The sequence below is a fragment of the Geodermatophilus sp. CPCC 205506 genome, assembly GCF_051383635.1.
Lineage (GTDB): Bacteria > Actinomycetota > Actinomycetes > Mycobacteriales > Geodermatophilaceae > Geodermatophilus.
Map to the genome: position 1 here is coordinate 1 of NZ_JALPKP010000024.1, position 82,719 is coordinate 82,719.

Genomic DNA, 82,719 nt, shown 5'->3' on the forward strand with positions numbered 1-82,719 from the left:
CGAGGCAGCGGAGGCCGCCGAGGAAGCCCCTGCGCCCGCCCGCGGCGAGGCCGCGGCCGCGCCCGCCGCCGCCGGGACCGCGGCCACCGCCAAGGCCAGGATCAGCAACAGCGCCGGGGCCGTCCGGCCGGCCGCCCAGGCCGCCGCCGACTCCGTCGTCTCCAACGTGCCCGGCGCCGCCGGCATCACCATCGGCGGCACCCGCGCCAGCGCAGCCGACCCCGGCGGGCACCCGTCCGGCCTCGCGCTGGACTACATGTGCACCCCCTCGCTCGGCGACGCGATCGCGCAGTACCACATCGCGCACTGGGACGAGCTGGGCGTGGAGTACATCATCTGGCAGCAGCGGATGCTCAGCTCGCCGGGTGGCTCCTGGAAGCCGATGGCGGACCGCGGCAGCGCGACCGCCAACCACTACGACCACGTCCACGTGAACTACCGCGGGTGAGCCCACGACCGACCCTGCGTCCGGAGGAGAGCACCGTTCAACCGCGCGATGACCTGCAGGCCGTGCTGTTCGACATGGACGGCACGCTGGTCGAGACCGAGCAGTACTGGGGCGAGGCGATGTTCGGCCTCGCCCGCCGCCTGGGCGGGCGCATGTCGGAGGAGGCCCGGCAGCGCACCGTCGGCACGAGCATGCGGGTGTCGATGGGCGTCCTGCACGCCGACCTGGGGGTGGTCCGCACCGAGGCGCAGCTGCAGTCCGACGCCCGCTGGGTGGAGGACCGGACCGCGGAGCTGCTGGCGGGGGAGATCCACTGGCGGCCGGGGGCGCGCGAGCTGATCGCCGAGGTGCGGCACGCCGCCGTCCCCACCGCGCTGGTCACCACGACCCCGCGGCGGCTGGCCGACATCGTGCTGGTCGCGATCGGGCGGGCGTTCCCCGACGTGCCCCCTTTCGACATCACCGTCTGCGGCGACGAGGTGCCGGCCCGCAAGCCGGACCCGGCGCCCTACCGCCAGGCGATGGCGGCGCTCGGCGTCGAACCGCACGGCTGCGTGGTGCTGGAGGACTCGGTCGCCGGCGTCACCGCCGGGCTGGCCGCGGGCGCCGCCGTGCTGGGCGTCCCCTCGCTGCAGCCCCTGGAGCCGGCCCCCGGGCTGGTGCTGCGGGACACCCTCGCCGGCGTGGGGCTGGCCGAGCTGCGCGACCTCCTGGCCGCGCGCGACAAGGTGGACGTCGGGGCCTAGCCGCCGCGCGGGGATCTAGTCGCCCCGCGGCACCTCGCGGCCGCGGGACACCACCAGCCGTGGCCGCTGGAGGCCGGTGACGTCGGCGGCCAGGTCGCCGGCCGCGACGAGCAGGTCGGCGTCCAGTCCCGCGGCGAGACGGCCGGTGCGGTCGGCGAGCCCGCAGGCGCGGGCCGCCGTGGCCGTGGCGGCCGTGAGCGCCGCGACGGGCGGGACCCCGCACTCGGCCACGAGGTCCGCGACCGCCATCGGGACCAGGCCGTGCCGCTTGGCGGGGCTGATCCCGGCGTCGGTGCCGGCCAGCAGGGTCACGCCGTGCGCGTGCAGCGCGGCCACGTTCGGCAGCTGGGCCTCGTAGGTCGCGCCCAGCGCCTCCATCCGCGCCTGCACGTGCGGCGGCGGCACCTGCCCGGGTGTGCGGCCGAGGGTCGGGCACACGTACGTGCCGGCCGCGGCGAGCCGCTCGGCCAGGTCCGGCGCGGTGCGGACGCCGTCGGGCGTGAGGCAGCTGCAGTGCTCGATGCCGTCGACCCCGGCGGCGGCGCTGCGCGCCACGGCCGGCAGGGCGTGCGCGTGCGCGGTGACCGGCAGCCCGTGCCGGTGCGTCTCCTCGACGACGGCCCGCAGCTCGTCGAGCCCGAACTGGCAGGCGAACAGATCGGTGCCGGGGGTCAGCAGGCCGCCGCTGGCCATGACCTTGACGACGTCGGCGCCGCGTTCCACCCGCTCGCGGACGGCGCGGCGCAGCGCCTCGACGCCTGCCGCCTCGCCGCCCATCGTCCAGCAGTGCCCGCCGGGGCTGGTGATCGGCGGCCCGGCGGCGACGACCGTGGGCCCCTGGCCGCCGCGGTGCCGGTCGACGACCGTCCAGCGGTGGTCGCCGAGATCGCGGACGGCCGTCACGCCGGCCTGCAGGTGCTGCTGCGCCGCCTGGGCGACCACTGCGTCCAGGTGCTCGGCGGGAAGCTCGGGGAGCTGGTCGAGCGCGTGCGGCCCGCTGTCGCCGCAGAGGTGGACGTGGCTGTCGATCAGCCCGGGGAGCAGCGTGGCGTCCGGGAACTCGGTCACCGCGCAGTCCGCGGGGGCGGGTGCGGCGGCGGGCTGCACCGCCGCGATCCGGCCGCCCTCGACGAGCACAAGCGCACCCTCGGGGAGGAAGCGCTCGCCGTCGAAGGCGTGGGGTGCCCGGTAGCCGTGCACGCGCCCTCCGCTCATCCGGCCAGTGCGTTCAGGTGAAGGCGACGCGGGCCAGCCAGAAGTCCAGGAGATCCCGGTCGCCGAGGACGTCGACGCGGGCATCGTCCACGGTGCGGCGCCCGTAGACCACCAGGAGCAGCTCGGTCAGCGGGCCCCGGACGGCGACCGCCGACTTCTCGTGCGCCCGCCGCCAGGTGAGCCGGTCGCCGGTGAGGTCGACGACCCACTCCGCTCCGGCCTCGGGCGGGGTGTCGGTGGCGTGCAGGTGCACGGTGCGGCCCGGGCCGAGCAGCGCCCGCCGCTCGGGGTGGACGTCGAACACCACCGGCAGCGACCCGAGCTCCATCCACTCGTCCAGCGCGTCGAGGGCGACCGCGGGCTCGAGGGTGAACACCGCGTCGGCGGCGAGGGTGGCGTCGGCGCGGTGGACGACCGTCTCGTGGGCGAACCGGCGCGCCCAGAAACGCGGGGTGCCGGGACCGAGCGGCGTCCAGACCGCGGCGTCGGGCCCGGCGTCGCGCAGGGCGGCGGCCAGTCGGTCGGCGCTCGCGGTGAGCTCGTCGGCCAGGACCGCGGCCGGGGGCTCGGCGTCCCGGACGACGTCGCGGAAGAAGTCGTCCGGCGGGGGCTGCGTCGCCCGGGTCTCGACGACGCCGGCGGCCCAGCGTTGACCGCCGGCCAGGTGCCGGACCAGCGCGCCGATGCTCCAGCCCGGGCAGGACGGCACCGGGGTGGCCGGGTCGGCGGCCAGCGTCTCCCGCAGCAGGCCGGACTGCCCGGGGATCTCGGCGCAGAGGCGCTCGAAGCTCAGGCCGGTGGCCCCCGTGCAGGGGCCCGCCGCGGCCCCGTCCAGAGGCTCACCGCGCGCCTGCGAGCGGTGAGGAGGACGGGGGCCTTCCACGGTAGGGGGCACGGGGTCTTTCTCAGTCGCGCTCGACGACCGGCAGCGTCGCCCAGCCGGCCGCGGCGGCGGCCTCGGCCGGGAACGGCGGGGGAGTGCCGCCGAACGACGGGCACAGCGCCTGGTGGTCGCACCAGTCGCACAGCCGGGTGCGGTTGGGCCGGAAGTCCCCGGTGGCCACGGCCCGCTCGATCGCCGTCCAGATGGCGTGCAGGGTGCGCTCGAAGCGGACCAGCTCGCCCTCGTCGGGGGCGTAGGTCAGCGCGTCCCCGTCGCCGAGGTACAGCAGCTTGAGCTGGCTGGCCACGACGCCGCGGGTGCGCCACAGCACGAGGGCGTAGAACTTCATCTGGAACAGGGCCTTGCCCTCGAACGCCTCGCGCGGCATCGACCCGGTCTTGTAGTCGACCACCCGCAACGCCCCGTTGGGCGCGACGTCCAGCCGGTCGACGTAGCCGCGCAGCAGCAGCCCGTCGGGCAGGGTGACCTCCACCAGCTGCTCCCGGCCGTCCGGCTCGATGCGCGACGGGTCCTCGAGGGAGAAGTAGGTCTCCACCAGCCGCCCGGCCGAGGCCAGCCACGCCTCCAGGGACTGCCCGGCGGGCTGGTCGTCGGCCGCGCCGCCCTCGGCGAACAGCTCGGCCACCTCCGGGTCCGCGCGCAGCTCGTCCCACGCCGGGGCGAGCAGCTGCTGCGCCGCCTGCAGCGTGCGCTCGCGGGCGGGCAGGTCGTAGAGCTTCTCGAGCACCGCGTGCACCAGCGTGCCCCGCACCGCCGCCGGGCTCTTGCGCTCGGGCAGCCGGTCGATGGTGCGGAACCGGTAGAGCAGGGGGCAGGTCTTGAAGTCCGCCGCCCGGCTCGGGGACAGCGACGGCCGGCGCGGTCTCGTCGCCTCGTCGGCGGGTGCGCCCGGGGAAGAGGCAGCCGCCTCGGCGGGCTGCCCGGTCTGCACCATCGTGGTCATGTCCCGAGGCTAGGTCGGGCCGCCGACAGTTCCGAGTGCGCACGCCGAGATGCCCGACGCCACTTACGTAGGCTGGCCGCCCGTGGACGCGCAGCAGCAGGCCCCCGAGACCGCCGACGAGCCGGAGACCACGGCCCCGACACCGGTGCCCGGGGCGTTCGTCGTCGGGGACCGGGTCCAGCTCACCGATCCGAAGGGCCGGCTGCACACCGTCGTCCTCGAGCCGGGCAAGCAGTTCCACACCCACCGCGGGGCGATCGCGCACGACGACCTCATCGGCGCCCCCGAGGGGTCCGTCGTCCACTCGACGGCGAACACCGGCTACCTGGCCTTCCGGCCGCTGCTGGCCGACTTCGTGCTGTCCATGCCGCGCGGCGCCCAGGTGATCTACCCCAAGGACGCCGCCCAGATCGTCGGCTCGGGCGACATCGGGCCGGGCATGCGAGTCCTGGAGGCCGGCGCCGGCTCGGGGGCCCTGACCTGCTCGCTGCTGCGCGCGGTGGGGGAGCGGGGGAGCGTCACCAGCTACGAGCGGCGGGAGGACTTCGCCGACGTCGCCCGGGCCAACGTGGGCGCCTTCTTCGGCGAGGTGCCGGCCACCTGGTCCCTGCGGCTCGGGGACCTCGCCGAGCACCCGGCCGCGGAGACGGTGGACCGGGTCGTCCTCGACATGCTGGAGCCCTGGGCCGTGCTGCCCACGGTCGCCGCCGCGCTGCGCCCCGGAGGGGTGCTCGTCGGCTACGTCGCCACGGTGACCCAGCTGTCCACCTACGTCGAGGCGCTCCGGGCCCAGGGCGTGTGGACCGAGCCGTACGCGTGGGAGTCGCTGGTGCGGCCCTGGCACGCGGTGGGCCTGGCCGTGCGGCCGGAGCACCGGATGGTCGCCCACACCGCGTTCCTGGTGAGCGCGCGCCGGCTGGCCGAGGGCGTCGTCGCCCCGCTGCGGCAGCGCCGGGCGCAGAAGAGCTGAGGCCGGGACGCGTGGGACGGCCCGCAACACAGTCGTAGCCGGGTCGTGACCGGCTGCTGTGCGCGCCCCCGGCACCCTGTCGGCGGGCGTGTATAGATTGGCGTCCTGGCTCTCCCGATCTATGCGGAGGTGCGCGATGGGCCTGGGTCCCGACGAGTTCCGAGCGCGGCGCGAGCGTGACGTCGCGGCGCTGCTCAGCCAGATCTCCTACCTGGAGGAGGAGATCGGCCTCCTGCGTCGCAAGGTGGCCGAGAGCCCCCGCCAGGTGCGGGCGCTGGAGGAGCGGATCGCCGAGGCGGAGGGCCGCGCGGCGTTCCTCTCCGAGCGCAACGACAAGCTGACCAGCACGCTGCGCGACGCACGCGAGCAGCTGGTGACGCTGAAGGAGGAGGTCGACCGGCTCGGCCAGCCGCCGTCGGGCTACGGGGTCTACCTCGCCCGGCACGAGGACGGCACCGTCGACGTCTTCACCGGCGGCCGGAAGCTGCGGGTGTCGGTCTCCCCGGCGGTCGAGGTCGACGACCTGCGGCACGGCCAGGAGGTCATGCTCAACGAGGCGATGAACGTCGTCGAGGCGTGCGGCTTCGAGCGCGCCGGCGACGTCGTCATGCTCAAGGAGCTGCTCGAGCCGGTGGACGGCGTCACGCCGCGGGCGCTGGTCATCGGGCACACCGACGAGGAGCGGGTGGTCTACCTGGCCGACTCGCTGGCCGACCAGCCGCTGCGCAGCGGGGACTCGCTGCTGCTGGAGACCCGCTCCGGCTACGTCTACGAGCGGATCCCCAAGAGCGAGGTCGAGGAGCTGGTCCTCGAAGAGGTGCCGGACATCGACTACTCCGACATCGGCGGCCTGGCCCGGCAGATCGAGCAGATCCGCGACGCGGTGGAGCTGCCGTTCCTGCACGCCGACCTGTTCCGCGAGTTCGAGCTGCGCCCGCCCAAGGGCATCCTGCTCTACGGCCCGCCCGGCTGCGGCAAGACGCTGATCGCCAAGGCGGTCGCCAACTCGCTGGCCAAGAAGGTCTCGGCCGTGAAGGGGGAGGGCCAGGCGAAGTCCTACTTCCTCAACATCAAGGGCCCCGAGCTGCTCAACAAGTACGTCGGGGAGACCGAGCGGCACATCCGGCTGGTGTTCCAGCGGGCCCGGGAGAAGGCCGGCGAGGGGACGCCGGTCATCGTCTTCTTCGACGAGATGGACTCGATCTTCCGCACCCGCGGATCAGGCGTGTCCTCCGACGTGGAGAGCACGATCGTGCCGCAGCTGCTCAGCGAGATCGACGGCGTCGAGGGCCTGGAGAACGTCATCGTCATCGGCGCCTCCAACCGCGAGGACATGATCGACCCGGCGATCCTCCGGCCCGGCCGGCTGGACGTGAAGATCAAGATCGAACGGCCGGACGCGGAGGCCGCCCGCGACATCTTCAGCAAGTACCTGACCACGTCGCTGCCGCTGCACCCCGACGACCTCGCCGAGCACGGCAACAGCCGCGAGGCCACGATCGCCGGGATGATCCAGCGCACCGTCGAGCGGATGTACACCGAGAGCGAGGAGAACCGCTTCCTCGAGGTGACCTACGCCAACGGCGACAAGGAGGTCCTGTACTTCAAGGACTTCAACTCCGGGGCGATGCTGCAGAACATCGTCGACCGCGCCAAGAAGATGGCGATCAAGGAGCGGTTGGACGCCGGCCCGGGCGGCGGCCTGCGGGTCGGCCACCTGATGGCGGCGTGCCTCGACGAGTTCAAGGAGAACGAGGACCTGCCCAACACCACCAACCCCGACGACTGGGCGCGGATCTCGGGGAAGAAGGGCGAGCGGATCGTCTACATCCGCACGCTCATCAGCGGCAAGGGCACCGAGTCCGGCCGCGCCATCGACACCGCGACCAACACCGGCCAGTACCTATGACCACCGCGGCCCCGACGGCCCGGTCCCCGCACGCCGCGGGGGCCGGGCCGTCGCCGTCGGCGGAGGCCCGGCGGCCGTCGCCCGACGCCGGGGCTCAGGGCCGGGCGGCGGTGCCCGACGGGGTCGGGGGCGCGGCCTAGGGTTGGTGCATGAGCGCGCGGCGGGTCATGGGCACCGAGATCGAGTACGGCATCTCGGTGCCCGGGCAGCCGTCGGCGAACCCGACCACCCTGTCCAGCCAGGTGGTGAACGCCTGGGCGGTGGCCGAGGCGCCGAGCCCGCGCCGGCCGCGGTGGGACTTCGAGGAGGAGTCCCCGCTGCGTGACGCCCGCGGCTTCGACCTCTCCCCGGCGCAGGCCCTCGACCACACCGACCTGGACGAGGACTCGGGGATGGCCAACGTCATCCTCACCAACGGGGCGCGGCTCTACGTCGACCACGCGCACCCGGAGTACTCGACGCCGGAGGTCACCAACCCGCGCGACGTCGTCCTGTGGGACAAGGCCGGGGAGCACGTGATGGCCGAGGCGGCCCGGCGGGCCGCCCGCATCCCCGGCACCGCGCCGATCCAGCTCTACAAGAACAACACCGACGGCAAGGGCGCCTCCTACGGGGCGCACGAGAACTACCTCATGGACCGGCGGACGCCGTTCCTCGACATCATCCGCGGGCTGATCCCCTTCTTCGTGACCCGGCAGGTGGTCGCCGGCTCCGGCCGGGTGGGGATCGGCACCGAGGGTCGCACCCAGGGCTTCCAGCTCTCCCAGCGGGCGGACTTCTTCGAGGTCGAGGTCGGCCTGGAGACGACGCTCAAGCGGCCGATCATCAACACCCGCGACGAGCCGCACGCCGACGCCGACAAGTACCGCCGGCTGCACGTGATCATCGGCGACGCCAACCTGGCGGAGCTGTCCACCTACCTCAAGGTCGGGACGACGTCGCTGGTCCTGGCGATGATCGAGGCGCGGACGCTCACCCAGGACCTCAGCATCGAGGAGCCGGTGGAGGCGCTGCAGGCGATCAGCCACGACCCGTCGCTGTCGCACAAGGTCCGGCTGCGCGACGGCCGGCGGATGACGGCGCTGGAGGTCCAGGAGGTCTACCTGGAGATGGCGCAGCGGCACGTGGACCGCACCGGGGAGTCCGACGAGCAGACCGCCGACGTGCTGAGCCGGTGGGCCGAGGTCCTCGAGGACCTCCGGGTGGACCCGATGCGCTGCGCCGACCGGCTGGACTGGCCGGCGAAGCTGCGGCTGCTCGAGGGGTACCGGTCCCGCGACGGCCTGGGCTGGGGCGACTCCCGGCTGCACCTGGTCGACCTGCAGTACTCCGACGTCCGGCCGGAGAAGGGGCTCTACCACCGGCTGGTGGCGCGCGGCTCGATGCAGCGGCTGCTCGACGACGACGAGATCGCCCGGGCGGTCGTGCACCCGCCCACCGACACCCGTGCCTTCTTCCGCGGCGAGTGCCTGCGGCGCTACCCGGCCCAGGTCGCGGCCGCGTCGTGGGACTCGGTCGTGTTCGACCTCGGCCGGGAGAACCTGGTGCGGATCCCGACCATGGAGCCGCTGCGCGGCACCCGCGACCACGTCGGCGGGCTGTTCGAGTCGACGTCCTCGGCGCAGGAGTTGGTCGACACCATCACCGGCGGCTGATCCGGCACGTCCCCACCCCGCCGTCGGCCGACACCCGTTCGTCACCCCCCGCGGGTAGCTTTCCTCCCAGGCAGCAGCCACGACGTGAGGGAGACAGCCATGGCCACGAGGGACACGGGCGGTCAGCAGCGGACGACGCGCACCCGCGAGGAAACCGACGAGGTCGAGGCCTCGGTCGACACAGAGGTCGCCGAGCGGCACAAGGAGATGACCGAGGACGTCGACTCCATCCTCGACGAGATCGACGAGGTGCTCGAGGAGAACGCCGAGGAATTTGTTAGGTCATATGTACAAAAAGGGGGCCAGTGAACAAGATCGTCTCGTCGGATGACCTGGTTCAGTGGAGACGAAGTCCTGCCGGACTGCGGCACACACAAGCCGGTGTCGGAGTTCACCAAGAACAAGCGGTCGCGTGACGGTCTGGCGTTCTACTGCCGGCAGCACCTGGCTGAACGGTCGGCTCGGAGCCGGGAGGCCAGGTGGACAGGACCGCGTCGGTACAGGACCGCTCCGGCCGACCTGCTCGTCCCCGACGGGCACAAGTGGTGTCCCGACTGCGAGGAAATCCGTCCGCTGACGGAGTTCCCACGCTCTCGGGCCGCCGCACTCGGCCGCGGTGCCTACTGCCTGCCGTGTCACAACGCCCGCGGCAAGCAGAGCCGAGCTGCAGGGGGTGGCAGTCGGACGTGCCACCTCTCGCGTCGCGATGGGATCTCCGCGCAGGAAGCGGATCTCATGCTGCAGGACCAGGGTGGGGTCTGCGCCATCTGCCAGGTGGCGCCCGCGGTGCACGTGGACCACGACCACGCCACCGGAGCCGTCCGCGCGCTGCTCTGCTTCACCTGCAACGGCGGCCTGGGCCAGTTCCGCGACGACCCGTACCTGCTCCGGGTGGCGGCCTTCTACGTCGAGGGGTCCCAGCAGCGGCAGGCCCTGACGCTGCTGCAGGAGGCGGGAGGCGGTGCCCCGGCCGGGGCCAGCCGACCCGGGAGCCCGCCGGTAGGGTCGCAGCGACGCCCCGGACGACCACGAGCCACCCGGTCGACGGGGCGTCACAGGAGTGAGGAACGCCGACAGGGTGCGGCGGGAGAGGCGGATGGGTGATCGAGTCGTCAGCTGGTCGGAGCGGGTTCCCGCCCGCGTACCTGGACCGGGTGGGTGCCTCGTTCACCGACTTCCTCGCGGTCACCGCCCCCGATCTGCTGCCCGGCCGGCGCCCGATCCCGCAGCTGCCGGTCGGTGACCTCACCCCGCACGGCACCACGATCGTGGCCGTCACCTACGAGGGTGGCGTGCTCATGGGCGGCGACCGGCGCGCCACGATGGGCAACCTGATCTCCAGCCGGGACATCGAGAAGGTCTACCCGGCCGACGCCTGGTCGGTCATCGGCATCGCCGGCGCCGCGGGCATCGCCATCGAGATGGTCAAGCTCTACCAGGTCGAGCTCGAGCACTACGAGAAGATCGAGGGCCTCACGCTCTCCCTCGACGGGAAGGCCAACCGGCTGGCGCAGATGATCCGGGGCAACCTGGGCGCGGCGCTGCAGGGCCTGGCCGTCGTCCCGCTGTTCGCCGGCTTCGACCTCGACGCGGCCCCCGGCACGACCCCCGGCCGGATCTTCAGCTACGACGTCACCGGCGGGAACTACGAGGAGCGCGGGTACTCCGCGGTCGGCTCGGGTTCGCTGTTCGCCCGGAACTCGCTGAAGAAGACCTGGCGGCCGGGGCTGTCCGGCGAGACCGCCACCCGGACCATCGTCGAGGCGCTCTACGACGCCGCCGACGACGACTCCGCCACCGGCGGACCCGACCCGGTGCGCCGGCTGTACCCGATCGTCTACCGGGTGGACGCCGAGGGCGCGGTCCGGCTGACCGACGACGAGGTGTCCTCGGTCGCCGCCACCATCGTCGACGAGCGGTCCGCCGCGGACGGGCAGGGCTGACGCCATGACCATGCCGTACTACGCCTCGCCCGAGCAGCTCATGCGCGACCGCTCGGAGTACGCCCGCAAGGGCATCTCCCGCGGCCGCAGCGTCGCCGTCGTCACCTACGCCGACGGCGTGCTGTTCATCGCCGAGAACCCCAGCTCCACCCTGCACAAGGTGGGCGAGCTCTACGACCGCATCGGCTTCGCCGCCGTCGGCCGCTACAGCGAGTTCGAGAGCCTGCGCGTGGCCGGCGTCCGGCTGGCCGACGTCCGCGGGTACTCCTACAACCGCCGCGACGTCACCGGCCGGGTGATCGCCAACGCCTACGCCCAGACCCTCGGCGAGATCTTCACCCAGCAGATGAAGCCCTACGAGGTCGAGCTCTGCGTGGCCGAGGTGGGCGACGAGCCGGAGTCCGACCAGCTGTTCCGGCTCACCTTCGACGGCTCGGTCGTCGACGAGCCGGACTTCGTGGTCATGGGCGGCCAGGCCGAGGCCGTGAGCACGCACCTGCGGGAGCACTACCTGCCCGGCATGACCGTCGCCGAGGCGCTCAAGGTGGGCGTGCAGGCGCTGTCGGCGGTCAGCCCGGCCACCAGCGGCGCCAACGGCGGGAGCCCGTCGCTGCTGAGTGCCGAGCAGCTGGAGGTCGCCGTCCTCGACCGGCGGCGGCCGAAGCGGGCCTTCCGCCGGGTCGTCGGCGCCGCGCTGCACACCCTGCTCGACCGCGGGGACGCCGCGGGCGCCGAGGCCGTCGAGGAGCCGCACACCGCCGCCCACGCCCCCAGCACGCCGCAGCCGGGCACGCCCGCCGGCCTGGGCGAGCCGTCCGCCCCCGACTCCGGCGGCACCGCCGGGAGCGGGGGACAGGCCCCCACCACCTGACGGTGACCACCTACCGGGTCAACGACGCCGGCGTGCGGCAGGCACGCCGGCTCATCGACGCCGGAGACGTGGACGTCGACACCGAGTGGTCCGACGCCGCCCCGTCGGCCGCGCACGAGAACGACCTCATCGACGCCCACGGGTACGACGGTTACGGCGCCTGGCACCTGGCCGTCGACCCGGAGGCGTCGGAGGACACCAAGAAGCGCTACGCCTTCCCCTACGGCGACCTCAGGCGGGTCAACCGGGCCGCGCTGATCCACGCCAAGCAGCGCGCCGTCCAGAACGACCACCCCGAGGTCGCCGACGCCGCCGACGACCTCCTCCGCCGCCTGGACGACCGGCGCGGGTAGCCGCGCGCCGCAGGCGGGCCAGTGTCGGTGTCGGCGCCTAGAGTCGGATCGTGGAGCGACGGATCTTCGGGATCGAGACCGAGTACGGCGTCACGTGCACCTTCCGCGGTCAGCGCCGGCTGTCGCCGGACGAGGTGGCGCGCTACCTGTTCCGCCGGGTGGTCTCGTGGGGGCGCAGCTCGAACGTCTTCCTGCGCAACGGCTCCCGGCTCTACCTGGACGTCGGCAGCCACCCGGAGTACGCCACCGCCGAGTGCGACGACCTCACCGAGCTCGTCGTCCACGACAAGGCCGGCGAGCGGATCCTCGAGGGCCTGCTCGTCGACGCCGAGCAGCGGCTGGCCGAGGAGGGCGTCACCGGCGACATCTACCTGTTCAAGAACAACACCGACTCGGCCGGCAACAGCTACGGCTGCCACGAGAACTACCTGGTCGGCCGGCACGGGGAGTTCAGCCGGCTGGCCGACGTGCTGATCCCGTTCCTGGTCAGCCGGCAGATCGTCGTCGGCGCGGGCAAGGTGCTGCAGACCCCGCGCGGGGCGATCTACTGCGTCAGCCAGCGCGCCGAGCACATCTGGGAGGGCGTCTCGTCCGCCACCACCCGCTCCCGGCCGATCATCAACACCCGCGACGAGCCGCACGCCGACGCCGAGCGCTACCGGCGGCTGCACGTCATCGTCGGCGACTCCAACATGAACGAGACGACGACGCTGCTCAAGGTCGCCGTCACCGACCTGGTGCTGCGGATGATCGAGGCCGGCGTCCCGATCAAGGACATGACGCTGGAGAACCCGATCCGCGCCATCCGCGAGATCAGCCACGACATGACCGGACGGCGCAAGGTCCGGCTGGCCAACGGCCGGGAGATGTCGGCGCTGGAGATCCAGTCCGAGTACCACAGCCGCGCCGCGGAGTTCGTCGACCGCGAGGGCTTCGGGCCGGTGCACCGGCAGATGCTCGAGCTGTGGGGCCGGGTGCTCAAGGCGGTCGACTCCGGTGACCTGTCGCTGATCGACCGCGAGATCGACTGGGCCACCAAGTACACGATGATCGAGCGCTACCGGGCCAAGCGGGACCTGCCGCTGTCCTCGCCGCGGATCGCCCAGATGGACCTCGCCTACCACGACATCAGCCGCCGCCGCGGGCTGTACTACCTGCTCGAGCGCAACAACCAGGTCGACCGGGTGGCCCACGATCCGCGGGTGTTCGAGGCCAAGAACGTGCCCCCGCAGACCACCCGCGCCCGGCTGCGCGGCGAGTTCATCCGCAAGGCCCAGGAGAAGCGCCGCGACTTCACCGTCGACTGGGTGCACCTCAAGCTCAACGACCAGGCCCAGCGCACCGTGCTGTGCAAGGACCCGTTCAAGGCCGTCGACGAGCGGGTGGACAAGCTCATCGCGTCGATGTGAACGAGGATCCCTCCCGCGGGGCTCAGCCCTCCTCGGGCAGGGGCACCTGCAGGGCGGCGTAGCGGCCGGCGGCGGCCGCGGCGAGGAAGTACGCGCGCTCCTCGGGGAAGCCGCGGCCCATCGTCGACAGCGGCACGGGGGAGAGGCCGAGCGCCTCCTCCAGCCCGTCGACGTCCATCCACACGACCGGGTTGCGCGCGGGCTGACCGGCGAGGTCCTCCTCGACCTGACCGCCGAGCTCCGAGCCCAGCCCCCGCGGCGCCACCAGCGTCACGCCGGCCAGTGCCACCCGCCCGAACGCGGTCAGCGAGTGGTGGGAGACGCCGCGGTGCCGCGGGCGCGGATCGGCGTCGGAGATCCGCAGCGCGCCCACCGCCCGCCCGCCGAGCACGGCCACGGCGTTGCACGCCTCGCCGGCCGCCACCCCGGAGAAGCCCCACGGCGTCCCGGTGCCCAGGTTCCCCGGCCCCTGGGCCACGATCGCGACGTCCGCGCCGAGCACGTGCCGGGCGGCCAGCAGCCCGGTGTGCAGGGTGACCGCCTCGACGTCCCCACCGAAGGCCTGCCCGACGGTGACCACGCCGGCCAGCGACGGGGCCAGCGCCGACAGCGTCCGCGAGAACCCGGCGACCAGCGCGCCGCCGTCGGTCATGACGTAGGCGACCCTGAGGTCGGGGTCGGTGGCCAGCACGCCGATGAGGACCGCCGGCAGCGCCGAGTGCAGGTCCGCGATCACGACCGGCATGCCGCCGAGGTCCTCGGCGTCGGCGATGGTCCGGTGGTGCTCGGTCTCCTGCTCGTCGACGCCCTGCACGGTCACCTGCAGCGGGGTGTACCGCGCCTTCACCAGGTGCCCCGGACCGGCGGGGTCCGGCGGCAGCCGGTCGGGGACGGCGACGACCAGCGCGTACCCGCCGGTGCCCAGGCGCTGGGCCCAGGCGGTGGTGTTGAGCAGCACGTCGTCGCCCACCTCGGGCACGCCCACCAGGGACGGGTGCGCCAGCGCGCGCACCTCGCCGTCCTCGGGCACCTGCACGGTCAGTTCCTGGGCGTCCCGCCAGGCCCGGCCCAGCGCGGTCACCGTCCCGCGCCGCCACCGGATCCGCTGCACCGTCGTCGCTGCTTCCCCCACGACCGCAGGCTAGCCAGACCGCTCGGGAAGCGCGGCCCATGACTAGCCTGGGACCGTGGCGGCGAAGCGGGCGGAGCGACTGGTGAACCTGGTCATCGCCCTGCTCGGCACCCGGCAGTACGTCACCGCGGCCAAGATCCGGGCCACCGTGCCCGGGTACGAGCCCGACGACGGCAGCGCCCGCGCCGACGAGGCCTTCAAGCGGATGTTCGAGCGCGACAAGGCCGAGCTGCGCGAGATGGGCGTGCCGCTGGAGACCGGCCGCACCAGCGTCTTCGACACCGAGGACGGCTACCGGATCGCCCGCGCCGACTACGAGCTGCCCGAGATCACCCTGACCGGGGAGGAGGCCGCGGCGGTCGGGCTGGCGCTGCGGCTGTGGGAGTCCGCGCAGCTCTCCGGTGCCGCGCACAGCGCCCTGGTGAAGCTGAAGGCGGCCGGGGTGGACGTCGACACCGGCCGCACCATCCCGCTGCAGCCGCGGCTGGACTCCGACGAGCCGTCCTTCGAGCCGTGCTACGCCGCCGCCCGCGACCGCCGGCGGCTGGAGTTCGACTACCGCCGTCCCGACGAGGCCACCCCGGCCCGCCGCTCCGTCGAGCCGTGGGGCGTCGTGGCCTGGCACGGCCGCTGGTACCTGGTCGGCTTCGACCTCGACCGCACCGAGCGGCGCTCGTTCCGGCTCTCCCGGGTGGTCGGCACGCCCAAGGCGGTCGGCCCGCCGAACGCCTTCGAGCCGCCGGAGGACGTCGACCTCGCCGCGATGGTGGCCGGCCAGTTCGGGGGCGAGGAGCACCTGGTCGTCGTCCGCGCCCGGCCGGGCACGGCGATCGGGCTGCGCCGGCACGCCACCTCGCTGGGGCCCGCCGACGACGGCGACGACCGGCTGCAGCTGCGCACCACCGAGCCGTTCCGGCTGGCCGACCAGCTCGCCGCCTACGGTCCCGACGTCGTGGTGGAGGCGCCGGCCGAGGTCCGCGCGGCGGTCGTCGCACGGCTGACCCGGCTGGCGGCGATGGCATGACGACCGCGCCGGCCACCACCGAGCGGATGACCCGCCTGCTCTCGCTGGTCCCGTACCTGACCGCCCGCCCCGAGGGCGTGCCGCTGGCCGAGGCCGCCCGCGACTTCGGCGTCCCCGAGCGCCAGCTGCGCCGCGACCTGGAACTGCTCTGGATGTGCGGCCTGCCCGGCTACGGTCCCGGCGACCTCATCGACCTCGCGTTCGAGGGCGACCGGGTGCGGGTCACCTTCACCGCGGGCATGGTGCGGCCGCTGCGGCTGACCACCGACGAGGCGGTCGCGCTGGTCGTCGCGCTGCGCACGCTGCTGGAGCTGCCCGGGCTGGCCGAGCGGGAGGCGGTCAGCCGGGCGCTGGCCAAGGTGTCGGCCGCGGCCGGCCACGCCGCCGAGCGGGTCACGCCTGTGGCGCTGTCGGTCGACGCCCGCGAGCAGGCGCTGGCCGTGGTCCGGGAGGGGCTGGAGCGCAGGCGGGCGCTGCACCTGCACTACTACGTGCCCACCCGCGACGAGCGCACCGAGCGCACCGTGGACCCGATGCGGCTGCTGCTGGTCGACGGCCGGTCCTACCTGGAGGCCTGGTGCCGGCGCGCCGAGGGCGTCCGGCTGTTCCGGCTGGACCGCGTCGACGACGTCGTCGTCCTCGACGAGCCGGCCACGCCGCCGGCCGAGGCCCACGAGCGCGACGTGGACAACGGGCTGTACCAGCCGGAGGCCGGCTCGCCGGTGGTGCGGCTGCGGCTGGAGCGCGGCGCCCGCTGGGTGGCCGAGTACTACCCGGTCGAGGAGGTGCGCGAGGTCGACGACCCGGCCGGGGGGCTGGCGGTCGCGGTGCGCACCGCCGACGTCGCCTGGGCCCGGCGGCTGGTCGCCTCCCTGGGGGGCGCGGCCACCGTCGACGAGCCCGCCGACCTCGCCGCCGCCGTCGCCGCGGACGCCCGCGCCGCGCTGGAGCGCTACGGCGCCGGGGGCGGGGCCGGCGACTAGGGTCGGCGCCGTGCTGCTGCTCGTGGTGTGGATCGCCGTCGCCGTCCTCGCCGTCGTCGTCCTCGGCGCGCTGGGTCACGGCCTGTTCGGCGCGCTCACCCGGCTGCGCCGCGAGGTGGCGGCGCTGGAGCGCGAGGTGCGGCCGGTCCTGGCGCAGGTCCAGGCGACCGCGGCGCGGGCCGCGGATGCCCGCGAGTCACCCTGACTTCACCCTCCGACCCCCCCGGTTGCGGGGGAGGCAGTGACGCATCTGCCACGTAGCATCGTCCCTGTCACCTCGACCTGCTGGAGGACGTCATGGCCGGACTCGGCCCCCTGGAGATCGGCCTGATCCTGCTGGCCATCCTGCTGCTCTTCGGTTACAAGAAGCTGCCGGATGCTTCTCGTTCGCTCGGCCGCTCGCTGCGGATCTTCAAGGGCGAGATGAAGGGCATGAAGGACGACGACGTGCGCGCCAAGGACGCCGCCCGGACCACCCCCGTGCGCGGCGAGGTGCTGCCGCCGGCCGGTCCCGACGCCGCGGCCCTCGAGGCCGAGGCCAAGGCCGCCGAGGCGCGTGCCGCCGAGCTGCGGGCGCGCGCCGCCCAGCAGTCCGACAGCACCCGCTGACCGCAGAACCGGCACCACGATGAGCGACGACGGGCTGCGCCGGCCCCGCCTGCGGCGGCGCCGGCCGCCCCGGGACCCGGCAGCGACGATGACGCTCATCGCGCACCTCACCGAGCTGCGCAACCGCGTCGCCAAGTCGCTGTTGTTCCTCGTGCTGGGGACGGTCGTCGGGTTCCTCTGGTACGACCACGGGCTGCTGACCTTCCTCACCGAGCCGTACTGCGCGCTCCCCGGTGACCTGCGGCTGCAGCCGGACGGCGACTGCCGGCTGGTGGTGCTCGACGTCTTCGGCGGCGTGCTGCTCCGGCTGAAGATCGCCTTCATCGCCGGCGCGGTGATCTCCTCGCCGTTCTGGCTCTACCAGCTGTGGGCGTTCGTCACCCCGGGCCTCCGGCGCAACGAGAAGCGCTACACGGTCGGCTTCGTCGCCGCCTCGAGCACGCTGTTCGCGCTCGGCTCGCTGCTGGCCTACCTCACCCTGCGCAAGGGCCTGCAGCTGCTGCTCACCCTGGCCGGCGACGAGGTGGCCTTCCAGCTGACCGCGGAGCTGTACCTGGGCTTCGTGATCAGCCTGCTCGTGGCCTTCGGGCTCTCCTTCGAGCTGCCGCTGGTCGCGGTGGCGCTCAACCTGGTCGGCGTCCTGGAGTACCAGACGCTGAAGAGGTCCCGGCGCTGGATCTTCTTCCTCACCATCGTGTTCGCCGCCTTCGTGACGCCCACCCAGGACCCGTTCACGATGCTGGCCATGGCCGGCCCGATGGTGCTGCTGTTCGAGATCGCCATCCAGATCGCCCGGTTCGTCGACCGGCGGCGGGCCAAGCGGGCCGCGGCCGAGCACTTCCACGACCTGGACGACGACGACGCCTCCCCGCTGGACGCCGCCCCGTCGCAGCTGGACGCCGCACCCACCCCGTTCGACGACCTGCGCCGCCAGGACTCGCCCGCCGACGACCCGGCCCACTCGCGCGGCTGAGAGCCCCCCTGCCCCCCGCCCCTCGCCGGCTCGCGGCGGGCCCCCGCAGGGGAACCGGCCCGGAGGTCGCCGTCCTGGTCAGCCCGGTCGCCGGGCGGGGCCGGGCCCGGGCGGCGGTCGGGGCCGCGCTGGACGCGCTGACCGCCGCGGGGCTGGCTCCGCAGCTGCTGCCCGCCACCACCCGTGCCGACGCCGAGCGGCAGGCGGCCGCGGCCGTGGCGGCCGGAACCGGCGCGGTCGTCGCGATCGGCGGGGACGGCACCGCGCACGCCGCGGTGCAGGCGGTCGCGGGCACCGGCGTCCCGCTGGCCCTCGTCCCGGCCGGCACCGGCAACGACCTGGCCCTCGCCCTGGGGACGCCGGTCGACCCGGCCGCCGCCGCCCGGGCCGCCGCGGCCGACCTGACCGAAGGGCGGGTCACCGCCCTGGACGCGGGCCGCACCGGCGACCGCTGGTGGGCCACCGTGCTGTGCTGCGGCTTCGACTCGGCGGTGACCGACCGGGCCAACCGGCTGCGCTGGCCGCGCGGACCCCGCCGCTACGACGTGGCGATCCTCGCCGAGCTGGCCCGGCTGCGGCCCCGGGAGGTCGTGCTCGGCCTCGACGGGACGACCCGCACCGTGCCGGTCACGCTCGTCGCCGTCGGCAACACCGCCTGGTACGGCGGCGGCATGCGGATCTGCCCGGGCGCCGACCCCGCCGACGGGCGGTTCGACGTCACCGTCGTCGGGCCGGTCAGCCGGCGCGAGCTGGTGCGCACCCGGCCGCGGCTGACCGCCGGCACGCACGTCGAGCACCCCGCGGTGTCCGTGCACCGCGCCACCCGGGTGGAGCTGGCCGCCGACGGGCTGAGCACGTACGCCGACGGCGAGCCGGTCGCCCCGCTGCCGGCGGTGAGCGCCTGCGTCCCCGGCGCGCTGGCGGTGGTGGGCGCCGGCCGCGGGGACAGGACCACCCTTTCCCCCACGCCTCGCCGCCTCGGCGAGGCACCCTGACGGGTGGCCGCGAGCCTGCGAGTGGTGGGGGGCCGGAAGGTCCTTACTGTGGAGCCATGTCCAGCCCCGCTGAGCGGTACGCGGCTGCCCGGCGGCGCAGTGCCCACCCCACCCTGGCCGACTTCACCGCCGGCCTGTCCTTCGCCCTCGACCCGTTCCAGCTCGAGGCCTGCGAGGCGCTCGAGGAGGGGTCCGGCGTCCTCGTCTGCGCGCCCACCGGCGCGGGCAAGACCGTCGTCGGCGAGTTCGCCGTGCACCGCGCGCTGGCCGAGGGGCGCAAGGCGTTCTACACGACGCCGATCAAGGCACTGTCCAACCAGAAGTACGCCGACCTCGTCGAGCGGTACGGCGAGGCCCGGGTCGGCCTGCTCACCGGCGACAACGCGGTCAACGGCGACGCGCCCGTGGTGGTGATGACCACCGAGGTGCTGCGCAACATGCTCTACGCCGAGTCGCCGGCCATCGACGGCCTGGGCTACGTCGTCATGGACGAGGTGCACTACCTGGCCGACCGCTTCCGCGGCGCGGTGTGGGAGGAGGTGATCATCCACCTCCCGCAGTCGGTGACCCTGGTGTCCCTGTCGGCGACGGTGAGCAACGCCGAGGAGTTCGCCGACTGGCTGGTCACCGTCCGCGGCCACACCGCGGTCGTGGTCAGCGAGGTCCGGCCGATCCCGCTGTGGCAGCACATGCTGGTCGGCAACCGGGTCTTCGACCTGTTCAGCCTGCGCCCGGCGGCGCACGCCGCCGAGCTGGGGGACACCCCGCGCGGGCAGTCCACCCGCGACCGCGGCGCCAGCGTCGTCGACCCGGAGCTGGTGCGCCACGTGCGCGAGTACGAGCGCCGGATCGACACCTGGGGCGGCGGCAACGGGGGCTCGCGCCGCGACCGCGACTGGCACAAGCCCCGCTACCGCCCGCCGGCCCGCCCCGAGGTGGTCGAGCGGCTGGACCGCGCCGGGCTGCTGCCGGCGATCACCTTCGTGTTCAGCCGCAACGGCTGCGACGCCGCCGTCGACCAGTGCCTGCGGGCCGGGCTGCGGCTCACCGACGAGTCGGAGCGCGCCGAGATCGCGCGGATCATCGACGAGCGGACCGGCTCGCTGCCGGAGGAGGACCTGCACGTCCTCGGCTTCTGGGAGTGGCGCGAGGGCCTGCTGGCCGGGCTCGCCGCCCACCACGCCGGGCTGGTGCCGGCGTTCAAGGAGACCGTCGAGGAGTGCTTCGTCCGCGGGCTGGTGAAGGCGGTGTTCGCCACCGAGACCCTCGCCCTGGGCATCAACATGCCGGCGCGCACCGTGGTCCTCGAGCGGCTGGTCAAGTGGAACGGCGAGGCGCACGTCGACGTCACGCCGGGGGAGTACACGCAGCTCACCGGCCGGGCCGGCCGCCGCGGGATCGACGTCGAGGGGCACGCCGTCGTCGTCTGGGCGCCGGGCATGGACCCCTCCGTCGTGGCCGGCCTGGCCAGCACCCGCACCTATCCGCTGCGGTCGTCGTTCCGGCCCAGCTACAACATGGCGGTCAACCTGGTCGGCTCGTTCGGCCGGGCCCGCGCCCGCGAGCTGCTGGCCTCCTCCTTCGCCCAGTTCCAGGCCGACCGGTCAGTGGTCGGTCTGGCCCGCGCCGCCGCCCGGCACGAGAAGGACGCCGAGCGCTGGGCCGCCGAGATGCACTCCGACCGCGGCGACGTCGGCGACTACGCGACGCTGCGGCAGCAGATCGCCGACCGGGAGCGGGAGCTCTCCCGCGACTCCCAGGCCAAGCGGCGGATGGAGGCCTCCGACGCGCTCGCCGCGCTGCGGCCGGGGGACGTCATCCGGGTGCCCTCGGGACGGCGGCAGGGGCTGGCCGTCGTCCTCGACCCCGGGGTCACCGACCTCGCCGAGCCGCGGCCGCTGGTGCTCACCGAGGACAAGTGGGCCGGCCGGCTGGGCGCCGTCGACTTCCCGACGCCGGTCACCGCCCTCGCGCGGGTCCGGGTGCCGAAGAACTTCAACCACCGCAGCCCGCACGCCCGCCGGGACCTGGCCGCCACGCTGCGCAACGCCCGCGTGGAGAACGAGCTCGGCGCGCGCCGGGTGAAGCACCGCTCGGCCGCCGCCGACGACCCGGTGCTGCACGACCTACGGCGGGCGCTCAAGGCGCACCCGGTGCACGGCCTGCCCGACCGCGAGGAGCGGGTCCGCGCCGCCGAGCGGTGGCTGCGGGCCCTGCGGGAGGCCGAGGCCACGCACCGGAGGATGGCCGAGCGCACCGGCTCGCTGACCCGCCAGTTCGACCGGACCTGCGACGTCCTGGAGGAGCTGGGCTACCTGGTGCCCGAGCTGGCGCCGCTGGTCCCGGCCGACACCGAGGCGGTGCCGGTGACCGACGACGTCCCGGTGGTCACCGACGACGGACGCCGGCTGGCCCGCATCTGGTCGGAGGCCGACCTGCTGGTCGCCGAGTGCCTGCGCGCGGGCGTGTGGCGCCGGCTCACTCCCGCCGAGCTGGCCGCGGTGGTCTCGACGGTGGTGTTCGAGGCCCGCCGGGACACCCCCGGTCAGGCCGCGGTGCCGGCCGGCGCGGTGGCCGCCGCGATCGCTCAGATGCGCGGGATCCGCGCCCGCCTGCAGGACGTCGAGCTCGACCACGGCGTGCCGGCCACCCGCGACCTCGACCTGGGCTTCGCCTGGGCCGCCTACCGCTGGGCCGACGGCCAGAGCCTGGACCGCGTCCTCGCCGGTGCCGAGCAGGCCGGCACCGAGCTGTCGGGCGGGGACTTCGTGCGCTGGGCCCGCCAGCTCATCGACCTGCTCGACCAGCTGGCCAAGGGCGCCGACGAACCCGTCGCGGCGACCGCCCGCAAGGCGGTGGACCGGGTGCGGCGCGGCGTGGTGGCGGTCGCGGTGGGCGGCTGAGCTGCGGTTCGGCGCGCCGTCCGGACGCCCCGGGTGGTGCACAATCTCCTGCGCCGCCGTGACCGGCTGTCACGGGGCTCGAGTTCGGACCGGGAGCGACGATGACCAACCCACCGCAGGGTGGTGACCAGCCGGGGCAGTACGGCCGGCCCGGTCCCTACGGACCGCCCCCGCCGCCGGGACCCTACGGCCAGCAGCCTCCGTACGGTCAGCAGCCCCCCTACGGTCCGCCGCCCGGGCCGTACGGCCGGCCCGGTCCGGAGTACGGGCAGCCCGGTCCGCAGTACGGGCAGCCGGGTCCGTACGGGCCGCCGGCCTACGGGCCGCCCGGCTACCCGCCCGCCCAGCCCGGCTACGGCCAGCCGGGCCCCGGGCCTGGCCCCGGGCCGGGCCGGCCCCCGTTCGGGGGCCCGGCTCCGCGGAGGTCACGCCTCCGCCTCGTGCTCGGCCTGGTCACCCTGGGCGCCCTGCTCGTCCTCGCGGTGGTGCTGGCCCGGGTCCTCGGCGACACCGTCCTGGACGCGTCGGCCGTCGAGCGCGACGTCGCGGCGCAGTTCGAGCAGCGCGAGGGGGTGGCGATCGACCTCGACTGCCCGGCGGAGATGACGGTCGAGCCCGACGCCGTCTACGAGTGCACCGGCACCACGGCCGACGACGAGGACGTGACCCTGCAGATCCGGATCACCAACGTGGTCCTCGCCGAGTACACCTGGGACGAGGTCTGAGCCGACGGCACCGGCTCAGGCGAGGGCGTCGGCCGGCCAGCCCAGGGCGGCGCCCAGCCGCTTGACCGACGACTCCAGGCCGTGCGCGGCCGCCAGGGACGCCAGCGCGTCGGGATCGGCCGGCCGGCGGGGCAGCTCGTCGTCGAGCGGGGGCAGGTCGATGTCGCGGGCGACGGCGACCACGACCGGCGCGGCGTCGAGGTAGGCAGCGCCGGCGTGCAGCTTCTTGAGGACGGCGGCGGTCAGCGGCGCCTTGGCGACGACGGCCCGCGCGGCCGCCGCCCGGATGCCGGCCAGGTCGCCGAACGCGCAGATCAGCGCCGCCGCGGTCTTCGCGCCGATCCCGGCCACGCCGGGCAGCCCGTCGCTGGGGTCGCCCCGCAGGACGGCGAAGTCGGCGTAGGCCCGGCCGGGGATGCCGTACTTGGCGGTCACCGCCGCCTCGTCGACCCGCTCGATGTCGGTGATGCCCCGCGCGGTGTAGAGGACCCGCACCCGCCGCTCGTCGTCGACCAGCTGGAACAGGTCCCGGTCGCCGGTGACCACGTCGACCGGGCCCTCGGCGCGGGTGGCGAGCGTGCCGATGACGTCGTCGGCCTCGTAGCCCGGGGCCCCGACCCGGGCGATCCCGGCCGCCGCGAGCACCTCGGCGAGCACCGGCACCTGCGGGCCGAGCTCGTCGGGCACCTCCTCGCCGCCCTCGGGCGCGACGCGGTGCGCCTTGTAGGAGGGCAGCGCCTCGACGCGGAAGGCCGGCCGCCAGTCGTCGTCCCAGCAGGCGACCAGCCGCGCGGGCCGGTGCGCGGTGACCAGCCGGGCGGTCATGTCGAGGAAGCCGCGGACGGCGTTGACCGGTCGGCCGTCGGGCGAGGTGATGCTGGTCGGCACGCCGTAGAACGCGCGGAAGTAGAGGCTGGCCGCGTCCAGCAGCATCGTCGTCACAGCCCGCGACCGTAACGGCCGGGAGCGATCCCGGTGCGCGTGGATAGTCTGCGATCCGTGCCGATGTCCTCCCCGCCCGGACCGCTGGTGACCGCCGACCGCGCGCAGACCGCCCGCGCGGTGGCCGACGAGCTCGGGATCGACCTGCTGGTGGTGACGCCGGGGTCGGACCTGCGCTACCTGTGCGGCTACAACGCCCACGCCATGGAGCGGCTCACCGCGCTGGCGGTGCCGCGGCGGGGCGAGCCGTTCCTCGTCGTCCCGCGGCTGGAGGCGCCGATGGTCGGCGCCGGCCCGGCCGGCGGCCTCGGGCTGGAGGTGCTGGCCTGGGACGAGACCGACGACCCGTTCGCGCTGCTGGCCGCCACCGCCACCGCCCGGCTGGGCGGCGCGCCGGCGCGGGTGGCGGTGGGCGCGCGCACGTGGGCCGAGCACGCGCTCGGCGTCCAGCGGGCGCTGTCGGGTGCGGCGCTGGAGCTGGCCGGCCCGGTCGTCGACCGGCTGCGGATGGTGAAGACGGCGGCCGAGGTCACCGAGCTGGCGGCCGCCGGCGCGGCCATCGACCGGGTGCACGCGCGGATGGGGGAGTGGCTGCGGGTGGGCCGCACCGAGGCGGAGGTGGGCGCCGACATCGCCGCGGCGATCCTCGCCGAGGGCCACGTGGGCGTGGACTTCACCATCGTCGGCTCCGGGCCGAACGGCGCCAGCCCGCACCACGAGGTCTCCGACCGGGTGATCGGGGCCGGCGAGCTGGTCGTCGTCGACATCGGCGGGGAGACCGCGACCGGCTACCGGTCGGACTGCACCCGCACCTACGCGGTCGGGGCGCCGCCGGACGGCGAGGTCGCCGAGTGGTACGCCGTCCTGCAGGAGGCGCAGCGCGCCGCCACCGCCGCCGTCCGGCCGGGGGTGACCGCCGAGCAGGTGGACGCCGCCGCCCGCGACGTCATCGCCGCCGCCGGGTGGGGGGAGTACTTCATCCACCGCACCGGGCACGGCATCGGCCTGGACACCCACGAGGCGCCCTACATCGTGACCGGCAACGACCTGCCGCTGGTGCCGGGGATGGCCTTCTCCGTGGAGCCGGGCATCTACCTGCCGGGCCGCTGCGGCGCCCGGATCGAGGACATCGTCGTCTGCACCCCGGACGGTGTCGCCACCCTCAACGAGGGTCCCCGTGACCTCGTCACCCTCGCCGGCTGAGGGCGGCGGCGGGGGCTCGGTGCCCCCGCCCGCCTCCGCCGACGTCGACCGGGTGCTGCTGGCGGCGCTGGCCCGGGACGGCCGGGCCAGCTACACCGAGCTCGCCGAACGGGTCGGCCTGTCGGTGTCGGCGGTGCACCAGCGGGTGCGCCGGCTGGAGCAGCGGGGGCTGATCACCGGCTACCACGCCACGATCGACGCCGCCTCGCTGGGACTGGGGCTGACCGCGTTCGTCTCGATCACGCCGATCGACGTCGCCCAGCCCGACGACGCCCCCGCCCGGCTGGCGCACCTGACCGAGATCGAGGCCTGCCACTCGGTGGCCGGGGTGGAGAGCTACATCCTCAAGGTGCGGGTGCCCTCACCCGACGCGCTGGAGGCGCTGCTGCAGAAGATCCGCGCGGCGGCCAACGTCACCACCCGCACCACCGTGGTGCTGTCGACCTTCTACGAGGACCGCCCGCCGCTGTAGGACCCGCGCGCCCACTGGACACCGGTTCGAACGCGTGTTCGGATGGGCGGCATGCGGTGGGACGCCCAGCGGCTGGATGCCGCCGAGTCGGCCACGCTGCCCGGGATGCCCACGACGCGGGGCCTGCTGCGCAGCGTGCAGGTGCCGGAGTTCCCCGGCGTGACCTTCCACGAGGTGCGCAGCAAGAGCGCGCTCAACGAGGTGCCCGGTCCGTCGCCCATGCCGTTCCGCTGGACGATCAACCCCTACCGGGGCTGCACCCACGCCTGCGTGTACTGCCTGGCCGGCGACACGCTCGTGCTGATGGCCGACGGCGGGCAGGTGCCGATCGCCGACCTGCGCGTGGGGGACCGGATCGTCGGCACCGAGCAGCGGGGGAGCCACCGGCGCTACGTGACGACGGAGGTGCTCGCGCACTGGTCGACGGCCAAGCCGGCCCACCGGGTGCGCCTGGCCGACGGGACCGAGGTGGTCGCCAGCGGCGACCACCGCTTCCTGACCGGCCGCGGCTGGACGCACGTCACCGGTGCGACGGCCGGCCGGGGCCGCCGTCCGCACCTCACCACCGACGACGAGCTGCTGGGCCCCGGCCGCTCGCTCGCCCTGGTCGGGGTCGCCGCGGCCGCGGGCGCCGGCCGCCCGCGGCGGATCCTCGGCACGCGGGTCGGTGGGGGACCGGACCTGCGGGTCGTGGACGTGGCGGACCTCGGCGTCGAGTTGCCGATGTTCGACATGACGACCGGCACCGGCGACTTCGTCGCCAACGGCGTGGTCAGCCACAACTGCTTCGCCCGGGGGACGCACCAGTGGCTGGAGCTCGACACCGGCCGGGACTTCGACACCCAGGTGGTCGTCAAGCGCAACCTGGTCGACGTGCTGCGCCGCGAGCTGGCCCGGCCCTCGTGGCGCCGGGAGCACGTGGCGCTGGGCACCAACACCGACCCCTACCAGCGGGCCGAGGGGCGGTACCGGCTGATGCCCGGCGTGATCGCGGCGCTGGCCGGCTCGGGCACCCCGTTCTCGATCCTGACGAAGGGCACCCTGCTGCGGCGGGACCTGCCGCTGCTGGCCGCCGCGGCGCGGGACGTGCCGATCGGCCTCGGGGTGTCCCTGGCGATCCGCGACGACGAGCTGCACGCCTCGCTGGAGCCCGGCGTGCCCAGCGCGCGGGCGCGGCTGGAGCTGGTGCGGGCGATCACCGACGCCGGGCTGCCGTGCGGGGTGTTCCTCGCCCCGGTGCTGCCCGGGCTGACCGACCGCCTCGCCGACCTCGACGCGACGCTGGCGGCGATCGCCCAGGCCGGGGCCGGCGGGGTCACCGTGGTGCCGCTGCACCTGCGCCCCGGGGCCCGGGAGTGGTTCTCGGCCTGGCTGGCCCGGGAGCACCCGCAGCTGGTGCCGCGCTACCGGCAGCTGTACCGGCGGGGCGCGTCGGTGGCTCCGGAGTACCGGCGCTGGCTGGCCGGGCGGGTGGCGCCGCTGCTCGCGGCGCACGGGCTGGACCGGCAGGCCGGCGGGGCGGCCCGCGGGGTGTCGCCCGCCGGCGGCATCCCCGGCGACGAGGACTCGGAGTTCCCGGCCGGCAGCCTCCCCGCCGGGCCGGCCCCGGTGGGTGCCGCCGACCCGGCGGGAGAGGGTCCGGAGCAGCTGGCGTTGATCTGAGCGTGGCGGGTCAGCCGGCCAGCCGCGCCGAGCGGGCGACGGTGCGCAGGGCACGCACCGCTCCCCGGGCGGCGACCGGGGGAGCGCCGGCGGCCAGCGCGAGCCGGCGGAAGGAGTCGTAGGAGAGGGTCAGGTAGACCGCGGCCAGCTCCTCGGCCTGCGCCCGGCGGGAGGGCGGCGCGGTCAGCCGCAGGTGGTGGGCGGTGCGGACGGCGTGCTTGGCGAACGTCACCTGCAGCGCCTGGGAAGACAGCCGACCGCCGACCGCCGAGGCCGTCCCCGGGCCGCGGCGCAGCGCGGGCAGCACCCACGGGCTGGCGGCGAGGACGGGGAACCGCGCGCGGCTGGTCTCCCAGGCGTGCCAGGCCGCGACCGCGCCGGGCACCGACCACTCCCCGTCGTCGGTGTGCACCAGCAGCCGGCGTGCCGTGGCGTGCACCTGGTCGCGGCGCAGCGACCGGAACTGTCCCACCGGCGCCGGCCAGTGCAGCGCCAGCGCGCACCAGGCCACGGTGCGCAGGTGTTCGGGGGCCTCGCTGCGGATCTCGGTGAGCGGCCGCAGGTCCAGGTGCGGCGGCTCCGGCTCGGGGGTCGGCACCGACGGCAGCGCCACGCCGCCGTAGCGGGCGACCTTGCTGTACAGGGCGACGGTGGCCGGCTTCCAGCCGCGGGCGGCGGCGATCGGCGTCAGCCCGTCCTCGGCCAGCTGGTCGGGCCCGAGGCCGAGCTCGAGGGCGGCGTCGACCAGCCGGTGCCACTGCGGCTCATAGCCCTCGGGCGCGCGCAGGCGGCGCCAGGACCGCGCCGGGGGAGGAGCCGGCATCGACGGCAGCGCGGGCTGCCACCCACCCGTCATGACCGAATTCTACCGTTATCCCCAACAAATCGGCACCCCCTCGTTCGTGGTCAATTGCCGAAGGTGACCGGCCGGCGCCTCCGGCGCCGGATCGATGACCGCGGGGGCCTGCGTGGCGGCACGACCAGGGGGTACGGGACCAGCGGGACCGTATCCGAACAGGCCGATGGCTGTTGGGGATAACGGTAGAATGTGCCGCTTCACCGCGCGGAGCCGGGCCGCACTGGTGACCATGACCGGGTGCGGACCGTGGGCGTGGAGGAAGAACTGCTCGTCGTCGACCCCACCGGCCGCCCCGTCCCGCGCGGACCGGCCGCCCTGGAGGTGGCGGCGCGGCGGGGCGAGGGCGAGACGGTCGCCGAGCACGACCGCGCCGACCGGGCCGGAGGGGAGCCCGACCGGCGGCCCGCCGATGATGCCGCAGCGCCGGCGGGCGACAGCGGCGACGCGCGGGGCGGCCTGGTCCCCGAGCTCAAGGCCCAGCAGCTGGAGTTCGCCACCCGCGTCTGCGCCGACCTGGCCGACGTCACCACCGACCTGCGGTACTGGCGCCGACGGGCCGACGCCGCCGCCCGCGCCGTCGGCGCCCGGGTCGCCGCGCTGGCCAGCTCACCGGTCCGCGTCGAGCCGGTGACCACGCCGGGGGACCGCTACGAGGAGATGACCGACACCTTCGGCCTGACCGCCCTCGAACAGCTGACCTGCGGCTGCCACGTGCACGTCGCGGTCGACGGCGACGAGGAGGGCGTCGCCGTCCTCGACCGCATCCGGATCTGGCTGCCGGTGCTCACCGCGCTGACCGCCAACTCGCCCTTCTGGCTGGGCCGCGACAGCGGGCACGCCAGCTTCCGGTCGCAGGCGTGGAGCCGCTGGCCCTCCTCCGGCCCCACCGAGCTGTTCACCGACGCCGCGCAGTACCACCGGCTCATCGAGCAGCTGGTCGCGACCGAGACGATCGTCGACACCGGGATGGTCTACTTCGACGCCCGGCTGTCCGAGCGCTGGCCCACCGTCGAGGTCCGGATCGCCGACGTCGCCCTGCGCGTCGAGGACGCCGTCACCCTGGCCGGCCTGGTCCGCGGGCTGGTGGACACCGCGGCCGCGGAGTGGCGGTCCGGGGTCCCGGCGCCCGACGTGCGCAGCGAGGTGGTCCGGGTGGCCGCGTGGCGGGCCGGCCGCTCCGGGCTGACCGGCGACCTCGTGCACCCCGGCACCGGCCGCCCCGCACCCGCGGCCGAGGTGCTGGCGGCCCTGCTCGAGCACGTCCGGCCGGCGCTGGCCGACGCCGGCGACGAGCAGCGGGTCACCGCCGGCGTCGCCGAGGTCCTGCGCCGGGGCACCGGGGCGGACTTCCAGCGCCGCGTGCACGAGGCGACCGGCGACCTGGCCGCGGTGGTGCGCGCCGCCGTCGAGGAGACGCACGCCGGACCGGGCCGGTGAGGTCGCGCGCAGGGTCCGCAGCGGCGTCCCGGAGCGCCGGTTATCGTCCCGCCATGCACACCGCCAGCTGGCGCGACGTCGTCCGGAGGGACCTCTTCGGAGCCCGGCCCCCCGTCCGGGACCGGCCCTACCGGCTGGTCATCCGGGTGGCGCTGATCATCTTCCGGCTGCTCCGCTTCCAGTTCGACGTCCGCGGGTCCCAGCACGTGCCCGCGACCGGCGGCGCGATCATCTGCAGCAACCACGTCAGCTACCTGGACTTCACCTTCCTGGGGCTGGCCGCGCTGCCGCAGCAGCGGCTGGTGCGGTTCATGGCGAAGGCGTCGGTGTTCCACCACCGCTTCTCCGGGCCCTTCATGCGCGCCATGCAGCACATCCCGGTCGACCGCCGGGCCGGCGCCGCCGCGTTCGAGTCCGCCGTCCGCGCGCTCAAGGACGGCCACGTCGTCGGCGTCTTCCCCGAGGCCACGATCAGCAGCAGCTTCATGGTCAAGGACCTCAAGGCCGGCGCCGCCCGCATGGCCGTCGACGCCGGCGTCCCGGTCATCCCGGCCGCGGTGTGGGGCGGGCAGCGGGTGGCCACCAAGGGGCACCCGGTCGACCTCAAGCGGAACGTCCCGATCACGGTGATCCTGGGCGAGCCGATCGTCCCCGGGCCGGGGGAGAAGACCCAGCAGCTGCTCAGACGGGTCCGCGCGGCGATGGAGGAGCTGGTCGAGGAGGCCCAGCGCACCTATCCCGCGCAGCCGGCCGGCCCCGAGGACCGCTGGTGGCTGCCGGCGCACCTCGGCGGCACCGCGCCCACCCCGGAGGAGGCCGAGCAGCTCGACCACCACGACGTCCGCGGCACCGCCACCAAGGGCCACCGCCCGCACCCGGTGGTCCGGGTCAAGGCGATGTGGGCCCGCCGCCGCGCCTCCCGCTGACCGCTGGCTGTCAGTCGACCACCGCGGGCGCCATCAGCCGGAACACCTCGAGTTCGACGTCGTACCACCGCCGCATGCGGCCCAGCGGCTCCATCGCCAGCCGGCGGCACACCGCCAGGGACGGCACGTTGCCCGGCCGGACGACGGCGTAGACCTCGGGCAGCCCGGCGGCGAACCCGCGGTCGATCACCGCCCGGGCGGCCTCGGTGGCGTAGCCGTGCCCCCAGCAGTCCGGGTGCAGGTGCCAGCCGACCTCCACCTCGCCGACGCCGCCCGGCAGCGGCTTGAGCAGCACCGTGCCGGCGACCACGCCGGTTCCCGAGACCTCGACCGCCCAGACGCCGGCCCGCGCGCCGGAGGCCGACACCGCCGCCCAGCGCGCCACCAGCTCGACCGGCGTCACCGAGGGCCGGCCGCCCAGCCAGCGGGTGACCTCGTCCCGGCCGTACAGGTCCAGCAGCCGGGCCAGGTCGTCGCGGCGGGTGCTCCAGGGCCGCAGCCGCAGCCGGGCGGTGCACAGTTCGGCGCCGGCGGCCTCCATCCGCTCTGCCTACCGCCGGGGCCCCTCCCCGGCCACCCGGAGGGCCCGGTAAGCCCCATCAGTCGGCGAGCGAGGCGATCCGCGAGGCGGCGGCGGCCCGGTCGGCGGCCACCGGGTCCACACCCCGCGCCGCCCACCACGCCCGGCCGCTCTCCGGCAGCGTGGCGATCGGGTCGTAGTAGGTGTAGCGGCGGTCGAGGGCGTCCTCGTCGGCGCGCTCGATGCCGGTGCGGTAGTTCTTCGTCCAGTAGCTGATGCCGCGCTCGCGGTCGTACTCGGCGACCTGGTGCACCCAGCGCTTGCCGACGTAGGGCACGTCGCACACGATGCGCGGCGTCGCGAAGCCGGGCAGGTAGCCCATGATGTCGTGCTGCAGGGTCTGCGCCTGCGCCAGCGACACCCGCCAGTGCTCGGCGCTGGGCACCATGTCGCACATGTAGAAGTAGTAGGGCGTGATGCCGGCGCCGTCGAGCAGCGCGAAGCACAGGTCCAGCAGCGCCGGCGCGGTGGTGTTCACCCCGCGCAGCAACACGCCCTGGTTGCGGACGTCGCGCACCCCGGCCGCCAGCATCGCCCGCGCCGCCTCGGCCACCAGCGGGGTCACCTGCTGCGCCGCGTTGACGTGGGTGTGCACCGCGAGGGAGACCCCGCGGGCGCGGGCCGTGGCCGCCAGCCGGGCCATCCCCGCGACGACGTCGTCCTGCAGCCAGTGCTGCGGCAGCCCCATGAGCGCCTTGGAGGCCAGCCGGATGTCGCGGACCGACTCGATCTCCAGCAGCCCGGCGACGAACGCCTCCAGGCTCCGGAACGGCAGGTTGGCCACGTCGCCGCCGGAGACGACGACGTCCCGGACGCCGGGCGTGGCCCGCAGGTGGTCCAGCATCGCGCTCTGCCGGTCGACCGGCTTGAGCGCGAACCGCAGCTTGGCCACGGCGGGGGTGGAATTGCCGACCAGGTCCATCCGGGTGCAGTGACCGCAGTACTGCGGGCAGGTGGACAGCAGCTCGGCCAGCACCTTGGTGGGGTAGCGGTGGGTGAGCCCCTCGACCGCCCACATCTCGTGCTCGTGCAGCGAGTCCCGGGCGGCGTAGGGGTGGCTGGCGGCGTCGCCGGGCAGCCGGTCCGAGGCCACCGGGAGCATGTAGCCCCGCACCGGGTCGGCCAGCATCGCCGCGGTCGTGGGCACGGCGCCCGGCACCATCGTGTTGAGCATCTGCGGCGGCAGCAGCAGCGACATCGTGGCGCGGCCGGCCTGGTCGGCCTCGACGTCGGCGTAGAACGCCTCGTCGAGCAGGTCGCCGTAGACCCCGCGCAGCTGCCGGACGTTCTTCGCGCAGTGCGCCCGCTGCCACTGCGCGCTCCGCCACTGCTCCGCGGTCACGTCGGCGAAGCCGGGCAGCCGCCGCCAGTCGGGCTCGGCCAGCTCACGGGCGGTGTACTCGTAGGGCTGTTCCAGCACGGTCGGCGCCTCCTCGGTTCCCGCTGTCGAGCGGACCATACGGGAGGATCTTCGGCCAAACCGGCGTTTCGCGCTAGGTTGTGCAGCGATGAGGGCCCACATGGCAACAGACGTGTCGTGGACGCGGCGCGCGCTCGGGGTGCACCGCGTGCTCGAGCCGGCCGGTGCGCTGCCGCAGGCCGCCCACCGGCTGCACGCCGACCCGGCGATCGGGCCGGACGAGGTGCGCCTCGCGGTACAGCGACTGAACCTCGACGCCGCCTCCTTCCGTCAGTTGTCGGAGGCCTGCGGCGGGGACGGCGCCGCGGTCCGCTCCGCGGTGGAGGGGATCGTGGCCGCCCGGGGCAAGATGCAGAACCCGGTCACCGGCTCCGGCGGGATGCTCCTCGGCGTGGTCGACGCCGTGGGGGAGGCGTCGCCGCTCGGGCTGGCGGTCGGCCAGCGGGTGGCCACGCTGGTCTCGCTCACCCTCACCCCGCTGGCGCTGCCGCACGGCCTGCCCGACTGGGACGGCCGCAGCGAGCAGGTCCCCGCCGCGGGGACGGCGATCCTCTTCGCCCGCTCGATCGCCGCCGTCCTGCCCGACGACCTGCCCGACGCCGTCTCCCTCGCCGTCCTCGACGTGTGCGGGGCGCCGGCCGCCACCGCGCGGGTGGTGGCGCGGTCGGCGGCCCGGTCGGTCGTCGTCCTGGGGGCGGCGGGCAAGTCCGGCTGCCTGAGCCTGGCCGCCGCCCGCGCGGCCGGCGCTCCCGAGCTCACCGGGCTGGTCCGCGACGAGCGGGAGGCCGCGGCGCTGTCCGCGGCCGGGCTGGCCGACCGCGTGGTGGTCGCCGACGCCACCGACCCGCTGGCCGTGGCCGAGGCGGTGGGGGAGCCGGCCGCGGTGACCGTCGTCTGCGTGGACGCGCCCGGCGCCGAGCACGGAGCCGTCCTCGCCACGGCCGACGGGGGCACCGTGGTCTTCTTCTCCATGGCGACGTCGTTCGCGCAGGCGGCGCTCGGAGCGGAGGGGATGGCGGCGGACGTGACCATGCTGATCGGCAACGGCTACACGCCGGGGCACGCGGCCCTGGCCCTGGACCTGTACCGGTCCACCCCGGGCGTCCGGGCGCTGATCGACCCGCGGGTGAGGGCATGAGCCTGCTGTTGACCGGCGTGACGGTGGGGGACCGGCCGGGGCGGGCGGTGCGGGTGGAGGACGGCCGGATCGCCTGGCTGGGCGACGCCGCCGACGCCGCGCCGGCCGACCGGGTGGTGGCGGGGGAGGGATCCCTGCTCACGCCCGCCTTCGTCGACGCCCACGTGCACGCCACGGCCACCGGCCTGGCGCTGACCGGCCTCGACCTCCACTCGAGCCTGAGCCTCCAGGCCGCCGTCGCGGCCGTGGCGGCGCACGCCGGCGGCGCCGGGCAGGACATCGTCCTCGGCACCGGGTGGGACGAGACCGGCTGGCCGGAGGCGCGCGGGCTCACCCGGCACGACCTGGACGGCGTCGTCGGCGACCGGCCGGCCTACCTGGCCCGGGTCGACGTCCACTCCGCCACCGTCTCCACCGCGCTGCTGGATCGGGTGCCGGGGATCGCCGGCCTGCCCGGCTTCTCCGCGGACGGCCGGCTGCGGCTGGACGCCCACCACGCGGCCCGGCGGGCCGCCTACGGCGCCGTCGACGCCGGGCAGCGCCGCACCGCGCAGCGGGCCGCCCTCGCCGCGGCCGCCGCCCTCGGGATCGGCAGCCTGCACGAGATGGCCGGCCCGGAGGTCTCCGGTGCCGAGGACCTCGCCGGTGTGCTGGAGGTGGCCGCCGGGCAGCCCGGCCCGCTGGTGCTCGGGTACTGGGGGGAGCTGAGCGAGCGCGGCGGGCTGGACCTGGTCGGCGAGCTGGGGCTGGCCGGGGCCGGCGGAGACCTGTTCTGCGACGGCGCGTTCGGCTCGCACACCGCGGCGCTGAGCGCGCCCTACACCGACCGGCCGGACACCGCGGGCAGCCTGCGCTTCGAGACGGCGTCCCTCGTCGAGCACGTCCGCGCCTGCACGCTGGCCGGGGTCCAGGCCGGGTTCCACTGCATCGGGGACGCCGCCGTCGAGCAGGTGCTCACCGCCGTCGGCGCCGTCGTCGACGAGCTGGGCCGCGCGCCGGTGCGGGCCTGCCGGCACCGGCTGGAGCACGTGGAGATGGCGGGGCCGTCGGCGGTGACCCGGATGGCCGACTGGGCGATGGTGGCCAGCGTGCAGCCGGCGTTCGACGCGGCGTGGGGCGGCACCGACGGCATGTACGCCGAGCGGCTGGGTCCGGACCGCGCGCCGGCCTGCAACCCGTTCGCCGACCTCTCCGACGGCGGGGTCGCTCTCGCGCTGGGCAGCGACGCCCCGGTCACCCCGATGGACCCGTGGGGCGGGGTGCACGCCGCCGTCGACCACCGCACGCCCGGGTCGGGGCTGCGGCCGTTCGACGCCTTCGACGCGGCCACCCACGGCGGCTGGCACGCCGTCCGCCGCGAGCACCGGGACGGTCCGCTGGCCGTCGGCGCGCCGGCCACCCTGGCGCTGTGGGCGACGGACCGCACCCTGTCCGGCGTCCTCGCCGAACGGGTCCGGCCGGAGTGCCGGCTGCTCCTCGTCGACGGCGACCCGATCGGAGCCCTGTCATGACCGCCGTTCCGGACTCTCGGCGCGGAAAGTCCGGGGACGAGGCGGACTTTCGGCGCGGAAAGTCCGGGGGAGGAGTGCGATGAACCGGCTGGAGCTGGACCCGGGGCTCGTGGCGCGGGCGCGGGCGCTCGCCGGCCGCGCCGCCGAGCCGGTGGTCGACCTCGCCCGGCGGCACACCACCGTCTCGGTGGAGCGGGCGGTGCTGCGGCTCGCCGGCCTCACCGGCACCGACCCGGTCACCGGCGACGGGGTGGTCACCGACCGCGTTCCGTGGGTGAACCGGGTGGTGGACGCCGTCCGCGAGCAGGTGGGCCTGGAGTCCGGCGTCGCGCTGCCGGTCTGGCACGCCCTCGCCGCCGGTTCCGCGCCGGACCTTCCGGCGCTCGCCGAGCAGGTCGGCGCGGGGACGGCGCGGTTCACCGTGCCCACCGGCGCCGACGCCGAGCGCGCCCGGGACGCCGCCCGCGCGGCCGTCGCGACCGGCATCGCCCGCATCGACGTCAACCGCCGGCGCCGCGAGGAGCTGGTGGCGACCCTCGGCGACCCGCCGCGGCGGCCCTGGATCTACCTGATCGTGGCCACCGGCGACATCCACGAGGACATCCCGCAGGCGCAGGCCGCCGCCCGCGCCGGCGCCGACGTCATCGCCGTCATCCGCTCCACCGGGCAGTCGCTGCTGGACTACGTGCCCGAGGGCGCCACCCGCACCGGGTACGCGGGCACGTACGCCACCCAGGAGAACTTCCGGCTGATGCGGGCCGCGCTGGACGACGTCGGCACGGAGCTGGGCCGCTACGTGCGCCTCACGAACTACGCCAGCGGGCTGTGCATGCCCGAGATCGCCGTCCTGGCCGGCCTCGAGCGGCTGGACATGATGCTCAACGACGCGATGTACGGGATCCTCTTCCGCGACATCAACCCGCAGCGCACCTTCGTCGACCAGCGGTTCAGCCGGATGGTGCACGCCCGCGCCGGGATCATCATCAACACCGGCGAGGACAACTACCTCACCACCGCCGACGCCGTCGACGAGGCGCACACCGTCACCGTCAGCCAGCTGCTCAACGAGACCCTCGCGCACGAGGCCGGGCTCGCGGACTGGCAGCTCGGGCTGGGCCACGCCTTCGAGATCGACCCGGACCGGCGCGAGTCCTTCCGGCTGGAGCTGGCGCACGCGATGCTGGCCCGCGCGCTGTTCCCCGACGCGCCGCTGAAGTGGATGCCGCCGACCAAGCACATGACCGGCGACGTCTTCCGCGGCTACCTGCTGGACGGCTTCTTCAACCTCGCCGGGGCGCTCACCGGCCAGGGCATCCTGCTGGTGGGGATGATGACCGAGGCCGTCGTCACCCCGTGGCTGTCCGACCGCGACCTGGCGCTGCGCAACGTCCGGTACGTGCTGGACGCCGCCGGCGGGCTGGTCGAGGACTTCGCGCCCCCGAAGGGCGGCTTCATCGACCGGCGCGCGCACACCGTGCTCACGGAGGCGGTCCAGCTGCTGGAGCGGATCGCCGGCGAGGGCCTGCTCGAGGCGATCGCGGACGGGACCTTCGGCATCACGAAGCGGCCCCCGGACCGCGGCAAGGGCCTCGACGGCGTCGTCCGGCTGGCGCCCGACGCGTACAACCCGGCGCTGGAGCTGCTGGAGCGGGAGGTGGCCCGTGCCTGAGCAGGGCCGACGTGGCCACGACGGCCCTCCGGGGACCGTGATCCGGCCGTACGGCGACACGACCGGCGACGGGATGGTCCAGCTGTCGTTCACCCTGCCCGTCAGCCCCGGACCGCGGGCGGAGGGCGCGGCGCTGCAGCTCGCGCAGAAGATGGGCATCGAGCCGGCGATGGTCGTGCACAGCCACGGGATCGGCGGCGACTTCACCTTCCTCGTCGTCTACGGCAGCGTCCGGCACCTGGTCGACCTGGACGCCGTGCAGGTCGAGGAGCGCGCCTATCCGCTGCTGGCGCCGGCGGAGGTGAACGGGGCGATCCGCGCCGGCCTGCGCCGCAAGCTCGTCGTCCTCGGCGCCTGCATCGGCACCGACGCGCACACCGTCGGCATCGACGCGATCCTCAACCTCAAGGGCTTCGCGGGGGAGAAGGGTCTGGAGTACTACCGGGAGCTCAGCGTCGCCAACCTCGGCGCGCAGGTCAGCGTGCCGGAGCTGGTGGCACGGGCCCGGACCGAGCGGGCCGACGCCGTCCTCGTCTCCCAGGTGGTCACGCAGAAGGACGCCCACCTGCGGAACACCCGCGAGCTGGCCGCCGCCTTCCGCGAGGCGATGGGGGAGGCCCGGCCCCTGCTCGTCGTCGGCGGCCCGCGCTTCGACCAGGCGATGGCCGCCGACCTCGGCGTCGACAAGGTCTTCGGCCGGGGGACGACGCCCGGCGAGGTCGCCAGCTACCTCGTGTCCGCCCTCGTCCCCACTGGAGCCGCAGCATGAGCGACGACGACCCCCGCCTGGGGCTGACCGTCACCCACCGCCGGTACGTGCCGTACGCGCACGCCCACTACGGCGGGTCGCTGGTCGACGGCGCCTACACCCTGGGCCTGTTCGGCGACGTCGCCACCGAGGTCGCCATCGTCATGGACGGCGACGAGGGCCTGCTGGCCGGCTACTCCGAGGTCCGCTTCCTCGGGCCGGTGCGGGCCGGCGACGTCCTGGAGGCCACCGCGGAGGTGGTGCGGATCGGCCGCCGCAGCCGTGAGCTGCGCTGCACCGCCCGGGTGGTGGCACGCGCCGAGCCCGAGCGGGGGCCGTCCGCGGCCGGCGTGCTGGGCGAGCCGGTGACCGTCGTCGAGGCCACTGCCACGCTCGTCGTCCCGGGGCCAGCAGGCACGCCGTAACGAAGAGGTCACAACTCGTCACGGACCTCTCCGAGGGCTTCGATCCCGTCGGCGCACTCCTTACAGTCGCTGCAGTACCACTCCGGGAGCACCGGCACGTGCTCTCCCGGACCAGTCGCGCGGGCCCCCCGGCCGTGCGGACGGCGAGCCGCCGCCCGCACCCCGGGTCGAGGGGGCCGGTGGCTGCCCGGGGGACCGCGGGCCGGGCACCCGGCGCAGACCGACCCGGCCCGCACCACCAGACAACGGCCGGCCGATCGCCGCCAGCGACCGGTCGTGCCGGCCCGAAGGTGCGGCGCCCGTGGTCCGGACGGCGCCGGCGCGACCGAGACGACCGGCACGGACGACGGACCGCCCCCGCGCGGAGCCGCCGGCCCGCTCCGGGATGGGATGCTGGGCTCGACCGCGGCAACGGTGCCGGCGGTCGGGGCCCCGTCCGACCGGCGCGGGGCCGGCAGTGCGCGGGAGCGCCGGGTGCACGGGAGGCGACGGTGGGATCGGTCGCCCCGGGCACCCTGGAGCGCTCCGCCGAGGCACCGCGCCCCACGTCCCGCACCCGCCGCCTCCGCCTGCCGTGGCGGACCCTGCTCGCCGCCGCCGGCGGGCTGCTGCTGCTGCTCGCCTTCCCCGGTTGGTCCGTCGTCGCCCTCGCCCCGCTGGGGCCCGCCGCGCTGGCGCTCGCCGTCCACGGCCGGCGCGCCCGCTCCGGGGCCTGGCTGGGCCTGGTGTTCGGCTTGGCCTTCTTCGTCCCGCTGCTGTCGTGGAGCGGCATCTACGTCGGCTCGCTGCCCTGGCTGGCGCTGGCCGGCTGGGAGGCGCTGCACCTGGCCGTGCTCGGCGCCGCCACCGCCGCCACCTCCCGGCTGCGGCTGTGGCCGCTGTGGGCTGCCGCCCTGTGGGTCGCCGACGAGGCGGTGCGCGGCCGGTTCGTGCTCGGCGGGTTCCCCTGGGGGCGGCTGGGGACCAGCCAGACCGAGGGGCCGTTCCTGTCGCTGGCCGCCTACGGCGGGGTGCCCCTGGTCAGCTTCGCCGTCGCGCTCACCGGCACCCTGCTCGCCGCCGCCCTGGTGGCGCTGACCCGGTCCGGGCGGCGCCGCGGCGCCCTCGCGATGGCCGGGGCGGTCGCCGTGCCCCTGCTGGGCTGGCTGGCCTGGCTGCCGCTGCCCGGTCCCTCGTTGACCGAGGGCGGGCCGACGCGGACCGTCGCGGTGATCCAGGGCGACGTCCCGCAGCCCGGGCTGGAGTTCAACGAGCGCCGCCGGGCCGTCCTCGACAACCACGTCACCGGCACGGTCGAGCTCGCCGAGGCGGTGGCGGCGGGGGAGCGGCCGCAGCCCGACGTCGTCATCTGGCCGGAGAACAGCTCCGACATCGACCCCTACCTCAACGAGGACGCCGCCCGCGCCATCAGCCGGGCGGCCGCGGCGATCGACGCGCCGATCCTGGTCGGCGCCGTCGTCGACGGGCCCGGCCGGTTCATCAGCAACACCGGCATCGTCTGGGACCCCGAGGACGGGCCGGGTGACACCTACGTCAAGCGCCACCCGGTGCCCTTCGGCGAGTACGTGCCCGCCCGGGACTTCTTCCGGCTGTTCAGCGACAAGGTGGACCTGATCCGGCGGGATTTCGTGCAGGGCGGCGAGGTCGGCCTGCTGGACGTCGGCGGCGCGCGGGTCGGTGACCTCATCTGCTTCGAGGTGGTCTACGACGGCCTGGTGCGGGACGTCGTCACCGCAGGCGCCGGGATGATCGTCGTCCAGACCAACAACGCCACCTTCGGCTACACCGACGAGAGCGAGCAGCAGCTGGCCGCCAGCCGGCTGCGCGCGGTCGAGTTCGGCCGCACCGTGGTCGTCGCCGCCACCAGCGGCGTCTCGGCGATCGTCGCCCCCGACGGCTCCCTGGCCGCCCGGTCGGGGCTGTTCGAGCCGGCCGTCTTCGTCGAGGACATCGCCCAGCGGGACTCCGCCACGGTCGCCCAGCGGCTGGGGGCGGCACCGGAGTGGGCGCTCACCGCACTCGGCGCGGGGGCGCTGCTGGCCGTCGTCGTCCCGGCGCTGCGCCGGCGCTCCCGGCGGAGCACCGCATGAGCGGCGTGCTGGTCGTCGTCCCCACCTACGACGAGGTGCAGAACCTCGAGCCGATCCTCGACCGGCTGCACCGCAGCCGGCCCGACGCGCACGCGCTCGTCGTCGACGACGGGTCGCCGGACGGCACCGGCGAGCTGGCCGAGAAGCTGGCCGCCCGGGACCCGCGGGTGCACGCGCTGCGGCGGACCGCGAAGAGCGGCCTCGGCCCGGCCTACGTCGCCGGCTTCCGCTGGGGCCGGGCGCGCGGGTACGACGTCCTCGTCGAGATGGACGCCGACGGCTCGCACCACCCCGAGCAGCTGCCCGACCTGCTCGCCGCGCTGGCGGACGCCGACCTGGTGCTGGGCTCGCGCTACGTGCCCGGCGGCCGGGTGGAGGACTGGCCCCTGCACCGGCTGCTGCTCTCCCGCGCCGGCAACCTCTGGACCCGGTGGGCGCTGCGGCTGCCGCTGGCCGACGCGACCGGCGGCTACCGCGCCGTCCGGGGCGGGCTGCTGGACCGGCTGCCCTTCGACGACGTCGCCAGCCAGGGCTACTGCTTCCAGGTCGACTGGGCCTGGCGGGCGGTCCGCGCCGGCGCCCGCGTGGTCGAGGTGCCCATCACCTTCACCGAACGGCGGTACGGCCGGAGCAAGATGAGCGGCTCGATCGTTGGAGAGGCGTTGGTACGGGTCACCTGGTGGGGCCTGCAGGACCGGCTGGCCGATCGGCTGCCGGGCCGGGTCCGCCGCCCCGTGCCGGGACGGGTCCGCGACGGCGGGCGGTCATCCGCGGTCCGGTAGGCGGGCCGGGGCCGCTCGATCCGGGTGGGCCGAGGAGAGCCGTGGGTCGCCGCGTGCGCTTGCTGGCCGGGCTGCTGGCCCTGGCCGAGGTCGTCGTCTTCGTGCTGGTCGCGCAGTGGATCGGGGTCGGCTGGACGCTGCTGGCCGCCCTGGCCACCAGCGCCCTGGGTTGGGCGCTGCTCGCGCGGCAGGGCACCCGCGCGCTGACCGAGCTGCGGGAGCGGGCCCGGGAGCGCCGGCCGTCGGTCCGGGCCGTCGGTGACGCCGGCCTGATCGCCGTCGGCGGGCTGCTCATGGTGCTGCCCGGCTTCCTGACCGACGTGGTGGGCCTGCTGTGCCTGCTGCCGCCGACCCGGTTCCTGGTGCGCGGGCTGCTCGCCCGGGTGCTCGCCGACCGGCTGCCGGTCGAGCTGCGCGGGCCGGTGCGCGTCCGCAGCCGCCGCGCCCCCGGTGTCCCGTACGCCGCGCCGGAGCCCGGGCGGCCGCTGGTCATCGAGGGCGAGGTCGTGCGCGACGAGGGCGAGGTCGTGCGCGACGCCGACGGGCGCCCGTCGGCCTGAGGGCGGCCACCTCCGCACGCGGAGGCCCGGCCGGTCCGGGGCCCCGGCCTCCTCCACGCCGATCCCCTCCACGCCGATCCCCTCCACGCGGACGGACGCGGAACGGCCCCGGTGGGAACTCCCACCGGGGCCGTTCGCGATCGTGCGCGGGTGCTCAGCTGGCGCGGGTCCGCCGGCCGCGCAGCACCTCGAGGCGCTCGGCGAGGACCTCCTCGAGGTCCTCCACCGACCGACGCTCCAGGAGCATGTCCCAGTGCGTCCGCGGCGGCTTGACCTTCTTGGGGGTCGGCTCGGCGCCGCCGACCAGCTTGGCCGCGGAACCGTCGAACTTGCACTCCCACGTGTCGGGGAGCTCGGCGTCGTCAGCGAAGGGCACCGTGAACAGGTGACCCGAAGGGCACCGGTACTCCGCGTACTGCCGCTCGATCGGCGCGGTGTTCCGCTCGGTCTCGTAGCTCACGCTGCCCAGTCGGCTACCCCGCAGGGAACGCTCGCCCATGGCACACCGTCCTCTCGTGCTGGTGGTGTCGGTCAGAACTCGACGTCGCAGGCAGGAGTACCCACCGGACGGCGCGGTCGAAAGAACCAACGACGGATTTCGCGAAGAGATTCCGCGGAGTCGGTTCCAGATCATCTCATGGGGTGGTATACCGCCCCGCACCCACCCCTCCCGGGGGAGATCAGGGCAGCGCGAGCTGCCCCGGACCGGCCGCCGTCGGGCCCAGCTGGCCCAGCACGTGGTGCCGCCGGCAGAGCACCTGGTAGTGGATCTCGGCGTCCCGCTCGTCGGGCGCCGGGGTCGGCGCGGTGTCGGCGACGACGACCGTCTCGCCCTCGCGCACCATCGCGCCGTCCACCACCCGGGCGTTGAGCAGCCCCGGCAGGCCGCACCAGCAGAGCACCTCCACCTGCACCCGCTGGACGTCGTCGGCCACCTCCAGCAGCCGCTGGGTGCCGGGGAAGAGCCGGGTGCGGAAGTCCGTGGTCAGCCCGAAGGCGTAGACGTCGACGTGCGACTCGTCGACCAGCTCGGCGAGCTGGTCGACCTGCGCGGCGGTGAGGAACTGCGCCTCGTCGACGATCAGGTAGTCGACCCGTGTGCCGCCGGCCCAGCGGTCGCGGACCAGCAGCCGCAGGTCGGCACCGGCGTCCACCTCGATCGCGTCGCGGCGGAGCCCGACCCGGGAGCTGATCCGCGGCGCGCCGGACCGGTCGCCCTGGGTGAGCAGCAGCCCGCGGCGGCCCGCCCGGCTGTGGTTGTGGTCGACCTGCAGGGCCAGCGTCGACTTGCCGCAGTCCATGGGGCCGTGGAAGAAGCGCAGGTGCGCGGGCGCGGGGTGGCGGCGCCGGTCGCCGGCCACGGGCACCGAGGACAGCGCCCGGCCGCTGCGGGCGTCGACGTCCAGGGGTGAGCTCACAGCCGCTCCGGTGGGGTGTTGCCCGCCGCGACGACGGCGCGGCGGATCGGCAGCGCGGCCAGGGCGAGGAAGCCGGCCACGAAGAAGACCACGAGGCTGACGATCGCCAACCGGTAGGAGCCGGTGAGCTGGTAGGTCAGCCCGAAGGCCAGCGGACCGAGCCAGCTGGTGCCGCGGTCGCTGATCTCGTAGAAGCCGTAGTACTCGGCCTCCTTGCCGGCCGGGATGAGCTGGCTGAACAGCGACCGGGACAGCGCCTGGGTGCCGCCCTGCACCAGGCCGATGACCGCGGCCAGGGCGTAGAACTGCCCGGCCGCGCCGGCCTGCAGGAAGAAGGCGGCGATCAGGACGCCGATCCAGGCGACCAGGCTGCCCAGCACGACCCGCTTGGCGCCGTAGCGGGCGGCCAGCCGGCCCAGGCCCAGCGCGCCGGCGATGGCCACCACCTGGACCATGAGGATGGCGCCGGTGAGCACCGACTGGTCCAGCCCCAGCTCCTCGGTGGCGTAGGTGGCCGACAGCGAGATCACCGTCTGGACGCCGTCGTTGTACAGCAGGTAGGCGCCGAGGAACCACAGGGTCAGGGGGAAGGCGCGCATCTCCCGCAGCGTCGTGGCCAGCTGGCGGAAGCCGCTGCGCGGCCGGCCCTCGACGGCGCGGACCGGGCGGTCACGCAGGCGGGACAGCGAGAACAGGGTGAAGGCGCCCCACCACAGGCCGGCGCTGGCCAGGCAGATGCGCACCGCCTCGCCGGTGCTCAGCCCCAGGGACTCCGCGCCGAGCACCAGGCCCAGGTGCACCGCCAGCAGCAGGGCGCCGCCGACGTAGCCGAAGGCCCAGCCGCGGCTGGAGACGGCGTCCCGCTCGTCGGGTCCGGCGAGGTCGGGCAGCCAGGAGTAGTAGACGACGGTCGCCGCGCCGAAGCTGATGTTGGCGACGACGAACAGCAGCGCGCCGAGCAGGTAGCGCCCGTCGGCGACGAAGAACAGGCCGGTGGTCGCCAGGGCGCCCAGCGCGGCGAAGCAGCCGAGCAGCTGCCGCTTGCGGCCGGTCCGGTCGGCGATCGCGCCGGTGAGCGGCAGCACCAGCACCTGCAGGACCACCGACAGGGACAGCACGTAGGAGAACCAGCTGCCGGGCGGGATCGACAGGCCGAGCACCGACAGCCGGCCGTCGGGCCCGGCGGCGTCCTCGGCGACCGACGTCAGGTAGGGCCCGAGGAAGACCGTGGTGACGCTGGTGTTGAACACCGACATCGCCCAGTCGTAGGAGTACCAGCCGAAGCGCTCGCGGCGCAGCGCCCGGTCGGCGGAGGGGGCGGTCGGGTCGGCGGCCGTCGTCACGGGCGCAGGGTGTCAGCCGGGACGGTGACGGTCCAGCACGGGGCGGTGTCAATGGCTCGGCTCCGCACTCGCTCCGCTCCTCGGTCGCTGGCGCTCCCTGCGATGCTCACTCGAGCGTCGCTCTCGCAGGTCACGGGATGTCGTCCGGGACCACGCCGCCCGGGAACGCCGCGGTGGCGTGCGTCGGGCGGGTGGGATCGACGTAGGCCATCCGGTCGGCCGGCTCCCCGGCACGCAGCGGCACGAGACCCCGGGTGATCGCGGCGGCGATGCGGGTGCGGGCGCGGTTGGCGTCCCCGACCCGATCCGGCTGCAGGTCCTCGAAGAACACCGGCGGCCCGATGTGCACCTTGAGCGCCGGCTGCCGCCAGAAGGCGCGCAGCAGGGTGCGCAGCTTGCCCCAGTCGTTCACGTACTGGAGCACCTCGTGCGCGCCCCACTGGCTGACCGGGATCACCGGGACGTCGGCGGCCAGCGCCATGCGGGCCAGCCCCGAGCGGCCGCGCTCGGGCCACCCGTCGGGCGCCAGGCCCACCCGGCCCTCGGGATAGGCGACGACGTGGCCGCCGTGCGCCAGCGCCACCTGGGTCACCCGCAGCGCGTGCTTGGCGACGTCCGTGCCGCGCTCGACCCGGATGCCCCCGGCGCGTTCCAGCAGGGGCCCGGCGATCGGCGAGCGCATGATCCCGCCGGTCGCCATGAACCGCGGCGTCACCCCGGCCTTGTGCATCGCGACCGCCACCACGAACGTGTCGAAGTCGCCGATGTGGTTGGCCGCGAGCAGCAGCGGGCCCTTGAGCCACTCCGGCGGGATCGAGCCGGTGACCTGCAGCCGCCCGAAGATGCTGGGCAGCCAGGAGAACCAGCGCAGCAGGAACCGCCAGAACCACCACGGCGGGGAGGCCGCGATGGCGAGCTCGCGGGCGAACCACTCGGGGTCGTCCGGGCCCACCAGGTGCGCGACGTCCGCGGGCAGGGGCGGCGGTGTGGGCCGCCAGGCCCGGATCCGCGCGCCGAGGCCGCTCACCGGGACACCCACTCCCCGCGCTTCTCCAGCAGCTCGCGCAGCATCGCCGGCCGGTCGGTCATCACGCCGTCGACCCCGAGGTCGAGCATCGTCGTCGCCTCCTCGGGGGTGTCCACGGTCCACACGTGCACCTGCAGGCCCCGGGCGTGCGCGGCGGCCACGAACCGCTCGTCGACCAGCGCCCGGCCGCCGAGCTGCAGCGGCACCTGCGCGCAGCCGGCCTGGATGCGCACCAGCCCGGCCGCGCGGGGGGAGTAGGACGACAGCCGCAGCGCCGCCACGCCCCGGGGCCCCAGCGAGGTGCAGACCGACGGGCCGAACAGCCGGCGGGCCGCGGCGACGCGGGCGTCGGAGAACGAGCCCAGGCAGATGCGGTCCTCGACGTGCACCCGCCGGACGGTGCGGACCAGCGGGGCCAGCACGCCGGCGGCCTTGATGTCGAGGTTGAACCGGATGTCCGGCCACGCGCCGAGCAGCTCCTCCAGCCGGAGGATCGGCTCCCGCCCGCCGATGCGCGCGGTGGCGACCTCCCGCCACGGCAGCTGGTCGACCCGCCCGGTGCGGTCGGTGACCCGGTCGAGGACGGCGTCGTGGAAGACGATCGGCACGCCGTCGGCGGTCACCCGGACGTCGGTCTCCAGGTACCGGTACCCCAGCGCGACGCACGCCTCGAACGCCGGCAGGGAGTTCTCGAGGTGCTCGATGGCGCCGCCGCGGTGCGCCATCGCGATGGGTGTCGGCCCGTCGAGGAAGGCGTACCGGACCGGAACCACGTCGACACGCTAACGCCGGGCGCGGCCGCGCCGGTCAGGGCCTCGCGCCACCCGCCCCACGCACCTCCTGGACCCCGCCCGTCCGGCCGTCGACCGCGGCCGCCATGCGCGCGACGATCCGCTCCAGGACCGGCCGCGGGGTGGCCAGGTTGAGCCGCACGTGCCCGGCTCCCGGCGCGCCGCACTCGGGGCCGTCGACCAGCGCGACGCCCGCCCGGTCGAGGAAGAAGGCGCCGGCCGAGCCCGGCAGCCCGAGCCCGCGGCAGTCCAGCCAGGCCAGGTAGGTGCCCTCCGGCGGGGTCCACCGCACCCGCGGCAGGTGCTCGGCGAGCAGCTCGCCGAGCCGGCGCCGGTTGCCGTCGAGGTAGGCCAGGACGTCGGCCAGCCACGGCCCGCCCCCGGTGTAGGCGGCGGTGGCCGCGAGGACGCCGAGGGTCGAGGCGCCGTGCACGCCGAAGAAGCCCACCCGGGCCCAGTGCTCGACGTCGGCCTCGTTCGACAGGATCAGCTGGGCGGCCTTGAGACCGGGCAGGTTCCACGCCTTGGACGCCGACGTCGCCGTCACGGTGTGCCGCGCGGTGACGGGGGACAGGGCGGCGTAGGGACGGTGCACCGCGCCCGGGTACACCAGCGGCGCGTGGATCTCGTCGGCGAAAACCCGCGCACCGGCCCGCTCGACGACGTCGGCCAGCGCGAGCTGCTCCGCCTCGGTGAACACCCGGCCCAGCGGGTTGTGCGGGTTGGTGTGCACCAGCAGCCCGCCGCCGGCCAGCGCACGGGCGAGGCCGTCGAGGTCGTGGCCGGCCCGGCCGTCCCGCTCGACCATCGGCACCTCGACCAGCTCCCGGCCCAGCAGCCCGGGCACCGACAGGAACGGCATGTAGGCCGGCGTCGGCAGCACCACGGGGGTGCCCGGCGGGGTGAAGTGCTCGATGGCCGCCTGCAGCCCGGCGAGGACGTCGGACAGCGGGGTGATCCACTCCGGCGGCACGGTCCAGCCGTGGCGCTCGGCGTACCAGCCGGCACACGCCCGGGCCATCGCCGTCGCGGCCTCCGGGGTCAGGTAGCCCAGCGCGCCCCGGTCGACCGCCTCGTGCAGCGCCCGGCTGACCTCCGGCGCGGTGCCGAAGTCCATCTCGGCGACGAACGCGCCGATCGCGCTCCCGTACCGCGTCCACTTGAGGCCGCCCGAGGCGCGCAGCACCTCCTCGGTCAGCGCGTCGAACGCCGCCGTCCGCTCGCCGGGCACGGGCGCTCCTCCCTGCCCGGCGGCCGGCTCCGCCGTGTCGGGCGTGTCCCTCGGGTCTGTCGGTGGGGCCGTCTACCGTGCCCTGCGTGGCCAAGCAACTCACCACCCCCGTGACCAACGAGGAGGCGACCGACACCGGCGTGCCCGGCCCCCGCCGGGGGAGTGACGCCGAGCGCCGCTGCGGCTGGTGCCGCCGCGTGCTCCCGAACCAGGGGTCGGTCGGCCGTCCCCGCCAGTACTGCGGGCAGGCCTGCCGCCAGCGGGCCTACGAGCAGCGCTCCGCGACGGCCAAGGCGGGCCTGTCCGGCGACGTCGTGCTCGTCACCCGCGCCGAGCTCGACGGCCTGCAGGACCGGCTGTACCAGCTGCGGTGTGCGCTGGAGGACGTCGCGACCCTGCTGACCGAGCGCCCGACCAAGGCCGAGCTGGAACGCTCACTGGCCGACCTGGTGCGCTCGACCGGCCGCCTCGACCGGCTGTGGGTGTCCGAGCGCGCCGGCTGATCGATCACCGCCTCACTCCGGGTCCTGCTGGTCGTCGTTCTGGTCCTCGTCGGCACCGCCGCCCTGGTCGCTGGTGTCGGGCAGGTTCTCCCGGTCGGACTCCTCCTCGTCCAACTCCTCGTCGGTCCCGCTGTCGTCGGTCGTTCCCTCGCTGGGCGTCGTCGGGGATCCGCAAGCGGTCATCGTCGCGCCGCCGCCGAACAGCGCGAGAGCGGTCATGAGTGCGGCGATGGGGCGTCGGAGTTGCATGTCTCCGACCCTAGGCAGCACGCCGTCGGGCCGCCCGTCGAATCGCTGACCCACCCCTCTTTACGTCACTGTGACGTAATGAGGGGTGGGTCAGCGGTTGGGAGGAGGGTCGGTGCCGACGAGAGCCGGCCGGTCGGCCGATCCCGGCGCAGCGGCTTCAAGATCATCAAAGAGATGGCCGGCTCGGGGGAGCAGTGCACCAGAACCGCCTCCGGGCCCGACGGCGCGGCCGCTCGACCCGACCCGCCGGCCGGGCGTGGTCACGGTGAACGGACCGGGCAGAGGCTCGTGGACGGGTCGGCTGCACGACGACGCGCGTGTGCGCACCGACTGGCGGCCGGGACGACGACCGCCGGGTCGACGGGGTCCCGCAGGCCGCCGGCCCCTTCCGGCGCCTCGATCTGTAGCGCCGATAATGCACATTATGTCAACTTGCACGGCGAGCGCCGGGCGGGGCGGCCCCTCCCCGGCTACGCGAGCACCCGGACGTCGTAGTCGGCGAACCGGCGGTCGGCCGTCACGAGGACCAGCCGGTGGCGCACGGCCTGGGCGATGAGCATCCGGTCGAACGGATCGTCGTGCAGGCGTGGCAGTGCGCCCGCCACGAGTCCGTCCTCGACGGTGATCGGCAGGGTGTCGAACCCCTGCCGCTCGAGTTCCTCGGGCAGGCCGTCCGGGATGGTCAGCTTGCCGCGGGCCGCCTTGATCGCCATCTCCCACGCCGAGGCTGCCGACACCGCGACGGACATCCGCGGGTCCCGGATCGCTTCGGCCATGGCCGGAGTGAGCCGGGCGTCGCCGGCCAGCCACCACAGCAGGACGTGCGTGTCCAGCAGCAGCGTCACGACTCGGCGTCGCCGTGGAACGCGGCCACCAGGTCGTCCGGCGTCTCGTCGAAGTCGTCGGAGATGACGACCCGCCCCCGCCACGCACCGGGCACCCGCGAGTGCGTGGGAGCTCCGACGGGAACGAGCCGGGCGACCGGCCGGCCCGCCCGCGCGATGACGACGTCCTCCCCCTGCTCGACCGCCTCCAGCAGGCGGGACAGGTGTGTCTTCGCCTCGTGGACGTTGACGGTCTGCACCATGCCACCCAGCGTATGACTAAGTCGGACTAAGTCAACCCTGACGTTCGTCCGGGCCCGCGGGGCGCCTGCACGCCGCGCAGGCCGACTCGGCGGCGGGGTCCGGCACACTCCCCCGGTGCCGTCGGTCGTCCGCCCCTCCCCGAGGCGGCCCGGCACCCCCTGACCCGAGGAGACTCCCGTGCCCCCGTCCGTCGTCCCGATGGTCGTCACCCATGACCTGGACCGGCTCGCCCGCTTCTACCGGGAGCTGACCGGGGCCCAGGAGTCGAGCCGGATCCCCGAGGAGGGTCCGACGTTCTACCTCGGGTTGCGGATCGGCGGGTCCGAGCTCGGCATCGTCGCCGACGCGTCCGTCGAGGCCGGCCCACCCGGCCGTGTGCTGCTCAGCCTCGAGGTGGACGACGTCGACGCGTGCCTCCGCGCGGGTCCCCGAGCTGGGCGGCACGGCCTCCGGGCCGGCCAACGACATGCCGTGGGGCCAGCGGGTCGCGCACGTCAGGGACCCCGACGGCAACGCGGTCAACCTGACCTCCACGTCCTGAACTCCCCGCCGTCCGGCCCTCGGGCGACCGCGTGGCGTCACCGATGGACGTCGGTCGTCATCACACCGTGGGACGTCCTCCCCGGATCGCGGCTAGTTGGGTCCAACAACTTGACGCACCCCCACGAGTGCTCCACGCTTCGGTGCCCTCGTGATTTACGGCACTCCGCCGGGTCATAAGGGGGCCCGTGCGGAGCAAGTGAGGCAACGTGACAGACGGTAGCCGCGGGAGCGATCCGATCATTGCCGACCCATCCACCCCGGCGCTGATGGTCAAGCTCGGCGAGTACCCGCTGCACCACGGCGGGGTCGGTGCCATCCGGTCGCTCGGACGCCTCGGCGTGCCGGTGCACGCGATCACCGAGAGCCGGTTCACGCCGGCCGCGGTGTCGCGCTACCTCCGTGCCCACCACACCTGGCCCACCACGGGCCTCGAGGACCCCGACGCGCTGGTCGACGGGCTGCTGCGGATCGGGCGTTCGATCGGCCGGCCCGCCGTCCTCATCCCGACCGACGACGAGGCCGCGGTGCTCCTGGCCGAGCGGGGCGACGACCTGGCCGGCGCCTTCCTGTACCCGCGGTCCGCCGACCCCGGCCTGCCGCGCCGGCTGGCCGACAAGAACGGGCTGCACGAGCTGTGCCAGAAGCACGGCGTGCCGCAGGCCGACTCCACCGCCCCGAGGACGCCGGCCGAGGTCGAGGAGTTCGCGCGCAGCGCACGCTTCCCGGTCGTGGCCAAGAACCGCGAGCCGTTCGGCCGCCTGCGGGCGCCGGCGGTCCGCTCCACGACGCTGCTGCGCGACCCGGACGAACTGCTCGCCCTGGCCCGTCACTGGCCCGAGGACCCCGGCGTCCTCCTCCAGGAGTACCTCCCCCGCGAGCACTCCGAGGACTGGATCGTGCACGGCTACCTCGGCAGCGGCGGGACCCCGCAGGTCCTGTTCACCGGCGTGAAGCTGCGCTCCTGGCCGCCGCACGCCGGGATCACGACGTGCGCGGTCGTCGTCGACAACCCCGAGCTGGCCGCGCTCGCGTCCGACTTCTGCGCCCAGCTCGACTACTCGGGGATCTTCGACCTCGACTGGCGCCTGGACCGGCGCGACGGGCGGTACAAGCTGCTGGACTTCAACCCGCGGGCCGGTGCGCAGTTCCGCCTGTTCGAGACCGCTGACGGCATCGACGTCGTCCGCGCCCAGTACCTGGACCAGACCGGCCAGCCGGTCCCCGCCGGGAGGCAGGTCGAGGGCCGGCGGTTCGTGGTCGAGAACTTCGACCTCCCGGCCCGCCTGGGCTACCGGCGGGAGACGCGCACCCCGCCACCGCTGCCCGCGCGGAGCACCCGCACGGAACTGGCCTGGTTCGCCCGCGACGACGTCAGGCCATACCTGGCCATGGCCACGCGGATGGTGCAGGTCGGCACTCGCCGGCTGATCGACGGCGGCCGCCGACGATGGGCCATCCGCTCGTCCGGCGAGTGACGCCCGGTCGCGGCACGCGGGGCATCGTCCGGCCCGCGGCGATCCCCGACGTCTACCGGCTGGACCGGCTGCCCCCGACCGGGCGGCTGGCCGACCTGGTCGCCGTCTTCTGGCGGGTGTCGTGGGAGCTGCCGCCGGGGACCGTCCACGACTCGCTGATCCTCTCCTACCCCGCGGTCAACGTGTCCTTCGAGCCCGATGGCGTCTGGCTGACCGGCCCGGTGGCGGGCACCTACCGCCGCCCGCTCCACGGCGCGGCCACGGTGTCGGCGGTGCGGTTCCGGCCGGCGGCCTTCCGCTCGCTGGTCGACCGGCCGGTCAGCGAGCTGCGCGACCGCGTGCTGCCCGCCGCCGAGCTGCTGCCGGTGCCGGACACCCTGCCCGGCGAGCTGAGCGGCACCGCCGACCTCGGCGCGGCCCGGGACCTGATGGAGGGCTGGCTGCTCGCCCTGCCCCGCTCCCCCGGCCCGCTGCACGAGGAGCTCGACGCCGCCGTCGCGCTCATCGAGGCCGACCGGTCGATCACCCGCGTCGACCACCTCGCCGAGTGCACCGGCCGCAGCGTCCGCGCCCTGCAGCGGGCCTTCGCCGACGCCGTCGGCCTGCCGGTGAAGCAGGTCATCCGCGCGGCGCGGTTGCGCGAGGTCGCCGAGCGGGCACTGGGCGGGGACGTCGACTGGGCCGCGGTCGCCACCGAGCTCGGCTACAGCGACCAGGCCCACCTGGTGCGCGACTTCACCGCCGCGGTCGGCACTCCCCCGGCCCGGTACGCCCGCGAGACGGTGTCGCGTTCCTCCAAGACGGGCCCGGCGGGCGCTCCCTAACGTCGTGGGCATGACCACGACGACCCTGCCCGCGCTCTACGACCGGCTGGCCGAGGCGGCTGCGGAGGCCGCCCGCATCGCCCGGGGTGCCGCCGGCGCGCCGCTGGACTCCCCCACCCCGGACACCGAGTGGGACCTGCGCACGCTGGTCGACCACTGGGTGCTCTACAGCGCGCACGGCCTCGAGCGCCGCGCCCGCCGCGAGCCGATCCCCGACGAGCTCGGCGCCCGCGACTTCGCCGCCGACCCCGACTGGCCCGAGCAGTACGCCGCCCAGCTGGACCGCGCGCTGGCCGCCTGGCGCGACCCCGCCGCCTGGACGGGCGAGATCGACCTCGACGGCATGTCCGTCCCGGCCACGACGGTCGCCGGGATGATCGTCAAGGAGCTCACCGTGCACGGGTGGGACGTCGCCCGGGCGACCGGCCAGGAGGTGCGCGTCGGCGAGGAGACCGCCCACCTCGTCCTGGACCTCGTCGTCGAGCACGGCGCGCTGTTCCGCGAGTACGGCGGCTTCGCCGAGGAGCTGCCGGTCGACGACCGGACGCCCACCTTCGAGCGGGCGCTGCGGCTGTCCGGCCGCGACCCGCACTGGCACCCCTGACAGGGCCATCGTGGCCACTGTGGCCCCTCAGCGGGACGAGGCGGCCACCCGGACGCCGAGGCCCACCAGGACCGTTCCGCTGACCGCCTCCAGCCGGCGCCGGATCCGCGGCCGGCGGAACCAGTCCCCGGCGCGGGCCACCCCCGCAGCCAGCGCGAGGTACAGCCCCGTCTCGAGGGTGATCTGCAGCAGCCCGAGCACCGCGGTGGTGGCGAACACGGGGCCGTCGGCCGGCACGAACTGCGGATAGAAGGCGATCATGAAGACGGCGGCCTTCGGGTTGGCCAGCTGCACCAGCAGGCCCTCGCCGAACGCCGTCCACCAGCGGCGCCGTCCCAGCGGCGTGGCCGGCGGGGCGGGGACGTCGACCTGCCCGCGGTCCCGCCACGCCGCCCGCCAGGCGCGGACGCCGAGCACCAGGAGCACCGCCGCCCCGACGACGCGCAGGACCACGTAGCCGACCTCGGAGGTGGCGACGAGGGCGGCGAACCCGGCGCCGGCGAACAGCGCCCACGCGTAGAGGCCGAGCTCCAGGCCCAGCACGGTGGGGACGGCGCCGGACAGCCCGCGCAGCGCGGCCCGGCGGAAGATCAGCGCCATCGCCGGCCCGGGTGAGGCCGAGATGAGCAGGACGGCCAGCACGAACGCCGGCAGCGACCCGAGCACGTCCACGGGGGGATGGTGTCAGGCCGGCGGCCGGCCGGTCGACGGAGTTCTGGCCGCGCTCGACCGGCCTCGGCTCGGCCGGGCTCGAGGTCCGCGGTCCTCCCAGGGAGGTGCGGTTGACTCGGGGGCGTGGACGCCGTCGACGGGTTCTGGACCCGGGTCACCACGCCGGTGCCGGAGCTGCCGATGCCGGTGCTCCTGGGCGCCCTGGCGGTCGCCGCGGTCGTCGTCTTCTCCGCCTCGCTGTGGCGGCGGGCGAGCACGGTCGTGACGATCGCCCACGAGGGCGCCCACGGCCTGGTCGCGCTGGCCGCCGGGCGGCGGCTGTCGGGCATCCGGCTGCACTCGGACAGCTCCGGGCTGACCGTGTCGGCGGGCCGTCCCTCCGGCCTGGGCATGGTCCTGACCTGCGCCGCGGGCTACACCGGACCGGCGCTGTTCGGCCTCGGTGCCGCGGCGCTGCTCGCCGCCGGGCACGCCGTCCTGATGCTCTGGGCGCTGCTGGCGCTGCTCGCCCTCCTGCTCGTGCAGATCCGCAACTGGTTCGGCCTGTGGATGGTCCTGGTCACCGCCACGGTGGTGTTCGCGGTGACCGAGTGGCTGCCGCCGGACGGCCAGGCCGCCTTCGCCGCCGCGGGCACCTGGTTCCTCCTGCTCGCCGCACCCCGCGACGTCGTCGGGCTGCACCGCTCCCGGCGCCGGCAGGCGGCACCGCAGTCCGACGCCGACCAGCTGGCCCGGCTCACCCACCTCCCGGCGGTGCTGTGGGTGGCGTTCTTCCTGCTCGTGGACGTCGGCGCCCTGCTGCTCGGCGGCTGGTGGCTGCTCGGCTGACTCAGCCCCGGCCGCGCCGCCGGGGTGCCGCGCCGTCGGGCTGGTGGACCTTCTCCACCGGCGGCGCCGGCGGGATCTCGGCGGTGACCTCGTTCTCGTCGACGGTGAGCCGCCGGCCGTGGTGGTGGACGTCGAGCGGCTCGCCCTCCGCCAGCCGGTAGGTGGCCTCGGTCGACGTCACCGTCACGACCAGGCACCGCCCCTGGTAGTTCAGCCGGAACTTCAGCCGGGAGATCCGGTCGGGCAGCCGCGGGGAGAACTGCAGCCGCCCGCCGTGGTCGCGCAGCCCGCCGAACCCGGCGACGGCGACGGTCCACCCGCCGGCCATCGAGGCGATGTGCAGGCCGTGGCCGGAGTTGCCGTGCAGGTTCTGCAGGTCGGTGAGGCTGGCCTCGCCCCAGTAGTCGTAGGCCAGCTCCAGGTGGCCGGTCTCGGCGGCCACCACCGCCTGCTGGGTCGCCGACAGCGAGGAGTCCCGCACCGTCCGGGCCTCGTAGTAGGCGAAGTCGGCGACCTTCTCCTCGTGGGTGAAGGCGTCCCCGCGCAGGTGCAGGGCCATGACCAGGTCGGCCTGCTTGACCACCTGCTTGCGGTAGATGTCGTAGTACGGGTAGTGCAGCAGCAGCGGGTAGCACTCCGGCGGGGTGCCGGCGAAGTCCCACTCCTGGTGGTGGGTGAACGCGTCGGACTGCATGTGCACGCCCAGCCGGGCGTCGTAGGGCACCCGCATCAGCCGGGCCGCCTTCTGCCAGACCGCGACTTCCTCCTCGGACACGTCCAGCCGGCCGGCGACCTCGGGCTGGCGCTCCACCGCCGCCGCCGCCTCGCGCAGGTTCCGCTGCGCCATGAGGTTGGTGTAGACGTTGTTGTCCACGACCGCGGTGTACTCGTCGGGGCCGGTCACCCCGTCGATGCGGAACCCGTCCTCCTCGTCGAAGTGCCCCAGCGACGCCCACAGCCGGGCGGTCTCGATGAGCAGCTCGGCGCCGTGGTCGCGGTCGAACTCCTCGTCCAGCGTGGCGTTGTGGTAGCGGACGACGGCGTCGGCGATGTCGGCGTTGATGTGGAAGGCCGCCGTCCCGGCCGGCCAGTAGCCCGACGTCTCCTCGCCCCGGATGGTCCGCCACGGGAACGCCGCCCCCCGCAGCCCCAGCACCCCCGCCCGCTCGCGGGCCAGCTCGAGCGTGGAGTGCCGCCAGCGCAGCGCGTCGCGAGCGGCCTCGGGCGCGATGTAGGTGAGCACCGGCAGCACGTAGGTCTCGGTGTCCCAGAAGGTGTGCCCGTCGTAGCCCGGACCGGTCAGCCCCTTGGCCGGGATCGGCTGCCGCTCGGCGCGCAGGCCGGCCTGCAGGACGTGGAAGACGCCGACCCGCACGGCCTGCTGCAGCTCGTCGTCGCCCTCGATCTCGACGTCGGCGTGCTGCCAGTGCGCGTCGAGGACCTCGCGCTGCTCGCGCACCAGCCGCTCGAACCCGGCCAGCTTCGCCGTCGCCAGCGCACCCTCCACCTGGTCGCGCAGCGCGGCCGCCGAGCGCCGCGACGACCACCCGTAGGCCAGGTACTTCACCATCCGCACCGACGACCCCTGCGGCAGCCGGGCCGCGAGGGTGAAGCGGGCCAGGTCTTCGCCGGACTCGATGTCCTCCGTCGAGCTGTCGGGCACGGCGATGACGTGGTCCATGCCCGCGGCGATGCGCAGCCGGCTGCGCTTGGTGCGGTGCACGAGGACGGCGCGCTGCCCGCGGGCCACGGCCATCTCGTTGACCAGCGGGCGGGCCAGTGCCGCCGCCGCGCGCGGGTCGTCGGACTCGCTGCCGCTGTCGACCGGCTCGTTGGCCAGCAGGTCGGACTGGAGGGCGATGTACAGGTCGCCGCGGCCGTCGGTGCACTCGACGGTGTACTCGATGGCGGCGATGGAGCGCCGGCGCAGCGACACCAGCCGGGTGCTGGTGACCATCACCGTGCGGCCGTTCGGCGAGCGCCACTCGGTGGTGCGGCGCAGCAGGCCGCGGCGCAGGTCCAGGCTGCGGCGGTGCTCGACGATCTCGCCGTAGTCGAGGTCGAGCGGGGTGTCCCCGACCAGCAGCCGGATGAGCTTGCCGTCGGTCACGTTGACGACGGTCTGCCCCTGCTCGGGGAAGCCGTAGCCCGCCTCGGCGTAGGGCAGCGGCCGCTCCTCGAAGAAGCCGTTGAGGTAGGTCCCGGGGACGACGACCGGCTCGCCCTCCTCGAACGACCCGCGCATCCCGATGTGCCCGTTGGCCAGCGCGAACACCGACTCGTGGACGGCCAGCGACTTGTGGTCCAGGCCGATCTCGGTCAGCGACCACGGCTCGACCGGGAAGGTGGGCCGCCCCTCCGTCATGGCCGCTCCCCCATCAGCTCGGCGAGGTCGGTGACGACGACGTCGGCGCCCGACGCGGCCAGGGCGGCGGCCTGACCGACCCGGTCGACCCCGACGACGAACCCGAACTGCCCGGCCCGGCCGGCGGCCACCCCGGCGAGGGCGTCCTCGAAGACCGCCGCCGCGGCCGGCTCCACCCCGAGCGCGCGGGCCCCGGCGAGGAAGGTGTCGGGGGCGGGCTTGCCGCGCAGCCCCTCCTCCCCCGCGACGACGCCGTCCACCCGGGTGTCGATGCAGTCGGCGAACCCGCCGGCCTCGATCACCTGCCGCCCGTTGGCCGACGCGGTCACGACGGCGGTGGCCAGGCCCGCCTCCTTCGCCGCCCGCACGTACCGCACCGACCCCGGGTAGACCTCGACGCCGTGCTCGGCCAGCTCGGCGAGCACCAGCTCGTTCTTGCGCAGCCCCACGCCGTGGACGGTCTCCGCGTCGGCCGCGTCGCCGCCCTGCCCCTCGGGGAGGGTGATGCCGCGGCTGGCCAGGAAGTCGCGCACGCCGTCCAGCCGGGGTTTGCCGTCGACGTGGCGGTTGTAGTCGTCCTGGGTGAACGCCGGCGCCTGCGGGTCCCGCCGGTGCAGGAACTCGTCGAAGGTGCGCTTCCAGGCCGCGAAGTGCACGGTCGCCGTCCGCGTGAGGACGCCGTCGAGGTCGAACAGGCACGCGCGGATCGAGTCCGGGAGTCCGAGCACGTCGCGACGGTACCGGCGCGGCGCGGCGCCCGCCGGTCCGCGAACGCGCTGATCACCGATGCGACGGCCGGGCCCGCCCGCCCTAGGGTGCGGCTGGGGGCCGCACGCCCCCCTGCCCCGCCGAGACCGAGGAGAGGACCGCCATGGCCGACCGTCCGACGCCGCCGAACCCGTTCGACTTCCTGCCGCAGGTGCCCGGGTTCGAGCTGACCAGCACCGACTGCGCCGACGGCCGGCCGCTGGCGATGCCGCACGTCAGCGGGGTCATGGGCGCCGGTGGCGAGGACCGCTCGCCGCAGCTGTCGTGGTCGGGCGCCCCCGAGGGCACCAGGAGCTTCGCCGTCACGGTGTACGACCCCGACGCCCCCACCCAGAGCGGCTTCTGGCACTGGGCGGTGGCCAACATCCCGGCGTCGGTGACCGAGCTGCCCAGCGGCGCCGGCGACCAGGCCGGCTCGGGGCTCCCCGAGGGCGCGGTGCAGCTGCGCAACGACGCCGGCTTCCCCGGGTACGTCGGCGCCGCTCCCCCGGCCGGCCACGGACCGCACCGCTACTTCGTCACCGTGCACGCGGTGGACACCGAGACCCTCGACGTCACGGCGGACACCACGCCCGCCGTCCTGGGGTTCAACCTGTTCGGCCACACACTCGGACGGGCGACACTGGTCGCCACGTACACGCAGGAGTGATCACTGCAGGTGAGGGACACGCCGCCGGTGCTTGAAGCCTGAAGTTCCTCACAGGTAACAGCAGCACCATGGATCCGTGCCGGCGGTTGCGTCGCAGCGACTCCGTCCCCGGCGTGCCCGCGCCGCGGCGGCGCTCCCGGCCGCCCTCCTCGCCACCCTGGTCATGACCGTCCTGCCGGCACGGACGGCGGCGGCGAGCGGGCCGCCGCTCGGCGAGGCGGTCGCGGCAGCGGCGAGCGCCTTCGGCCCCACCGGCACGGTCGCGGTCGTCGTCACCCCGCAGCACAGCCGGGTGGCCGGGCTGACCGCGCGGGCGGTGGAGGCCCGCGCCACCCGGCTGATGGCGGCCGGCGCGGACAACGGGCAGGCCGACCGCGTGTTCCCGACCGCCTCGCTGGTCAAGCTGTTCGTCGCCGAGGGCATCCTGCACCGGGCCCGCACCGGTCAGGTGACGCTCTCCCCCGGCGACCTGGCCACGCTGCAGGAGATGATCTCGCACTCCAGCGACCCGGCCGCCTCGCAGATGTGGGTCCGCTTCGACGGCGAGGGGCTCGTGCGGGACGTCGCCGCCCGCTACGGCCTCGGTGGCACCGCTCCCCCGCGGGTCCGCGGCCAGTGGGGCGAGACGACGACGACGGCGCGCGACCTCGCCCGGTTCCTCGCCGCACTGCCGGTCGTCGCCCATCCGGACGACGCCGCCACGCTGACCGGGTGGATGGCCGCTCCGGCGCCGGCCGGGGCCGACGGCTTCGACCAGCGGTTCGGCCTGCTCGGCACCGTGCCCGGGACGCCGGCGGTCAAGCAGGGCTGGATGTGCTGCGTGGGCGGCCGGCGGCACCTGCACTCGGTCGCGATCACGAACGGGATGGTCGTCGTGCTGCTCAGCGAGGTGCCCCGGTCGGTGGGCTGGACCGCGGCGCGGGCGGCGCTGGACGCGGCGGCCGGACCGGTGGCGGCGATCCCGCCGCCGGTGCGCCCCTAGGCGTCGGGGAGGTCGGCCACGCCGACCGTCGCCAGGCGGGCGAACCCCACCCGCTCGTAGACGCGGGCGACGTCGTCGTCCCCGGCCACCAGGAACACCAGGTCGGCGGTCTCCCGGGCGTGCGCGGCCAGCGCAGAGGCCAGCCCCGCCCCCAGGCCGCGGCCGCGCAGCCGGGGCAGCGTGGCCACCCCGGTGATCTCGCTGACCTCGGTCCCCTCGACGTCGACCGGCGTGTGCGAGCCGACCGCCACCGGCTCGCCGTCCTCCACCGCCACCATCATCACCGTGCGCCCGGTGGCGATCCGCTCGCGCAGCACCGCCGTCCGCGGCGACTCCGGCGCCGGGCCGACCGAGTCGTCGCCGACGTCGGCGCGCGGGCCGGGGTGGGCGAAGGCGATGGAGGCCAGCTCGAGGTAGCGCGGCAGCTCGGGGTCGTCGGCGCCGACGAGGTAGAGCCGCACCCCGTACGGCATGAGCAGCTCCACGGGGTCGTCGGCGACCAGCAGCGGCAGCTCGTCCACCGCCAGGCCGGCGGCCCGCACCGCGGCGAACGACGTCGGGGAGCACTCGCCGATCCACTCCAGGGCCACCGGCAGGCCGGCCGCGCGCTGCCGCTCCGCCACGGCGCGTACGTCGGCGGCGGTCACCGTCTCGCCGGGCCGTGGGCGGGCCGGGTACGGCCAGGCCGGACTGCCGACCGGCACGTCGATCGCGCCGACGGACTCGATGCGGGCGTCAGGCCGCGCTGCTGCGGCGAAGTACCGCTCGATGCACTCGAGCAGCCCGGGCGACGTGGGCACATCGGCACCCTAGACGGGGAGCGCCCGCGGGGCGGGCCGTCGGCCGCCGGCGACCCCCGGGCGGGTGACATGCCGGGCGGACGGCACGATGGGCACCGTGACGGCAGGGACACGCCCCCAGGTCTCGCCCTACGCGGTCTTCGACCGCGACTCGTGGCGAGCGCTCGCCGCGGGGACGGCGCTGCCCCTCGACGAGGCCGAGCTGGGGGCGCTGACCACCCTCGGCGACCCCATGGACCTCGACGAGGTCGCCACCGTCTACCTGCCGCTGGCCGGCCTGCTGCGCCTGCACGTGGAGGCCAGCCGCGGGCTGTGGGCCGCGCGCAGCGAGTTCCTCGGCGACGCGACCGAGAAGGTGCCCTACGTCATCGCCGTCGCCGGCAGCGTCGCCGTCGGGAAGAGCACCACCTCCCGGCTGCTGCAGACACTGCTCGCCGCCGGCCCGGGTGCGCCCCGCGTCGACCTGGTCACCACCGACGGGTTCCTGCTGCCCAACGCGGCGCTGGAGGCCCGCGGGCTGCTGGGCCGCAAGGGCTTCCCGGAGTCCTACGACCGGCGGGCCCTGGTGCGCTTCCTGGCCGACGTGAAGTCCGGGCGCGAGGAGGTCAGCGCCCCGCTGTACGACCACCAGGCCTACGACGTCGTCCCGGGGGCCCGGCAGCTGGTGGACCGGCCCGACATCCTCGTGCTCGAGGGGCTCAACGTGCTGCAGGCCGGCCGCCGGGCCGACGGCAGCGCGCCGGAGGTGTTCCTGTCGGACTTCTTCGACTACTCCGTCTACGTCGACGCCGCCGAGGCCGACATCCGGCGGTGGTACGTCGACCGGTTCCTGGCGCTGCGCCGGACGGCGTTCCAGGACACCGGCGCGTACTTCCACCGCTTCGCCGACCTCACCGACGACCAGGCCAGCGAGACCGCGCTGGGCATCTGGGCGGCGGTCAACGGCCCCAACCTGCGGAGCAACATCGCACCCACTCGCTCGCGCGCCCGCCTGGTGCTGCAGAAGGCCGCCGACCACCAGGTGCGGCGGGTCCTGGTCCGCAAGATCTGACGCGCCGGGGCGCGGGTCGGTCATGGCGAACCATGACGACCCGATGGGGTGAGGTGGTGAGTTTCGTCACCTGACACCGCGCACGGGGTGGCGCACACTCGGTACGCGTTCGTGATCGGACGCGCACCCTCAGTGAAATTCCCCGCACCGGGGCCGATCGGAGAGATCCCGATGTGTTCTCACGTAACCCCCTGCCCTGACCCCGCCAGCGACCTGCGCGACCTCGCGGCCGTGGTCACCAGCCACCCCGAGCAGGGCTGGAGCCTGCTGTGCAACGGCGTCGTCCTGTTCGACGACGACGGCGAGCTGCTGCCCGACGGCCGCGTCGTCGCCCACCACCGCGCCTGGCAGGTGCCGGAGCTCGCCGGCCGCTGAGGCGGTTCCTCACCTGTCACGGCGGTGGCTCCTCACGACCGAGGTGCCGAAGTGTTGGGGATAACGGTTGCGTCACACGCCGACGCGGGCGGTTCCGGCGCCGGCCGCAGGGCCGGCGCCGGACGGTGTCCGGCGGTGTCAGGCCTGGGCGCCGGCCGGCACGGCGTCGGCCGCGGTGCCGAGGTCGTCGGGTGACCCCTCGGCCCGGCCGGGCTGCCGGGCGGACCCGCCGGGGGCCGGCTCCGGCTCGGCGAACGCCTCCGGCGGCGGGCAGGAGCACACCAGGTTGCGGTCGCCGTAGGCCTGGTCGATGCGCCGCACGGGGCTGAGGTACCCCCGGCCGCGCAGCCCGGGCACCGGGTACACCGCGACCTCCCGCGGATACGGCCGACCCCACTCCCCCGCCACCATCGCCAGCGTGTGCGGGGCGTTGCGCAGCGGGTTGTCGGTCCGGTCGTACCCGCCGGTGGCCACCTTCTCGATCTCGCCGCGGATGGCGACCAGCGCGTCGACGAACCGGTCCAGCTCGGCCTTGTCCTCGCTCTCGGTCGGCTCGACCATCAGCGTCCCGGCGACCGGGAAGCTCATCGTCGGGGCGTGGAACCCGAAGTCGACCAGCCGCTTGGCGATGTCGTCGTTCGTGATCCCGGTGGCTCTGGTCAGCGGCCGGATGTCGAGGATGCACTCGTGGGCGACGAGCCCGTTCGCGCCCGCGTAGAGCACCGGGTAGTGCTCGCGCAGCCGCGCGGCGACGTAGTTGGCGGCGAGGACGGCGTGCTCGGTGGCCCGCGTCAGGCCGTCGGGACCCATCAGCCGGAGGTAGGCCCAGGAGATCGGCAGGATCCCGGCCGACCCCCACGGCGCCGCCGACACCGCCGGCCCGGACGTGCCGGTGTCCACCACCGGGTGCCCGGGGAGGAACGGCACGAGGTGCTCGCGGACGCCGATCGGACCGACGCCGGGCCCGCCGCCGCCGTGCGGGATGCAGAACGTCTTGTGCAGGTTGAGGTGGCTGACGTCGGAGCCGAACCGGCCCGGCCGGGCCACGCCGACCATCGCGTTGAGGTTGGCGCCGTCGACGTAGACCTGACCGCCGGCGTCGTGCACCGCCGCGCAGATCTCCTCGATGGCGGCCTCGAACACCCCGTGCGTCGACGGGTAGGTGATCATCAGCGCGGCCAGCCGGTCGGCGTGCTGCTCGGTCTTGGCGTGCAGGTCGGCGACGTCGACGTTCCCGGCCTCGTCGCAGGCCACGACCACCACGCGCATGCCGGCCATCACCGCGCTCGCCGCGTTGGTGCCGTGCGCCGAGGACGGGATCAGGCAGACGTCGCGGTGCGCCTCACCGCGGGAGCGGTGGTAACCCCGGATGGCCAGCAGGCCGGCGAACTCGCCCTGGGAGCCGGCGTTGGGCTGCACGCTGACCGCGGCGTAGCCGGTGATCTCGGCCAGCGCGGTGCACAGCTCGTCGATCAGCCGCCGGTAGCCGCGGGCCTGCTCGGCGGGGGCGAACGGGTGCAGATGGGCGAAGCCCGGCCAGGTGATCGCGGCCATCTCCACCGCGGAGTTCAGCTTCATCGTGCAGGAGCCCAGCGGGATCATCGTGCGGTCCAGCGCGAGGTCCTTGTCCGCCAGCGACCGCAGGTAGCGCATGAGGGCGGTCTCCGACCGGTGCGCGGAGAACACCGGGTGCGTGAGGAACGGCGTGCGCCGGCGCAGTTCCGGGGGCAGGGCTCCGTCGTCGCCGGCGCCGTCGAGCGCCGCGTCGTCGGCCGGGACGCCGAAGGCCGCCGCGACCGCCCGCAGCGTGCCGGGCGTCGTCGTCTCGTCGCAGGCGACACCGACGGTGTCGGCGTCCACCAGCCGCAGGTTGATCCGCCGCTGCGCCGCGGCGGCCACCACGTCGGCGGCCCGGCCGGGCACCGAGGCGAGCACGGTGTCGAAGAACCGGTCGTGGACGACGTCCACGCCGCCGGCCCGCAGCCATCCGGCCAGGGCCTGCGCGCTGCGGTGCACGCGGGCCGCGATCGCGGTCAGCCCCTCGGCGCCGTGGTAGACGGCGTACGCGCCGGCCATCACGGCGAGCAGCACCTGGGCGGTGCAGATGTTGCTGGTCGCCTTCTCCCGGCGGATGTGCTGCTCGCGGGTCTGCAGCGCCAGCCGGTAGGCGACGTCGCCGTCGGCGTCCACCGAGACGCCGACCAGCCGGCCCGGCAGCTGGCGGGCCAGGCCCTCGCGCACCGACAGGTACCCGGCGTGCGGGCCGCCGTAGCCCAGGGGGACGCCGAACCGCTGGCTGCTGCCGCAGGCGACGTCGGCCCCCCACTCCCCCGGCGCCTCCAGCAGGGTCAGCGCCAGCAGGTCGGCGGCGACGACGACCGCCGCACCCGCCTCGTGCGCGGCGGCGGCCAGCGCCCGGTGGTCGCGGACCGCTCCGCTGGCCCCCGGGTAGGACAGCAGGACGCCGAAGGCGCCGGCCTCGGGCAGGTCGGCGGGCCAGCCGCCGGACAGGTCGGTGACGTGCAGTCCGATGCCGAGCGGCTCGGCGCGGGTCTCCAGGACGGCGAGGGTCTGCGGCAGCGTGTCCGCGTCGACGACGAAGACGGCGTCGGCCTTCGCGCGCCCGGCCCGGCGGACGAGGGTCATCGCCTCGGCCGCCGCGGTCGCCTCGTCGAGCATCGACGCGCCGGCCACCGGCAGCCCGGTCAGGTCGGCGATCATCGTCTGGAAGTTGATCAGCGCCTCGAGCCGGCCCTGGCTGATCTCGGGCTGGTACGGGGTGTAGGCGGTGTACCAGGCGGGGTTCTCCAGGACCGTCCGCTGGATGACCGCCGGGGTGACGGTGCCGGAGTACCCGAGCCCGATCATCGAGGTGTAGACGTCGTTGGCCTCGGCGCGCTCCCGCAACAGCCGCAGCACCGTGGCCTCGTCCGCGGCGGCGGGGAGGTCGAGCGGCGCCCGGTCGTGGACCCCCTCGGGCACGCACGCATCGACCAGTGACTGCAGCGAGGTGTGGCCGACCGCGGCGAGCATCTGCTCGGTCTCGGCCGCGCGCGGGCCGATGTGCCGGTGCGCGAAGGACCCCGACGGGTCCAGCGCGGAGAGTGCGGGCAGGGGCTCAGGAGCACGGTCCGCCATTACGTCGACGCTACCAGCGAGGCGTCGTGACGACCGGGAGCCCGGAGAGTCCCCCGAGGGGTGGAGAGGGCTCAGACGGCGGCGCGGCGGCGACGGCGCATCGCGAGCTCGTCGTCGGCGGGGTGCAGCGTGCCGCCGTCGATCCGCTCGGCCGGCAGCTCGGCGAGCTCACCGGAGAGCTCGCGCAGCGCGCCGGAGACGGCGATGCCGAAGACGCCCTGCCCGCCGGCCAGCAGGTCGACGACCTCCTCGGCGGAGGTGCACTCGTACACCGTGGCGCCGTCGGAGAACAGGGTGACGTTGGCGAGGTCCTTGATGCCGCGGTTGCGCAGGTGGTCGACGGCCTTGCGGATGTTCTGCAGGGAGACCCCGGTGTCCAGCAGCCGCTTGACGACCTTCAGCACGAGGATGTCGCGGAAGGAGTACAGCCGCTGCGTGCCCGACCCGGTGGCGCTGCGCACCGACGGGGCGACCAGGCCGGTACGGGCCCAGTAGTCCAGCTGGCGGTAGGTGATGCCGGCAGCGCTGCACGCCGTCGGGCCGCGGTACCCGACCTGGTCGGTGTCGACCTCGTCGTAGGACGGTGCCCCCACGGCGGCGTCGCTGAAGAGCTGACCCTGGGAGCCGTTGCTCTGGTCGCTCACGTCAGCGTCCTCCTCTGCGTCCCGCAGCACCTCACCGCGGGAACCCCGGCGCACGCGCCCCACGACGAGAGTCCCAGGTGTCACACCGGTGTTGTTCGCCGACCGTAAGCCGGGCCATGGGGTCGGTCAACTGAGGGGGGCGGCGTGTCGCCGCACTCATCCTTCCGAGGGGTATCGGCAGGTACAGCGACGGAGTTGAGCCGACACGGGATCGTTTTTCCGGAGCACGGGTGGACGGCGGCCCGCTCAGGGGTTCCCGCCGGAGCCGGAGCCGGCGCCGAAGTCCTCCGGGGAGATCTGGTCGAGGAACTCGCGGAACTTCTCGACCTCGTCCTCCTGCTCGTCGGGGATCTCGATGCCGACCTCGTCGAGCAGGTCCTCGGCCCCGAAGATGGGCGCCCCGGTGCGGACGGCGAGGGCGACGGCGTCCGACGGCCGGGCGCTGACCACCCGGTCGTCCCCGAACACCAGCTCGGCGATGTAGATGCCGTCGCGCATCTCGGTGATGTTGACCGCCTCCAGCGTCGCCCCCAGGGCGCGCACCACCTCGCGCAGCAGGTCGTGGGTCATCGGCCGGGCCGGCCGCACCCCCTGCTGCTCGAAGGCGATCGCGGCGGCCTCGACCGCGCCGATCCAGATGGGCAGGTACCGCTCGCCCTGCGTCTCCTTGAGCAGCAGGATCGGCTGGTTCCCGGGCAGCTCGACCCGGACCCCGACGACTCTGAGTTCCTGCACGGTGGGGCTCCCTCAGCTGCGGCCCGGGTGGGCGGTGGATCGGTTCTGGCGGCTGGTGGACGGGTCGGCGTGCCGGGTCCTGAACGACGGAACCCGACGGACCAACGGTACGCCGGACTCAGGGGCGCAGGAGATCCCGGAGGCGCGCCTCCAGCAACGCGCCGTGCAGCTGCGCGGAGAGGGTGACCAGCTCCCGCAGCTTCTCCGTGGCGCGGGTCCGCGCCTCCTCCGACCGGGCCCGGAGCACCGGCGCCACCAGCTGCTCCACCAGCCCGGCCTCCCGCTCGGCGCCGTTCTGGTAGACCCGCAGGTGCCGCGGCTCGATGCCGTGCCGGGCCAGGCCGGCGGCGGCCCGGGCGATCGGCAGGTCGGCCGCCGAGTGCCGGCCCTCGGCGTCGGGGGCCAGCAGGCCGAACTGCACGCAGACGGCGAGCTGGTCGCCCTCCAGCCCGGCCGCCGCGGCGAACTGCTCGGGCGGCAGCGTCCCGGCGTCCGGCTCCCCCACCGGGGCCGCCGGCGCCGGCTCCGCCGCCGCGGGCGGCGACCCGGGCAGCGGCTCGCCCCGGTCCAGCGCGTCGAGCTGGTCCTTGATGACCTTGAGCGGCAGGTAGTGGTCGCGCTGGGCGCCCAGCACGTACCGCAGCCGGGCCACGTCGGCCGAGGAGAACTTCCGGTACCCGGACGCGGTGCGCTGCGGGTGGACGAGGTCCTCGGACTCGAGGTAGCGGATCTTGCTGATCGTCACGTCGGGGAAGTCGTCGCGGAGGACGGTCAGCACCTCGCCGATGGTCAGGCGAGGGGTGTGCTGGTCGTCGGCGTCCCCGAACGCGCTCGCGCGCGAGGGCACCGCGGTCACGCCGCCGACGGCACCGGAGACGACACCCGGCCCGCGGTCCTCACGAGCGAGGAGCGGGCTCGCCCGTGCGCGGACCGGTCAGGTACACGAGACGGAACTTGCCGATCTGCACCTCGTCGCCCCCGGCCAGCGTCGCGACGTCCACCGGCTCCCGGTTGACGTAGGTGCCGTTGAGGCTGCCGACGTCGTGCACCGAGAAGCCGCCGCCCTCGCGGTGGAACTCCACGTGCCGGCGGCTGACGGTGACGTCGTCGAGGAAGATGTCGCTGTCGGGGTGCCGGCCGGCGGTGGTCACGTCCTGGTCGAGCAGGAAGCGGCTGCCGGCGTTGGGCCCGCGCTTGACCACGAGCAGCGCCGAGCCCGCCGGGAGGGACTCCACCGCGCCGGCGTGCGCCTCGGTCTCGGTCACCTCGGGGGTCTCGGCGGAGTCCTCGCCGCCCACCTTGGGGATGACGCTGGTGGACTCGCCGATGCGCTCCTGGGACAGCGCCGCGCCGCACTGCGCGCAGAAGCGACTGCCCTCGGGGTTGTTGTGGCCACAGCGAGTGCAGTGCACGTCTGTCTCCTCCGGTGCAGGGGTGGCACCGCCGCGGACCTGGGATGTGGCCGCGGGCGGCCGGCGGACGACGGACCGGGTGGTCCGTCGCGGGTCGGTCGCCGTGTGGGTCACGGCGGGCCGTGGTCATGGAACCAGCGGCCGACCCGAGGGTCAACCGCGTGTCCAGGGTGAGGCCGACGGCGCCCGCGCGGGCGCCGGGGGTGCCTCGCCCCAGGTCAGCATAGTGATCGCCGGGAGGCCCCAGCGGGGTCAGGTGGCGTCGACGAGGGCCTGGTAGGCGGCGGCGTCCAGCAGCCCCTGGACCTGGTCCCCGGCGTCGCCGGGAACGCTGATCTCGACCAGCCAGCCGGCCCCGTAGGGGTCGGCGTTGATGGTCTCGGGGGCGTCGGTCAGCGCCTCGTTCACCGCGGCGACCACGCCCGCGACCGGCGAGTACACGTCGGAGACCGACTTGGTCGACTCCACCTCGCCGATCGGGTTGCCGGGCACCACCTCGGCGCCGACCTCGGGCAGCTGCACGAAGACGATGTCGCCGAGGGCGTCCTGGGCGTGGTCGGTGATGCCCACCCGGACGACGGTCGCCGCGCCCTCACCGCCCTGGACCATGGCCCACTCGTGCTGCTCGGTGTAGCGGCGGTCATCGGGCGTGGACATGCGGCGTCGTCTCCAGTCGGGGGTCGGGAGGGGGCGGGGCCGGCGGGTCAGCCGCCGGGCTCGGGCTGAGCGTATTGAGGCTCGTCCAGCGGCCGCAACGCGTCGACGACGACGCGCTCGGACTGCACGATCTGCACGGTGCCGCCCTGCCGGCCGACCCGGTCGACCACGCCGCCGGGGATGTTCATCGCGGTCTGCAGGTCCTGCGGCGACCCGATGACCTCGATCTCGTAGGGGCTGCTCACCGGTGTCCCGTCGATGCGCAGGGAGCCCGGCTCCCCGGTGACGGCCGAGGAGACGCCGATGCGGACCTCGTCGATCTGCATGGTCTCCGCGCCCGCCCCCCGCAGCTCCTGGACGGCGTCGAGGAGGTCGGCCACCCGCACCCGGCCCTCCGGGTCCAGGACCGTCATGACCAGCCCCGGGCCCTCCGCGGCGACGGTGCCGTTGAGGATGCCCAGCGCCTCGGCGCGGTCCCGGGCCGCCTGCAGCGCCGTCTCGGACTGGCTGTCGGAGCTGGTGAGGTCGCGCAGCTCGGCGCGCTGCTCGGCGATCTGGGTGCGCAGCCGGTCCTCGCGGGCGTCGAGCTCGTCGAGGATCTGGACGAGGTCCTCCTCCCGCGCCCCGGCCAGGCTCTCCTCGGTGCCGGTGGTGCGGACCTGGACGGCGAACGCGAAGCCGAGCAGCAGGGTGAGCACGCCGACGAGCAGCGCGGCGCGCGGGTCCCGCCGGCGCCGGGCGGCGGTGGCCGGCGGCGCCGGGGTCTCCGCCGGGGCCTCCTCGGGGGTCGGTTCGGGGGTCGGTTCGGCCGGCGCCGGCCCGGCGGCCGCCGCCGGCTCCTCCACCGCCTCCGGGGCGGCCGCGGTCACGGGCTCCCCGGGCTGCTCGCCGGTGCCCGGCACCGGGCGCTCGTCCCCGCTCATGCCCGGAACACGTGCCGCCGGATGGCGGCGGCGTTGCCGAAGATGCGGATGCCGAGCACGACGACGACCGCCGTCGACAGCTGCGCGCCCACGCCGAGCTGGTCGCCGAGGAAGACGATGAGCGCCGCGACGACCACGTTGGACACGAAGGAGATGACGAACACCTTCGCGTCGAAGATGCCGTCCAGCCGCGCCCGGGCCCCGCCGAAGACCGCGTCGAGCGCGGCGACGACGGCGATCGGCAGGTAGGGCTGCAGCCACAGCGGCACGCTCGGGTCGAAGAACAGCCCGAGGGCGACGCCGACGGCCAGGCCGATGATCGGGATCACGGGTCAGTCCCCCGGGACGGTGTCGGGGGCCGGCGCGGCCGGCTCCTCGGACACCGGTGCGGCGGATCGGAGCTCCATGGAACTCCCGGCGGGAAGGGACAGCTCGTCCTCCTGGGCGAACTCGAAACGCAGTCCGAAGGACTCGGAGATCAGGGCGAGGGCGTTGACCTCGGAGCTGGCCAGGAACCGCGACCGCAGGGTGTCCGGGTCGCCGATCGCGCTGACCAGGTAGGGGTTGGTGACCGGCCGGAAGTCGACCAGCACGGCCTCGCCGGCGAACCGGATGGCCGTCGTCGGCCCCAGGCGCTGGCCGTTGATCGACACCGCCTCGGCGCCGGCGGCCCACAGGGCGTTGACCACCAGCTGCAGGTCCCCGTCGGCGACCCGCCCGCGGGGGTCCTCCTCCCCTCCCCCGCCGACCGGGTCGGCGTCGGCGTCGGGCTCGGCGTTGGCGAGGGTGACCAGCAGGCCGGGGCCGCTGACCGGGACGGCGGCGGCGGCCCGCTCCGCGGCCTCCACCTCGGCGCGGGCCTGCAGGCCGACGGCCGAGGCCGCCAGCGCGTCGTCCCGCGCGGCGGTGACGTCGGCGCGCAGCTGCTCGAGCTCGGCGGCCAGGGTGTCGGTGGTCCCCGACTCCAGCTGGATGTCGGCGACCAGCGCGGCCCGGACCTCCTCGCGGCCCTGCTCCCCGCCGGCGGCCTGGTCGTAGGTGACGGCGGCGAGGACCCCGGCCACGGCCATGGTCACCGCGACCGCCACCTGCCCCCACCGGCGGCGGGCCGGCGACGCGACCGTGCCGGCCGCCGCGCGGGCTCCGGCGGCGCGCGCGTAGGCCGGGTCGAGGGTCTCGGCCAGCACCTGGTCGAGCAGTGAGGCGCCCATCGAGCGCGGCCCCCCGCCGCGCTGCAGGGTGCTCGTCACGGCCCGGCCCCGGCGCGGTCGGCGCGGTCGGCGCGCAGGATGCCCACCACCTGGACGACGTAGAGGACCCCGGCGAGGACGTAGAGCACCCCGCCCCAGATGGTCAGCGCCCAGGCGACCGGCTGCGCGACGGCGACCAGCGGGCCCTCGCCGTCGGCGATGAGCAGCAGCGGGAAGGCGTACAGCAGGATGAAGGTGGCCGCCTTGCCCAGGTAGTGCACCTGCAGCGGCGGGTAGCCGTGCCGGCCGAGCACCAGCAGGGCCACGCCCAGCACCAGCTCGCGGCCGAGCAGGACGGCGACCACCCACAGCGGGACGACGTCGCGCAGCACGAAGGCGATGAGGGTGGCGACGATGTAGAGCCGGTCGGCCGCCGGGTCCAGCAGCGCGCCCAGCCGGCTGGACTGCCCCAGCACCCGGGCCAGCTTGCCGTCGGCCCAGTCGGTGATGCCGGAGACCATGAGCACCACGACGGCCCAGCCGTCGGCCTCGGGTCCGAGCAGCAGCCAGAGGAACAGCGGGACGCCGAGCAGCCGGAGCACCGACAGCGCGTTGGGGATCGTCCAGACGCGGTCGGGCAGCGCGTTGCGGTCGCTGAGCACCGGCTCGCCGGGGACCGTCCCCTCGGCGGGACGGACGCGGGCAGCCGCCGACGGCCCGTTGGACGACGTCACGAAACCTCCAGCCCGCTGCACACCGCCCACGAGGCTAGTGTCCCGGGCCGACACTCCCCCGGGCGGCGCACCGGGCACCGCTCCCGGCCCCGCCCCGCTGCCCGGGCGGGGCCGGGAGCGGTCAGGGGGCGCGCGGCGGCCCGCCTCTCCGCCCCGGCCCGCCGGTCATGCCGGGACGGCGGCCAGCGAGGCCGGCGCCGGTTCGTAGCCCAGGGGCCGGCGGGTGAAGCTGCCGGTGCCGTGGGAGACCGAGCGCAGCGCCCCGGCGTAGGTGAGCAGCTCCACCTCGGGCACCTCGGCGCGGACCGTCGTCCGGTCACGGTCGGGGTCGGCGTCGCTGCCGGTGACCCGCGCGCGGCGGCCGGACAGGTCGCTCATGACCGCGCCGACGTAGTCGCCGGGCACGCCCACCTCGACCTCGCACCACGGCTCGAGGACCCGCGTGCCGGCGGCGGCCACGGCCTCCCGCAGCGCGAGGGCCCCGGCCGCCTGGAAGGCGGCGTCGGAGGAGTCCACGGAGTGCGCCTTGCCGTCGACGAGGGTGAGGTGGACGTCGACGATCGGCCGGTCGCCGGTGACGCCGCGCTCGGCCTGCGTGCGGATGCCCTTCTCCACGCTGCCGTGGAACTGGCTGGGCACCGTGCCGCCGACGATCTTCTGCTGGAAGACGACGCCCGACCCCGGCGGCCCGGGCTCGGCCTCGACCACGACGATCGCGTACTGGCCGTGCCCGCCGGACTGCTTGACGTGCCGCCCGGTGACCCGGGCCGGCCCGGCGAGGGTCTCGACCATCGGCACCCGGACCGGCACGGTCGCCACGGTCACCCCGTGCCGGACCCGCAGCCGCTCCAGCAGCACCTCGGCATGCGCCTCGCCCACGCACCACAGCAGCAGCTGCCCGGTGTCCGGCCGGCGCTCCAGCCGCACCGTCGGGTCCTCGGCGACCAGCCGGGTCAGCGCGGTGGCCAGCCGGTCCTCGTCCGACCGGGACGCCGCCTCCAGCGCGACCGGCAGCTGGGGAGTGGGCAGGTCCCAGGGCGGGACCAGGCGCGGGTCCTCCGTCGAGGACAGGGTGTCGCCGGTCTCGGCGGAGGTGAGCCGGGCGACGGCGCAGATGTCGCCGGCCGGGCAGGCGGCCACCGTGCGCAGCGTCGAGCCCAGCGGCGAGGACACCGCCCCGATCCGCTCGTCGACGTCGTGGTCGGGGTGACCCCGGTCGGCCATGCCGTGCCCGGAGACGTGGATCGGGGTGTCGGGGCGCAGGGTGCCGGAGAAGACCCGCACCAGGGAGACCCGGCCGAGGTAGGGGTCGGTGGTCGTCTTGACCACCTCGGCCACGAGCGGGCCGTCGGGGTCGCAGGACAGCGCGGGCGCGGGCTTGCCGTCGGGCCGGGTGTCCGGCGGGCAGCCGTGCTCCAGGGGGCTCGGGAACGCGGAGACGAGCAGGTCGAGCAGTTCGGGGACGCCGACGCCGGTGAGCGGTGCGGCGCACAGGATGGGGTGGAAGTGGCCGCGGGCCACCGCGGTCTCCAGGTCCGAGACCAGGTCCGCGACGGCCAGCTCCTCGCCGCCGAGGTAGCGGTCCATGAGGGTCTCGTCCTCGCTCTCGGCGATGATCCCCTCGATGAGCTCGGCGCGGAGGCGGTCGCTCTCGGGCAGCTCCACGTGCGGCTCCAGCAGGGAGACCAGCCCGGTCACGCCGCCATCGGCACCCCGCTGCAGCAGGTGCAGCGGGAAGACCCCCTCCCCGAGCATGGTGCGGCAGGCCCGCACCGCGTCGTCGACGTCGGCGCGCGGGCGGTCCAGCTGGGTGATGACGACGGCGCGCGGCATGCCGACGGCGGCGCACTCCTCCCAGAGCTGCACGGTCGTGGCGTCGACGCCGTTGACGGCGGAGACGACGAAGAGGGCGGCGTCGGCGGCGCGCAGCCCGGCGCGCAGCTCACCCACGAAGTCCGGCGACCCCGGGGTGTCCAGGAGCGTCAGCCGGTGATCGGCGTACTCGACGGTGGCCACGCCCAGCGACACCGACCGCTGCTGGCGGACCTCCACCTCCTCGCTGTCCAGGCACGTGGTGCCGTCCTCGACGCGGCCGGCGCGGGGCAGCGCCCCGGCGGCGACCAGCAGCGCCTCGGCGAGGGTGGTCTTGCCTGCGCCCGCGTGGCCCACCAGGGCCACGTTGCGGACTTTGTCGGCCGGTCGCGGCGCGGGCGCCGGCCCGTTGTCCTTGGGCACGCCGCCGCCTCAGCCGTTCGCCGGCTCGGGGAGGACGGTGCACGAGCCACCCGGGAAGAAGGTCCCGGTGTGCCCGTCGGACTCCCAGCGGACGACGTAGGGCGGAGCACCTCCCTCCCCGCGGACCTCGAGCACCTGCCCGGTCCGTTCCGGCTCTCCCTGGTGGGTGGAGTGGACGACGATCCTGTCCCCGACTCGTGCTTGCACGGCGGCCTCCCGGCGCGTTCCAGGTCTGTGGTGTGAGTCACAGCCTGCCCGCGGGGCGGGGACCGATCAAGGGCCCCCGGCCCGCGCCGGTGTGGCAGCGCGGTTGCCGCTCCCGGTGTCGTCGGGCTCCGGTTCGGCGTCGGGCTCGGCGACGGTGGCGCCGGGCAGCCGCACGGTGACGACCGTCCGGCCGGGCGCGCTGGCGACGCCGACGGTGCCGTCGTGGCCGGACACGACCGCCTGCACGATGGCCAGCCCCAGGCCGGTGCTGCCGTTGCGCCGGGACCGCGAGGAGTCCGCCCGGGCGAAGCGCTCGAAGACCTCGCCGAGCAGGTCGGCGGGGATGCCGGGGCCGTCGTCGGCCACCTCGACCACGGCCCGGCCGTCGTCGACGCGCAGCCGGGTGGTCGCCGTCGTCCCCTCGGGCGTGTGCGTCCGGATGTTGGCCAGCAGGTTGGCCAGCACCTGGTGCAGCCGGGCGCCGTCGCCGGGGACGAGCACGGCGGCGCTGGGCAGGTCCACCCGCCAGCGGTGCGAGGGGCCGGCGGCGTGCGCGTCGCTGACCACGTCCATGACCAGCGCGGTGAGGTCGACGGTGCCGGGGACCAGTTCCCGGCCGGCGTCGAGGCGGGCCAGCAGGAGGAGGTCGTCGACCAGGCCGGACATCCGCAGCGCCTCGGCCTCGACCCGGCGCAGGGACGAGTCGGCGTCGTCGGGGAGCCCGCCGCGCCGGCGCACCAGCTCGGTGTACCCGCGGATGGAGGTGACCGGGGTGCGCAGCTCGTGGCTGGCGTCGGCGACGAACTGGCGCAGCCGGGTCTCCGACGCCTGCCGGGCCGCCATCGAGGTCTCGACGTGGTCGAGCAGCCGGTTGAGGGCGGCGCCGACGCGGCCCACCTCGGTGTGCCGGTCGGTCTCGGCCGCCGGGACGCGCTCGGCCAGCCGGACCTCCCCGCTGGACAGCGGCACCTCCGCCACCCGGTCGGCGGTGACCGCCACCCGCTGCAGGGGGCGCAGGGTCCGCCCGATGACCAGCGCGGCGGCGCCGCCCGCGGCCAGCAGCCCGAGCAGCCCGGCGGCGACCTCGACCGCGACGACGCGGAGCAGCGCGGTCCGGACCGACGCGAGCGGCAGGCCGGTGACGATGACCTCGCCGTCGCCGGCCGGCGTGGCGACCAGCCGGTAGGCCCCCAGCGCGCCGAGGTCGACGGTGCGCGGCGCGCCGTCGGCGACGACGCCGGCGAGGGCGTCCGCCTGGCGGGCGGTCAGCTCCTCGCGCTGGCCCCGGGCGCCGATGACCGCGGCCTCGGTGACGACGCCGTCCGCCACCCGCGCCCCGAGGGTCCCGTCCCCCTGACCGGGGGCGAGCAGGAAGTCCGGCCCGACGCCGTCACCGACGTCGCCCCCCGGCGCCTCGTCGGCCCGGGTGGAGCGGTCGACCGCCGCGGCCAGCCGGGCGTCGACCTGACCGATGAGCTCGCTGCGCAGCGCCGCCGTGGCACCCGCCCCCACGACGGCGAGGACGACGACCAGCGGCACGAGGAAGGCCCACAGCAGGCGGGTGCGCAGCGACAGTCGTCGCGGAGTGGACAGGCCCCCACGGTCGACGACGGTCCTCCCGGCCGGCTGGACGCCGGCAGGGAGCTCCCTGTCCGCGGGGGTGTCGCCGCTCACAGGGAGCGGGTGCAGACTGCCCGCCTCACCGCGTCCCACCACCGGGAGGAGCAGTCCATGACCACCATCGCCGACGAGAGCAGCCCGGCGCCGTCCGGACCCCCGAGCGAGCCGCGGCTGCGCGCCTCGGACGAGGAGCGGCTGACCACCGTGCAGGAGCTGCAGGACGCGGTCGGCCGCGGCCTGCTCACCCCCGACGAGTGCAGCGACCGGATGGCGGCCGCCTTCGCCGCGGTGCACCGGGCAGAGCTCGCCCCGCTGACCGCGGACCTCCCCGCGGTGGCCGAGGACATCACCGCGCCGGGGTGGGCGACCCTGGGGCTGCTGGCGGTGGAGCAGCTGCGGAGCTCGCTGTGCCGCCCGGCCACCGACCGGCTGCACCCCACCCGGGTCGCGGTCGCGCTGGCGGTCGCCCTGCTGCTGGTGGTCGCCGTCGCCTCGCTGGCGGTGGACGTCCTGTTCGACGGCGGGGGCCGGTTCGGGGACGACTGACCCGGCGCCGTCCCCGGGCCGCTCCGGCGAGCAGCCGGAGTGGCCCGGGGACAGACTCCCCGCGTGCAGCAGACCGACCGGGGACCAGCGGCCGCGGTGCCGGACGGGCTGTCCCAGCGGGAGGCCGAGGTCCGGCGCCGGCGCGGGGAGGGCAACGTCGCCGTCAGCGCGTCCTCGCGCAGCTACGCCCGCATCCTGCGCACCAACGTCTTCTCCTTCTACAACTCGATCCTGTTCGCCATCGGGGCGGCGCTGCTCGCGCTGGGCCGCTACAACGACGCGTTCATCAGCGTCGGCCTGGGCCTGCTCAACGCGGCCATCAGCGCCGTCCAGGAGATCCGGGCCAAGCGCAAGCTCGACCGGCTGCAGCTGCTGAACCGCGCCGTCGTCACGGTCGTGCGCGACGGCGCGGACGTGCCGCTGACCCCGGAGGAGGTGGTCCGCGGTGACGTGCTGCACGTGCGCCCCGGCGACCAGGTCGTCGTCGACGGGCCGGTGCTCGACGGCGGCCGCGTGGAGGTCGACGAGTCCCTGCTGACCGGCGAGTCCGAGCCGCTGGTCCGGGAGCCCGGCCAGGACCTGCTGTCGGGCAGCTTCTCCGTCGGCGGCGAGGGGTACCAGCTCGCGCGGGACGTCGGCGCGGAGAGCCACGCGGGCCGGCTCACCGCCGAGGCCCGCCGGGCGTCGACCGACACCACGCCGCTGCAGAGCCGGATCGAGTTCGTCGTCCGGCTGGTCATGCTGCTCGTGGCGCTGATGAGCGTGACGATCCTGCTGCAGGCCGCGCTCGAGGGGCTCCCGCTCGTGCGGGTGGTGCAGACGACCGCGGTGCTCTCCGGCCTGGTCCCCTACGGCCTGTTCTTCCTCGTGGCGGTCGCGTACACGGTCGGCGCGGCGAAGAGCGCGGGGCGGGGCGCGCTGGTCCAGCGGGTGAACGCCGTGGAGTCGGTGAGCAACATCGACGTGGTCTGCACGGACAAGACCGGCACGCTCACCACCGGCCGGCTCACGCTCGCGGAGGTCCTGCCGGTCGGGGCGCTGGAGGGTGCCGCGGCCGAGCGGCTGGTCGGCTCGATGGCGCGCAGCGCCGCGTCGCCGAACCTCACCGGTGCGGCCCTGGCCGCAGCACTCCCCGGGCAGCCGTGGCAGGTGCGGGAGGAGGTGCCCTTCTCGTCCTCGCTGCGGTGGAGCGGGCTGCGCACGGACGACGGCGTCGTGGTGCTGGGGGCGCCCGAGGCGCTCGCGCCGCAGCTGTCCGGCCCGCCGCTGACCGGCACGGTGAGCGGCCGGACCGCGCAGGGGTTGCGCGTCCTCGTCGTCGCCCGGGCCGCCGACCCCGGGGCGACGCTGCGCGACCCGGCCGGCCGGGCGCGGCTGCCGGCCCTGGACCCGGTCGCGGTGGTGTCCCTGGCCGACGAGCTGCGGCCGGACGTCACCGGGACGCTCGCGCGGCTCACCGGCGACGGCCTCGCGGTGAAGGTCGTGTCCGGCGACGACCCCCGGACGGTCGCCGCCCTCGCCCGGCGCGCGGGGCTCGACGGCGGCGAGCCGGTGTCCGGCGCCGACCTCGACGCGCTGAGCGACCCGGAGCTGGACCGGGTCACCGCCCGGGCCGGGGTGTTCGGCCGCGTCGCGCCGGAGCAGAAGGAGCGGCTGGTCGACTCGCTGCGCCGGCAGGGCCGCTACGTCGCGATGATCGGCGACGGCGTCAACGACGCCCGGGCGCTCAAGCGGGCGCAGGTCGGCGTGGCGATGACCAGCGGCAGCGCGGTGGCCCGCGACGTCGCCGACATCGTCCTGACCGAGGACTCGCTGGCCGCGCTGCTGCCGGCCCAGCACGAGGGCCGCCGGATCATCAACGGGATCAGCACGTCGATGCAGGTCTTCCTGGCCCGGGTCGGCACCCAGGGTCTGGTGATCCTCGCGGTGACCATGCTGGGGCTGGGGTTCCCCTACTCCCCCGCGCAGGTGGGGCTGACCCTCCTCACCGTCGGGATCCCGACGCTGTTCCTCACGGCCTGGGCCCGCCCGACGCGGCCCGACCCGCACCTGCTGGCCACCGTCGGCCGGTTCGTCGTCCCGGCGGCGGTGCTGACCGCGGCGGGGGGCGTGGCGGTGTACGCGCTGCTGTACACCGGCCTCATCGCGGCCGTCGCCGATCCCCGCTTCCCCGACTTCGCCCGCGCCGAGTTCGAGCAGTACACCGGCCTGTCCTCCGACGACGTCGGGTTCGCCGAGGCGGCGGCCACGCTGGGCGCGCAGACCGGGCTGTCCACCTTCGTGTCCTTCGCCGCCTTCGGGCTGATCCTCTTCCTCAAGCCGCCGAACAAGTTCTTCGCCTCCTGGACCCGTCCGGACGGCGACCGGCGCCCGGCCGTGCTCGTCGCCGTCCTCGTCGTGGCGTTCGGGGGCGGGCTGTTCGTCCCCTGGTTCACCGACTACTTCGGGCTCACCGACGCGGCGGAGCCGGTGTTCTTCGTGGTGCTGCCCGCCCTGGTCGTCTGGTTCGCCGTCCTGAGTGCGGCCTACCGGTTCCGGCTGCTCGACCGCGCCCTGGGACTGCCCGCGCCGCGCGCCGCCGGGCGCTGAGCCGGGCCGGCGCCGCGTCGCCCCCGGAGGCGACGGCGACCACGTTGGCGAGCACGACCACGGCGATCCCGATCCACTCGCGCAGCACCAGGTGCTGGCCCAGCAGCAGCAGGCCGGCCACGGCGGCCGCGACGGGGTGGACGCTCATGAACACCCCGAAGAACCGGGGGCGGACGAACCGCAGCGCGGCCAGGTCCAGCGCGTACGGCACCGCGGACGCCAGCACCCCGGCGGCGACGGCGGAGAGCAGCGGCGCCCCGGCCAGCCGGCCGTCGGCGGCCAGCACGACGACGACGGGCAGGTGGACGAGCGCGCACGCGGAGGTGGCCAGCGCCGGGGCCTGCAGCCCGGGCAGGCGCCGGCCGACGACGCGGTTGAGGACGATGTAGGCCGCCCAGCACGCGGCGGCGAGCAGGCCGGCGCCCACCCCGAGCAGGTCGCTGGACGGGCCGGGCAGGACCAGCACGTACACCCCGGCCGCCGCCGCGGCGGCGATCAGCAGGTCCCGCCGGGTGCGGGAGCCGGCGAGCGCCACCCCGAGCGGGCCGAGGAACTCCAGGGTCACCGCGAGCGCCAGGCCCACGCGGTCGACGGCGGTGTACAGCGACAGGTTCATCGCGCCGAACACCACCGCGAGCAGGAGCACCGGCCACCACTGGCGCCACGACATCCGCGTCACCGGCGGGCGGGCCACGGGCAGCAGCACCGCGGCCGCCACCCAGTGCCGCACCGCCACCACGCCGAGCGGGCCGACGGCGTCGAACGCGGAGGCGCCGATCGCCGCGCCGGTCTGGTTGCTCGTGGCGCTCACCGTCATCGTCGCCACGCCCCGCAGCGACCCGCCCGACCGCGCCCCGTGCTCCTCCACCCGACCGAGTGTCGGCACGGCCGGGCCGCGGGGGAAATGCCGATGTCGCGGCCATCGATACGCTGGGCGTATGGATGCCGAGCTGCGTCACCTGCGGACGCTGCTCGCCGTCGTCGACGAGGGCACCTTCACCGCCGCGGCCGCCGCCCTGCACACCTCCCAGGCGTCGGTGTCCCGCACCGTGGCGGCGCTCGAGCGGGCGCTCGGCGCGCGGGTGCTGCGGCGCACGACCCGGGAGCTGGCGCTGACGACCGTGGGGACGCGGGTCGTCGGCCACGCCCGCCGGGTGCTCGAGGAGGTCGCCGCCATGCAGCGGGCGGCCACCGAGGCGCGCGCCGACCTCCGGGTCGGCTACGCCTGGGCGGCGCTGGGCCGGCACACCACCGCCGTCCAGCGGCGCTGGTCGGACAGCCACCCGGGGTCCGCGCTGGTCTTCGTCCAGTCCAACACCCCCACCGCGGGCCTGACCGAGGGCGCGGTCGACGTCAGCGTGCTGCGCCGCCCGGTCCCCGACCCGCGGCTGCGCACCGCGCTGCTGGGCGAGGAGCGGCGCTACGCCGCGCTCGCCGCGGACGACGTGCTGGCCGGCCGCCGCAGCGTGCGGCTCGGCGACTTCGCCGGCCGCACGGTGGCCGTCGACGTCCGGACCGGGACGACGACCGACGAGCTGTGGCCGGGGCCGGGCGGCCCCGGTGCGGTGCGGACGGTCCGCGGGGTCGACGAGTGGCTGACCGTCATCGCCGCCGGCCAGGCGGTCGGCGTCACCGCCGAGGCGACGGCGCGTCAGCACCCCCGACCCGGCGTGGTCTACCGCCCCGTCCGGGACGCACCGCCGGTCGCGGTCCGGCTCGCGTGGTGGGCCGCCAGCCCCCCGGCCGAGCTGGAGCCGCTGCTCCAGCTCGTCCGCGAGCGGTACGCCGCCCCGGGCGGCCGCACCTCCTCCTGAGCGGCGGCCGGTCAGTCGTCCGAGCCGCCGGGCCGGTGACCACCGTGGGAGCCGAGGCCGGTGCTGTGCACCCGCTCGGGAATGCGCTCGGCCAGCTCGGCCAGCCGCTCGTCGGCCTGCTCCTGGGTGAGCCGGCCGTCCTCGACGGCCGCGGCGATGCGCGCCTGCGCCGCCTCGGTCAGCGCGGTGACGAGGGTGTCCACCGCCACGCCCCGGTCCTCGGCCACGGTCGCGAGGGTGGCGCCGTCGGCCTGCAGCGCGGTGCGCAGCTCGTCCTCGGTCAGGCCCAGCGCGGTGGCCGCCGTCCCGAGGTCCAGGCGGCCGCCGTGCCCTCCGCGCCCGCCGAGGCCGGCCTCGCTCAGCGTGGCGGCCGCCTCGTCGGCCTGCGCCTCGGTGAGCGAGCCGTCGGAGACCAGGCCGGACAGCGCGTCCCGGATCCGCTCGGCCGCCGACGCCGCCGCCGACCCGACGGTGTCGCTGTCGGCCAGCGCCGGCACGGCCACGGCCAGGCCGCCCAGTGCCAGCACACCGGCGGTCGTGGTGGTGATGATGAACGTCCTGCGCACGGGGGTCTCCTCGTCGTCGGCCGGGCTCTCCGGCGGTCGGGTCCCAGCGTCGGGGGCGCGCCTGTACCGGGCCTGTGTCCGGTCCGTGGCGTCCCTGTGGGTCCGGGTCAGTTGCCGGGCGGGGTCCCGCGGGGGTCAGGCGATCGCCGCACCCGGCAGCAGGGTCGCCTCGCCGCGGACCGTCGTGGTCGAGCCGTCGGACCGGACCACCAGGCCGGTCCGGCCGGGCCGGGTGCGCAGCCAGTCGGCGGCCTCCGGGCCCAGCGCGTAGGCCGCCGTGGCGTCGATGTCGGCGTCGGTCAGCGAGGGGGCGACGACGGTCACCGAGGCGACGCCGGACGGCGGCTCACCGGTCCGCGCGTCGACGACGTGCTGCCCGCGGTGGGCGCTGCCCGACGTCGCCACCGCTCCCGAGCGCACGGGCACGACGGCGACCAGCCGACGGGGGTCGCGCGGGTCCTCGATGCCGATCCGCCAGGGGGCGCCGTCGGGGTCGAGGGTGCGGCAGACCAGGTCGCCGCCGGCGGACAGGCAGAAGTCGGTCCCCGCCAGCGTGCGCAGCGGCTCCGCCGCCCGTTCGGCGGCCCAGCCCTTGACCACGCCGCTCGGGTCGAACACCTCCTCCCCCACTCCCCCGGCGCGGTACACGTCGAAGGCGCCGCGGGAGTCCCGCGTCGCGGCCGCGCCGAGGGCCAGCACCTCGGCCACCTCCGGCGGGCACTCGGCCAGGGTCAGCTCGCCCCGGCCGAGCCGGGAGACCACCGATCCGGACCGGTAGGTGCTGAAGACGGCGTCGGCGGCCCGCAGCACGGCCACGGCCTCGGTCCAGGCGGCGCGGCCCTCGGGGTCGGCGGCGTGCCGGCCGCGCAGCGCCAGGCTGATCGGCATGCCCATGACGTGCGCGACGTACCGGGTGACCGGCCGCGCGCTCGCCGGGCTCCCGGCTCCGCCTCGTCGAGGGCGCCCTGCAGCGCCTCGAGGTAGCCCTCGCTGGTGACGGTCGCCCCTCCGACCATGTCGACGTCGGCGCTCGGGGCTCTCCTGCCCGGCCGGCGTCGGCGGGACGGCCGGCGGCTCCCACCGGGAACCGCTGGTCGAGGTGTGCTCGTCGCTCACGGTGCTCCTTCTCTCGCTGTGGAGCACGACGGTGGCGGGAAGGACTGGGGACCAGCCGCGCGAATGCTGTACGTCTGCTGTGCGGGCCCGTGGTGGGGATCAGGTGCCGGCGTCGACCGCGGCGGTGTGCCCGGCGATCGCCTCGGCGAGCATGGGGACCACGGCGGCCGGCAGGGCGTGACCCAGGCCGGGCACGGTCACCAGCCGCGCCGACCCGATGACCGCGGCCAGGTGCGCGGCGTGCGGCGGCGGGTTGACCGGGTCCTCGGGTGCCTCGATCACCAGCGTCGGCACCCGGACGGCGGCCAGCTCGGCCCCGCGGTCGAGGCCGGACTGGTCGGCGAGGGCGTGCGCGACCGGGCTGCGCAGCGTGCCGCTGTGCGCGACGACCCGCTGCTCTAGGGTCCGGAACTCGGCGGGGTCGAACGGCAGGCCGGTCCCGTTCAGGAGCCGCCAGTGCTCGACCCGCCAGGCGAGCTCGGCCTCGGGGTCGCGGTCCTCGCCCATCGACGCCCAGTACTCGAGCAGCCAGGGTGAGGGGCCGGGCAGGTCGCTCTCCCCCGCGACGTCGGCCAGGCCGCTGCCCAGGGCGGAGGTGGCGAGCACGGTGGCGCTGCGCAGCCGGTCGGGGGAGTCGAGGAGGAGCAGCTGCACGAGGGTGCCGCCCATGGACATGCCGACCACGTGCGCGCGGTCGATCCCCAGGGCGTCGAGCACCCGGACGGCGTCGCCGGCGAGATCCCGGATCGCGTACGGCGCCCGGTCGTAGGCCCGGGTGGAGCGGCCGGTGTCGCGGTGGTCGTAGCGGACCACCCGGTGCTGCCGCGCGAGCCGGTCGACCAGGGCGTCGGGCCAGGCGACCCCGCTGGCGTTGGCCCCCATCACCAGCAGCAGCGGCGACGCCGACGGGTCACCCCGCTCCTCGGCCCACAGCTCCACCCCGGGCGCGACGGGTACGCGGTGCTCCACGGGGCCACTCTGGGCGGCGTCCGGACGACCCGTCGACCGGTTTCCGTTCACCCGGACGTGATCGCTCCCCCGTTCTGGGGGTGTCCGGCACCTCCGCCTGGGGCCACTCTCTGGGGCCACGGGTCGGTGTTCAACCAGGAGCCGGGGGGCTCGCGATGGAACTGAGCGACATCATCAAGGTGGTCACCAGCGACGAGCCGATGACCGTCGACGAGCTGCAGCGCGCCGCGCTCGCGCTCAGTGGCGTGTCGGGGCTGCGCGACCTGACCACGCGCGTCGCCCGGGTCCGCGTGGCGGTCCGCCTGGAGAAGCTCGGCGCGTAGCGCCCGCGTCCGAGCCGGCGCCCGCGTCCGAGCCGGCGCCCGCCGTCAGGGCCGCAGGCCCTCGGCGGCAGGTCCGCCCCGGCGCCGGGCCGGGCCGGCTCCCTCGAGGATCCGGTGCGGGTCGGTGGCCGCGGCCAGCGCCGCCAGCCGCTCCCGGACCGCGGGCGTCGGGGTCCGGGCCAGCACGTCCGGCGTGGCGCCCACCCCGTGCGCCGGCTCCCGGCCCCCGGTCACCGGTCCGAGCGCGTCGGCGAGCTCCTCGGCGCAGGCCCGGGTCGCCGCCCGCTCCTCCGCGCCCGGGCCGCCCACCACGCGCACCGCCACCCGCGCCTCCCGGTGGCAGACGGCGCTGGGCCGCTCCGGCAGCCACGAGACCGCGCCGCCCAGCAGGCGCAGCTCCACCGCCCGGTGCGCTCCCCCGCGGACGGCGCGCAGCAGCGGCTCGACGCCGTCGGCGGGCAGCCGGTCGAGGAGCAGGGAGGACTCACTGCCCGGCCGGAGGCCGGCGGCGACCGCGCCGAGCCCGGCGGGGCCGCGGACGGCAACCTCGTCGGCCGCCGGCCGCGCGGCCGCCCGCAGCG

At 75.4% G+C, this 82,719-nt stretch carries 83 protein-coding genes and 4 pseudogenes; 47 read left to right on the plus strand and 40 right to left on the minus strand.

Going from position 1 to position 82,719, the window contains the following annotated elements; all coding sequences use genetic code 11:
• Positions 1-448 (plus strand): annotated as a pseudogene (locus MY520_RS14805) (hypothetical protein); the annotation flags it as partial.
• Positions 445-1,194: an HAD family hydrolase gene (locus MY520_RS14810; protein ID WP_436692986.1), complete on the plus strand. Its 750-nt coding sequence runs from the start codon at positions 445-447 to the stop codon at positions 1,192-1,194. The pseudogene MY520_RS14805 and the gene MY520_RS14810, both read left to right, overlap by 4 nt.
• Positions 1,195-1,209: 15 nt before the next feature.
• On the opposite strand, the gene MY520_RS14815 is transcribed toward MY520_RS14810, so the two are convergent.
• Genes MY520_RS14815 through MY520_RS14825 form a run of 3 tightly spaced genes read right to left on the minus strand, consistent with a single transcriptional unit; the run spans position 1,210 to position 4,256 of the window.
• Positions 1,210-2,409, minus strand: coding sequence for an amidohydrolase family protein (locus MY520_RS14815; protein ID WP_436692988.1), 1,200 nt, complete (start codon positions 2,407-2,409; stop codon positions 1,210-1,212).
• A 13-nt stretch (positions 2,410-2,422) separates the two neighbouring features.
• Positions 2,423-3,304: a maleylpyruvate isomerase family mycothiol-dependent enzyme gene (locus MY520_RS14820; protein ID WP_436692989.1), complete on the minus strand. Its 882-nt coding sequence runs from the start codon at positions 3,302-3,304 to the stop codon at positions 2,423-2,425.
• A 10-nt stretch (positions 3,305-3,314) separates the two neighbouring features.
• Positions 3,315-4,256, minus strand: a complete 942-nt coding sequence (locus MY520_RS14825) for a RecB family exonuclease (RefSeq protein ID WP_436692990.1) — start codon at positions 4,254-4,256, stop codon at positions 3,315-3,317.
• A gap of 82 nt (positions 4,257-4,338) precedes the next feature.
• Between MY520_RS14825 and MY520_RS14830 the strand changes: the two genes are divergently transcribed.
• The 9 genes from MY520_RS14830 (at position 4,339) to pafA (ending at position 13,366) form a co-directional block, all read left to right on the plus strand.
• Positions 4,339-5,226 carry a tRNA (adenine-N1)-methyltransferase gene (locus MY520_RS14830; RefSeq protein WP_436692992.1) on the plus strand — a complete coding sequence of 296 codons (888 nt, stop codon included), beginning with the start codon at positions 4,339-4,341 and terminating at the stop codon, positions 5,224-5,226.
• Between the two features lie 136 nt (positions 5,227-5,362).
• Positions 5,363-7,135, plus strand: a complete 1,773-nt coding sequence (arc, locus tag MY520_RS14835; RefSeq protein ID WP_436692994.1) for a proteasome ATPase — start codon at positions 5,363-5,365, stop codon at positions 7,133-7,135.
• Positions 7,136-7,284: 149 nt separating this feature from the next.
• The gene (gene dop, locus MY520_RS14840) at positions 7,285-8,790 is read left to right on the plus strand and encodes a depupylase/deamidase Dop (RefSeq protein ID WP_436692996.1); all 1,506 of its coding nucleotides are present in this window, start codon (positions 7,285-7,287) and stop codon (positions 8,788-8,790) included.
• A 99-nt stretch (positions 8,791-8,889) separates the two neighbouring features.
• Entirely contained in the window at positions 8,890-9,099 is a 210-nt protein-coding gene (locus MY520_RS14845) for a ubiquitin-like protein Pup (RefSeq protein WP_436692998.1), read from the plus strand.
• 426 nt (positions 9,100-9,525) lie between these two features.
• Positions 9,526-9,894, plus strand: a complete 369-nt coding sequence (locus MY520_RS14850; protein ID WP_436693000.1) for an endonuclease VII domain-containing protein — start codon at positions 9,526-9,528, stop codon at positions 9,892-9,894.
• Complete coding sequence (prcB, locus tag MY520_RS14855) at positions 9,891-10,733, plus strand: proteasome subunit beta (protein ID WP_436693001.1); 843 nt, start codon at positions 9,891-9,893, stop codon at positions 10,731-10,733. The genes MY520_RS14850 and prcB overlap by 4 nt, the downstream gene beginning before the upstream one ends.
• Positions 10,734-10,737: 4 nt before the next feature.
• Positions 10,738-11,604 (plus strand): proteasome subunit alpha, encoded by an 867-nt coding sequence (prcA, locus tag MY520_RS14860; protein ID WP_436693003.1) that lies wholly within the window; start codon positions 10,738-10,740, stop codon positions 11,602-11,604.
• Positions 11,605-11,606: 2 nt separating this feature from the next.
• The gene (locus tag MY520_RS14865; RefSeq protein WP_436693005.1) at positions 11,607-11,957 is read left to right on the plus strand and encodes a hypothetical protein; all 351 of its coding nucleotides are present in this window, start codon (positions 11,607-11,609) and stop codon (positions 11,955-11,957) included.
• 50 nt (positions 11,958-12,007) lie between these two features.
• Positions 12,008-13,366, plus strand: a complete 1,359-nt coding sequence (gene pafA / locus MY520_RS14870) for a Pup--protein ligase (RefSeq protein ID WP_436693007.1) — start codon at positions 12,008-12,010, stop codon at positions 13,364-13,366.
• 22 nt (positions 13,367-13,388) lie between these two features.
• On the opposite strand, the gene MY520_RS14875 is transcribed toward pafA, so the two are convergent.
• Positions 13,389-14,498, minus strand: a complete 1,110-nt coding sequence (locus tag MY520_RS14875) for a DUF3866 family protein (protein ID WP_436693009.1) — start codon at positions 14,496-14,498, stop codon at positions 13,389-13,391.
• Between the two features lie 55 nt (positions 14,499-14,553).
• Between MY520_RS14875 and MY520_RS14880 the strand changes: the two genes are divergently transcribed.
• From MY520_RS14880 to MY520_RS14915, 8 genes are all read left to right on the plus strand, one after another.
• Positions 14,554-15,522, plus strand: coding sequence for a helix-turn-helix transcriptional regulator (locus MY520_RS14880; RefSeq protein ID WP_436693011.1), 969 nt, complete (start codon positions 14,554-14,556; stop codon positions 15,520-15,522).
• Positions 15,519-16,505 carry a helix-turn-helix transcriptional regulator gene (locus MY520_RS14885; protein ID WP_436693013.1) on the plus strand — a complete coding sequence of 329 codons (987 nt, stop codon included), beginning with the start codon at positions 15,519-15,521 and terminating at the stop codon, positions 16,503-16,505. Before MY520_RS14880 ends, MY520_RS14885 begins: the two co-directional genes overlap by 4 nt.
• Before the next feature lie 10 nt (positions 16,506-16,515).
• Positions 16,516-16,710, plus strand: a complete 195-nt coding sequence (locus MY520_RS14890; protein WP_436693015.1) for a hypothetical protein — start codon at positions 16,516-16,518, stop codon at positions 16,708-16,710.
• Positions 16,711-16,802: 92 nt separating this feature from the next.
• Complete coding sequence (gene tatA, locus MY520_RS14895; RefSeq protein ID WP_436693016.1) at positions 16,803-17,114, plus strand: Sec-independent protein translocase subunit TatA; 312 nt, start codon at positions 16,803-16,805, stop codon at positions 17,112-17,114.
• A gap of 19 nt (positions 17,115-17,133) precedes the next feature.
• Complete coding sequence (gene tatC, locus MY520_RS14900) at positions 17,134-18,087, plus strand: twin-arginine translocase subunit TatC (protein ID WP_436693018.1); 954 nt, start codon at positions 17,134-17,136, stop codon at positions 18,085-18,087.
• A 74-nt stretch (positions 18,088-18,161) separates the two neighbouring features.
• Positions 18,162-19,082, plus strand: coding sequence for a diacylglycerol kinase family protein (locus tag MY520_RS14905; RefSeq protein ID WP_436693135.1), 921 nt, complete (start codon positions 18,162-18,164; stop codon positions 19,080-19,082).
• Positions 19,083-19,138: 56 nt separating this feature from the next.
• Complete coding sequence (locus MY520_RS14910; protein ID WP_436693020.1) at positions 19,139-21,985, plus strand: DEAD/DEAH box helicase; 2,847 nt, start codon at positions 19,139-19,141, stop codon at positions 21,983-21,985.
• A gap of 440 nt (positions 21,986-22,425) precedes the next feature.
• A complete protein-coding gene (locus MY520_RS14915; protein WP_436693022.1) occupies positions 22,426-22,710 on the plus strand; it encodes a DUF4333 domain-containing protein in 285 nt (94 codons plus the stop codon).
• 15 nt (positions 22,711-22,725) lie between these two features.
• Here MY520_RS14915 and MY520_RS14920 read toward each other — a convergent pair whose 3' ends face one another.
• Positions 22,726-23,643 (minus strand): 5'-3' exonuclease, encoded by a 918-nt coding sequence (locus tag MY520_RS14920; protein ID WP_436693136.1) that lies wholly within the window; start codon positions 23,641-23,643, stop codon positions 22,726-22,728.
• A gap of 72 nt (positions 23,644-23,715) precedes the next feature.
• Here MY520_RS14920 and MY520_RS14925 point away from each other — a divergent pair, with 72 nt between their 5' ends.
• The 3 genes from MY520_RS14925 to MY520_RS14935 are packed head-to-tail and all read left to right on the plus strand — an operon-like array spanning position 23,716 to position 26,989.
• On the plus strand, positions 23,716-24,855 hold the full coding sequence (locus MY520_RS14925) for a M24 family metallopeptidase (RefSeq protein ID WP_436693138.1): 1,140 nt from the start codon (positions 23,716-23,718) through the stop codon (positions 24,853-24,855).
• A complete protein-coding gene (locus MY520_RS14930; protein ID WP_436693023.1) occupies positions 24,830-25,327 on the plus strand; it encodes an Lrp/AsnC family transcriptional regulator in 498 nt (165 codons plus the stop codon). Before MY520_RS14925 ends, MY520_RS14930 begins: the two co-directional genes overlap by 26 nt.
• 51 nt (positions 25,328-25,378) lie before the next feature.
• Positions 25,379-26,989 carry an Rv2578c family radical SAM protein gene (locus MY520_RS14935; protein ID WP_436693025.1) on the plus strand — a complete coding sequence of 537 codons (1,611 nt, stop codon included), beginning with the start codon at positions 25,379-25,381 and terminating at the stop codon, positions 26,987-26,989.
• A gap of 10 nt (positions 26,990-26,999) precedes the next feature.
• Here the strand turns inward: MY520_RS14935 and MY520_RS14940 are convergent, their stop codons facing one another.
• Positions 27,000-27,845 (minus strand): hypothetical protein, encoded by an 846-nt coding sequence (locus tag MY520_RS14940; RefSeq protein ID WP_436693027.1) that lies wholly within the window; start codon positions 27,843-27,845, stop codon positions 27,000-27,002.
• A gap of 240 nt (positions 27,846-28,085) precedes the next feature.
• Here MY520_RS14940 and MY520_RS14945 point away from each other — a divergent pair, with 240 nt between their 5' ends.
• Positions 28,086-29,285 (plus strand): glutamate--cysteine ligase, encoded by a 1,200-nt coding sequence (locus MY520_RS14945; protein ID WP_436693029.1) that lies wholly within the window; start codon positions 28,086-28,088, stop codon positions 29,283-29,285.
• A 53-nt stretch (positions 29,286-29,338) separates the two neighbouring features.
• Entirely contained in the window at positions 29,339-30,211 is an 873-nt protein-coding gene (locus MY520_RS14950) for a lysophospholipid acyltransferase family protein (RefSeq protein WP_436693031.1), read from the plus strand.
• A 10-nt stretch (positions 30,212-30,221) separates the two neighbouring features.
• Here MY520_RS14950 and MY520_RS14955 read toward each other — a convergent pair whose 3' ends face one another.
• Positions 30,222-30,752 (minus strand): GNAT family N-acetyltransferase, encoded by a 531-nt coding sequence (locus MY520_RS14955; protein WP_436693033.1) that lies wholly within the window; start codon positions 30,750-30,752, stop codon positions 30,222-30,224.
• Between the two features lie 58 nt (positions 30,753-30,810).
• Positions 30,811-32,211, minus strand: a complete 1,401-nt coding sequence (locus tag MY520_RS14960; RefSeq protein ID WP_436693035.1) for a KamA family radical SAM protein — start codon at positions 32,209-32,211, stop codon at positions 30,811-30,813.
• Between the two features lie 100 nt (positions 32,212-32,311).
• Between MY520_RS14960 and MY520_RS14965 the strand changes: the two genes are divergently transcribed.
• The 8 genes from MY520_RS14965 to MY520_RS15000 all read left to right on the plus strand — a co-directional run bounded on the left by MY520_RS14965 (position 32,312) and on the right by MY520_RS15000 (position 41,134).
• Positions 32,312-33,349 (plus strand): L-erythro-3,5-diaminohexanoate dehydrogenase, encoded by a 1,038-nt coding sequence (locus MY520_RS14965; protein WP_436693037.1) that lies wholly within the window; start codon positions 32,312-32,314, stop codon positions 33,347-33,349.
• Positions 33,346-34,860 (plus strand): amidohydrolase, encoded by a 1,515-nt coding sequence (locus MY520_RS14970; protein ID WP_436693039.1) that lies wholly within the window; start codon positions 33,346-33,348, stop codon positions 34,858-34,860. Before MY520_RS14965 ends, MY520_RS14970 begins: the two co-directional genes overlap by 4 nt.
• Before the next feature lie 79 nt (positions 34,861-34,939).
• Positions 34,940-36,529, plus strand: a complete 1,590-nt coding sequence (locus MY520_RS14975; protein ID WP_436693041.1) for a lysine 5,6-aminomutase subunit alpha — start codon at positions 34,940-34,942, stop codon at positions 36,527-36,529.
• Positions 36,522-37,298 (plus strand): OAM dimerization domain-containing protein, encoded by a 777-nt coding sequence (locus tag MY520_RS14980; protein ID WP_436693042.1) that lies wholly within the window; start codon positions 36,522-36,524, stop codon positions 37,296-37,298. Before MY520_RS14975 ends, MY520_RS14980 begins: the two co-directional genes overlap by 8 nt.
• Positions 37,295-37,702 carry a hotdog domain-containing protein gene (locus MY520_RS14985; RefSeq protein ID WP_436693044.1) on the plus strand — a complete coding sequence of 136 codons (408 nt, stop codon included), beginning with the start codon at positions 37,295-37,297 and terminating at the stop codon, positions 37,700-37,702. Before MY520_RS14980 ends, MY520_RS14985 begins: the two co-directional genes overlap by 4 nt.
• A 491-nt stretch (positions 37,703-38,193) precedes the next feature.
• Positions 38,194-39,792: an apolipoprotein N-acyltransferase gene (gene lnt / locus MY520_RS14990; protein WP_436693046.1), complete on the plus strand. Its 1,599-nt coding sequence runs from the start codon at positions 38,194-38,196 to the stop codon at positions 39,790-39,792.
• Positions 39,789-40,574, plus strand: coding sequence for a polyprenol monophosphomannose synthase (locus MY520_RS14995; RefSeq protein ID WP_436693048.1), 786 nt, complete (start codon positions 39,789-39,791; stop codon positions 40,572-40,574). The genes lnt and MY520_RS14995 overlap by 4 nt, the downstream gene beginning before the upstream one ends.
• A gap of 41 nt (positions 40,575-40,615) precedes the next feature.
• The gene (locus MY520_RS15000; protein WP_436693050.1) at positions 40,616-41,134 is read left to right on the plus strand and encodes an FxsA family protein; all 519 of its coding nucleotides are present in this window, start codon (positions 40,616-40,618) and stop codon (positions 41,132-41,134) included.
• Positions 41,135-41,288: 154 nt separating this feature from the next.
• On the opposite strand, the gene MY520_RS15005 is transcribed toward MY520_RS15000, so the two are convergent.
• The 6 genes from MY520_RS15005 to MY520_RS15030 all read right to left on the minus strand — a co-directional run bounded on the left by MY520_RS15005 (position 41,289) and on the right by MY520_RS15030 (position 46,944).
• Positions 41,289-41,633, minus strand: a complete 345-nt coding sequence (locus MY520_RS15005) for an RNA polymerase-binding protein RbpA (protein ID WP_436693051.1) — start codon at positions 41,631-41,633, stop codon at positions 41,289-41,291.
• Positions 41,634-41,814: 181 nt separating this feature from the next.
• Positions 41,815-42,552: a thymidine kinase gene (locus MY520_RS15010; RefSeq protein ID WP_436693053.1), complete on the minus strand. Its 738-nt coding sequence runs from the start codon at positions 42,550-42,552 to the stop codon at positions 41,815-41,817.
• The gene (locus MY520_RS15015; protein ID WP_436693055.1) at positions 42,549-43,895 is read right to left on the minus strand and encodes an MFS transporter; all 1,347 of its coding nucleotides are present in this window, start codon (positions 43,893-43,895) and stop codon (positions 42,549-42,551) included. The genes MY520_RS15010 and MY520_RS15015 overlap by 4 nt, the downstream gene beginning before the upstream one ends.
• Before the next feature lie 130 nt (positions 43,896-44,025).
• A complete protein-coding gene (locus MY520_RS15020; protein WP_436693057.1) occupies positions 44,026-44,922 on the minus strand; it encodes a lysophospholipid acyltransferase family protein in 897 nt (298 codons plus the stop codon).
• Complete coding sequence (locus MY520_RS15025; protein WP_436693059.1) at positions 44,919-45,695, minus strand: glycerophosphodiester phosphodiesterase; 777 nt, start codon at positions 45,693-45,695, stop codon at positions 44,919-44,921. Before MY520_RS15025 ends, MY520_RS15020 begins: the two co-directional genes overlap by 4 nt.
• A 34-nt stretch (positions 45,696-45,729) precedes the next feature.
• Entirely contained in the window at positions 45,730-46,944 is a 1,215-nt protein-coding gene (locus MY520_RS15030; RefSeq protein WP_436693061.1) for a MalY/PatB family protein, read from the minus strand.
• An 86-nt stretch (positions 46,945-47,030) separates the two neighbouring features.
• Between MY520_RS15030 and MY520_RS15035 the strand changes: the two genes are divergently transcribed.
• Positions 47,031-47,447, plus strand: a complete 417-nt coding sequence (locus MY520_RS15035; RefSeq protein WP_436693063.1) for a hypothetical protein — start codon at positions 47,031-47,033, stop codon at positions 47,445-47,447.
• Positions 47,448-47,459: 12 nt separating this feature from the next.
• Here MY520_RS15035 and MY520_RS15040 read toward each other — a convergent pair whose 3' ends face one another.
• The 3 genes from MY520_RS15040 to MY520_RS15050 all read right to left on the minus strand — a co-directional run bounded on the left by MY520_RS15040 (position 47,460) and on the right by MY520_RS15050 (position 48,783).
• Entirely contained in the window at positions 47,460-47,696 is a 237-nt protein-coding gene (locus MY520_RS15040) for a hypothetical protein (RefSeq protein WP_436693065.1), read from the minus strand.
• A gap of 470 nt (positions 47,697-48,166) precedes the next feature.
• Positions 48,167-48,541, minus strand: coding sequence for a type II toxin-antitoxin system VapC family toxin (locus tag MY520_RS15045; protein ID WP_436693067.1), 375 nt, complete (start codon positions 48,539-48,541; stop codon positions 48,167-48,169).
• Positions 48,538-48,783, minus strand: a complete 246-nt coding sequence (locus tag MY520_RS15050; RefSeq protein WP_436693069.1) for a type II toxin-antitoxin system Phd/YefM family antitoxin — start codon at positions 48,781-48,783, stop codon at positions 48,538-48,540. Before MY520_RS15050 ends, MY520_RS15045 begins: the two co-directional genes overlap by 4 nt.
• 199 nt (positions 48,784-48,982) lie before the next feature.
• On the opposite strand from MY520_RS15050, the pseudogene MY520_RS15055 reads away from it, so the two are divergent.
• The 5 genes and pseudogenes from MY520_RS15055 to MY520_RS15075 form a co-directional block, all read left to right on the plus strand.
• A pseudogene (locus tag MY520_RS15055) lies at positions 48,983-49,039 on the plus strand (hypothetical protein); the annotation flags it as partial.
• A gap of 118 nt (positions 49,040-49,157) precedes the next feature.
• A complete protein-coding gene (locus MY520_RS15060; RefSeq protein ID WP_436693071.1) occupies positions 49,158-49,325 on the plus strand; it encodes a VOC family protein in 168 nt (55 codons plus the stop codon).
• A 268-nt stretch (positions 49,326-49,593) separates the two neighbouring features.
• Entirely contained in the window at positions 49,594-50,802 is a 1,209-nt protein-coding gene (locus tag MY520_RS15065; RefSeq protein ID WP_436693073.1) for a hypothetical protein, read from the plus strand.
• Positions 50,799-51,626, plus strand: coding sequence for a helix-turn-helix domain-containing protein (locus MY520_RS15070; protein ID WP_436693074.1), 828 nt, complete (start codon positions 50,799-50,801; stop codon positions 51,624-51,626). The genes MY520_RS15065 and MY520_RS15070 overlap by 4 nt, the downstream gene beginning before the upstream one ends.
• Positions 51,627-51,636: 10 nt before the next feature.
• Complete coding sequence (locus MY520_RS15075; RefSeq protein ID WP_436693076.1) at positions 51,637-52,230, plus strand: TIGR03086 family metal-binding protein; 594 nt, start codon at positions 51,637-51,639, stop codon at positions 52,228-52,230.
• 27 nt (positions 52,231-52,257) lie between these two features.
• Here the strand turns inward: MY520_RS15075 and MY520_RS15080 are convergent, their stop codons facing one another.
• Positions 52,258-52,902, minus strand: a complete 645-nt coding sequence (locus MY520_RS15080) for a LysE family translocator (protein WP_436693078.1) — start codon at positions 52,900-52,902, stop codon at positions 52,258-52,260.
• A 123-nt stretch (positions 52,903-53,025) separates the two neighbouring features.
• Here MY520_RS15080 and MY520_RS15085 point away from each other — a divergent pair, with 123 nt between their 5' ends.
• The gene (locus MY520_RS15085; protein WP_436693080.1) at positions 53,026-53,730 is read left to right on the plus strand and encodes a M50 family metallopeptidase; all 705 of its coding nucleotides are present in this window, start codon (positions 53,026-53,028) and stop codon (positions 53,728-53,730) included.
• 1 nt (position 53,731) lies between these two features.
• On the opposite strand, the gene MY520_RS15090 is transcribed toward MY520_RS15085, so the two are convergent.
• Complete coding sequence (locus MY520_RS15090) at positions 53,732-56,095, minus strand: glycoside hydrolase family 65 protein (protein ID WP_436693082.1); 2,364 nt, start codon at positions 56,093-56,095, stop codon at positions 53,732-53,734.
• A complete protein-coding gene (locus tag MY520_RS15095) occupies positions 56,092-56,823 on the minus strand; it encodes an HAD family hydrolase (protein ID WP_436693084.1) in 732 nt (243 codons plus the stop codon). Before MY520_RS15095 ends, MY520_RS15090 begins: the two co-directional genes overlap by 4 nt.
• A gap of 143 nt (positions 56,824-56,966) precedes the next feature.
• Here MY520_RS15095 and MY520_RS15100 point away from each other — a divergent pair, with 143 nt between their 5' ends.
• Together MY520_RS15100 and MY520_RS15105 are read left to right on the plus strand one after the other, a co-directional pair.
• Positions 56,967-57,512: a YbhB/YbcL family Raf kinase inhibitor-like protein gene (locus MY520_RS15100; RefSeq protein ID WP_436693086.1), complete on the plus strand. Its 546-nt coding sequence runs from the start codon at positions 56,967-56,969 to the stop codon at positions 57,510-57,512.
• Between the two features lie 76 nt (positions 57,513-57,588).
• On the plus strand, positions 57,589-58,494 hold the full coding sequence (locus tag MY520_RS15105; protein WP_436693088.1) for an LppW family protein: 906 nt from the start codon (positions 57,589-57,591) through the stop codon (positions 58,492-58,494).
• Here MY520_RS15105 and MY520_RS15110 read toward each other — a convergent pair.
• Positions 58,491-59,294 (minus strand): GNAT family N-acetyltransferase, encoded by an 804-nt coding sequence (locus MY520_RS15110; RefSeq protein WP_436693089.1) that lies wholly within the window; start codon positions 59,292-59,294, stop codon positions 58,491-58,493. The two genes, MY520_RS15105 and MY520_RS15110, sit on opposite strands and share 4 nt — an antisense overlap.
• 88 nt (positions 59,295-59,382) lie before the next feature.
• Here MY520_RS15110 and coaA point away from each other — a divergent pair, with 88 nt between their 5' ends.
• Together coaA and MY520_RS15120 are read left to right on the plus strand one after the other, a co-directional pair.
• Positions 59,383-60,345 (plus strand): type I pantothenate kinase, encoded by a 963-nt coding sequence (gene coaA, locus MY520_RS15115; protein WP_436693091.1) that lies wholly within the window; start codon positions 59,383-59,385, stop codon positions 60,343-60,345.
• Between the two features lie 171 nt (positions 60,346-60,516).
• A complete protein-coding gene (locus MY520_RS15120) occupies positions 60,517-60,720 on the plus strand; it encodes a DUF5999 family protein (RefSeq protein WP_436693093.1) in 204 nt (67 codons plus the stop codon).
• A 138-nt stretch (positions 60,721-60,858) separates the two neighbouring features.
• Here MY520_RS15120 and gcvP read toward each other — a convergent pair whose 3' ends face one another.
• The 13 genes from gcvP to MY520_RS15185 all read right to left on the minus strand — a co-directional run bounded on the left by gcvP (position 60,859) and on the right by MY520_RS15185 (position 74,269).
• The gene (gene gcvP, locus MY520_RS15125) at positions 60,859-63,858 is read right to left on the minus strand and encodes an aminomethyl-transferring glycine dehydrogenase (protein WP_436693095.1); all 3,000 of its coding nucleotides are present in this window, start codon (positions 63,856-63,858) and stop codon (positions 60,859-60,861) included.
• 71 nt (positions 63,859-63,929) lie between these two features.
• Positions 63,930-64,502: a MerR family transcriptional regulator gene (locus tag MY520_RS15130; protein WP_436693097.1), complete on the minus strand. Its 573-nt coding sequence runs from the start codon at positions 64,500-64,502 to the stop codon at positions 63,930-63,932.
• A gap of 246 nt (positions 64,503-64,748) precedes the next feature.
• The gene (locus tag MY520_RS15135) at positions 64,749-65,237 is read right to left on the minus strand and encodes a bifunctional nuclease family protein (protein ID WP_436693099.1); all 489 of its coding nucleotides are present in this window, start codon (positions 65,235-65,237) and stop codon (positions 64,749-64,751) included.
• A gap of 118 nt (positions 65,238-65,355) precedes the next feature.
• The gene (gene ftsR / locus MY520_RS15140; RefSeq protein WP_436693101.1) at positions 65,356-66,093 is read right to left on the minus strand and encodes a transcriptional regulator FtsR; all 738 of its coding nucleotides are present in this window, start codon (positions 66,091-66,093) and stop codon (positions 65,356-65,358) included.
• Positions 66,094-66,133: 40 nt separating this feature from the next.
• Entirely contained in the window at positions 66,134-66,649 is a 516-nt protein-coding gene (gene odhI / locus MY520_RS15145; RefSeq protein WP_436693103.1) for an oxoglutarate dehydrogenase inhibitor Odhl, read from the minus strand.
• A 252-nt stretch (positions 66,650-66,901) separates the two neighbouring features.
• Positions 66,902-67,306 carry a glycine cleavage system protein GcvH gene (gcvH, locus tag MY520_RS15150; protein WP_436693105.1) on the minus strand — a complete coding sequence of 135 codons (405 nt, stop codon included), beginning with the start codon at positions 67,304-67,306 and terminating at the stop codon, positions 66,902-66,904.
• 47 nt (positions 67,307-67,353) lie between these two features.
• Positions 67,354-68,229, minus strand: coding sequence for a DUF881 domain-containing protein (locus MY520_RS15155; protein ID WP_436693106.1), 876 nt, complete (start codon positions 68,227-68,229; stop codon positions 67,354-67,356).
• Positions 68,226-68,558, minus strand: coding sequence for a small basic family protein (locus MY520_RS15160; RefSeq protein WP_436693108.1), 333 nt, complete (start codon positions 68,556-68,558; stop codon positions 68,226-68,228). The genes MY520_RS15155 and MY520_RS15160 overlap by 4 nt, the downstream gene beginning before the upstream one ends.
• Before the next feature lie 3 nt (positions 68,559-68,561).
• A complete protein-coding gene (locus MY520_RS15165; protein ID WP_436693109.1) occupies positions 68,562-69,479 on the minus strand; it encodes a DUF881 domain-containing protein in 918 nt (305 codons plus the stop codon).
• Entirely contained in the window at positions 69,476-70,153 is a 678-nt protein-coding gene (locus MY520_RS15170) for a CDP-alcohol phosphatidyltransferase family protein (RefSeq protein ID WP_436693111.1), read from the minus strand. Before MY520_RS15170 ends, MY520_RS15165 begins: the two co-directional genes overlap by 4 nt.
• Positions 70,154-70,318: 165 nt before the next feature.
• Complete coding sequence (locus MY520_RS15175) at positions 70,319-72,388, minus strand: elongation factor G-like protein EF-G2 (RefSeq protein WP_436693113.1); 2,070 nt, start codon at positions 72,386-72,388, stop codon at positions 70,319-70,321.
• A 9-nt stretch (positions 72,389-72,397) separates the two neighbouring features.
• Entirely contained in the window at positions 72,398-72,595 is a 198-nt protein-coding gene (locus MY520_RS15180; RefSeq protein WP_436693115.1) for a DUF1918 domain-containing protein, read from the minus strand.
• Between the two features lie 66 nt (positions 72,596-72,661).
• Positions 72,662-74,269 (minus strand): sensor histidine kinase, encoded by a 1,608-nt coding sequence (locus tag MY520_RS15185; protein WP_436693117.1) that lies wholly within the window; start codon positions 74,267-74,269, stop codon positions 72,662-72,664.
• A gap of 57 nt (positions 74,270-74,326) precedes the next feature.
• Here MY520_RS15185 and MY520_RS15190 point away from each other — a divergent pair, with 57 nt between their 5' ends.
• Both MY520_RS15190 and MY520_RS15195 read left to right on the plus strand, forming a co-directional pair.
• Complete coding sequence (locus tag MY520_RS15190) at positions 74,327-74,761, plus strand: DUF1707 SHOCT-like domain-containing protein (RefSeq protein ID WP_436693119.1); 435 nt, start codon at positions 74,327-74,329, stop codon at positions 74,759-74,761.
• Between the two features lie 63 nt (positions 74,762-74,824).
• Positions 74,825-77,350: an HAD-IC family P-type ATPase gene (locus MY520_RS15195; RefSeq protein ID WP_436693121.1), complete on the plus strand. Its 2,526-nt coding sequence runs from the start codon at positions 74,825-74,827 to the stop codon at positions 77,348-77,350.
• Positions 77,351-77,399: 49 nt separating this feature from the next.
• Here MY520_RS15195 and MY520_RS15200 read toward each other — a convergent pair.
• Positions 77,400-78,167, minus strand: a pseudogene (locus MY520_RS15200) (EamA family transporter); the annotation flags it as partial.
• A 121-nt stretch (positions 78,168-78,288) separates the two neighbouring features.
• Here MY520_RS15200 and MY520_RS15205 point away from each other — a divergent pair.
• Positions 78,289-79,164, plus strand: coding sequence for a LysR family transcriptional regulator (locus tag MY520_RS15205; RefSeq protein WP_436693123.1), 876 nt, complete (start codon positions 78,289-78,291; stop codon positions 79,162-79,164).
• Positions 79,165-79,175: 11 nt separating this feature from the next.
• Here MY520_RS15205 and MY520_RS15210 read toward each other — a convergent pair whose 3' ends face one another.
• The 4 genes and pseudogenes from MY520_RS15210 to MY520_RS15225 all read right to left on the minus strand — a co-directional run bounded on the left by MY520_RS15210 (position 79,176) and on the right by MY520_RS15225 (position 81,815).
• On the minus strand, positions 79,176-79,730 hold the full coding sequence (locus tag MY520_RS15210) for a hypothetical protein (RefSeq protein ID WP_436693125.1): 555 nt from the start codon (positions 79,728-79,730) through the stop codon (positions 79,176-79,178).
• Positions 79,731-79,865: 135 nt separating this feature from the next.
• Positions 79,866-80,618 carry an FAD:protein FMN transferase gene (locus MY520_RS15215; RefSeq protein ID WP_436693127.1) on the minus strand — a complete coding sequence of 251 codons (753 nt, stop codon included), beginning with the start codon at positions 80,616-80,618 and terminating at the stop codon, positions 79,866-79,868.
• A gap of 77 nt (positions 80,619-80,695) precedes the next feature.
• Positions 80,696-80,749 (minus strand): annotated as a pseudogene (locus tag MY520_RS15220) (hypothetical protein); the annotation flags it as partial.
• Between the two features lie 196 nt (positions 80,750-80,945).
• Positions 80,946-81,815, minus strand: a complete 870-nt coding sequence (locus MY520_RS15225; protein WP_436693129.1) for an alpha/beta fold hydrolase — start codon at positions 81,813-81,815, stop codon at positions 80,946-80,948.
• 155 nt (positions 81,816-81,970) lie between these two features.
• Here MY520_RS15225 and MY520_RS15230 point away from each other — a divergent pair, with 155 nt between their 5' ends.
• The gene (locus tag MY520_RS15230; protein ID WP_436693131.1) at positions 81,971-82,138 is read left to right on the plus strand and encodes a hypothetical protein; all 168 of its coding nucleotides are present in this window, start codon (positions 81,971-81,973) and stop codon (positions 82,136-82,138) included.
• 45 nt (positions 82,139-82,183) lie between these two features.
• Here the strand turns inward: MY520_RS15230 and MY520_RS15235 are convergent.
• A partial coding sequence (locus tag MY520_RS15235) for a hypothetical protein (protein ID WP_436693133.1) occupies positions 82,184-82,719 on the minus strand: 536 nt, incomplete at its 5' end.

Bases quoted from the DNA above. Each gene is read 5' to 3' on its own strand.
- MY520_RS14970 (WP_436693039.1), top strand. From the start codon at position 33,346: ATGAGCCTGCTGTTGACCGGCGTGACGGTGGGGGACCGGCCGGGGCGG.
- MY520_RS15050 (WP_436693069.1), bottom strand. From the start codon at position 48,783: ATGGTGCAGACCGTCAACGTCCACGAGGCGAAGACACACCTGTCCCGC.
- MY520_RS15190 (WP_436693119.1), top strand. From the start codon at position 74,327: ATGACCACCATCGCCGACGAGAGCAGCCCGGCGCCGTCCGGACCCCCG.
- MY520_RS14940 (WP_436693027.1), bottom strand. From the start codon at position 27,845: ATGACGGGTGGGTGGCAGCCCGCGCTGCCGTCGATGCCGGCTCCTCCC.
- MY520_RS14955 (WP_436693033.1), bottom strand. From the start codon at position 30,752: ATGGAGGCCGCCGGCGCCGAACTGTGCACCGCCCGGCTGCGGCTGCGG.
- MY520_RS15230 (WP_436693131.1), top strand. From the start codon at position 81,971: ATGGAACTGAGCGACATCATCAAGGTGGTCACCAGCGACGAGCCGATG.
- MY520_RS14995 (WP_436693048.1), top strand. From the start codon at position 39,789: ATGAGCGGCGTGCTGGTCGTCGTCCCCACCTACGACGAGGTGCAGAAC.
- arc (WP_436692994.1), top strand. From the start codon at position 5,363: ATGGGCCTGGGTCCCGACGAGTTCCGAGCGCGGCGCGAGCGTGACGTC.
- MY520_RS15205 (WP_436693123.1), top strand. From the start codon at position 78,289: ATGGATGCCGAGCTGCGTCACCTGCGGACGCTGCTCGCCGTCGTCGAC.
- MY520_RS15215 (WP_436693127.1), bottom strand. From the start codon at position 80,618: ATGCCGATCAGCCTGGCGCTGCGCGGCCGGCACGCCGCCGACCCCGAG.
- MY520_RS15155 (WP_436693106.1), bottom strand. From the start codon at position 68,229: ATGAGCGGGGACGAGCGCCCGGTGCCGGGCACCGGCGAGCAGCCCGGG.
- MY520_RS15040 (WP_436693065.1), bottom strand. From the start codon at position 47,696: ATGCAACTCCGACGCCCCATCGCCGCACTCATGACCGCTCTCGCGCTG.
- MY520_RS15005 (WP_436693051.1), bottom strand. From the start codon at position 41,633: ATGGGCGAGCGTTCCCTGCGGGGTAGCCGACTGGGCAGCGTGAGCTAC.
- MY520_RS14920 (WP_436693136.1), bottom strand. From the start codon at position 23,643: ATGCTGCTGGACGCGGCCAGCCTCTACTTCCGCGCGTTCTACGGCGTG.
- MY520_RS15100 (WP_436693086.1), top strand. From the start codon at position 56,967: ATGGCCGACCGTCCGACGCCGCCGAACCCGTTCGACTTCCTGCCGCAG.
- MY520_RS14850 (WP_436693000.1), top strand. From the start codon at position 9,526: ATGCTGCAGGACCAGGGTGGGGTCTGCGCCATCTGCCAGGTGGCGCCC.
- MY520_RS15065 (WP_436693073.1), top strand. From the start codon at position 49,594: ATGGTCAAGCTCGGCGAGTACCCGCTGCACCACGGCGGGGTCGGTGCC.
- MY520_RS14950 (WP_436693031.1), top strand. From the start codon at position 29,339: ATGCACACCGCCAGCTGGCGCGACGTCGTCCGGAGGGACCTCTTCGGA.
- MY520_RS14815 (WP_436692988.1), bottom strand. From the start codon at position 2,409: ATGAGCGGAGGGCGCGTGCACGGCTACCGGGCACCCCACGCCTTCGAC.
- dop (WP_436692996.1), top strand. From the start codon at position 7,285: ATGAGCGCGCGGCGGGTCATGGGCACCGAGATCGAGTACGGCATCTCG.
- gcvP (WP_436693095.1), bottom strand. From the start codon at position 63,858: ATGGCGGACCGTGCTCCTGAGCCCCTGCCCGCACTCTCCGCGCTGGAC.
- MY520_RS15090 (WP_436693082.1), bottom strand. From the start codon at position 56,095: ATGACGGAGGGGCGGCCCACCTTCCCGGTCGAGCCGTGGTCGCTGACC.
- MY520_RS14965 (WP_436693037.1), top strand. From the start codon at position 32,312: ATGGCAACAGACGTGTCGTGGACGCGGCGCGCGCTCGGGGTGCACCGC.
- coaA (WP_436693091.1), top strand. From the start codon at position 59,383: ATGGGCACCGTGACGGCAGGGACACGCCCCCAGGTCTCGCCCTACGCG.
- MY520_RS14935 (WP_436693025.1), top strand. From the start codon at position 25,379: ATGCGGTGGGACGCCCAGCGGCTGGATGCCGCCGAGTCGGCCACGCTG.
- MY520_RS14825 (WP_436692990.1), bottom strand. From the start codon at position 4,256: ATGACCACGATGGTGCAGACCGGGCAGCCCGCCGAGGCGGCTGCCTCT.
- gcvH (WP_436693105.1), bottom strand. From the start codon at position 67,306: ATGTCCACGCCCGATGACCGCCGCTACACCGAGCAGCACGAGTGGGCC.
- MY520_RS15075 (WP_436693076.1), top strand. From the start codon at position 51,637: ATGACCACGACGACCCTGCCCGCGCTCTACGACCGGCTGGCCGAGGCG.
- tatC (WP_436693018.1), top strand. From the start codon at position 17,134: ATGAGCGACGACGGGCTGCGCCGGCCCCGCCTGCGGCGGCGCCGGCCG.
- tatA (WP_436693016.1), top strand. From the start codon at position 16,803: ATGGCCGGACTCGGCCCCCTGGAGATCGGCCTGATCCTGCTGGCCATC.
- MY520_RS14845 (WP_436692998.1), top strand. From the start codon at position 8,890: ATGGCCACGAGGGACACGGGCGGTCAGCAGCGGACGACGCGCACCCGC.
- MY520_RS14975 (WP_436693041.1), top strand. From the start codon at position 34,940: ATGAACCGGCTGGAGCTGGACCCGGGGCTCGTGGCGCGGGCGCGGGCG.
- MY520_RS15120 (WP_436693093.1), top strand. From the start codon at position 60,517: ATGTGTTCTCACGTAACCCCCTGCCCTGACCCCGCCAGCGACCTGCGC.
- prcA (WP_436693003.1), top strand. From the start codon at position 10,738: ATGACCATGCCGTACTACGCCTCGCCCGAGCAGCTCATGCGCGACCGC.
- MY520_RS14925 (WP_436693138.1), top strand. From the start codon at position 23,716: ATGTCCTCCCCGCCCGGACCGCTGGTGACCGCCGACCGCGCGCAGACC.
- MY520_RS14910 (WP_436693020.1), top strand. From the start codon at position 19,139: ATGTCCAGCCCCGCTGAGCGGTACGCGGCTGCCCGGCGGCGCAGTGCC.
- MY520_RS14985 (WP_436693044.1), top strand. From the start codon at position 37,295: ATGAGCGACGACGACCCCCGCCTGGGGCTGACCGTCACCCACCGCCGG.
- MY520_RS14885 (WP_436693013.1), top strand. From the start codon at position 15,519: ATGACGACCGCGCCGGCCACCACCGAGCGGATGACCCGCCTGCTCTCG.